General features: G+C 66.8%; 93 protein-coding genes and 1 tRNA gene (2 of these 94 running past the window's edge). 55 read left to right on the top strand and 39 right to left on the bottom strand.

The annotated features are described in order from the left end of the window. Together AC06E7_RS02775 and AC06E7_RS02770 are read left to right on the top strand one after the other, a co-directional pair. Positions 1 to 448, top strand: the end of a protein-coding gene (locus AC06E7_RS02775; protein WP_478062888.1) for a M56 family metallopeptidase. It extends 791 nt beyond the left edge of the window; the window shows 448 of its 1,239 coding nt (coding positions 792-1,239); its start codon lies off the left edge, out of view; the stop codon is at positions 446 to 448. Beyond that, on the top strand, positions 445 to 1,008 hold the full coding sequence (locus AC06E7_RS02770) for an energy transducer TonB (RefSeq protein ID WP_478062886.1): 564 nt from the start codon (positions 445 to 447) through the stop codon (positions 1,006 to 1,008). Before AC06E7_RS02775 ends, AC06E7_RS02770 begins: the two co-directional genes overlap by 4 nt. 20 nt (positions 1,009 to 1,028) lie before the next feature. Here AC06E7_RS02770 and AC06E7_RS02765 read toward each other — a convergent pair whose 3' ends face one another. The 4 genes from AC06E7_RS02765 to AC06E7_RS02750 all read right to left on the bottom strand — a co-directional run bounded on the left by AC06E7_RS02765 (position 1,029) and on the right by AC06E7_RS02750 (position 5,600). Further along, a complete protein-coding gene (locus AC06E7_RS02765; protein ID WP_478062884.1) occupies positions 1,029 to 1,829 on the bottom strand; it encodes an MBL fold metallo-hydrolase in 801 nt (266 codons plus the stop codon). 9 nt (positions 1,830 to 1,838) lie between these two features. After that, positions 1,839 to 2,654, bottom strand: coding sequence for a S1/P1 nuclease (locus tag AC06E7_RS02760; RefSeq protein ID WP_478062882.1), 816 nt, complete (start codon positions 2,652 to 2,654; stop codon positions 1,839 to 1,841). A 120-nt stretch (positions 2,655 to 2,774) separates the two neighbouring features. Next, positions 2,775 to 4,637, bottom strand: a complete 1,863-nt coding sequence (locus AC06E7_RS02755; protein ID WP_478062880.1) for an ankyrin repeat domain-containing protein — start codon at positions 4,635 to 4,637, stop codon at positions 2,775 to 2,777. 336 nt (positions 4,638 to 4,973) lie between these two features. After that, the gene (locus tag AC06E7_RS02750) at positions 4,974 to 5,600 is read right to left on the bottom strand and encodes an OmpW/AlkL family protein (RefSeq protein WP_478062879.1); all 627 of its coding nucleotides are present in this window, start codon (positions 5,598 to 5,600) and stop codon (positions 4,974 to 4,976) included. 200 nt (positions 5,601 to 5,800) lie between these two features. On the opposite strand from AC06E7_RS02750, the gene gap reads away from it, so the two are divergent. From gap to AC06E7_RS02710, 8 genes are all read left to right on the top strand, one after another. Beyond that, positions 5,801 to 6,805: a type I glyceraldehyde-3-phosphate dehydrogenase gene (gene gap / locus AC06E7_RS02745; protein ID WP_478062877.1), complete on the top strand. Its 1,005-nt coding sequence runs from the start codon at positions 5,801 to 5,803 to the stop codon at positions 6,803 to 6,805. A gap of 394 nt (positions 6,806 to 7,199) precedes the next feature. Beyond that, entirely contained in the window at positions 7,200 to 9,857 is a 2,658-nt protein-coding gene (locus AC06E7_RS02740) for a DUF2339 domain-containing protein (RefSeq protein WP_478062875.1), read from the top strand. Then, a complete protein-coding gene (locus AC06E7_RS02735; protein WP_478062874.1) occupies positions 9,854 to 11,215 on the top strand; it encodes a DUF3999 domain-containing protein in 1,362 nt (453 codons plus the stop codon). Before AC06E7_RS02740 ends, AC06E7_RS02735 begins: the two co-directional genes overlap by 4 nt. A 132-nt stretch (positions 11,216 to 11,347) precedes the next feature. Further along, positions 11,348 to 12,523 (top strand): phosphoglycerate kinase, encoded by a 1,176-nt coding sequence (locus AC06E7_RS02730; protein ID WP_478062873.1) that lies wholly within the window; start codon positions 11,348 to 11,350, stop codon positions 12,521 to 12,523. Beyond that, entirely contained in the window at positions 12,523 to 13,209 is a 687-nt protein-coding gene (locus tag AC06E7_RS02725; protein WP_478062871.1) for an HAD hydrolase-like protein, read from the top strand. Before AC06E7_RS02730 ends, AC06E7_RS02725 begins: the two co-directional genes overlap by 1 nt. A gap of 180 nt (positions 13,210 to 13,389) precedes the next feature. Beyond that, entirely contained in the window at positions 13,390 to 14,856 is a 1,467-nt protein-coding gene (pyk, locus tag AC06E7_RS02720; protein ID WP_068853848.1) for a pyruvate kinase, read from the top strand. Between the two features lie 140 nt (positions 14,857 to 14,996). Then, positions 14,997 to 16,001 carry a class I fructose-bisphosphate aldolase gene (locus AC06E7_RS02715; RefSeq protein WP_093533681.1) on the top strand — a complete coding sequence of 335 codons (1,005 nt, stop codon included), beginning with the start codon at positions 14,997 to 14,999 and terminating at the stop codon, positions 15,999 to 16,001. Positions 16,002 to 16,088: 87 nt separating this feature from the next. After that, positions 16,089 to 17,507 (top strand): M1 family metallopeptidase, encoded by a 1,419-nt coding sequence (locus AC06E7_RS02710; protein WP_478062868.1) that lies wholly within the window; start codon positions 16,089 to 16,091, stop codon positions 17,505 to 17,507. Here the strand turns inward: AC06E7_RS02710 and AC06E7_RS02705 are convergent. Together AC06E7_RS02705 and cysK are read right to left on the bottom strand one after the other, a co-directional pair. Next, on the bottom strand, positions 17,401 to 17,997 hold the full coding sequence (locus AC06E7_RS02705; protein ID WP_068853846.1) for an O-acetyl-ADP-ribose deacetylase: 597 nt from the start codon (positions 17,995 to 17,997) through the stop codon (positions 17,401 to 17,403). The two genes, AC06E7_RS02710 and AC06E7_RS02705, sit on opposite strands and share 107 nt — an antisense overlap. 230 nt (positions 17,998 to 18,227) lie before the next feature. Continuing rightward, positions 18,228 to 19,187 carry a cysteine synthase A gene (gene cysK / locus AC06E7_RS02700; protein ID WP_478062866.1) on the bottom strand — a complete coding sequence of 320 codons (960 nt, stop codon included), beginning with the start codon at positions 19,185 to 19,187 and terminating at the stop codon, positions 18,228 to 18,230. A gap of 169 nt (positions 19,188 to 19,356) precedes the next feature. Between cysK and AC06E7_RS02695 the strand changes: the two genes are divergently transcribed. The 10 genes from AC06E7_RS02695 to AC06E7_RS02650 all read left to right on the top strand — a co-directional run bounded on the left by AC06E7_RS02695 (position 19,357) and on the right by AC06E7_RS02650 (position 34,012). After that, complete coding sequence (locus AC06E7_RS02695) at positions 19,357 to 20,340, top strand: LysR family transcriptional regulator (protein ID WP_068853844.1); 984 nt, start codon at positions 19,357 to 19,359, stop codon at positions 20,338 to 20,340. Between the two features lie 238 nt (positions 20,341 to 20,578). Next, the gene (locus AC06E7_RS02690) at positions 20,579 to 21,211 is read left to right on the top strand and encodes a DUF2946 family protein (RefSeq protein WP_478062864.1); all 633 of its coding nucleotides are present in this window, start codon (positions 20,579 to 20,581) and stop codon (positions 21,209 to 21,211) included. A 74-nt stretch (positions 21,212 to 21,285) separates the two neighbouring features. After that, positions 21,286 to 23,346 carry a TonB-dependent copper receptor gene (locus AC06E7_RS02685; protein WP_478062862.1) on the top strand — a complete coding sequence of 687 codons (2,061 nt, stop codon included), beginning with the start codon at positions 21,286 to 21,288 and terminating at the stop codon, positions 23,344 to 23,346. Positions 23,347 to 23,757: 411 nt separating this feature from the next. Then, positions 23,758 to 24,936, top strand: coding sequence for an efflux RND transporter periplasmic adaptor subunit (locus AC06E7_RS02680; protein WP_083214201.1), 1,179 nt, complete (start codon positions 23,758 to 23,760; stop codon positions 24,934 to 24,936). Further along, on the top strand, positions 24,933 to 28,058 hold the full coding sequence (locus AC06E7_RS02675) for an efflux RND transporter permease subunit (protein ID WP_478062860.1): 3,126 nt from the start codon (positions 24,933 to 24,935) through the stop codon (positions 28,056 to 28,058). Before AC06E7_RS02680 ends, AC06E7_RS02675 begins: the two co-directional genes overlap by 4 nt. Then, positions 28,051 to 28,584, top strand: coding sequence for a GNAT family N-acetyltransferase (locus tag AC06E7_RS02670; protein ID WP_478062859.1), 534 nt, complete (start codon positions 28,051 to 28,053; stop codon positions 28,582 to 28,584). Before AC06E7_RS02675 ends, AC06E7_RS02670 begins: the two co-directional genes overlap by 8 nt. 96 nt (positions 28,585 to 28,680) lie before the next feature. After that, a complete protein-coding gene (locus AC06E7_RS02665; protein WP_210130952.1) occupies positions 28,681 to 30,198 on the top strand; it encodes an amino acid carrier protein in 1,518 nt (505 codons plus the stop codon). Further along, positions 30,191 to 31,024, top strand: a complete 834-nt coding sequence (locus AC06E7_RS02660) for a TrmH family RNA methyltransferase (RefSeq protein ID WP_478062857.1) — start codon at positions 30,191 to 30,193, stop codon at positions 31,022 to 31,024. The genes AC06E7_RS02665 and AC06E7_RS02660 overlap by 8 nt, the downstream gene beginning before the upstream one ends. Before the next feature lie 556 nt (positions 31,025 to 31,580). Next, a complete protein-coding gene (locus tag AC06E7_RS02655) occupies positions 31,581 to 32,573 on the top strand; it encodes a hypothetical protein (protein WP_478062855.1) in 993 nt (330 codons plus the stop codon). Beyond that, positions 32,573 to 34,012 (top strand): alanine/glycine:cation symporter family protein, encoded by a 1,440-nt coding sequence (locus AC06E7_RS02650; protein ID WP_478062853.1) that lies wholly within the window; start codon positions 32,573 to 32,575, stop codon positions 34,010 to 34,012. Before AC06E7_RS02655 ends, AC06E7_RS02650 begins: the two co-directional genes overlap by 1 nt. Before the next feature lie 49 nt (positions 34,013 to 34,061). On the opposite strand, the gene AC06E7_RS02645 is transcribed toward AC06E7_RS02650, so the two are convergent. The 4 genes from AC06E7_RS02645 to AC06E7_RS02630 all read right to left on the bottom strand — a co-directional run bounded on the left by AC06E7_RS02645 (position 34,062) and on the right by AC06E7_RS02630 (position 37,296). Next, a complete protein-coding gene (locus AC06E7_RS02645; RefSeq protein WP_478062851.1) occupies positions 34,062 to 35,483 on the bottom strand; it encodes a M28 family peptidase in 1,422 nt (473 codons plus the stop codon). Between the two features lie 253 nt (positions 35,484 to 35,736). Then, a complete protein-coding gene (mscL, locus tag AC06E7_RS02640) occupies positions 35,737 to 36,141 on the bottom strand; it encodes a large-conductance mechanosensitive channel protein MscL (RefSeq protein ID WP_184126686.1) in 405 nt (134 codons plus the stop codon). Positions 36,142 to 36,199: 58 nt separating this feature from the next. After that, a complete protein-coding gene (locus tag AC06E7_RS02635) occupies positions 36,200 to 36,907 on the bottom strand; it encodes a fumarylacetoacetate hydrolase family protein (RefSeq protein WP_093533691.1) in 708 nt (235 codons plus the stop codon). 113 nt (positions 36,908 to 37,020) lie between these two features. Further along, positions 37,021 to 37,296: a hypothetical protein gene (locus AC06E7_RS02630; RefSeq protein ID WP_093533692.1), complete on the bottom strand. Its 276-nt coding sequence runs from the start codon at positions 37,294 to 37,296 to the stop codon at positions 37,021 to 37,023. Positions 37,297 to 37,473: 177 nt separating this feature from the next. Between AC06E7_RS02630 and AC06E7_RS02625 the strand changes: the two genes are divergently transcribed. Then, complete coding sequence (locus tag AC06E7_RS02625) at positions 37,474 to 37,821, top strand: Rieske (2Fe-2S) protein (RefSeq protein ID WP_478062849.1); 348 nt, start codon at positions 37,474 to 37,476, stop codon at positions 37,819 to 37,821. Positions 37,822 to 37,913: 92 nt separating this feature from the next. Here AC06E7_RS02625 and AC06E7_RS02620 read toward each other — a convergent pair whose 3' ends face one another. The 4 genes from AC06E7_RS02620 to thiS all read right to left on the bottom strand — a co-directional run bounded on the left by AC06E7_RS02620 (position 37,914) and on the right by thiS (position 41,606). Then, positions 37,914 to 39,761 carry an SLC13 family permease gene (locus tag AC06E7_RS02620; protein ID WP_184126688.1) on the bottom strand — a complete coding sequence of 616 codons (1,848 nt, stop codon included), beginning with the start codon at positions 39,759 to 39,761 and terminating at the stop codon, positions 37,914 to 37,916. A 27-nt stretch (positions 39,762 to 39,788) separates the two neighbouring features. Then, complete coding sequence (gene trmB / locus AC06E7_RS02615; protein WP_314101895.1) at positions 39,789 to 40,523, bottom strand: tRNA (guanosine(46)-N7)-methyltransferase TrmB; 735 nt, start codon at positions 40,521 to 40,523, stop codon at positions 39,789 to 39,791. Next, positions 40,523 to 41,317: a thiazole synthase gene (locus tag AC06E7_RS02610; protein WP_068853829.1), complete on the bottom strand. Its 795-nt coding sequence runs from the start codon at positions 41,315 to 41,317 to the stop codon at positions 40,523 to 40,525. The genes trmB and AC06E7_RS02610 overlap by 1 nt, the downstream gene beginning before the upstream one ends. 79 nt (positions 41,318 to 41,396) lie before the next feature. Beyond that, positions 41,397 to 41,606: a sulfur carrier protein ThiS gene (gene thiS / locus AC06E7_RS02605; protein ID WP_320457611.1), complete on the bottom strand. Its 210-nt coding sequence runs from the start codon at positions 41,604 to 41,606 to the stop codon at positions 41,397 to 41,399. Between the two features lie 203 nt (positions 41,607 to 41,809). Between thiS and AC06E7_RS02600 the strand changes: the two genes are divergently transcribed. The 4 genes from AC06E7_RS02600 (at position 41,810) to AC06E7_RS02585 (ending at position 44,842) form a co-directional block, all read left to right on the top strand. Then, positions 41,810 to 43,639 (top strand): autotransporter outer membrane beta-barrel domain-containing protein, encoded by a 1,830-nt coding sequence (locus tag AC06E7_RS02600; protein ID WP_478062847.1) that lies wholly within the window; start codon positions 41,810 to 41,812, stop codon positions 43,637 to 43,639. Between the two features lie 142 nt (positions 43,640 to 43,781). Beyond that, positions 43,782 to 43,855 (top strand) — tRNA-Gly (locus tag AC06E7_RS02595). 244 nt (positions 43,856 to 44,099) lie between these two features. Continuing rightward, positions 44,100 to 44,309, top strand: a complete 210-nt coding sequence (locus AC06E7_RS02590; protein WP_478062846.1) for a hypothetical protein — start codon at positions 44,100 to 44,102, stop codon at positions 44,307 to 44,309. 173 nt (positions 44,310 to 44,482) lie between these two features. Further along, a complete protein-coding gene (locus tag AC06E7_RS02585) occupies positions 44,483 to 44,842 on the top strand; it encodes a nuclear transport factor 2 family protein (RefSeq protein WP_478062844.1) in 360 nt (119 codons plus the stop codon). A gap of 2 nt (positions 44,843 to 44,844) precedes the next feature. Here the strand turns inward: AC06E7_RS02585 and AC06E7_RS02580 are convergent, their stop codons facing one another. Both AC06E7_RS02580 and AC06E7_RS02575 read right to left on the bottom strand, forming a co-directional pair. After that, entirely contained in the window at positions 44,845 to 45,717 is an 873-nt protein-coding gene (locus AC06E7_RS02580) for an NAD(P)H-hydrate dehydratase (RefSeq protein ID WP_478062843.1), read from the bottom strand. A 1-nt stretch (position 45,718) separates the two neighbouring features. Beyond that, positions 45,719 to 46,528, bottom strand: a complete 810-nt coding sequence (locus AC06E7_RS02575; protein WP_478062842.1) for a histidine phosphatase family protein — start codon at positions 46,526 to 46,528, stop codon at positions 45,719 to 45,721. A 189-nt stretch (positions 46,529 to 46,717) separates the two neighbouring features. On the opposite strand from AC06E7_RS02575, the gene rimK reads away from it, so the two are divergent. The 4 genes from rimK to AC06E7_RS02555 all read left to right on the top strand — a co-directional run bounded on the left by rimK (position 46,718) and on the right by AC06E7_RS02555 (position 50,342). After that, positions 46,718 to 47,623: a 30S ribosomal protein S6--L-glutamate ligase gene (gene rimK, locus AC06E7_RS02570; RefSeq protein ID WP_478062840.1), complete on the top strand. Its 906-nt coding sequence runs from the start codon at positions 46,718 to 46,720 to the stop codon at positions 47,621 to 47,623. 232 nt (positions 47,624 to 47,855) lie between these two features. Next, complete coding sequence (locus tag AC06E7_RS02565; RefSeq protein WP_068853822.1) at positions 47,856 to 48,329, top strand: hypothetical protein; 474 nt, start codon at positions 47,856 to 47,858, stop codon at positions 48,327 to 48,329. Positions 48,330 to 48,337: 8 nt separating this feature from the next. Then, positions 48,338 to 49,015 (top strand): response regulator transcription factor, encoded by a 678-nt coding sequence (locus AC06E7_RS02560; protein WP_017356179.1) that lies wholly within the window; start codon positions 48,338 to 48,340, stop codon positions 49,013 to 49,015. Continuing rightward, entirely contained in the window at positions 48,978 to 50,342 is a 1,365-nt protein-coding gene (locus AC06E7_RS02555) for a sensor histidine kinase (RefSeq protein ID WP_093533703.1), read from the top strand. The genes AC06E7_RS02560 and AC06E7_RS02555 overlap by 38 nt, the downstream gene beginning before the upstream one ends. An 89-nt stretch (positions 50,343 to 50,431) precedes the next feature. On the opposite strand, the gene coaE is transcribed toward AC06E7_RS02555, so the two are convergent. The 3 genes from coaE to AC06E7_RS02540 are packed head-to-tail and all read right to left on the bottom strand — an operon-like array spanning position 50,432 to position 53,174. Next, complete coding sequence (gene coaE / locus AC06E7_RS02550; RefSeq protein ID WP_478062837.1) at positions 50,432 to 51,040, bottom strand: dephospho-CoA kinase; 609 nt, start codon at positions 51,038 to 51,040, stop codon at positions 50,432 to 50,434. 7 nt (positions 51,041 to 51,047) lie between these two features. Continuing rightward, positions 51,048 to 51,911, bottom strand: a complete 864-nt coding sequence (locus AC06E7_RS02545; RefSeq protein WP_068853817.1) for a prepilin peptidase — start codon at positions 51,909 to 51,911, stop codon at positions 51,048 to 51,050. A gap of 6 nt (positions 51,912 to 51,917) precedes the next feature. Beyond that, entirely contained in the window at positions 51,918 to 53,174 is a 1,257-nt protein-coding gene (locus AC06E7_RS02540) for a type II secretion system F family protein (protein ID WP_306987639.1), read from the bottom strand. Positions 53,175 to 53,530: 356 nt separating this feature from the next. On the opposite strand from AC06E7_RS02540, the gene AC06E7_RS02535 reads away from it, so the two are divergent. The 6 genes from AC06E7_RS02535 (at position 53,531) to AC06E7_RS02510 (ending at position 60,789) form a co-directional block, all read left to right on the top strand. Continuing rightward, complete coding sequence (locus AC06E7_RS02535) at positions 53,531 to 53,941, top strand: pilin (protein WP_478062836.1); 411 nt, start codon at positions 53,531 to 53,533, stop codon at positions 53,939 to 53,941. A gap of 117 nt (positions 53,942 to 54,058) precedes the next feature. Beyond that, positions 54,059 to 54,469 carry a pilin gene (locus AC06E7_RS02530; protein ID WP_478062834.1) on the top strand — a complete coding sequence of 137 codons (411 nt, stop codon included), beginning with the start codon at positions 54,059 to 54,061 and terminating at the stop codon, positions 54,467 to 54,469. A gap of 57 nt (positions 54,470 to 54,526) precedes the next feature. Beyond that, complete coding sequence (gene pilB, locus AC06E7_RS02525; protein ID WP_478062833.1) at positions 54,527 to 56,260, top strand: type IV-A pilus assembly ATPase PilB; 1,734 nt, start codon at positions 54,527 to 54,529, stop codon at positions 56,258 to 56,260. 197 nt (positions 56,261 to 56,457) lie between these two features. Next, a complete protein-coding gene (locus tag AC06E7_RS02520) occupies positions 56,458 to 59,517 on the top strand; it encodes a spermine/spermidine synthase domain-containing protein (RefSeq protein ID WP_478062832.1) in 3,060 nt (1,019 codons plus the stop codon). A gap of 96 nt (positions 59,518 to 59,613) precedes the next feature. Next, on the top strand, positions 59,614 to 60,099 hold the full coding sequence (locus AC06E7_RS02515; RefSeq protein WP_478062830.1) for a hypothetical protein: 486 nt from the start codon (positions 59,614 to 59,616) through the stop codon (positions 60,097 to 60,099). 207 nt (positions 60,100 to 60,306) lie between these two features. Beyond that, positions 60,307 to 60,789: an SEL1-like repeat protein gene (locus AC06E7_RS02510; RefSeq protein ID WP_478062828.1), complete on the top strand. Its 483-nt coding sequence runs from the start codon at positions 60,307 to 60,309 to the stop codon at positions 60,787 to 60,789. A gap of 123 nt (positions 60,790 to 60,912) precedes the next feature. Here AC06E7_RS02510 and AC06E7_RS02505 read toward each other — a convergent pair whose 3' ends face one another. The 3 genes from AC06E7_RS02505 to AC06E7_RS02495 form a co-directional block, all read right to left on the bottom strand. Then, entirely contained in the window at positions 60,913 to 61,461 is a 549-nt protein-coding gene (locus tag AC06E7_RS02505; protein WP_478062826.1) for a SymE family type I addiction module toxin, read from the bottom strand. A 489-nt stretch (positions 61,462 to 61,950) separates the two neighbouring features. Beyond that, a complete protein-coding gene (locus tag AC06E7_RS02500) occupies positions 61,951 to 63,336 on the bottom strand; it encodes a sigma-54-dependent transcriptional regulator (protein WP_068853796.1) in 1,386 nt (461 codons plus the stop codon). 64 nt (positions 63,337 to 63,400) lie between these two features. Continuing rightward, positions 63,401 to 65,014: a sensor histidine kinase gene (locus AC06E7_RS02495; protein WP_354276294.1), complete on the bottom strand. Its 1,614-nt coding sequence runs from the start codon at positions 65,012 to 65,014 to the stop codon at positions 63,401 to 63,403. 243 nt (positions 65,015 to 65,257) lie between these two features. On the opposite strand from AC06E7_RS02495, the gene sucC reads away from it, so the two are divergent. The 4 genes from sucC to AC06E7_RS02475 all read left to right on the top strand — a co-directional run bounded on the left by sucC (position 65,258) and on the right by AC06E7_RS02475 (position 69,619). After that, positions 65,258 to 66,427: an ADP-forming succinate--CoA ligase subunit beta gene (sucC, locus tag AC06E7_RS02490; RefSeq protein WP_068853794.1), complete on the top strand. Its 1,170-nt coding sequence runs from the start codon at positions 65,258 to 65,260 to the stop codon at positions 66,425 to 66,427. A gap of 21 nt (positions 66,428 to 66,448) precedes the next feature. Continuing rightward, the gene (gene sucD, locus AC06E7_RS02485; RefSeq protein ID WP_093533719.1) at positions 66,449 to 67,324 is read left to right on the top strand and encodes a succinate--CoA ligase subunit alpha; all 876 of its coding nucleotides are present in this window, start codon (positions 66,449 to 66,451) and stop codon (positions 67,322 to 67,324) included. A gap of 148 nt (positions 67,325 to 67,472) precedes the next feature. Continuing rightward, positions 67,473 to 69,107 (top strand): NAD+ synthase, encoded by a 1,635-nt coding sequence (locus AC06E7_RS02480; protein ID WP_478062823.1) that lies wholly within the window; start codon positions 67,473 to 67,475, stop codon positions 69,105 to 69,107. 65 nt (positions 69,108 to 69,172) lie between these two features. Next, entirely contained in the window at positions 69,173 to 69,619 is a 447-nt protein-coding gene (locus AC06E7_RS02475) for a hypothetical protein (protein WP_478062822.1), read from the top strand. A 69-nt stretch (positions 69,620 to 69,688) separates the two neighbouring features. Here AC06E7_RS02475 and AC06E7_RS02470 read toward each other — a convergent pair whose 3' ends face one another. Beyond that, positions 69,689 to 70,573, bottom strand: coding sequence for an outer membrane protein assembly factor BamD (locus AC06E7_RS02470; protein ID WP_068853791.1), 885 nt, complete (start codon positions 70,571 to 70,573; stop codon positions 69,689 to 69,691). Positions 70,574 to 70,689: 116 nt separating this feature from the next. Here AC06E7_RS02470 and rluD point away from each other — a divergent pair, with 116 nt between their 5' ends. Continuing rightward, a complete protein-coding gene (rluD, locus tag AC06E7_RS02465; protein WP_068853790.1) occupies positions 70,690 to 71,685 on the top strand; it encodes a 23S rRNA pseudouridine(1911/1915/1917) synthase RluD in 996 nt (331 codons plus the stop codon). Between the two features lie 11 nt (positions 71,686 to 71,696). Further along, positions 71,697 to 72,494, top strand: coding sequence for a peptidoglycan editing factor PgeF (gene pgeF / locus AC06E7_RS02460; RefSeq protein WP_478062820.1), 798 nt, complete (start codon positions 71,697 to 71,699; stop codon positions 72,492 to 72,494). A gap of 47 nt (positions 72,495 to 72,541) precedes the next feature. Here pgeF and AC06E7_RS02455 read toward each other — a convergent pair whose 3' ends face one another. The 5 genes from AC06E7_RS02455 to AC06E7_RS02435 all read right to left on the bottom strand — a co-directional run bounded on the left by AC06E7_RS02455 (position 72,542) and on the right by AC06E7_RS02435 (position 80,599). Continuing rightward, a complete protein-coding gene (locus AC06E7_RS02455; RefSeq protein ID WP_478062818.1) occupies positions 72,542 to 73,810 on the bottom strand; it encodes an OmpA family protein in 1,269 nt (422 codons plus the stop codon). 297 nt (positions 73,811 to 74,107) lie between these two features. Beyond that, complete coding sequence (otsA, locus tag AC06E7_RS02450) at positions 74,108 to 75,475, bottom strand: alpha,alpha-trehalose-phosphate synthase (UDP-forming) (protein ID WP_184126722.1); 1,368 nt, start codon at positions 75,473 to 75,475, stop codon at positions 74,108 to 74,110. After that, positions 75,472 to 77,253 carry a glycoside hydrolase family 15 protein gene (locus tag AC06E7_RS02445; protein WP_068853786.1) on the bottom strand — a complete coding sequence of 594 codons (1,782 nt, stop codon included), beginning with the start codon at positions 77,251 to 77,253 and terminating at the stop codon, positions 75,472 to 75,474. The genes otsA and AC06E7_RS02445 overlap by 4 nt, the downstream gene beginning before the upstream one ends. A 21-nt stretch (positions 77,254 to 77,274) precedes the next feature. Continuing rightward, positions 77,275 to 78,051: a trehalose-phosphatase gene (otsB, locus tag AC06E7_RS02440; RefSeq protein WP_478062816.1), complete on the bottom strand. Its 777-nt coding sequence runs from the start codon at positions 78,049 to 78,051 to the stop codon at positions 77,275 to 77,277. Between the two features lie 100 nt (positions 78,052 to 78,151). After that, entirely contained in the window at positions 78,152 to 80,599 is a 2,448-nt protein-coding gene (locus AC06E7_RS02435; protein ID WP_478062814.1) for a TonB-dependent receptor plug domain-containing protein, read from the bottom strand. A 262-nt stretch (positions 80,600 to 80,861) separates the two neighbouring features. Here AC06E7_RS02435 and AC06E7_RS02430 point away from each other — a divergent pair, with 262 nt between their 5' ends. The 3 genes from AC06E7_RS02430 (at position 80,862) to AC06E7_RS02420 (ending at position 85,050) form a co-directional block, all read left to right on the top strand. Beyond that, positions 80,862 to 81,338, top strand: a complete 477-nt coding sequence (locus AC06E7_RS02430; protein WP_478062813.1) for a DUF3574 domain-containing protein — start codon at positions 80,862 to 80,864, stop codon at positions 81,336 to 81,338. A 116-nt stretch (positions 81,339 to 81,454) separates the two neighbouring features. Beyond that, positions 81,455 to 83,176, top strand: coding sequence for a thiamine pyrophosphate-dependent enzyme (locus AC06E7_RS02425; RefSeq protein WP_478062811.1), 1,722 nt, complete (start codon positions 81,455 to 81,457; stop codon positions 83,174 to 83,176). Between the two features lie 275 nt (positions 83,177 to 83,451). Then, the gene (locus tag AC06E7_RS02420; protein WP_478062810.1) at positions 83,452 to 85,050 is read left to right on the top strand and encodes a SulP family inorganic anion transporter; all 1,599 of its coding nucleotides are present in this window, start codon (positions 83,452 to 83,454) and stop codon (positions 85,048 to 85,050) included. Positions 85,051 to 85,148: 98 nt separating this feature from the next. Here the strand turns inward: AC06E7_RS02420 and AC06E7_RS02415 are convergent, their stop codons facing one another. Beyond that, on the bottom strand, positions 85,149 to 85,859 hold the full coding sequence (locus tag AC06E7_RS02415) for a glutathione S-transferase (RefSeq protein ID WP_320457570.1): 711 nt from the start codon (positions 85,857 to 85,859) through the stop codon (positions 85,149 to 85,151). A gap of 185 nt (positions 85,860 to 86,044) precedes the next feature. On the opposite strand from AC06E7_RS02415, the gene clpB reads away from it, so the two are divergent. Then, positions 86,045 to 88,630: an ATP-dependent chaperone ClpB gene (gene clpB, locus AC06E7_RS02410; protein WP_217538581.1), complete on the top strand. Its 2,586-nt coding sequence runs from the start codon at positions 86,045 to 86,047 to the stop codon at positions 88,628 to 88,630. Positions 88,631 to 88,682: 52 nt separating this feature from the next. Here the strand turns inward: clpB and AC06E7_RS02405 are convergent, their stop codons facing one another. From AC06E7_RS02405 to AC06E7_RS02395, 3 genes are all read right to left on the bottom strand, one after another. Further along, complete coding sequence (locus AC06E7_RS02405; protein WP_478062808.1) at positions 88,683 to 89,306, bottom strand: hypothetical protein; 624 nt, start codon at positions 89,304 to 89,306, stop codon at positions 88,683 to 88,685. A gap of 13 nt (positions 89,307 to 89,319) precedes the next feature. Beyond that, positions 89,320 to 89,934 (bottom strand): hypothetical protein, encoded by a 615-nt coding sequence (locus AC06E7_RS02400; RefSeq protein WP_426804991.1) that lies wholly within the window; start codon positions 89,932 to 89,934, stop codon positions 89,320 to 89,322. 120 nt (positions 89,935 to 90,054) lie between these two features. Next, complete coding sequence (locus AC06E7_RS02395; RefSeq protein WP_478062807.1) at positions 90,055 to 92,535, bottom strand: M13 family metallopeptidase; 2,481 nt, start codon at positions 92,533 to 92,535, stop codon at positions 90,055 to 90,057. A 211-nt stretch (positions 92,536 to 92,746) separates the two neighbouring features. Between AC06E7_RS02395 and AC06E7_RS02390 the strand changes: the two genes are divergently transcribed. Then, complete coding sequence (locus AC06E7_RS02390) at positions 92,747 to 94,048, top strand: O-acetylhomoserine aminocarboxypropyltransferase/cysteine synthase family protein (protein WP_426804989.1); 1,302 nt, start codon at positions 92,747 to 92,749, stop codon at positions 94,046 to 94,048. A 46-nt stretch (positions 94,049 to 94,094) separates the two neighbouring features. Here the strand turns inward: AC06E7_RS02390 and AC06E7_RS02385 are convergent, their stop codons facing one another. Next, a complete protein-coding gene (locus AC06E7_RS02385; protein ID WP_478062805.1) occupies positions 94,095 to 95,999 on the bottom strand; it encodes a M28 family metallopeptidase in 1,905 nt (634 codons plus the stop codon). A gap of 278 nt (positions 96,000 to 96,277) precedes the next feature. On the opposite strand from AC06E7_RS02385, the gene AC06E7_RS02380 reads away from it, so the two are divergent. Continuing rightward, positions 96,278 to 97,165 (top strand): AraC family transcriptional regulator, encoded by an 888-nt coding sequence (locus AC06E7_RS02380; RefSeq protein ID WP_478062804.1) that lies wholly within the window; start codon positions 96,278 to 96,280, stop codon positions 97,163 to 97,165. Here the strand turns inward: AC06E7_RS02380 and ybaL are convergent. After that, complete coding sequence (gene ybaL / locus AC06E7_RS02375; protein WP_068853771.1) at positions 97,162 to 98,862, bottom strand: YbaL family putative K(+) efflux transporter; 1,701 nt, start codon at positions 98,860 to 98,862, stop codon at positions 97,162 to 97,164. The genes AC06E7_RS02380 and ybaL overlap by 4 nt on opposite strands. Positions 98,863 to 98,958: 96 nt before the next feature. Continuing rightward, positions 98,959 to 101,352: a TonB-dependent receptor plug domain-containing protein gene (locus AC06E7_RS02370; RefSeq protein WP_478062802.1), complete on the bottom strand. Its 2,394-nt coding sequence runs from the start codon at positions 101,350 to 101,352 to the stop codon at positions 98,959 to 98,961. 333 nt (positions 101,353 to 101,685) lie between these two features. Between AC06E7_RS02370 and AC06E7_RS02365 the strand changes: the two genes are divergently transcribed. Next, complete coding sequence (locus AC06E7_RS02365) at positions 101,686 to 103,539, top strand: ABC-F family ATP-binding cassette domain-containing protein (RefSeq protein WP_093533739.1); 1,854 nt, start codon at positions 101,686 to 101,688, stop codon at positions 103,537 to 103,539. A 72-nt stretch (positions 103,540 to 103,611) separates the two neighbouring features. Here AC06E7_RS02365 and AC06E7_RS02360 read toward each other — a convergent pair whose 3' ends face one another. Further along, positions 103,612 to 104,475, bottom strand: a complete 864-nt coding sequence (locus AC06E7_RS02360) for a LysR family transcriptional regulator (protein ID WP_184126738.1) — start codon at positions 104,473 to 104,475, stop codon at positions 103,612 to 103,614. A gap of 332 nt (positions 104,476 to 104,807) precedes the next feature. On the opposite strand from AC06E7_RS02360, the gene blaL2 reads away from it, so the two are divergent. Beyond that, complete coding sequence (blaL2, locus tag AC06E7_RS02355; protein WP_478062800.1) at positions 104,808 to 105,716, top strand: L2 family extended-spectrum class A beta-lactamase; 909 nt, start codon at positions 104,808 to 104,810, stop codon at positions 105,714 to 105,716. An 11-nt stretch (positions 105,717 to 105,727) separates the two neighbouring features. On the opposite strand, the gene ggpS is transcribed toward blaL2, so the two are convergent. Both ggpS and AC06E7_RS02345 read right to left on the bottom strand, forming a co-directional pair. Continuing rightward, a complete protein-coding gene (gene ggpS, locus AC06E7_RS02350) occupies positions 105,728 to 107,971 on the bottom strand; it encodes a glucosylglycerol-phosphate synthase (RefSeq protein ID WP_478063613.1) in 2,244 nt (747 codons plus the stop codon). Positions 107,972 to 108,033: 62 nt separating this feature from the next. Continuing rightward, positions 108,034 to 109,305, bottom strand: coding sequence for an MFS transporter (locus AC06E7_RS02345; RefSeq protein ID WP_068853766.1), 1,272 nt, complete (start codon positions 109,303 to 109,305; stop codon positions 108,034 to 108,036). 123 nt (positions 109,306 to 109,428) lie between these two features. On the opposite strand from AC06E7_RS02345, the gene AC06E7_RS02340 reads away from it, so the two are divergent. Beyond that, positions 109,429 to 110,070 carry a hypothetical protein gene (locus AC06E7_RS02340; protein WP_478062798.1) on the top strand — a complete coding sequence of 214 codons (642 nt, stop codon included), beginning with the start codon at positions 109,429 to 109,431 and terminating at the stop codon, positions 110,068 to 110,070. 42 nt (positions 110,071 to 110,112) lie between these two features. Here the strand turns inward: AC06E7_RS02340 and AC06E7_RS02335 are convergent, their stop codons facing one another. After that, entirely contained in the window at positions 110,113 to 111,042 is a 930-nt protein-coding gene (locus AC06E7_RS02335; RefSeq protein ID WP_478062797.1) for a DUF3011 domain-containing protein, read from the bottom strand. Positions 111,043 to 111,200: 158 nt separating this feature from the next. Here AC06E7_RS02335 and aspS point away from each other — a divergent pair, with 158 nt between their 5' ends. From aspS to AC06E7_RS02310, 5 genes are all read left to right on the top strand, one after another. After that, the gene (aspS, locus tag AC06E7_RS02330) at positions 111,201 to 112,952 is read left to right on the top strand and encodes an aspartate--tRNA ligase (protein ID WP_093533745.1); all 1,752 of its coding nucleotides are present in this window, start codon (positions 111,201 to 111,203) and stop codon (positions 112,950 to 112,952) included. A gap of 88 nt (positions 112,953 to 113,040) precedes the next feature. Beyond that, complete coding sequence (locus AC06E7_RS02325) at positions 113,041 to 113,370, top strand: DNA primase (RefSeq protein WP_184126742.1); 330 nt, start codon at positions 113,041 to 113,043, stop codon at positions 113,368 to 113,370. 20 nt (positions 113,371 to 113,390) lie between these two features. Beyond that, a complete protein-coding gene (locus tag AC06E7_RS02320) occupies positions 113,391 to 113,912 on the top strand; it encodes an N-acetyltransferase family protein (RefSeq protein ID WP_478062794.1) in 522 nt (173 codons plus the stop codon). A gap of 95 nt (positions 113,913 to 114,007) precedes the next feature. Continuing rightward, positions 114,008 to 114,640, top strand: coding sequence for an esterase/lipase family protein (locus tag AC06E7_RS02315; protein WP_068853760.1), 633 nt, complete (start codon positions 114,008 to 114,010; stop codon positions 114,638 to 114,640). 76 nt (positions 114,641 to 114,716) lie between these two features. Continuing rightward, a protein-coding gene (locus tag AC06E7_RS02310) for a YebC/PmpR family DNA-binding transcriptional regulator (protein WP_068853759.1) crosses the window boundary here: on the top strand, positions 114,717 to 115,343 show its 5' portion. The gene runs 105 nt beyond the window's last position; the window shows 627 of its 732 coding nt (coding positions 1-627); it begins with the start codon at positions 114,717 to 114,719; the stop codon falls past the right edge of the window.

The raw sequence follows: 115,343 nt of genomic DNA, 5'->3' as shown, positions 1-115,343 counted from the left end.
CAGGGCGTTGCCGTGGGTGACCGGCCAGGTACTGGTGGTGGGGCTGTGCATGGGGCTGGGCGCGGTCGCCTGGGCCAGCCAGGCCGGCAGCGGCGGCAGCCCGGCGATCAGTGCCGAACCGTTCCAGTTCGCGCAGGAAGATGCGGCCAAGGCAGGGCTGGAGCGCCCGGTGACGATCAACAGGATGCCGCCGCCGAGCTATCCCGCCAGCGCGTTCGAAAACAACCAGAGCGGCGAAGTGGTGCTGCGGGTGGAGGTGGACGCACAGGGCAGGGTCAGCGATGTGCGCGTGCTCAGTGCCACCAACCCGGGCGTGTTCGACGCCGCGTCGATCGCTGCAGCCCGGCAGTGGACCTACCATCCGGCGATGAAGGACGGCAAAGCGGTGGCGGCCGCGGTCCGCATTCCAGTGAACTTCGCCATGACTGAAACGGTGACCGGCCAGTGAGGTGGCAACTGCCTGCGGCGGTTGCGCTCGTGGTGGCGGTCGCTGGCTGTGCCGGCCACGACCGCCTCACCACGGTGGATTCACGGGCCGAAACGGTCGGCCACCAGCGGCTGCGGGTTGACGCGACGGGAGGGTCAGGGCAGGTGGAGGCTTACACGCTCAAACCCAGCGAGGGCTACCGGATGCCGCAACTGTATGCGGCGCCGGACCCGGTGCTGGGGGAGCGCGATCCGCGCCGGGAGTTGCCGCTCACCACGGTCTGCCTGCAGGTGGTGGTGAGCGCCGACGGCGCGGTGGAACGCAGCGTGCCGGTGAGTGATCGCAGTGAGTGCATTGCCGGCGCTGCAGCCGAAAACCGGGTGCTGGTGGAAGCGGCACGGGAAGCGGTCGCGATGTGGCGCTACTCGCCTGCGGCGGTCTGCCACTTCGCGGCAGGCCACGCGCCGGCCGACGGCAGCGACTGTCGCGATGCCGAGCGGGTGGAGCCGGTGGCGGTGAGCCTGTTCTACGCTTTCACGTTCGAGATCGTGCACGGCCAGCACACGGTGAAGACGCGGTAAAACCACGCGCTGCGCGGTTTTTACGCCCCACCCTGGATGTTCGCCTTTACCGACGGGTGCATCAACTTCGGCTCGGCAAGCGTGGCGTCGCGCGCTTGCCGGGTCGCTACGAACGCCGCCTCGCTCACCCCGTCATGCAGGTGGATGTTATGTGCGCGCTGCTCGCCGATGGTGGTTTCATTGGCGACCTCGCGCCCGCCCGGGCCGTAGTCGTGGCAGATGAACACCCGGGTGGCATCGGGCAGCGCCAGCAGGCGTTGGATCGAGCGGTACAGCAGGGCGGCGTCGCCCCCGGGAAAATCACAGCGTGCCGTCCCGCCATCGGGCATGAACAGCGAATCGCCGGTGAACAGGGCATCACCGATCCGGTACGCCACGCTGTCGCTGGTGTGCCCGGGCACCGCGATCACCTCGGCCGCGATCGCGCCGACATCGAAGCGTTCGCCGTCGGCGAACAGATGGTCGAACTGCGAGCCGTCGGTGGGCACGTCCAGCCCATAGCGCGGAGCGAACGTGCGCTGCACCTCGACAATGCCGTCGCCCATCGCCAGCGTCGCCTGCGGCCACTGCTGCTTCAGCCAGCGCCCAGCGCTGACATGGTCGGCATGCGCATGCGTTTCCAGCAGCCAGCGCACCTCCAGCGCGAGTTCGCGCACATGCGCCAGCAGCGGCTGCAGCGCACCGGACCCGACCGCGTCGGTGTCCGGGTCGTAATCCAGCACCGGGTCGATCACCGCCGCCTTCCGGGTGGCCGGGTCATGCACCACGTAACTGAAGGTGTTGCTGTCCGGGTGGAAGAAACTGGCGACGTGCGGTGACATGGTGAAACCTCAGCGTTTACCCAACGTGTCGTTGAGCAGCACCGCCAGGCGTTCCCCGGCCAGGCGCAGTTCGGCTTCGGCGACCGGCAGGTACGTGGCGGTGTACTCGGGCGCCAGCGTACGCTGGGCCGGGTAAACGCCAGGTGCAATGGCGATGCGGCAGCTGGCCTCGGCCCACTGCACCGCATCGGTACCGATCGCCGAGCGCTTGCCCACCTTCGGCGCCTTCAGCGCGGCCAGGCGCTGGGTATAGGCGTCATCGTCCAGCTTGAGCGTGTTCAGCATGCCGCTGTCCCACAGCGAATGCAGGTTGGTGCCGCGCCCGTTGAACTGCACCTGGAAGTCATTGCCGCCCTTGTCATGGCCGTAACCGGCATGCATGGGCTGGTGGATGTCGCCGACGAAATGCACGACGAACTTGAGTGCCTGCGCGCGTTCGGCATCGGGGCGGCTGCGATCGCCCAGGATGGCGGTCTGGGTCTTCAACGCTTCCACCACGCAGTTGCCATTGCGGCAGTTGCGCTCCACCTCGTAGTGGCAATCATCCTCGCCAATGTTCACGTAATGCCAGCCGGCCGAACGCTTGCCAAGGCCGGGATCTTTGGCGCGCAGTTCATCGGCCCACGGCGCAATGGAGGCCAGGGTGGCGCCCGGCTCGGTGGCCAGCAGCCGCGCCACTTCGGCGCGGGTCTGCGGGGTCAGGCGCGGTTCGGCAATGCGGGCGACCAGGCGGTGGCCCTGTGCGCCCCAGGCCAGGGCATCGGTGGATACGAGGGTGAGGGCGGTCAGCAGCGCGGCGGACGTCATCAAGGAGGCGATTTTCATCGGCCCATTCTAACGATCCGCTCAGGCGCTGACCTTTTCCGGATCTGGCCAGCTGGCGATGCCGCCGGCGCAACGGGGTAGCCCCGGGCGGAATCCGGGACTCTGCCGGGGCCGTTCCCGCTACAGCGCCACTGGGCGCGAGAACACGTAGGAGGGGTCGAAGACCTTCCCACTGCGCTTCGACTGCAGGGCATGAGCTGCGCGCGGATCATTCGCGTCGTCGCCATGCTGTGCCATCAGCGCTGGGGCGGGCGAGGTATCGGACGCAGGGCGTTGCCGCGGTTGCTGCAGCCAGCTGCGCAGCAGCGTCGTCACCGGTGCGAGCCGCTCTTTGTCAGCGCGGGGAAGCGTTGCCGTTGCCGCCTCGAAGCTGTCTGTCACCGCCCTCACGAACTGCGGGTCGGCGTTTTCCTCGAGCAGCACCGCCACCGCCTTGACGTGTCCGCCCTGCATGGCGAATGCCAGCGGGGACTGCTCTGCGTTGGAGTCGTTGGGCGGGTAGGCGATTCCGGTTGGGACATGTTCCAGCAACAGCCTCAGCATCGCGGCGTGCCCCTTCTCTGCGGCAAACTGCAGCATGAGGTAGCTTTTGTCACGCGGCCGGACCCCCTGCTCAAACAGGTAGCGCGCGATATCCAATGCGTTGAACGCGACCGCAGTGCCCAATGCCTGCCGGAAGTCGAACGGCTCTGTCGCATCGCATGCGTGCGCGCCCTTCCTTTCCAGCACCTGCCAGTGGGCATGCAGCTGCCGGAACCTGTCCACATTGCCGTCCTCCGCCTGCGATACGAACGCGCGCAGGGTAGGCCTCGCCCCCGCCCGCAGCAGTACCTCGGTGCACTCCCAGTACCCATGTTCCACGGCGAGCTCGAGCGCTGTGGATCCGTGCACTTCGGACGTCATGTCGACGTCGATCTTTCCAGCACTGGCGCGCAGCAGTGTTTCAAGGCGCTTGGAATGATTGGAAATCACCGCGCAATGCGCGGCGCCGTAGCTGCCGGCGTCTGGGTTGGACTTCTCGAGCAGCTTCTTGATGGTGGTGTCGCTTGTCGGCTTCATCACCCGCCGCAGTGGGGACGTGCTGGCGTCGACGAGACAGGCGCGCTCCAGTGCGTTGAAGGGCGCCGATTGCCGCGTCCGGTTGGATTTCTCCTGCTGTTCGATCTGGTGCGCCAGCTTGACGTTGAGCGATTGCACCTGGGCGCTGCCCCACCGGCGCACGTTGGCAAGCAGGCTGTTGCTCGCCGCCTCCATGGCACTGCTTTGGCCTAACGTCTTGAAGGTGGGAACATTGCGCGGCAACAGGGTCCTTTCGTTGGGCATTATCTTCGCAAGGGAGCGCGGTGGCAGGGCAATGACCCGTTGGACGGCCTCCCTGCCCAGTTCAACCAACGCACTGGTCATGGTGCGCTGCGCCGCAGGAGCAATCGCCAGTGCCTGCTCGGCCCGCACCGGTGGCGGGTCGGGTGGCAGGTCGACCACAGGCGGGGTGCAGGCCGGCTCCGCCTCGGGGGCGGTCGAAGCGGCAACGTCCAGCACCACCACCGCGTTCGGCGTTGCCTGGCCTTGGCTGTGCAGGGCCGACTCAAGCTTGGCGATCTGCGCCTGGTAGTGCGAACGCGCGTCACCTTCGGGCAGGCGGGCGTGCTCGTCTTTCAGCACCGCCAGGGCGGCGCGGGTGCTTTCCAGCTCCAGCGCGGAGAGATCACCGGGTTCCAGATGGTCGTCGCCGCCGCAGGCGAACTGGCTGTCCTCATCCGACGAGTCGGACACCTCCTGGAAGTCGATCCTGCCCTGCGGCAGCGCCCGAGTCTGCGCTGTGCTCACGCTGGGCGTTGCCACATTCAGAATGGACCAGAGCGTGCCCATGGCCGGCGTCCTGTTGATCTGGCCTGCGATCACGTTGAGGCCTTCGCTCAGGCTGGGAAGCGGTCGGCGCGGGGCGGCGGCACTGGCGGGAAGTTGCGAGGGAATGCGGGTCATGTCGGTCCTTCAGCAGCGGCTGGAGAGAGGCGGGATGGGGGTGCCGGTAGGGCGGCCATGCATGCTTGGCTGCGCCTGCCCGCTCTCCGATGAATCGTTGCCGGACACGTCACTACGATTGGCTACGACAATTGACGCGAGCAGCGTGTGTGGTCTTGCTCAATCGATCCATGTCGCTGCACGAATCGCAGCGCGTTCCTCGATTCAGTCCATTGATCGAATCGATCGTTCCAATTGACGTGGTGATGAACAGTGTTGCAACAAGGCAAAAAAAATCCCCGGCCAGGGCCGGGGAAATGCGTTGCTGCGAGGTTGGGAGCGGCGCTGACCGGTCGGTCAGAACTTGAACACGTAGGACACGCCGTAGGCCAGCGGGTCGATCTTGACGGTGCCCAGCTTGGTGCCATCCAGCTTGACGTCGCTGTCGATGTCGATCCAGCGCACGTCGACGCGCAGGGCGCCCTTGTCGGCGATGGCGAAGTCGACGCCGGCGTGTGCGGCCAGGCCCCACGAGTCTTCCAGCTTGAGGCTGCTGCCGGCCAGGGCGCCGCCGGTTTCTTCGCTGAAGAAGGTGGTGTAGTTCAGGCCGGCGCCGAGGAACGGGGACACCTTGCCCTTGCTGTTGAAGTGGTACTGCAGGGATACCACCGGCGGCAGGTGCTTGGTGCTGCCCACGCGGCCCAGGCCGTCGATGTTGATGTCGTGCTTGAACGGCAGGGCGGCCAGAAGCTCGATGCCCAGGTTGTCGGCGATGAAGTATTCGCCGGTGATGGTGGGCTTGATGTCGCTGTCGACGTCGACCTTGAGGCCGCCGGCCAGGGTGCCGTTGTTGGACTTGGGGGCCACCTGGTGCACGCCGGCGGCCAGGGTCCAGTCGCCCTTGGACTGGGCCATGGCGGGGCTGGCGGCCAGGGCGAGGGCGGCGGCGAGGCTGGCGGGCAGGAGGAGGGGGGTCTTACGCATGGTGCTGTCTCGTGGCGGGGTGGAATGGGGCCAGTTTTCCCGTCCCGGCCTTGGCGCGCCTTGATCCGGATCAATCCACGATTTTTACGGGTGTAACCGCTTCCCATCCCGATCCCGGGGGCCGGGGTGGGTCGGGCTTTGATAGAATGGCGGCCCTTTCCATCGGCGCCGCTCTGTCGCGGCTGCAGGAGCTTGTGAACATGGCAATCAAGGTTGGCATCAACGGTTTCGGTCGCATCGGGCGCAACGTGCTGCGTTCGGCGGTGCTGAATTTCGGTAATGACATCGAAATCGTGGCCATCAACGATCTGCTGGAGCCGGATTACCTGGCGTACATGCTGAAGTACGACTCGGTGCATGGCCGCTTCAAGGCAGACGTGGAAGTATCGGGCAGCGACCTGCTGGTCAATGGCAAGAAGATCCGCCTGACCCAGGAACGCGATCCGGCCAACCTGAAGTGGAACGAGGTCGGCGTGGACGTGGTGATCGAGTCCACGGGCCTGTTCCTGACCAAGGAAACGGCGCAGAAGCACATCGATGCGGGCGCGAAGAAGGTGATCCTGTCGGCACCGTCGAAGGACGATACGCCGATGTTCGTGTTCGGTGTGAACGACAAGACCTATGCGGGCGAGGCAATCATCTCCAACGCGTCGTGCACCACCAACTGCCTGGCGCCGCTGGCCAAGGTGATCAACGACAAGTGGGGCATCAAGCGTGGCCTGATGACCACGGTGCATGCGGCGACTGCGACGCAGAAGACCGTGGATGGTCCGTCGAACAAGGACTGGCGCGGTGGCCGCGGCATCCTGGAGAACATCATTCCTTCGTCGACGGGTGCGGCCAAGGCCGTGGGCGTGGTCATTCCGGAGCTGAACAAGAAGCTCACCGGCATGAGCTTCCGCGTGCCGACCTCTGACGTGTCGGTGGTCGACCTGACGGTGGAGCTGGAGAAGGAAGCCACGTACGCCGAGATCTGCGCGGAAGTGAAGGCGCAGAGCGAAGGCGCGCTGAAGGGCATCCTGGGCTACACCGAAGACAAGGTCGTGGCGACCGATTTCCGCGGTGAAACCCACACGTCGGTGTTCGATGCCGACGCCGGCATCGCCCTGGACAGCACGTTCGTGAAGCTGGTGTCCTGGTACGACAACGAGTGGGGCTATTCGAACAAGTGCCTGGAAATGGCCAAGGTCGTCGCCGCGAAGTAATCCCTGCGTACGGACCTGAAAGAACGGCGGACTTTGGTTCGCCGTTTTTTTTTGGTCGGTACTCGCCGATGGCGCGTGTCGCCGGCCTTCGTCCGGCGGCTGATGGTTCTGGGCGAACAGCCTTCGTTTGCCAGATACTTGGAGGGGGCCGCCGGGTGCGGGGGTACGGGACACGCCGTGAACCCATCCATGGGGGCTTGGCAAAAACATCCATGTTTTTGACAGTCCCGTACCCCCGCACCCGGCGACCCCTGGACGGTGGGTCGGTCGCCACGGGAAAGCGGTAGGTACCCCTCTGAGCGGTCTTCCCCCCGATTCAGTTAGCATGGCTCCGCTGCCGCTGGCGCCTTGCTTGTCATGGCTGCCGGTGGCGTTCCCTTGAGGATGACGCGGAATGGAAGCTTTGATTGTCCTGGCGGTACTGGTGCTGTTGGCCGTGCCGGTGTTGCTGATCGTGGCATTGGTGATGATTTCCGGGCTGCGCCGCAGGGTGGCTGCCTTGGAGCAGGCACGTAGCGACAGTGCCCAACCGGCGGCCCAGCCGGCGGTGAGTGCTGCATGGGAAGAGCGCCCTTATGCGCCGGCCCCGGTAGCTGCGCCGGCGCCTGCCCCTGAGGTGCCGCTGACCGACCCAGAGCCGGTGCCCGAGCCGTTTGCTGCGGCTGCGCGGGTTGCGCCGCCGCCGCTGCCCTCCGCTGCTGTTTCCGAACCCGAACCCTTCGTGCCGCCGCCGCCGCGTGGGCCGGACCTGGGCGAGCGGATCGTGGGGACGATCAAGCGCTGGTTCACCGAGGGCAATGTGCCGGTGAAGATCGGCATGCTGGTGTTGTTGGCGGGTGTTGCGGCGCTGCTGAAGTATGCGAGCGACCAGGGCTGGCTCAATGCGCCGATCGAGCTGCGCCTCGCGGCGATTGCGGCGGGTGCGCTGGCGGGGCTGGTGTTCGGCTGGGTGCAGCGCGAGCGCCGGCGGATGTTTGCGCTGGCGTTGCAGGGCGGGGCGATTGGCATCCTGCTGCTGACGATCTTCGCGGCGTTCAAGCGCTATGACCTGATCGATCCGGGTATCGCGTTCGCGCTGAGCATCGTGCTGATTGCGGGCATGGGGGTGCTGGCGGTAGTGCAGAACTCTCGCACGCTGGCAGTGCTGGGTATCCTGGCCGGGTTCATGGCGCCGATCTGGCTGTCCACCGGCAGCGGCAACCATGTGGCGCTGTTCTCGTACTACGCGGTGCTCAATGCGGCCATCCTCGCCATTGCGTGGTGGCGTCCGTGGCGTGCGCTCAACCTGCTGGGTTTTGCGTTTACGTTTGGCATCGGCACCACGTGGGGGGTGCTGCAGTACAACGCGGACAAGTTCGCCAGTACCGAGCCGTTCCTGCTGCTGTTCTTTGCGTTCTACCTGGTCATTCCCATCCTGTACGCGCGCCGCCAGCCGGCGGAGAAGCGCGATCTGGTCGATGGCAGCCTGGTGTTTGGCACGCCGCTGGTCGCGTTCTCGCTGCAGGCGGGCATGCTGCATGATGACCGGCTGCTGCTGGCGCTGTGCGCGCTGGGGGTGGCGGCCTTGTACGCGGGGCTGGCGTGGGCGCTGATCCGGCGGCCGCGGTATGCGGCGTTGGGTCAGTCGCATGCGGTGCTGGCGGTGGGTTTTGCGACGCTGGCGGTGCCGTTGGCGTTGTCGGCACGTGCCACGGCCAGTGTGTTTGCACTGGAAGGCGCGGCGCTGGTGTGGCTGGGCCTGCGCCAGCATCGCCTGCTGCCGCAGATCGCCGGCGCGCTGCTGCAGCTGGGTGCTGCGTTCGGTTTCGTGGTGGGGGCCGATTACTGGTTCAACGACGCCACGGCCATCGCCAACCCCACCTTCATGAGCGGGTTGCTGCTGGCGCTGGCCGGGTTTGCGTCGGCCTTCAGCTACCGCCGTGCCGGCCGCGACGCACCGGCCATCGTGTACTACCTGTGGGGCCTGCTGTGGTGGCTGGGTGGCGCCAGCCATGAGGTCACCCGCTTCGTTGCGTTCGACAGCCGCCCGGATGCGTTGCTGGTCGTGGTGGCCGTCACCGCATGGATCGCGGCGGAGGTGCACCGGCGCATGCCGGCGCGCGCGCTGGTGTTGACCACGCTGGCGATGCTGCTGTGCGCGTTCCCGCTGGCGCTGTGGCAGGTGGACATCCACCGCCAGCCCTTCGCCGGATATGGCGCGATGGCCTGGGCGGTGTTCGCGGTGCTGGGTGTGCGCAGCCTGTGGTGCCTGCGCGGCGGCCAGGACCGTGCGGCGGTGGCGGCGCAGTTCATCTGGTGGCTGCTGTGGCCGACAGTGCTGTCGCTGGCTGCATCGTGGCTGGCCGACCGCTTCGAGCTGGCCCAAGGCTGGGCGCTGGCGGCGACGCTGCTGCCGTGGCTGGCAGTGGTGTTCATCGCGCTGCAGCGCTGGCGCTGGTTGACGGTGCCGTTGGGCGAGCGCTTCAACGTGGCGCGCCCTGCGTTGCAGTGCACGCTGTTTGCGGTGCTGGGGCTGGCGTGGATTGGCTTCCTGTTTGCCCCGGGCGCGGCGTGGCCGCTGCCGTGGGTGCCCGTGTTCAACCCGCTGGAGCTGGCGCAGCTGGCCGTGCTGGCGTTGCTGGCGAGGTGGCTGTGGCACGGCGATGCGCCCGCAGCGCTGCAGGCACGCCGCGTGCCGCTGCTCGCGCTGGCCGGTTTCGTTGCGCTGACCAGCATCACCCTGCATGCCGTGCACCATTGGGGCGGGGTGTCGTGGAACGGGCGGCTGTGGTCGTCCACGCTGGCACAGACCAGTTTGACGGTGGTGTGGAGTGTGCTCGGCGTGATCAGCTGGGTGTGGGGTTCGCGCCGCGGACAGCGCGCCCTGTGGCTGGTGGGTGCGGTGCTGATGGGCGTGGTGCTGGCCAAGCTGGTGCTGATCGACCGGCAGCACCTGGGCAACCTGCTTGGTATTTCTTCCTTCATCGCCTACGGCCTGCTGTGCACGGTCGTGGGTTATCTGGCGCCGGCGCCGCCGCGGGCGCCGGACCCCATCGTGGAGCCGCAGCCGTGACCTTTCTTCATCGTGTAATCGCCATCGTGTCGCTCGCCGTGGCCACGCCCGCGCTGGCGGCCGATGCGCGCCAGGACTTCCGCGAGCAGTGGCCGCTGCAGCTGTCCGCCGCGCAGGCCGGTGCCTACCGGCTGATGCTGGGCGAGGCGCAGTACCGCAGCGCGGTGTCGCCCCAGTTGGCCGATGTGCAGGTGTTCAATGCGCAGGGCCAGGCCCTGCCGTCGGCGCTGTTCTCGGCCGACCAACCGCTGGCGCAGGCGGCCGAATGGCAGGCGCTGCCCTGGTTCCCGCTGCCGGCGCAGGGCGGTAGCGGCGGCGACGATCTGCAACTGCTGACCGAACGCAACACCGATGGCAGCGTGCGCCGCGTGGAAGCCCGCCTCGGCCGCAGCGTGGGCAACGCATCGCCGGGTGGCTGGCTGGTCGACGCCAGCGCGCTGCGCACCGGCGTGCAGGCCCTGCGCCTGGATTGGGAGGCGCCGCAGGCGCTGCAGGTGCGCGTGCGCGTGGACGCCAGCGACGACCTGCGCGACTGGCAGCGCGTGGCCGACGACGTGCCGCTGGTGGATCTGCAGCACGACGGCCGACGGCTGCAGCAGCGCCGTATCGAGATCGGCCGCGAAGCGAAGTACTTCCGCATCGTGCCCACCGGCGGCGATGCGCTGCCGGCGCTGTCGGCGGTGCAGGCCGAACGCGCGGCCACGGCGCAGGCGATCGCGTGGCAGTGGCGCGCGCTGAGCGGTGCCGCCGGCAAGCCGGGGGAGTTCGAATACACCCTCGATGGCCGCTTCCCGATCGCGCAGGTGGACATCGCCACGCCGGACAACAGCGTGGTGCAGTGGACCCTGCTCAGCCGCGACGATGCCAACCAACCCTGGCAGGTCCGCGCAGGGCCGTGGGTGGCCTACCAGCTGCAGGACACCGACGCGCGCCGGCAGTCGCAGACCCAGTCGCTGGCCGTGCCCACGCGGGACCGCTTCTGGAAGCTCACCGCCGCGCAGGGCACGGCGGCGATGCCGGCGCCCACCTTGAAGCTGGGCTACCAGCCTGAGGCGCTGGTGTTCCTGAGCCAGGGCGAGCCGCCCTACAGCGTGGCCGCCGGCAGCGTGCGCGCGGCGCGTACCGATGCCCCGGTGGGCACGGTCATCGCACGCCTGCGCGAGCAGCAGGGCGCGCAGTGGCAACCGGCGCTGGCCACGGTGCAGGGCGCCGCGCAGCCGCTCGGCGGCGACGCGGCCGTGCAGCCGGTACGCGACTGGAAGCGCTGGCTGCTGTGGGGCCTGCTGGTGCTGGGGGTGCTCATCGTCGGCGGGTTCGCGGCCAGCCTGCTGCGACAGGCTGGCCGCGCCAGGGAGTGACGACCAACGGTCGTCACCTACCTGTCGGTTTCGCGTTGCGACCGTTGGTCGTTACGCGCCGAGGGGCCGTTACAATGGGCGTCTGCGCCGTGCGCGGCGCCCTTTCCTTTTCCGCCAAAGAGTTGCTGCCCCATGTCCATCGTTCGCATGACCGACCTCGACCTTTCCGGCAAGCGCGTGCTGATCCGCCAGGACCTGAACGTGCCGATCGAAAACGGCCGCATCACCTCCGAGCAGCGCATCACTGCATCGCTGCCGACGTTGAAGCTGGCGCTGGAAAAGGGCGCGGCGGTGATGGTCACCTCGCACCTGGGCCGACCCCAGGAAGGCGTCTGGAGCGAAGCCGAGTCGCTGGCCCCGGTGGCGCTGCGCCTGTCGCAGCTGCTGGGCGTGAACGTGCCGCTGGTGCGCGATTGGGTCGACGGCGTGGACGTGGCCCCGGGGTCGATCGTGCTGCTGGAAAACTGCCGCATGAACGTGGGCGAGGGCAAGGATGACGAAGCCCTGTCGCGCAAGTACGCCGCGCTGTGCGATGTGTTCGTGATGGACGCCTTCGGTACCGCGCACCGCGCCCAGGCCTCCACCCACGGCGTGATCCGCTTCGCCCCGGTCGCCGCCGGTGGCCCGCTGCTGATGGCCGAACTGGACGCGCTGGCCAAGGCGCTGCTGGCTCCGGCGCAGCCGCTGCTGGCGATCGTGGCCGGCAGCAAGGTCAGCACCAAGCTGGAACTGCTGGCCAACCTGGTCGGCAAGGTCGACCAGCTGATCGTGGGTGGCGGCATCGCCAACACCTTCATCGCCGCCGCCGGCTATCCGGTGGGCAAGTCTCTGTACGAGCCGGACCTGCTGGAGACCGCGAAGAAGATCGTCGCCGATGCCAAGGCACGTGGCGCCGATATTCCGCTGCCGACCGACGTGGTGGTGGCCAAGCAGTTCCTCCCGGATGCCGAAGCCACCGTCAAGGCGGTTGCTGACGTGGCCGAAGACGACCTGATCCTGGATATCGGCCCGCAGACCGCCCAGCACTACGCCGGGCTGATCGCCAAGGCCGGCACCGTGGTCTGGAACGGCCCGGTCGGCGTGTTCGAATTCGAATCCTTCAGCCACGGCACCCAGGCGCTGGCCCAGGCCATCGCCAGCTCGCCGGCGTTCTCCATCGCCGGTGGCGGCGACACCCTGGCGGCGGTCGACAAGTACGACATCGCCGACCAGGTCAGCTACATCTCCACCGGCGGTGGCGCCTTCCTCGAGTTCCTCGAAGGCAAGACCCTGCCGGCAGTGGCCGCGCTCGAAGCCCGGGGCAACTGATGGCAATGGCATCGGGGGTGGCGCCGACTGGGCGCCACTTCGATGAACGCCGGGACACGCTGTTCTTCGACCTCGACGGCACCCTGATCGACTCTGCGGTGGGCATCACCCAATGCGTGGCGCATGCGCTCACGGAAATGGGGCGCCCGGTGCCGCCGCAGGACGAACTGCGGCGCTGGATCGGCCCGTCGCTGCGCACCAGCTTCGCGCCGTTGTTCGACGATCCGGCCCAGGTGGAGCAGGCGGTGACGTATTACCGCGAACGCTTCGACGTGGTCGGCTGGCGTGAGCACGAGGTCTACCCGGGCATCGGCCAGGTCGTCCAGGCGCTGCACGCCCGCGGCCACCGGCTGGCGATCGTCACCGCCAAGAACGAGCCGCATGCGCGGCGCATCGTCGAGCACCTGCCGTTTGGCGCGTGCTTCGAGGATGTCATCGGCGCCACCCCGGACGGCAGCCGCAGCGAAAAGCCCCAGCTGGTGGCCGAAGCGCTGCGGCGGCTGATGCTGCCGGCGGCGCAGTGCTGGATGATCGGTGACCGGCGCATGGATATCGAAGGCGCGCGCCATCACGGCATGCGCAACATCGGCGTGCTGTGGGGCTTTGGCGGTGCCGAAGAACTGCAGGCGGTGGGCGCGGGGAACCTGGCCGCGACCCCCGATGCGCTGCTGTCGTTGATCGATTGAACGTCGCGGCGGCGCTCCGTACGCCGCCGCATGTCGTGACCCGGTCCGGTCCTGTCTTGAGCGGTCCGGATGGACTGTCTGCAGGACATCGACGAAACCCAGACGCGACAATGCTGTAAACGTATTCATGGGACGTGAAGGGTGTGCTAATTTCAATCCTTTCCCGGGAGCCCTTTAACCATGATTGAGCGTCAGCGCCGTACGAAGATCCTTGCCACCCTCGGACCGGCAACCGACCCGCCGGGCGTGCTGGAGGATCTGTTCCGCGCCGGCGTGAACGTGGTCCGCCTCAACTTCAGCCACGGTGACCCGTCCGGCCAGGCCAAGCGCGCCGCCGACGTGCGCGCCGCCGCGCAGCGCGTGGGCGTGGAAGTGGGCATCCTGGCCGACCTGCCGGGCCCGAAGATCCGCATCGAGCGTTTCACCGAAGGCAAGATCCACCTCAAGGCGGGCGACCGCTTCGACCTGGTCGCCTCGGCCAATGCGCCGGCCGGCGACACCACCCAGGTGGGCGTGAGCTACCTGGGCCTGCCGCAGGACGTGGTGGCCGGTGACGTGCTGCTGCTCGACGACGGCCTGATGCAGCTGCAGGTGGTTGAAGTGCAGGGCGAGCGCATCGTCAACACCGTGCTCAACGATGGCGTGCTGTCCGACCGCAAGGGCCTGAACAAGCAGGGCGGTGGCCTTTCGCTGGGCGCGCTGACCGAACGCGACAAGGAGCTGATCGGCATCGTGGCCAAGATCGGCGTGGATTTCATCGCCGTGTCCTTCTGCCGCAACGCGCAGGACATGAACGATGCCCGCGCCATCGCCGAATCGCACGGCTGCTACGCCGCGCTGGTCTCCAAGATCGAGCGCACCGAAGCCATCGAGAACCTCGAAGAAATCGTCGACGCCAGCGATGTGGTGATGGTGGCGCGCGGTGACCTGGGCGTGGAAATCGGCGATGCCGAACTGCCGGGCCTGCAGAAGAAGATCATCAAGGCCTCGCTGGCCCAGAACAAGGTGGTGATCACCGCCACCCAGATGCTGCAGTCGATGGTCGAAAGCCCGATCCCGACCCGCGCCGAAGTGTTGGACGTGGCCAACTCGGTCATCGACGGTACCGATGCGGTGATGCTGTCGGCCGAAACCGCCGCCGGCGCCTACCCGGTGAAAGCCGTGGAAGCCATGGCGCGCATCTGCCTGGGTGCCGAACGCCAGTTCCAGACCGAAACCGATTTCGGCGCCTCGCCGCGCAACCTGGAACGTGCCGACCAGGCCATCGCCATGGCCACCATGTTCCTGTCCCAGCACGTGGGCGTGCGCGCGATCGTGGCGATGACCGAATCCGGTGGCACCGCCCGTTACCTGTCGCGCTTCCGCGCCTCGGCCCCGGTGTTCGCGGTGACCCGTCACGACGGTGCCCGCCGCCAGATGGCGCTGATGCGCGATGTGTTCCCGATCAACTTCGACAGCCGCGGCTTCACCCCGCGCGAAGCCGCACGCGGCAGCATCCGCCTGCTGGTGGAAGCCAACCAGCTGCAGGCCGGCGACCGCGTGGTGTTCACCAGCGGCGAGCACATGGAAACCCATGGCGCCACCAACACCCTGCGCCTGCTGGAAGTAGGTGAAGACGGCCGCGCCAGCGGCTTGGGCGACCTGTAAGGAACGCCGGACGCTGGGTCGCACGCCGACCCAGCGGTCCACCCGTTCACATTGAAAGCGCTTCCATCCCCCATGAACGGCCAGTTCACGGGAGGGGACCGCTATAATCGTGTTTTTCCCGCACCCGCCACAGGAAATACATGAGCATCGAACAGCTGGCCGAAACCGCCCAGGCCATGGTCGCCCCGGGCAAGGGCATCATCGCCATCGACGAATCCACCGGTACCATCGCCAAGCGCTTCGCCAGCGTGGGCATCGAGAACACCGAAGAGAACCGTCGTGCCTACCGCGAGCTGCTGCTGACCACGCCGAAGCTCAACGAGCATATTTCCGGCGCGATCCTGTACGACGAAACCATCCGCCAGTCCACCAAGGACGGCGTGCCGTTCGCCAAGTACATGGCCGACAACGGCATGATCCCGGGCATCAAGGTCGACAAGGGCGCCCACCCGCTGGCCGGCTGCCCGGGCGAGCTGGTCACCGAAGGCCTCGACGGCCTGCGTGAGCGCCTGCAGGAGTACTACAAGCTGGGTGCGCGTTTCGCCAAGTGGCGTGCGGTGATCAACATCGGCGAAAGCATTCCGTCGGGTACCTGCATCGAGTCCAACGCCCATGCGCTGGCCCGTTACGCCGCGCTGTGCCAGGAATGCGGCCTGGTGCCGATGGTCGAGCCGGAAGTGATCATGGACGGCGACCACGACATCGAAACCTGCTACGAAGTCACCGAAGCCACCCTGCGTTCGCTGTTCGACGCGCTGTACCAGCAGAACGTGCTGCTGGAAGGCACCATCCTGAAGGCCTCGATGGTCATCTCCGGCAAGGGCTGCGAAGAGCAGGCCGACGTCGAGGAAGTGGCTGAATCGACCGTCATGTGCCTCAAGAGCACCGTGCCGGCGATCCTGCCGGGCGTGGTGTTCCTGTCCGGCGGCCAGGGTGACGAGCAGTCCACCGCGCACCTCAACGCCATGAACCAGATGGGCAACCTGCCGTGGCCGCTGAGCTTCTCCTACGGCCGCGCCATGCAGCAGGCCGCGCTGAAGCTGTGGGCCAAGGACACCAAGGCCAACGTCGCCAAGGCACAGCAGACCGTGTACGACCGCGCCAAGGAAAACGGCCAGGCTGCACTGGGCAAGTGGAACGGCTGATCCTGCCGGCCGCATGAAATGAAAAAGACGCCGGCGCCATGCCGGCGTTTTTTTATCGGCACCCCAACGGCTCTACAAGGCGGCTTCATGCGAGCAGGATGGACCTGGCTGTTCCTGTTGTTCCCCGCCACCGCAGCCAATGCCGCGGCGCGGGACTTTGATGTACTGCATTACGACCTCGCCCTTGTGCCGGACATCGCGCGCAGGCAGGTGACCGGCCAGCAGACCGTGCAGCTGCGCTCGGAACGTCCCGGGCTGTCCGAAATCCAGCTCGACAGCGGCGAGCTCAAGATCAACTCGGTCGGCATGAGCGGGCGGCCGCTGCGCTTCGAACAGCAGCAGGCAACCGTCACCATCTTTTTTGACGCACCGCTCAAACGCGACGAACAGGCGGTGCTGCAGATCACCTACAGCGGCACGCCGGCGTACGGCCTCGAATTCGCCCCCGGGCGCAGCGAGGTCTACACCATCTTCTCCACCAGCCAGTGGATGCCCTCGGTGGATGCACCCGATGAGCGCGCCACGCTGTCCCTGTCGGTGACGTTGCCCAACGATCTGCTTGCCACCGGCAGCGGTCGCACGCTGCCCGCACGTGCGCTCGCCGACGGCCGCATCGAACACCGCTGGCGGCTGGATACGCCGATGCCCGGCTACGTGTATGGGTTTGCCGCAGGCCGTTACCAGCAGGTCCGCGCACGGCACGGCGACACCGCGCTGCGCTTCCTGTCCGCCGAACGCTCGCCCGGGCAGCTGCAGGCGATATTCGCGCACACCGGTGACATGCTCGATTTCTTTGCCGCGCGTGCAGGCCTGCCTTATCGCGGCGACTACGAACAGGCGCTGGTGGCCGACACCATCGGCCAGGAAATGGCCGGGCTGTCGCTGATGTCGGAGGCGTACGGGCAGGAAGTGCTGGACGACCCGGACCACGTCGCCCTGATCGCCCACGAAGCCGCCCACCAGTGGTGGGGCAACCGGGTGACGTGCATCGGCTGGGAGCACTTCTGGCTCAACGAAGGTTTCGCCAATTTCATGACCGCTGCCTACCTGCAGCAGGCGCAGGGCGAAGCGGCGTACCAGGCGCAGGTGCAGCGCTGGCGCACGCGGGTGGAGGCGCTGCGTGCCAAGGGCGCCGACCACGCGCTGGTGTATGGGAGCTGGAAGGCGCCTACCGGTGATGACCGCGCCGTGGTGTACCAGAAGGGGGCTTACGTACTGCACCTGCTGCGCCAGGCGTTGGGTGAAGACGCGTTCTGGCGTGGCATCCGCGAGTACACCCGCGCACATGATGGAAAGAGCGTGGAGACCGCGGATTTCCAGCAGGCGATGGAACACGCAGCAGGGCGTTCACTGCAGCCGTTCTTCAACGAATGGGTATATGCGCCAACGCCCCTCCGGCCTACGGTGCCGCAGCTGGAAGCTCCATTCCAGCAGCCAGCGGCGGCAACGGCCCCGCCACCTCCACCGGTTGCCCCAGCGCCGCCAGCGCCTGCTGGTACACCTTGAAGGTCGCGGCGTTATACGCCACCAGGATGATCCGCTGCGGTTCGCGGTGCGAACGCTGCCACGTCAATGTCTCGGTGGCCGCGATATGCGCGGCCTGGTGCAGCGGGTAGCCGAACACGCCGCAGCTGATCGCCGGGAACGCGATCGACGTCAGGCCCAGTTTCTCGGCCAGCTGCAGCGATTTCCAGTAGCAGTTGGCCAGCAGCGCCGGCTCATCGCGCAGGCCGTCCTGCCACACCGGGCCCACCGTGTGCAGCACGTGCTTTGCCGGCAGGTTGTAGCCGGCCGTGGCGCGCACTTCACCGGTCGGGCAGCGCATGCCCGGGCGGATCTCCGGCAACGCCGCACACTCGGCCAGCAGCTGCGGGCCGGCCGCGCGATGGATCGCCCCATCCACGCCACCCCCGCCAAGCAGGGACTCGTTGGCCGCATTGACGATCGCATCCACCGCCAGGGTCGTGATGTCGCCCTGCCACACTTCGATCTTCATGCGTGCCGCTCCTTCTATACAGGGTCCATACAACGGGATGACTGCCGCCTCACACGCTAGCGGCCAGGGCATCTAGGCTGCGTCATCGTCGTCTCAGGCAGTGCGACCCGGCGGGCACCGCCCAACACCGCTACCTTGCGGCGGGCTGGCTTCACGGCAGATGAAGGTCGCGTTGGAAACGAAAACGCCCACCGCAGCGGTGGGCGTCACGTTCAGCCAAGGCAGCCGGTTCAGGGGGGGCCGGCCAGCCACTCGTCGTCGGAGCCTTCGTTGATGTCGGCAAACAGCGGCGTGGAGAAGTAGCGCTCGCCGGTATCGGGCAGCATCGCCAGCAGCACGCTGCCGGGCGCCGCCTTGGCCGCCACATCCAGCGCGCTGGCCACCGTGGCACCGGCCGAGATGCCGACGAAGATGCCTTCCTCCGCCGCCAGCCGGCGCGACGTTTCAATGGCGCGGGCGTCGTCGATGCTCAGCAGTTCGTCGTAGACCTCGCGGTTGAGCACGTCCGGCACGAAATCCGGGGTCCAGCCCTGGATCTTGTGCGGCTTCCACTCCGCCCCGCCCAGGAGCGCCGCGCCTTCCGGTTCAGTGGCGATGATGCGCGTTTCCGGGCGGGCCACCTTGAGCACCTCGCCCACCCCGGTGAGGGTGCCGCCGGTGCCCCAGCCGGTCACGAAGTAATCCAGCCGCGTGCCGGCGAAGTCGCGCAGGATCTCGGCCGCCGTGGTGTTGCGGTGGTAGGCCGGGTTGGCCGGGTTGGTGAACTGGCTGGCCAGGAACCAGCCGTGTTCCTCGGCCAGCTCGCGGGCGCGCTTGACCATGCCCGAGCCGCGCTCGGCGGCCGGGGTCAGGATCACCTTGGCGCCGTAGGCGCGCATCAGCTTGCGGCGCTCGATCGAGAAGGTCTCCACCATCGTGGCCACGAACTTGTAGCCGCGCGCGGCGGCCACCATGGCCAGCGCCACGCCGGTGTTGCCGGAGGTGGCCTCCACGATGGTGTCGCCGGGCTTGAGCACCCCGCGGGCTTCGGCGTCCAGGATGATCGCAAGCGCCAGGCGGTCTTTCACCGAGCCGCCGGGATTGAACGACTCCACCTTCGCGTACAGGGTGACGTGGTCGGGGGCAATGCGGTTCAGGCGCACCACCGGGGTATTGCCGATGGTGTCCAGGATCGAGTTGTACAGGGCCATGGGAATGCTCCACGGAAGAGGGATGACGGGTTCCGCCAGACCGTAGCGCCGGCATATGAGCGCGCGAAATGACCTGATTACCTTCATAAACAACATTTGGTTATAAGCTGGTGACGGCAACTGCCTTACAGTCGGCTTGACCCCCTTCCTTCCTGCTGCGCGCACGCCCATGACGCTGACCCAACTCCGTTACCTGGTCGCCATCGCCGACGCCGAGCTCAACATCACGCTGGCGGCCTCCCGGGTGCATGCCACCCAGCCCGGGCTGTCCAAGCAGCTCAAGCAGCTCGAAGATGAGCTGGGCTTCCTGCTGTTCGTGCGCAAGGGCCGCAGCCTGGAAGCGGTGACCCCTGCCGGCGTGGAAGTGATCGGCCGCGCCCGCGCGGTGCTGTCCGAAGCCAACAACATCCGCACCTACGCCGCCAACCAGCGCCGCGAGAGCCAGGGCCAACTGATCCTGACCACCACCCACACCCAGGCCCGCTTCGTGCTGCCGCCGGCGGTGGCGCGCATCAAGCAGGCCTACCCGCAGGTCAGCGTGCACCTGCAGCAGGCCGCCGAAAGCGACGCGCTGGATCTGCTCAGCCAGGGCGATGCGGATATCGCCATCATCAGCACCGCCGGTGCCGAACCCACCGCCGGCATCGCCATTCCGCTGTACCGCTGGCGCCGGCTGGTGCTGGTACCGCGCGGCCATCCGCTCGACCGCCCCGGTGCCGCCCCGGACCTGCAGGCGCTGTCGACCCAGCCGCTGATCAGCTACGAATCTTCCACCCGCGGCAGCTCCTCGCTGCAGCGCGCTTTCGCTGCCTCCGGGCTGACCCCGGACATCGCGCTGACCGCGCTGGATGCGGACCTGATCAAGACCTACGTGCGCACCGGCCTGGGCGTGGGCCTGCTGGCCGAAATGGCAGTCAATGCCGGCGATGAAGACCTGCGCTCGTGGCCGGCGCCGGCGCCGATCGACGAATGCATCGCCTGGGCGGTGCTGCCGCGCGACCGCGTGTTGCGCGACTACGCGCTGGAACTGGTTCACGTGCTGGCCCCGCAGATCGACACCCGCGACCTGCGCCGGGTCATCGACGGCAACCAGGAGGCCGACTGGCCGTTGCCGCCGACGTGGGAATCGCTGACCCAGACCATCACGGTGTGACGCCGCCCGACCAACGGTCGGGCGCTACCGGTCCGGCGTCCGGTAGGTGACGACCGTTGGTCGTCACGCCGTCCCTCGGTCCGGGGTCCGGTAGGTGACGACCGTTGGTCGTCACGCCGTCCCTCGGTCCGGGGTCCGGTAGGTGACGACCGTTGGTCGTCACGCCGTCCCTCGGTCCGGGGTCCGGTAGGTGACGACCGTTGGTCGCCACGCCGTCCCTCGGTCCGGAGTCCGGTAGGTGACGACCGTTGGTCGTCACACCATCCCTGCGACGCTTCGTCGCAGATGCCCATTCAGCGGCGTGCGCACGGAAACCCGCCGTTACAATCGCACCGTGAACCGCCGTCGCCGCCCGTTTGCCGTCCTGCTGCAGCTCGCCTTCGTGGCGACGCTGCTGATGGCGTTGGCGCCGCTGGTCAGCCGTTGGCAGCAGGCCCAGGGCCCGTCGGTGATGCTGATGCCCGGCGGCATGGCGCACGTGATGCCGCGAGGCGCAGCCGAGATTGACCCCACGCCGGATTCCGGCATGTCGCATCACGACATGCAGGCGATGGGGGCGAGCGACAGCGCGACGCATGACATGGCGATGCACGACATGCCTATGCACGACATGTCCATGCACGACATGTCAGGGCATGCCGCCGCAGTGGCCGATACTGAACCCGCTGCCCCCATCGACCCGCATGCCGGCCATGGCGAGGCCTGCGAATACTGCATGATGGCCTCGCGCCTGATGCCGTGGCTGGCAGTGCTGATCGTCCTGCTGCCGGCGCTGCCAGTCATCGCGCCACCGGTGCTGCGCACCGTCGCCGCGCCGCGCAGCCTGCGCTGGCCTGCCCACGCCGCGCGTGGCCCCCCGCTTCACGCCTGAAACCGCCCTTTCATTTTCCTGCTGCGCGACGCCGTGATGGCGCCGCGCGCCTGTGCGTTTTCCGGAGTTCCAGCATGAAGCTTTCCTCCCGCAGCGCGGGCGCAATGACGCGCCTGTCTGTTTCCCTGTCGCTTGCCCTGGCTGCGCTGCCGCTGCAGGCCGCCGAGCGCGACGACGCGCGCACTCTCGACACCCTGGTGGTCACCGCCAGTGCGCCCTCGTCGCCGCTGCACTGGGTCACCGACCCGCGTCTGCCGCGCCAGCCGGTGCCGGCCAGCGACGGTGCCGATTACCTCAAGACCGTGCCCGGCTTCGCCGCCATCCGCAACGGCGGCACCAATGGCGACCCGGTGCTGCGCGGCATGTTCGGTTCGCGCCTGAACATCGTCAGCAACGAAGGCAACCTGATCGGTGCCTGCCCTTCGCGCATGGACAACCCGCTGTCCTACATCGCCCCGGAAACCTTCGACCGGCTGACCATCATCAAAGGCCCGCAGAGCGTGCGCTGGGGTGCCGGCGCTTCAGCGGGCACGGTGCGGTTCGAACGCGATACCCCGCGTTTCGACGCCCCGGGCATCGACCTGGACGCCAGCGCGCTGGTCGGCTCGCGCAACCGCAACGACCAGGTGCTGGACCTGACCGCCGGTGCCTCGCAGGGCTACGTACGCGTCAACGGCAACCGTTCCGAAGCCGATGACTACAAGGACGGCAATGGCGAGGTGGTGCCGTCCAAGTGGCGCAAGTGGAACAGCGATGTCGCCGTGGGCTGGACCCCGGATGCCGACACGGTGCTGGAGCTCTCCGCCGGCACCGGCGATGCCATCGCGCGCTATGCCGGGCGCGGCATGGATGGCGCCGCGTTCAAGCGCACCAGCTACGCCGCCCGCTTCGAGCGCGACAACCTGCCCGGCGCGTGGGACAAACTGCAGGCCAACGTCTACTACAACGACGCCGACCACGTCATGGACAACTACACCCTGCGCGAGCCGAACCCGGCCAGCAGCATGCCGATGCCCATGGCCTCGAATGTCGATCGCCGCACCACCGGCGGGCGCATGGCCTCCGAATGGCGCTGGCAGGACATCGCCATCGTGGCCGGCGTGGACGCGCTCGACAGCCGCCACCGCAGCCGCAACGGCATGGGCCGCAACACCTACCGGCTCACGCCATGGTCGACCGACGCACGCCAGAAGAACCAGGGCGTGTTCACCGAGATCACCCTGGGCGAAGGCACCGCGCAACGTTGGGTCAGCGGGCTGCGCATCGATCGCGCGGAAGTCACCGACGAGCGCGCCACCACCGGCATGATGGCGATGCCGAACCCAACCGCTGGCCAGCGCCGCCGCGAAGACCTGGGCAGTGGTTTCCTGCGTTTCGAACGGGACATCGGCAGCGCGCTGACCACCTACGCCGGTATCGGCCACAGCGAGCGCATGCCCGATTACTGGGAGCTGTTCTCGCCTGACATCGGACCGGCCGGCAGCATCAACGCTTTCAGCGCGGTGCAGCCGGAAAAAACCACCCAGCTCGACATCGGCCTGCAGTACCGGGATGAGCGGGTCAACGCATGGGTCTCGGCGTATGCCGGGCGCCTCCAGGACTACATCCTCTTCACCTACCGCGACGGCGGCATGATGGGCAGCACCACCCAGGCCACGAACATCAATGCGCGTATTGCCGGTGCCGAAGCGGGCGCCGAGGTCGCGCTCGGGCAGGGCTGGAAACTCGGCGGCACGCTGGCCTACGCATGGGGCGAAAACCGCACCGATGGCGGCGCACTGCCGCAGATGCCGCCGCTGGAAGCACGCCTGAGCGCAGGCTGGGAAGGCGCGCGCTGGAGTGCAGGAGCACTGGCTCGCGCAGTGACCCGCCAGAACCGCGTCGCGCCGGGGCAGGGCAACGTGGTCGCGCGTGACCTTGGCCCAAGCGCAGGCTTCGCCACGCTCGCGCTCAACGCCGGCTACCGGATCAGCGACGCCCTGCAGCTCAGCGCAGGCGTGGACAACCTGTTCGACCGCGCCTACAGCGAGCACCTCAACCTCGCCGGCAGCGCCGATTTCGGCTTCCCCGCCGATCCGGTGCGCATCAACGAACCCGGCCGCACGGTCTGGATGAAGGTGAACTACCGGTACTGAGGCAACGATCAAGCGCGCTGGTCGGCGCTTCCGCACGATGGTGTGCACTTCAACGGCCGCATGCATGAAACCGTCGGGAGGTGGGCGGGTACCCCCATCCGGGACTGTCAAAAACATGGATGTTTTTGCCAAGCCCCTATGGATGGGTTCACGGCGTGTCCCGGATGGCGGTACCCGCCCGCCTCGGCGCGGATGAATTGAAACGCCGGCTCTTCGCGATCAACCAAGCGGCGGGCGCGACGCAATCCGACATGCGTTGACACATGCCGTTACATGCCCCGAAGGCCCCAGCACGAAAGGGGTTGCGCGTGTCACCGGGTGATGTGAAGGTGCCGGTAAACGCTTGGCACATATGCCTGACGCGGGCGGTGGCTACACTTGCCGGTCGTGGAACATCAAGGGCTGTACTTCATGTCGGGACGCATCACCGCACGCATCATTGCCGGCCTCGGCCTGGCCATCCTGGCCGGGTGTGGCAGCAAGGACCAAGCCGCCCGCCGGCAGGCCGAAGTCGTGCCGGTGACCACCCAGGTCGTGCAGACCTCCGCCTGGAGCGACACCCTGCAGGCACTGGGCACCGCCAAGGCCCGCGAGTCGGTGACCATCACCGCCAAGGTCAGCGAAATCATCGACACCGTGCACTTCGACAGCGGCCAGCAGGTCTCCGCCGGCACCCCCCTGGTGACCCTGCGCGGCCAGGCCCAGGAAGCCGCCCTGCTGCAGGCCCAGGCCACCTTTGCCGAAGCCGACCAGCTGTACAAGCGCCAGCGTGAACTGGCGGCCCAGCAGCTTGTCGCCAGTGCCACCCTCGACACCCAGCGCGCCATCCGCGACGCCGCCGAAGCCCGCGTGCGCGAAATGCAGTCCGACATCGGCGACCGCCGCGTGCGTGCCCCGTTTGCCGGCGTGCTCGGCATCCGCCAGGTCAGCGAAGGGTCGCTGGTCACCCCCACCACCGTCATCGCCACCCTCGACGACATCGAACGCATGCACGTCGATTTCCAGGTGCCCGAAGCCGAACTGGCCTCGCTGGCCAAGGGCGACAAGGTCAGCGCCACCAGCGTGGCCTACCCCGGCCGCACCTTCGAAGGCGACGTGGCCACCATCGATACCCGCGTCGATCCCGGCACCCGCGCCGTCACCGTGCGCGCCGACTTCATCAACGCCGACCACGCCCTGCGCCCGGGCATGCTGCTCGACGTGCGCATGTTCCGTCCCGAACGCCAGGCGTTGGTCATTCCCGAAATCGCCGTGGTCCAGGTCGGCCGCGATTCGTTCGTGTTCCGCGTCAAACCCGACCACGTGGTCGAGCGCGTCGACGTGGTCAGCGGCGCGCGCCGCTCCGGCGTCGTTGAAATCCGTGAAGGGCTCAAGGCAGGCGACCGCATCGTCGTCGACGGCACCGGCAAGCTGCGTCCCGGCCTGAAGGTCAACGACACCGCCGCGCCGGCCGCAGCGCCGGCCCCTGCGCCCGCCACCCCGGCCGCCAGCCCGGCCGCAGAGAAGGCCACCGATCCGGCCCCGGCCGGCACCACCCGCGCCCCGACCGGCGCGACCGCCGCTGCAGCGCCCGTGGGCAGCGCCGGATGAAACTCTCCAACATCTCCATCCAGCGGCCGGTGTTTGCCGTGGTGATGAGCCTGCTGCTGGTCGTGCTGGGCATCATGTCGTTCACCCGCCTGACCCTGCGCGAGCTGCCCGCGATCGACCCGCCGATCGTATCGGTCTCGGTCGATTACACCGGCGCCTCGGCGGCCGTCATCGAAAGCCGCATCACCCAGGTGCTGGAAGACGCCCTGGCCGGCATCGAAGGCATCGACACCATCAACGCGCGCAGCTCCAACGGCCGCGCCCAGGTCAGCATCGAGTTCACCTCCAACCGCGATATCGAAGCGGCCGCCAACGACGTGCGCGACGCCGTCAGCCGCGTCGCCGACCGCATGCCCGAAGAGGCGCGCCCGCCGGAAATCGCCAAGGTCGAGAGCGACGCCGACCCGATCATCTGGTTCAACATGACCTCTTCCAGCATGAACACGCTGGAGCTGAGCGACTACGCCGACCGCTACGTGGTCGACCGCTTCTCCAGCCTCGATGGCGTGGCCCAGGTCCGCATCGGCGGCCGCCAGCGCTATGCCATGCGCATCTGGCTCGACCGCGACCAGCTCGCCGCGCGCGGCCTGACCGTGGGCGACGTGGAAACCGCGCTGCGCAACGAAAACGTCGAACTGCCGGCCGGCCGCATCGAATCGGCCGACCGCGACTTCACCCTGCGCGTGGAGCGCAACTACGTAAAGCCCGAAGACTTCGCCACCATCCCGCTCGGCAAGGGCGCTGATGGCTACGTGGTGCGCATGGGCGACGTGGCCAAGATCGAACTGGCCTCGTCCGAACGCCGTGCGTATTACCGCAGCAACGGCGAACCCGGCATCGGCCTGGGCATCGTCAAGACCTCCACCGCCAACTCGCTGGACGTGGCCCGCACCGCGCGCGCCGAAGCCGAGCGCGTCGGCCAGACCCTGCCCGAAGGCACCCACATCTTCGTGGCCTTCGACAACACCACCTTCATCGAAGCCGCCGTCGACCGCGTCTACGCCACGCTGGTCGAAGCCATGCTGCTGGTGCTGGTGGTGATCTGGCTGTTCCTCGGCAGTTTCCGCGCCGCGTTGATTCCTGCGGTGACCGTGCCGGTCTGCCTGGTGGCCGCCTTCATCGCCCTGTATGCGTTCGGCTTCTCGATCAACCTGCTCACCCTGCTCGCACTGGTGCTGTGTATCGGCCTGGTGGTGGACGATGCCATCGTCGTGGTCGAAAACGTGCAGCGCCGCATCGACCTGGGCGAGCCACCGCTGGTGGCATCCAAGCGTGGTACCGCGCAGGTGGCGTTCGCGGTGATCGCCACTACCGCCGTGCTGGTCGCGGTGTTCCTGCCGGTGGGCTTCCTCGAAGGCAACACGGGCCGCCTGTTCCGCGAACTGGCGGTGGCCCTGGCCGCGGCCGTAGCGCTGTCGGCGTTCGTGTCGCTGACCCTTACCCCGATGATGGCCTCCAAGCTGCTCAAGCCGCACACCGGCCAGCCGCCCAAGGGCCTGCACGGTTTCATCAACCGCAACCTCGACCGCGTCTCGGCATCCTACGGGCGCGTGCTGGACGCCCACGTCGGCAAGATCTGGATCTACGGCGTGGTGATGCTGCTGTCGCTCGCCGCCAGCGCGCTGCTGTTGAAGGTGCTGCCGTCCGAACTCGCCCCGGCCGAAGACCGCGGTTCGTTCCAGATCATGATCGACGGCCCCGAGGGCGCCGGCTACGACTACACCGTGGGCCAGGTGCAGGAAGTGGAGAAGGTCGTGGCCGGGTACGTCGGCGCAGACAAGCCGATCGTGCGCGCCAACCCGCGCGTGCCCGGCGGCTTCGGGGCCAGCGAGGAAATGCACACCGGCCGCATCAGCGTGTTCCTGCAGCCGTGGCGCGAACGTTCCACCGCCACCCCCGACGTGGCCGCCGAACTGCAGAAGGACCTCGACGGCATCCGCGGCGTGCGCGTGCGCACCCAGGTCGGCGGCGGCCTGGTCCGCAGCCAGGGCCAGCCGTTCCAGATCGTGCTTGGGGGTCCCGAATACGCTGAAATCGCGCAGTGGCGCGACCGCATGCTCGAGCGCATGGCCGACAACCCCGGCCTGGTCGGCCCGGATTCGGACTACAAGGAAACCCGCCCGCAGATGCGCGTGAACATCGACCGCCAGCGCGCGGCCGACCTGGGCGTCTCGGTCACCGCGATTGGTTCGGCGCTGGAAACCATGATGGGCTCGCGCCGCGTCACCACCTTCGTCGACAACGGCGAAGAGTACGACGTGCTGGTCCAGGCCGGCCGCGAAGGCCGCGCCTCGCCCGACGACCTGGCCGCCATCCGCGTGCGCGCCACCAATGGCGAACTGGTGCCGCTGTCCAACCTGGTCACGCTCAGCGAAGTGGCCGAAGCGGGCAACCTCAACCGCTTCAACCGCCTGCGCGCGATCACCATCACCGCCGGCCTGGCCCCGGGCTACCCGCTCGGCGAGGCCATCGCCTGGGCCCAGCAGACCGCACGCGAAGAACTGCCGCAGCACGCGCAGATCGACTGGAAGGGCGAATCGCGCGAATACCAGAACGCCGGCAGCGCGGTGCTGCTCACCTTCGCCATGGCGCTGCTGGTGGTGTACCTGGTGCTGGCCGCGCAGTTCGAAAGCTTCATCCACCCGCTGGTGATCATGCTCACCGTGCCGCTGGGCGTGCTCGGCGCGCTGCTGGGCCTGTACGTGAGCGGGGGCACCATCAACCTGTTCAGCCAGATCGGCATCGTCATGCTGGTGGGCCTGGCGGCGAAGAACGGGATCCTGATCGTCGAATTCGCCAACCAGCTGCGCGACGAAGGGCGCGACGTGCACCGGGCCATCGTCGAATCGGCCATGGTGCGCCTGCGTCCGATCCTGATGACCTCCATTGCCACCGTGGTCGGTGCGATCCCGCTGGTGGTCGCCGGCGGCCCGGGTTCGGCAAGCCGCGGAACGATCGGCATCGTAGTGATCTTCGGTGTCACCGTCTCTACCTTCCTGTCGTTGTTCGTGGTCCCGGCGTTCTATTCGCTGCTGGCCCCGTACACGCGCTCGCCGGAAGCCGTGGCCCGCGAGCTGGAAAAGCAGGAAGCCGACACCCCGTCGGTCGGTGGCCATGCCTGACCGGCCGCTGCGGCTGGAAGGCCCCGGATTCGTGCTGCGCCCCTGGCGCAGCGACGATCTGGAGGCGCTGCTGCGGCATGCCAACGACGAGGCGGTCTCGCGCGGGCTGCGCGACCGCTTCCCGTTCCCGTACACCCGGGAAGACGGCGAGGCCTTCCTCGGCGGCCGGATCCTGGCCCCGGAGACGCTCAACCTGGCCATCGAGATCGACGGCGCCGCCTGCGGCAGCATCGGCGCCCAACCGGGCGTGGCCGAACGTGGGCACACCGCTGAGCTGGGCTACTGGCTGGGTCGCGCATACTGGGGGCAGGGCTGGATGACCCGCGTGGTAGGCCTGTTCGCCCCCTGGGTGATGGACGAGCTGCGCCTGTTCAGGCTGCAGGCCGAAGTGCTGGATTTCAACGAAGGATCGGCCCGCGTGCTGCTCGGCAACGGGTTCCAGGAAGAAGGAACGGCCCGCTGCGCCGTGTTCATGCGCGGCCAGCTGCACGACCTGCGGCGGTTTGCCAGGGTCCGCACCCCGTAAATCGGCCCTATCGGGCTGGCGCTCGATGATGGAGAATCGACCGGTCCCTTCCAGCCGACGGGACGTCCTTCATTTTCCGCCGACTGGAGAGAGCGCGTGGAAGCAGTAGTTGAATTCATCAATGGCATCATCTGGAGCAAGGCACTGATCTTCCTGTGCCTGGCGGCCGGCCTGTTCTTCAGCGTGCGCACCCGCTTCATGCAGCTGCGTGGCTTCTTCGAAATGTGCCGGCTCACCGTGCAGGGCGAAAAGTCCGACGCCGGCGTGTCCTCGTTCCAGGCCCTGGCCATGTCCATGGCCGGCCGCATGGGCATCGGCAACATCGCCGGCGTGGCCACCGCCATCGCCTTCGGCGGCCCCGGTGCGATCTTCTGGATGTGGGTGATGGGCTTCCTTGGGGCGTCCACCTCGTATGTCGAGTGCACCCTGGCGCAGATCTACAAGACCAAGGATGCCGACGGCCGCTACCGGGGTGGCCCGGCGTACTACATCGAAAAGGCCATGGGCCTGAAGTGGTACGCAATGGCCTTCGCCATGGCCACGATCGTGGCTGCCGGTTTCCTGATGCCGGGCGTCCAGGCCAATGCGATCGCCGACAGCATCATCAACTCCTGCCGTGGCGGCGCCCTGTGCGGACCGCTGGACGGCCAGTTCATGGGCATGGAATCGGTGCAGGCGCTCAAGCTGGGCATCGGCATCGTCGTGGCCCTGCTGCTGGGCGTGGTGATCTTCGGCGGCGTCAAGCGCATCGCCAACTTCGCCGAAGTGGTGGTGCCGTTCATGGCCGCCGGCTTCATCCTGATGGCCATCGTCATCATGATCCTCAACTATGAGCGCGTGCCGGACATGTTCCGTACCGTGTTCAGCAGCGCCTTCGGCGCCCACGCCGCGTTCGGCGCGATGATGGGCCTGGCGGTGGAGTGGGGCGTCAAGCGCGGCATCTACGCCAACGAAGCGGGCCAAGGTACCGGCCCGCACGCGGCTGCGGCCTCGGAGGTCTCGCACCCGGCCAAGCAGGGCTACGTGCAGGCCTTCGCCATCTACTTCGACACCATGATGGTGTGCACCGCCACCGCCTTCCTGATCCTGGCGGCCGGCACCTACAACGTGTACTCGCCCACGCCGGGCGCCGAGCCGGTGTTCGCCGGCCTGGCCGGTGTGGCCGAAGGCGCGGGCTACGCACAGGCTGCGGTGGAAACCGTGCTGCCGGGCTGGGGCTCGGGCTTCGTGGCCATCGCGATCTTCTTCTTCGCCTTCACCACGATCATGGCCTATTACTACATGGCCGAAACCAACCTCAGCTACCTCAACCACAACCGCAAGCGCCCGCTCACCGTGCTGGCGCTGCGCCTGGGCATCATCGGCATGGTGGTGTTCGGCGCCTTCCACAACGCCAAGATGGCGTGGGCGCTGGGCGACATCGGCGTGGGCCTGATGGCGTGGTTGAACATCGTCGCGATCCTGATCGTGCAGAAGCCGGCCCTGATCGCCCTGCGCGATTACGAGCGCCAGAAGAAGCTCGGCCTGGATCCGACCTTCGACCCCGATGCCCTGGGCATCAAGAACGCCGATTTCTGGCGTCACCGCAAGCTGGAGCAGTCCCGTAGTGAATGATCCCTGGAAAAATGCCCGCCGCCCCTCCTCGCGACCGCCGCGGGCCACCCCGCTGCCGCCGCGCGAAGGCGGCACCCCGCCACCACCGGGGCGCGGCAACGACGAGCTGCGCCTGTACGGCTGGAATGCCGTGCAGGCGCTGTTCGAGCGCCGCCCGCAGGCGCTGCGCAAGCTGTACCTGGCCGAGGCGCTGATCCCGCGGTTGCAGCCGCTGTTGAAGTGGTGCGTGGCCAACCGCGTCGGCTATCGCGTGGTGGAAGAGGGTGACCTCAACAAGCTCGCCGCCACCACCCACCACGAAGGCGTGGTGGCCGACGTGCTGCGCGCCCCGATGCTGGAACTGGGCGAGTGGCTGGCCGGCCTGCCGGCCGACAAGCCGGCGCTGGCGCTGTGGCTGGATGGCGTGGGCAACCCGCACAACTTCGGCGCCATCCTGCGTTCGGCGGCGCACTTCGGCGTGGCCGGGCTGCTGCTGCCGCCCGATTCCACGCTGGCGTTGTCCGGTGCGGCGGCGCGTGTTGCTGAAGGCGGCGCCGAAGCGGTGCCGCTGGTGCGCCTGCCGGCCCTGCCGCAGGCAATGGAAGCACTGCGTGCCGCCGGCTTCGGTCTGGCCGCCACGCTGGTGGAAGGCGGCGCGGACCTGTTCAAGGCCACCTTGCCGGCGCGGCTGGTGTATGTGATGGGCGCCGAAGGCGAGGGCATGGACCGTGCGTTGGCGCAGACCTGCGACCTGCAGGTATCCATTCCCGGCAGTGGTGCAGTGGAAAGCCTCAACGTGGCATCGGCCACCGCCGTGTTGCTGTCGCACTGGTATGCACAGCGGTAACTTCGGGTAACGCTTGCGCGCTGCCCTGCGTGATGTGATCGACTTCTCCAAAGGAGTCGTGCCTACGGTGGATTCGGATTTTTCGCATGGTGCGCCGCGTTCTTGCTGCGTCACAGTGCAACGCGGCGCCGTACTGTGTAGGTGAGGAGAGACACCCACCCAGTGCGGCGCCGTTGTCCGGATCACGGTCTGTTCCGTGGCGCTCACCGCGTGGGGTGTGACGAATCCCGGTAGCCCGGCCGCTTGGCCGGGCTTTTTTTATGTGCTTTCGCGGTGCGCGGGGGCGGAATGCGACATTCCGGGCCTGCGCAAAGGGGCTTGCAACGTGTGCGCGCAGTGACGCTTCGGGCCGCGCGTGATGCAAATCCGGAAGCGCGTTTCCTGCCGGGCATCCGCTGAAAAACGCCGTTGGCGTGATAGGCATTTTCGTGCGTGCGCCCGCGCACAGAACGCAAGATTCGCGTGATTTACCGATTTTTCCGAGATGACTTCCTGTGCAGATTGCCGGTGCGGCGGATTGGCCTGCCGCATCACTCTGTCACCAAGGAGGCATTCCATGACATTCGATGCGCTGCGTTCCCTGCGCCCGATTTCCTTCGCCCTGATCGCCGGCCTGCTGCCCGCTGCCGCCCAGGCTGCCGAGCACTCGCTGGACGGCGTCAATTTCATGGGGCCGCTGATCACCCCCAATCCGGCCGGCATGCCCAAAGGCAATCTCTTCATCGAGCCGTACCTGATCCGCATCGACAGCGACCGCTACTTCGACGGCGACGGCCGCCGGCATGACAGCGACGGCCGCAGCGCCGCGTGGCTGACCGTGGTGCCGATCGCCTACGGCCTGGGTCAGCGCGTGACCGCGCAGGTCAACCTCAGCGCCTCGCGCGCCGAGACCGGCAGCGAGCGCAGCCGCGGCTTCCGCGCCGGCGATACCACCGCCATGGTGCAGTACCTGCTGCAGGCGCCGAACGAAGACGGCACCCGCCCGGCCATTTCGGTGTCGCTGAGCCAGCGCTACGCCACCGGCAGCTATGACCGCATCGATGGCAACCCGCTCAATGCCCAGGGCGACGGCGTGCAGCGCACCACCTTCGGGCTCGGCATGCAGCAGGTGGTGTGGCTGCCCAACGGTCGCCCGCTGCGCTGGCGTGGCCAGCTCAGCGCCAGCCCGGCACCGGCGCGCGTGGCGATCAACGACCACAGCGTGTACGGCACCCCGGATGGCTTCCGCGGCAACATCGCGCCGGGTTCGCTGATCGGCCTTTCCGCAGCCGGTGAGTACAGCTTCAACTCGAAGTGGGTGGGCGTATTCGAGTTCGCCGTCAGCCGCCAGAGCGACCGTCACCTGAGCGGCTACGCGCCCGCTGCCGACGGCACCATGCTGCGCATCGATGAACGTCGCCCCGGCAGCCGCAACGTCACCCTCGCACCGGCGGTGCAGTACCACTTCAGTCCCAGCGTCGGGCTGATTGCCGGCGCGGAGTTCACGGTCGCGGGCCGCAATACCGGCAGCTACATCAATCCGCAGGTCGCCTTGGGCATGTTCTTCTGATGGGCCTCGATGAGATCGTCGCCCGCCTGCTGGGCATCGTCTGGAGTCCGGCGCTGGTCGGGCTGTGCCTGCTGGTGGGCCTGTACTTCAGCGTGCGCACCCGCTTCATCCAGCTGCGCGGGCTGCCGGAGATGCTCAAGCTGATGTTCCAGGGGCGCAGTTCGGCGGCGGGCGTGTCCTCGTTCCAGGCATTGAGCCTGTCGCTGTCCAGCCGCGTTGGCGTGGGCAACATCGCCGGCGTGGCGATGGCGATTGCCTACGGCGGGCCGGGTGCGATTTTCTGGATGTGGATCGTCGCCTTCCTCGGTGCCTCCAGCGCGTTCGTCGAATCCACCCTGGCGCAGATCTACAAGCAGCGCGACAGCAACGGCATGTACCGGGGGGGTCCGGCGTACTACATCGAAAAAGGCCTGGGCAAACGCTGGTACGCGGTGCTGTTCGCGCTCAGCACGGTGATCGGCTGCGGGCTGCTGCTGCCCGGTACGCAGTCCAACGCGATGGTCAGCGCGTTGGACGAGGCATGGGGCGCACCGGGCTGGGTTACCGCTGCCGGCATCGGCACGGTGGTCGCGATGGTGATCTTCGGCGGCGTGCGGCGCATCGCACAGGTGGCCCAGGTCATCGTGCCGTTCATGGCGCTGGGCTATCTGGTGGTGGCGGCCGTGGTGATGGCCCTGAACCTGGATGCGGTGCCGGAGATGTTCAGCATCATCCTGCGCAGTGCATTCGGCCAGGACGCCGCGTTCGGCGCCATGATCGGCACGGCCATCCAGTGGGGCGTGCGCCGGGGCGTGATGTCCAACGAAGCCGGCATGGGCAGCGGTGCGCATCCCGCTGCCGCAGCGGAAGTCTCGCACCCGGTGAAGCAGGGGCTGGTACAGGCCTGTTCGGTGTACATCGACACCATGGTGGTGTGCAGCGCCACCGCCTTCCTGATCCTGTCGGCCGGCACCTACAACGTGCATGACCCGGCCGCCCCGGCGCAGTGGATCGTGGCCAACGTACCGGGGCTGGAAGCGGGGCCGCGGTTCGTGCAGCAGGCGGTGGAATCGGCGTTGCCCGGGTTCGGGCGTTCGTTCATCGCCCTGGCGATCCTGCCGTTTGCCTTCACCACCATCCTGGCGCTGTACTACACGGCCGAAACCAACGTGGTCTACCTGCTGCGCAACCGCACCTCGCCGTGGATGATGGCGTTGTTCCGGCTGGGCTTCCTGGGCGCCATGCTGTATTCGGCGTTGAACAGCGCCACGGTGGCGTGGTCGCTGGGCGATATCGGCGTGGGCCTGATGACCTGGCTCAACATCATCGCGCTGCTGCTGTTGCAGAAGCCGGCCCTGGCCGCACTGCGCGATTACGAAGCCTCACGCGGTGCCGGAAAGGACCCGGTGTACCGCCCCGACAACATCACGCTGCCGGCCAGCACGGTGTGGTTGCGGTAACCCGAAACGGAAACCGGCGGCAGACACCGCCGGTTTCCCCATCATCCGCTTATTCGTTCGGCGGGGTGGTCGCCTTGGCTTCACTGCCGAAATTGCCATCGGCTTCGGCCGCCAGGTAGGCGAACACCGTGTACGCCGCCACGTTCTGCGCCAGCGCCGCCGGTTCGATCTTGTCCAGCGTGTCGTCGGCGGTGTGGTGCAGGTTGAAGTAGTCGGTTCCGTCCTGCGCCAGCCATGCCCATGCGCCGCCCTTGGCGGCCAGTGGGCCGACATCGGGGCCCGGGCCACCCTTGTCCGGGGCGTACTCGATGCCCAGCGGCTTGAGCACCTCGGCAATCTGGGCGGTCGCCTCGCGCGAACCTTCCGGGTTCGGCGAACCGGTGTTGAACGCATAGATGCGGCCGGCACCGAAGTCGCTCTCGGCGGCCAGCTGGTGCAGCACGATGTCCTTGGCATGCGCTTCGGCGTAGGCCTTGCCGCCGTACAGACCCTGTTCCTCGTTGGCGAACGCCACCACGCGGATGCTGCGCTTGGGCGCCTGCTTGAGCTGGCCGATCAGGTGGCCGGCGGCCATGGTCAGCGCCACGCCGGCGCCATCGTCGATCGCGCCGGTGCCCAGGTCCCAGGAATCGAGGTGGCCACCAATGACCACCACTTCCTTGGGCAGGCTGCGCCCGGTGATCTCACCGATCACGTTGTACGAGGTGGCGGTGCCATCCCAGCCGCAATCCAGGCTGAGCTTGAGCTTGGTCGGCCCCAGCGCGACCAGCCGCGCCAGCTGGTTGGCATCGGGCACCGACAGCGCTGCCGACGGCACCGGGGTCAGGCCGTCATCGAAGCGGGTGATGCCGGTATGCGGCACGCGGTGCGAATCGGTACCGGCCGAACGCATTACGAAGCCCACCGCACCCTTGCGGATCGCCTCGGATGGGCCTTTGCTGCGCACCGCGCCGCCCTTGCCGTAGTCGCGGCCGTCGCGATAGGCGGTCATCTGGTAATCCACGAAGGCGATCCTGCCCTTGAGCGAGCCTTCCGGCGCGGCCTGCAGCGCGGCCAGGTCGGCGAAGCGCACCACCTCGGCCTCGACCGTACCGCCCGGGCTGCCGCCCAGCGCGGTGATGCTCAGCGGCTGTGCATGCTTGCCCACCACCTGCGCGTGTTCACTGCGGCGTTCCCACTTGGGGAAGGTCACCGGCTCTTTCCACACCTTGTCAAAGCCCAGTGCCTTGAACTTGGCTTCGGCCCAGGCCACCGCGCGGGCGTCGGCCTCGCTGCCGGCAATGCGCGGGCCGATCTCGGTCGTCAGCGATTCGACCACCTTCCAGCCGGTGTCGTCCTTCAGGGCCTGCTCGCGCAGTTCAGCAGCGGTGGCCAGCGATTTCGGCGGCAGGGTGGTGGTGCCCGTCGCCGCGAACGCCGGGGCGGCCAGCAGGGCGAGGGAAGATGCGATGGCAAGGACGCGGCGACGCATGGGACGGACTCCGGGGGGAACAGGGCGGAAGCCCCCGAGCTTAGCAGCCTGCCCGCGCCGCACATGGGCGGGAGGTCATGGTTGGGCGGATGCTGTATTCCACCGGCGGGGCAGGGCGACGACCAACGGTCGTCGCCTACCGGCGCGGAGCGGTAGGTACCGACCGTTGGTCGGTACGCCATGCCAGGTAGGTACCGACCGTTGGTCGGTACGCCATGCAAAGGTAGGTACCGACCGTTGGTCGGTACGCCTTTTACCGCTTCAGGTTGTCCCGGATCTCCCGCAGCAGCACGATCTCTTCCTTCGGCGCCGCCGGTGCCGCTTCCTTCTTGCGCGCCAGGCGGTTGATCACCTTGACCACCATGAAGATCGCAAACGCCACGATCAGGAACTGCACCAGCGTATTGAGGAAATCGCCGTAGCCGATCACCACGGCAGGGATCTCCGTGCCATCGGCGGCCACGCGTGCCGGCGCCAGCGTCCACGCCAGTTCGGAGAAGTCCACCCGGCCAATGGCCCAACCCAGCGGCGGCATGATGATCTTGTCCACCAGCGCGGTGACGATCTTGCCGAACGCAGCACCGATGACCACACCGACCGCCAGGTCGATGACGTTGCCACGCATGGCAAATTCCTTGAACTCAGTCAGCATTCCCATCGGGTTCTCCTGTAGCGGGGATAGCAAAGGTCGCCGCAGCGTAACGCGGCGCGTGTCGTCATCCGGCGATGATGCCGTGGCGTTCGGCCACGTTTTCCAGGCGCGCGCTGAAACGATCGCCCGGCTTCAGCGCGGCCACGCCGGCCGGCGTACCCATGAACACCAGGTCGCCCGCACGCAGGGCCCACAGCTTGGACAGCTCGTGCAGGATCTCCGGCACGTTCCAGATCATCTGGTCCAGCAGTGACTGCTGGCGCACTTCGCCATTGATTTCCAGCGACAGGTTGAGCGCGGCAAGATCGCCCACTTCACCGGCCGGCACCAGTTCGCTGACCGGCGCGGAATGATCGAACCCCTTGGCCGAATCCCACGGGTGGCCCTTGGCCTTGGCCGCGGCCTGCAGGTCGCGGCGGGTCAGGTCCAGGCCTACGCCGTAGCCGAACACCAGCGCCTCGGCCTGGTCGAGCGGCAGCTCGCCGGCAGGCGCGTCACGACCGATCGCCACCACCAGTTCCACTTCGTGGTGAAGATCCTGGGTGGAAGGCGGGTAGGGGATCACATCGTCATGGCCAACCACGATCGCATCGGCCGGCTTGCTGAAGAACATCGGGCGGCCGCGGTCATCGGCGGCGGGCACGGCCGCGCCCATTTCCTTGGCGTGGTCGGCGAAATTGCGGCCGACACAGTAGATGCGGCGCACTGGAAACGTACCGCCACCGGCGACCGGAATGCGGGGTTGTTCGGGGGCCGGGATTACATCAGACATGCGCGCGTCCTGTGGGAAGGGGTCGCACGAGTGTATTCCGCCACGCCGCAAATCGAGTAGTGCCGACTGTTAGTCGGCAACCCAGCCAAACCCGGCAAACCGGCCAAACCCACTCAACGCGACAGCGGCAACGCCTGCTTGCGCACCACGCGGTACTCACCTTCCACCACCTGCGGATCGGCCGCACGCGCGGCCTGCTTCCGCGAAGCCAGCAGCTTCCACGCCACGCCGGCGATGATCATCGCCGCGCCCACGAACACACCCACGAACACCAGGGCGGCCAGGATCGCCAGACCCAACAGGCCCACCGCAACGCGCACCAACGGATGGCGCGGCTTGCGCGGCGCAAACAGGGAGCGGAACTGGTTGAACTGGAAGCGGTTGTACATGGCGGTTCTTTGGCTGAAGTCAGCGAGATGTCAGTATCCCGGCAGTCTTTTGTCATTGAGTGAAAAACTCGTTAAACCGGGCCTGCGTTTATTTGAAATCAATGACTTGTGTTCATCGCAGAGCCAGCCAGATGAGGGCGTGAGACAATCGCGCACCGTGCCCTGGATGCTGTTTCCATGTCTGTTTCCGATGCCTCCGCAACTGCCCTGATCGCCCTGGAACGTATTGTCGACGGGGGATTTGCCGAGGTGGAGGGATGCATTGACGGCGACCACGAGTCGCTGGTGCTGTACCGCGACGGCGACGATGTGCGCGGCTGGCTCAACATCTGCCCCCACGCCGGGCGCCGGCTGGATTGGGCGCCGGGCCAGTTCCTCAAGAGCAAGGCCGGCGAGCTGGTCTGCGCCGCGCACGGCGCATCGTTCTCGCTGACCGATGGCGAATGCGTAGCGGGCCCGTGCAAGGGCGACCGGTTGCGGAGCGTGGCGCTGGAAGTGCGGGACGGGCAGGTTTTCCTCGCGTGAGGCATGCCGACCAACGGTCGGCATCTACCCGTTCCATGCCGACCAACGGTCGGCATCTACCGGTAGGTACCGACCGTTGGTCGGTACACCACTCAGAACATCAGGTTGATCATCGCCACCACCACGATGGTGTAGATCAACGACAACGGCGCGCCCACCCGCCACAACTCGCGCGGGGTGTAGTTGGCCGGTCCGGTGATCATCGAAATCACCGGGTTTGAAGCGGTCATCAGGTTGTTGGACGCCGACAGCGCCACGATCAGCGCGAACGCGGTCGGGCTGCCTCCGGCCGCCAGCGCCAGGTTCACTGCAATGGGCACCATCACGATGGTCGCGCCTACATGGCTGATTACCAGCGAAAACACCGTGGTCAGAAGCGCCAGCGCGATCTCCAGCACCCACACCGGAATGCCGGTAGGCAGGCGGTCGATGGTGTGCCCGGCCACCCAGGCCGCCGCGCCGCTGCTGTCCATCGCCCAGCCGAGCGGAATCAGCCCGGCCATCATGAACACCGTCTTCCAGTTGATCGAGGCATATGCCTCATCCATGCGCAGCACGCCGGTGAGCAGCATGCCGGCCACGCCGGTCATCAGGGTCAATGCCACCGGCAGCTTCGAGGTCAGCGCGATCAGGATCGTGATGGCGAAGATCGACATGGCGATCTTGAACTTGTGCGGGCGCTGTTCGCCCTTTGGGTAATCGGTGACCACCACGAAGTCGCGGCTCTTGGCGGCCTGGGCCAGGTCGGTCCAGATGCTGTGGAACACCAGCATGTCGCCGGCGCGCAGCGGCACGTTGCGCACGTCCTCGCGGATCACCTGCTTGTCGCGGTTGATCGCCAGCAGGCTGATGCCGCGCTGCTTGCGCAGGCGCAGGTCCGAGGCGCTCTTGCCGATCACCTCGGAGGTGGGCGGAATCACCGCCTCGGAAATGCCCGCGCGGCTGGGGTTGAACAGGTCGCCCAGGTGCTTCAGCCGCGAGGACATGCGCAGGAACTGGTTCTGGGCGAAATCGCCTACCTGCTGGCGGCTGCCCATCACGCCCAGCACGCTGCCCACCCAGATCCGCATTTCCGCCGGCGGTGCCAGCCGGGTGTCATTGCCGGTCTTGAGCGCCAGCATCAGCGGCGCATCGTGCAGGTTCTCGGCCTCGCCCAGGGTCATGCCCACCAGCGGGCTTTCGGCGCTGACCACCAGCTCGAACACATCGCCCTCGATCCCGTAGGTCTTGGCGAAGTAGCTTTCCGTGCGGGCCGGGGTGACGCCGTCGTTGGCCAGCGTTTCTTCTTCCACCAGCTTGCGGTCGCCGAAGTAGCGGAAGTACAGAAGCGACGCGGCCAGCAGCGCCAGGCCGATTGGCAGCGGCGCGAACATGCGCAGCGGTTCGATCGTGGCCAGGCCCGAAGGAAGATTGTTGTTGGCCGAGGCCAGCAGATCGTTGAGCAGGATCAGCGGCGAATTGCCGACCATGGTCAGCGCGCCGCCCATCACGATCGCCGCGGCAATCGGCAGCAGCAGGCGCTGCAGGGTCAGCCCGGTGCGCGCCACCAGCCGCGAGGCCACCGGCAGGTACAGTGCCATCACCGATGGGTTCTGCATGAACGACGAATTCAACCCGGCAATGGCCGTGGTCATCATCAACAGCCGCGTCTCAACGCCATGCCCGCGCCGCAGCAGCCACGCCGCCAGCCGGTTCAGCGCCCCGGTGCGGTCCAGGCCGGCACCGAGGATGGTGGTGGCGATGATGCTCATCACCGCGTTACCCGAGAAGCCGCCGAAGATTTCTTCCGGCGCGATCAGGCCGGTCACGCCCAGCACCACCAGCACCACCAGCGCCACCACGTCGGCGCGGATGCGCTCGAACAGGAACATCGCCATCGTGAAGCCGACCAGCCCCAGGACGAGCTTCATGTCGGTGGTCAGCGTCAGCGTGGTGTCCATGGGGTAACGCGGTTCCTTGGATAGGGATCAGGTACGGTCGTACAACAGGTCCCACACCCCGTGACCCAGTTTCTGGCCGCGGGTTTCGAAGTGCGTCTGCGGCCGCCACTCCGGCCGCTCCACCTGCCCGCGCGGACCGGCACGGTTGACCAGCCCCGGGGTGGCGTCCAGCACCTCCCACATCTGCTCGGCATAGTCCTCCCAGTCAGTGGCGCAGTGCAGCCGGCCACCCACGCGCAGCTTGCGCACCAGCAGTTCCGCAAACGCCGGCTGGATCAGGCGGCGCTTGTTGTGGCGCTTCTTGTGCCACGGGTCCGGGAAATAGATGCGCACTTCATCCAGCGCGCCATCGGCGATTTCCTTTTCCAGCACCTCCACCGCATCGTGGTGGTACAGGCGCACGTGGTCGGCGTTGTCGTCGGCCAGTGCATTGAGCAGGCGGCCCACGCCGGGGGCGTGCACTTCCAGCCCGATGTAATCGCGGCTCGGATCCTGCTGCGCGGCAAAGCGCAGCGCGGCGCCGTTGCCGAAGCCGATCTCCAGCACCTTCAGCGCATCGCGCCCGAAGGTGGCATCCAGGTCGCGCGGCTCGCCGGTGAAGTCCAGCCCGAAACGCGGCCAGCGGTCGTCGAACGCGCGCTGCTGGGCGGGAGTGAAGCGACCCTGGCGCAGCACGAAGCTGCGCACCTCGCGACGGCCTTCGGTGACGGTGAAGGGTTTGGGCGGCGCCTTGGCGCCCGCGCTGTCGAAGGGATTGGTCATCAGCCGATCAACCCGTCCACCGGCGAAGACGCGCTCGCATAGCGCTTGCGCGGAATGCGCCCGGCCAGGAACGCCTCGCGCCCGGCTTCAACCGCCTTGCGCATCGCGCTGGCCATCAACACCGGGTTGCGCGCGCCGGCAATGGCAGTGTTCATGAGCACGCCGTCGCAGCCCAGCTCCATCGCAATGGCCGCATCCGACGCGGTGCCCACGCCGGCATCGACGATGATCGGCACCTTGGCGCTTTCGATGATTTCCAGCAGGTTGTACCTGTTCTGGATGCCCAGCCCCGAACCGATCGGTGCGGCCAGCGGCATCACCGCCACGCAGCCGATCTCTTCCAGCCGCTTGGCCAGGATCGGGTCATCGGAGGTGTAGACCATCACCTCGAAGCCGTCCTTGACCAGCGTTTCGGCGGCCTTGAGGGTCTGCACCACGTCCGGGTACAGCGTCTTCTGGTCGCCCAGCACTTCCAGCTTGGTCAGGTTGTGGCCATCGAGCAGTTCGCGCGCCAGCCGGCAGGTACGCACCGCGTCTTCGGCGGTGTAGCAGCCGGCGGTGTTGGGCAGGATGGTGTAGCGGTCTGGCGGCAGCACATCCAGCAGGTTCGGTTCGCCCGGGTTCTGCCCGATGTTCGTGCGGCGGATCGCCACGGTCACGATCTGGGCCCCGGCCGCCTCGGTGGCGATGCGGGTTTCGTCCAGGTCCTTGAACTTGCCGGTCCCGGTCAGCAGCCGGGAAGCGTAGGTCTTGCCGGCGATCACCAGCGAATCGGGGGAAGAATGAGCAGTCATAAGCGAATTATCACACAGCCCACTGCCGCACAGACCCGGTAGCGCCGGCCGTTGGCCGGCCCACGCGGACCGTGAATCGTCACCCGCCGCCCAACGCGTGCACGATCTCGACCACGTCGTCGTCCTCAAGCACGTGGGTCGCGTGCAGGCTGCGGGTAACGATTTCGGCATTCACCTCCACCGCCACCCGGCGCTCGGTGAGGTGTTCGGCCTGAAGCAGGTCCAGCACGGTGGCACTTTGCGGAAGCTGGCGGGGTTCGCCGTTGAGCGTGATGTTGACGAAGTTCATGGCGCGATTGTCCCCCAAAGTCGTCACTTCTGCGTACCCTTGCGCCCCCACCGATGCCCGTCCCGGCCCTTGGTGTCTGACGTCTGCGTGCCCTTGGCCCCGGCCATGCCGCAGCGCAGCGTGATGTCGCCGGGGTGCAGTGGAACCATGGCACCGTGCGCCGCCGTACGTCGGCCGTCATCACCCAAAAAGGAGTTTTTTCCATGCTGCTCAGCAAGCGTCCCCTGCGTTCCCTGATGGCCGTGGCCATCGCCCTGGCCGCCGTGCCGGCAATGGCGCAGTCGCCCTATTCGAAGACCATCTTCATCGGCGACAGCCTGACCGACCAGGGCTACTTCCGCCCGCTGCTGCCGGCCTCCGTGCAGCCGGTCACCGGCCAGTTCACCACCAACCCGGGTTGGGTATGGGCGCAGTACGTGGCCGACTACTACGGCACCAACGCCACTGCGCACGGCAACGGCCAGAACGGTGACAACTACGCCATCGGCGGCGCCCGCGTCGGCGTGGACACCACCCAGACGCTGGCCCCGGGCACCCCGGCCATTCCGGTCTACTCGCTCAAGACCCAGACCGCGCAGTACCTGGCCGCCAATGGCGGCAAGGCCGACGCCAACGCCCTGTACACCGTGTGGGGCGGCGCCAATGACCTGTTCGCCATCCAGGCCGGCGCACCGCTGCAGGCCACCCTCGGCGCGGCCGTGACCGACCAGGTCGGCATCGTGGGTACCCTCAAGGGCGCCGGCGCGCAGTACATCGTCGTGCCGACCCTGCCCGACATCGGCCTGACCCCGGCCGCACGCGCCGGTGGCGCGCTGGGCATGGCGCAGGGCACCGCGCTGGCCAAGGCCTACAACGATGCGCTGTTCGGTGGCCTGAAGGCTGCCGGCCTGCAGGTCATCCCGGTGGATACCTTCCACATCCTGCAGGAAATCGTCGCCAGCCCGGCCACCTACGGCTTCATCAACGTCACCAGCCCGGCCTGCACCACCGCCTCGTCGCTGACCTGCAACCCGACCGCCTACGCCAACCCGAACGCGGCCAACAACTACGTGTTCGCCGACGGCGTGCACCCCACCACCGCCACCCACCAGATGCTGGGTGAGTACACCCTGTCGATCCTGGAAGCCCCGCGCAACCAGCAGATCCTGACCCACTCGGCGCAGACCGTGGGCCGTGCGCGCGCCGACCAGGTCAGCGGGCACCTCGACGGCCGTCCGGCCGATGGCCTGAGCTGGTGGGGTGGCCTGCGCGGCGACATGCAGCGCTACGACCACGCTGACCTGTACGACGGCCTGGCCCCGGCCGGTCTGTTTGGTATCGACTGGGCCCACGACGGCATGGTCGTCGGCGGCTTCGCCGGCTATGGCCGCATGGATGCCGACTTCGGCAACAGCAAGGGCGATTTCACCCAGTCCGACACCACCCTGGGCCTGTTCGCGGGTTGGTACGGCGAGAAGACCTGGGTCACCGGCCAGATCAGCTACAGCTGGCTGGACTATGACGTGACCCGCCGCGTGCAGCTGGGCCCGGCCGAGCGCACCCACACCGGTTCGCCGGAAGGCAGCAACCTCACCGCCGCCCTGAACGCCGGTTACGAATTCGGCACCGAAGGTGGCTTCCGCCACGGCCCGGTGGCCGCGGTGATCTGGCAGCAGGTCAAGCTGGATGGCTACGTGGAATCCAACCCGAGCGCCACCGCGCTGGGCTACGGCAACCAGGACACCGACTCCACCGTGGGTCGCATCGGCTGGCAGGCCCGCTTCGACGGCGGCAGCGTCAAGCCGTACGTGCAGGTCACCTACGACCACGAGTTCGAAGACGGCAAGCAGGCCAGCGCCTGGCTGCAGACCATGCCGGACGTGGGCATGTACAAGGTGCCGGGCCTGGAGTTCGACAAGAACTACGCCACCGCCGTGCTGGGTGCGCGCATGAGCCTGTTCGGCCTGAACAGCAATGTCGGCATGAGCACCACTGCGGCACAGAAGCGGGCACGCGACATCAGCCTGTTCGCCACGGTGAGCGGCAGCTTCTAAGCCGGAAGCCGGCGGTGCACGGCCAAATTCGCCGTGCACCCACCCGGTAGGGCACGACCGTTGGTCGTGCCGAAAGCAACGGGCGGCGCATGCCGCCCGTTGCCTTTTTACCGCTCCGGCGCATAAACTTGCCCGGCACCAAGCGGGTGTAGCTCAATGGTAGAGCTGTAGCTTCCCAAGCTACTGACGAGGGTTCGATTCCCTTCACCCGCTCCATCGGTTGCTTCGCAACCCGATGAAGCGTGGCGGCATGCCACCAGATCCCCGCGGCTGTCGGCGCGGCCCCTTGACTCAAGGGGCCTGTTACTTCGATCTGTTTTTCCTGACGCGTTCTTTTGGCATCGCTATCGACAGTTGATCCGGCTGCGACCCTTCGGTCGGCGGCATCTTCTGTCGGATTTACCTCTCGATCGCCTGGTGGTAGTCGGCCACCATGTGGGCCATGGTCTGGAGAGGCGTGATGACTGTAAAAACACGTTTTGGCGCCTTCATTCGGGGCTATTGCTCTGTGATCGAGCTGCAGCCCACGTCGTCGCGCAAAGCGGCCAGAGACGCGATCATCGATGCGCAGGCAGGCAATCTGTATGACGTCTGGTCGCAGGTGGGCGACCTGCTCAGGGAGGCGCAATGTGAGTCCTCACGGCAGAAGAAGAGAGACGGGGCACCGTAGGGTCGGATCCCGATCGACCGCCGACCCTGTCGACCAGCACGACAGACGCATGACCTCTACCGCAGCCCCTGCCTTCGCGCTGACACTGCGATATCAATCTTCTTGCGCCGCATTAACCCGGTTGCGGTAACCATCCACCCGTCGGCGTCCTGCGCCATCGGTGGAGCATCCCCATGCCTGGTACCAACAAGTCCATCCTGCTGCAGGCCAACGAGGCCATCGTTGCGGGCGACCATGAAGGATTCCTTTCCCATTGCACGGACGACATCCGCTGGACGACGGTGGGCGAGGGTACGCTGGAAGGCAAAGATGCGGTTCGGCAATGGATGAAGGGCGCCTACGCCACCCCACCGCAGTTCAAGGTTGATCACCTCATTGCCGAGGACGACACGGTGGTAGCGCTCGGCACCATCGTGGCCAACGGCGACGGTGGCCAGCCAACGGACTTTGCCTACAGCGACGTGTGGCGGTTCCGGGACCGGAAGATGGCCGAACTGCGCGCGTTTGTCGTTCCAACAGGGAAGTCGCGGTAGCCCTAACTGTCTGCGCAGTTGAAGCGTTGCAGGATTCCCGGAACCTGCAGGGAAATCTCCCGGGCGAGGAAGCCCAATGGACCGACCGACCCGGCAAGCAGGCGACCGGCCTCGCCATGCGTCCACACGCCCCACAACGCAGCCTCCATTGGCGTCGCGCCACGGGCGGCGAAGCCCGTGATGAGCCCGGCGAGTGCATCACCGGAACCGGAGGTGCCGAGGCCGGGACCGCCACCTTCGTGGAGCCACGCCTCTCCATCAGGCCCGACGATCAACGTGCGCGGTCCCTTGAGCACTACCACGCTGGAGGTGTCACCCGCCATCTTGACGGCATGCTCCAGCGGGCTGCGCTCCACGTCTTCTTTGCGCCCGCCACACATGAACGCCATCTCGCCTGCGTGAGGGGTCAGGATGAACGGCGCGCCCGCACTGGCACACACGCCGCCGTTGAGCGCACCCGCGTCAAGAACCACAGTCGCCTTCATCTGATGCAGCCGCGCCGTAAACCGGGTCAGGAAGGGCGTGGCGCGCATGCCCGGCCCGACGAGGACGGCATCGCACTGCTCCAGGGCGGCCTGCAGGGCAGGACTCCCGGGCGCTATCTCGCCGGTGGCGTCCTCCGGCAGGCCGATTACCAGCGCTTCGGGAACAGCCACCCCCAGGGCAGTGGCACAGGAACGCACCGTCGCGATCTGCAGCTTGCCCGCCCCTGCGCGCAGCGCCGCCTCCGCAGCCAGCAGCGCCGCGCCGGGAACCTGCACGGAACCGCCCACGACGCACAGCCGCCCGCGGTCCTCTTTGCTGGTGCCCGGCGCCGGCAGGGGCATTGCCTGCAGCGCGGCCGGGGTCAGGTCACGAACCACAGGCCGGTCCATCTCAGCGCGCTCCGGCCGGCGTATCCGGCGCGCCGGTGCGGCCCTGCTGCGCCAGCTCGGCAGGAACGAAGTTGGTGGTCACCAGTTCCAGCGCATCACCGGCGTCAGATGCCCGGTATTCGGTCACCCCGCAGTTGGGCACATCGCCCTCGCGGTCGATATCGAGAATCGCGCGCTCATCCAGTCCTTCCAGCAGGTACCGCATGCAGTTCACGATCACCTGATGGCCCACGACCATGACGTTGGCACCCACATGGCTGCGCTGCAGGTCGCCAATCACGCCACGCAGGCGCAGGATGACGTCGCACCAGCTCTCGCCACCGGGCGGCCGGAAATAGAACTTTCCGACCAGCTTGCGCTGCTCGGCCAACTCGGGGAACGTCGCGCGGATGCCGCTGGAGGTGTATCGGTCCAGCACCCCGAATTCTTTTTCGCGCAGGCGCTCATCCACGATCAAGGCGCTGCTGGGATGCCCAAGTACCGCCGCAACGGCCTCAGCGGTCTGGCGTGCCCGCACATAGGGAGACACCAGCACGACGTTCGGGCGATCTGCTTCGGGCATCTTCGCAACCCAGTCCGCCAGCGCGGCCGACTGACGTTCCCCCAGCGCAGAGAGGGGCACATCGGCATCGCGGTGCTCCAGTTCGATCAGCGTGATGCCTTCGGCTTCGGCGTGGTCACGCGCCACGTTGCCTGCACTCTGCCCGTGGCGAACAACCCATATCCGGTCCGGCCATCGGGCCGTGACGCCCTCCATCGCGCTTTTCTGATCCACCTGAACCTCCCGGCTGCCTGCGCGATCGCATCGCATCGTTCCAACACACGCTAGAGGGGCACTTGTTAGCCATGCGCGTAGCACCGTGAAGACCGGCTACACGTGCCCGGCCCGTGCTCCCGGTACTGCCGCCTCTGCGGCAGTGCCGGGACGTCGCGATGCCGTCATCTGCATGCGCGCGCTGCACGCTATGCTTCGCGCTTTCCCCACCCTGCACCTGCCGCGATGAAACTGGCCATCCTTTCCCGCAACAGCAAGCTCTACTCGACGCGGCGGCTGGTGGACGCGGCGCGTTCGCGCGGGCATACCGTGCGGGTGCTCGACCCGTTGCGCTGTTACATGCGCATTGCCGCAGACGGTTTCACCATGCATTACAAGGGCCGGCCCATCACCGGGGTGGATGCGGTGATTCCGCGCATCGGCGCCTCGGTGACCCGCTACGGCACCGCCGTGCTGCGCCAGTTCGAAATGATGGGGGCGGTTACCCCCAACCCGTCCGATGCCATCCTGCGGGCACGCGACAAGCTGCGCGCGCACCAGATCCTGGCGTCCAAGGGCATCGACATGCCGGTCACGGTGTTTGGCGATAACCCCGATGACACCGTGGACCTGCTCTCCATGCTGGGCCCGCCGCCGCACGTGGTGAAGCTCAATGAGGGTACCCAGGGCCGCGGGGTGATCCTGACCGAAAAGGCCAGCGCCTCGCGCGGCATCGTCGAGGCCCTGCGCGGGCTGTACGCCAATTTCCTGATGCAGGAGTTCATCGGCGAGGCCCAGGGGGCCGACCTGCGCTGCCTGGTGGTGGGCGACCACGTGGTGGCCGCCATGCAGCGCCAGGCCCCGGACGGCGACTTCCGCTCCAACCTGCATGCCGGCGGCAGCGCCCGCGTGGCCAAGGCCACCCGGGCCGAGCAGCAGGTGGCGGTGCGCTCGGCCCGGGCGCTGGGGCTGGGGGTGGCCGGGGTGGACCTGATCCGCTCCAGCCGGGGCCCGCTGGTGCTGGAGGTCAACTCCACTCCCGGCCTGGAAGGGATCGAGGGGATCAGCCAGGACGACCTGGCCGGGCGCATCATCGAACACGTGGCCGGGCAGGTGGCTTCTGCGAAAAAGCCAGCAAAATCAAAGGCATGAATTTTTATTGAAGCCGCGTGGCCGGTTTTAACACCGGTTTAATCGCCCCCGGCGTAGGCTTCAACGAACCGCAGCTCTGCCCTCCTCAGCAGATAACGGTAATCGGGAATGACTTCAGGCCCAGGCGGGATCCGTCTGGGCCTTTTTCTTCCCGTGCCATCGCTCACTTGCTGAGGTGAAGGCGAGGGAGATACATTCGGCGTTCCGTTCAGTTGACTAAGGATTGGTTGAAATGAAGCGAGTGATTCTGGCCGCCGGGACCGCGGCCCTCCTGCTGGCAATGGGCACCACCCAGGCAGCGCCGCAGGCCGAAGTGTTTGCCCGTGGCAAGCCGCTGGCAGAGCAGATGCAGCGCATCGACGTCGAAATGAACGATGGCGAGACCTATTCAGAGCTCACCCTTGAAGACCGCAGCCGGGTCCGCGCGGCCTTGGGCCGCATGCGTGGCGTGCTGGACCAGTACCCTGACCAGGCCACCATCACCGACGTCGCCAAGACCGAGCTCTACAACGACCAACAACTTGTGAACACCGTTTTGACGAAAGCGCGCGAAGATAGTCGCCAGATCTGCACCCGCGAAAAGTCGACCGGCTCACACCGTGCAACTACGCAGTGCAGGACCGTGGCCCAGCGCGAGCGGGACAAGACGTCTGCCCAGCACCAGCTTGGCACCGTGCAGCGTGTGGGCCACAACGTCATCCCTTAAGAGGTCACATGCGAATTCTTGTAATTGAAGACAACAGCGACATCGCCGCCAACCTGGGCGACTACCTCGAAGACCGCGGCCACACCGTGGACTTCGCCGCCGACGGCGTGACCGGCCTGCACCTGGCGGTCGTGCACGAGTTTGACGCGATCGTGCTGGATCTCAATCTGCCGGGCATGGATGGGATCGAGGTCTGCCGCAAGCTTCGCAATGAAGCACGCAAGCAGACCCCGGTGCTCATGCTGACCGCACGGGATTCGCTGGACAACAAGCTGGCCGGGTTCGACTCCGGTGCCGACGACTACCTGATCAAGCCGTTCGCGCTGCAGGAAGTGGAAGTACGTCTGAACGCCCTGTCGCGCCGCGGCAAGGGCGTGCAGACCCGGGTGCTGGAAACCGGCGACCTGGAATACAACCTCGATACCCTCGAGGTTCGCCGCCAGGGCAAGCTGCTGCAGCTCAACCCCACCGCGCTGAAGATCCTGCAGGCGTTGATGGAAGCGGCCCCGGCCGTGGTGACCCGCCAGGAGCTGGAAACCCGCGTGTGGGGCGAAGAGCTGCCCGATTCGGATTCGCTGCGCGTGCACATCCACGGCCTGCGCGCCGTGGTGGACAAGCCGTTCGAGGTGCCGCTGATCCAGACCCGCCATGGCATCGGATACCGCATCGCCGCCCCGGAAGCCTGATCCGGTGACGGGCAGGGGGGAGCGCCGCCGGGGCCCGTACCGGCGCCGGCTGCGCAGCCGCATCATCGTCTCATTCGTGCTGTTGGGCTTCTGCCTGACAGCACTGTTTGCCTTCGCCACCAACCTGGCCCGCGCGCGCGTGGAGAACCAGCTGGTCGAAGACGTGATGAACCGCAACATCAACGAGTATGCGCGCCGCTACTTCGCTGATCCTTCGCGCAACCCCGACCTTCCCGTGCAGCAGATGCGCGCGCGCATCGTGGGGCCGGACAAGTTCGAAGCGCTGCGCCAGGAAGAGCCGGACTGGTACGAATTCCGCGATGGCATCCACGGCCTGAGCGGCGTGGACGAGCGGGGCAACCCTTTCTCCTACAAGCTGGCGGTACGCAAGACCCCCGATGCGTGGTTCTTCCTCGCCTACGACATGACCGAAAGCCTGCGCGGCGCAGAGCAGTTGAACCGCGCGCTGTTCTTCTCGGTGCTGGTGTTCAGCGCGTTATCGCTGGTGCTGGGTTGGTGGTCGGCCTCGAAGGTGATGAAGCCGGTGTCCGACCTGGCCGCGCGCCTGCGTGCCTACCGGGGCGGTACCAGCGACCCCACGCCGTTGGCGCCACGTTTCCCCGACGACGAAGTCGGGCAGCTGGCGCAGGCACTGGACGACTATTCGGCCCGGCTGACCGAAGTGGTGCAGCGCGACCGCGAATTCAACGCTGACGTCAGCCACGAGCTGCGCACCCCGCTGGCCGTCATCCGCGGTGCCACCGAGCTGCTGCTGACCCGGCCGGACCTGGACCCCAAGGTGCTGCAACGCCTGCAGCGCATCCAGCGTGCCGAACAGCAGTGCACCGACCTGATTGGCGCGCTGCTGCTGCTCTCGCGCAACGAGCGCGGGCAGGGCAGCAGCAACGTGGCGCGGGTGGCCGAACAGCTGCTCGATTCGCACCGCGCCCAGCTGGGCGGCAAGCCGCTGGAGCTGGTGCTGGAAGGCGACCGCGAACTGGTCATCGATGCCCCGGAATCGGCACTGTCGGTGGCACTGGGCAACCTGATCGGCAACGCCGTGAAGTACTCGCAGGAAGGCTCGGTGCGGGTGCTGGTCACCGGCAACCGGGTTGAAGTGATCGACAGCGGTCCCGGCCTCAGCGCCGAAGACGCGGCCAAGCTGTTCCAACGCGGCTATAGAGGCACCCACGCCGGCCACTCGCAGGGCGGTGGTATCGGCTTGTCGATCGTGAGTCGCCTGTGCGATCTGTACGGCTGGCAGGTGAATGTGCGGCCAGGCGAAACCCGGGGCGTGGTAGCCACGCTGACGTTCGCCCCAGCGTAGCGACACGCCATGCGTGTCCCAAGGACACCCGCCCGAAACCCGGAAACATGGAACGACCATGATCTACGTGGGACACACATGGCGTGTCTCTACGCGGCAAATCGCCTGTACACGGCGTCCAAACGCTCCACTTCCGCCTGTAGATGGTCCGGGTGCCCATCATTGACCACCACGTCATCCGCCAGCGCCAGCCGCTCCTCGCGGCTGGCCTGCGCGGCAATCATCCGGTCGGCCAGATCGGCCGTGGTGCCATCGCGCTGCATCAGCCGCGCATGCTGCACCGCCACCGGCGCATCCACCACCAGAATCCGGTCCAGCCATGGGTACTGCTGGCGGCCGCCGGCTTCGGCCAGCAGCGGGATGGCCGCAATCGCATAGGGGCTCCCAGCCTGCTCACAGGTCTGCCGCAGCAGCTCGCGAATGGCAGGGTGGGTAATGGCTTCCAGCGCCTGCCGTTCCTTTGCGGAGCTGAAGATGCGCTCGCGCAATGCGGCACGGTCCAGCTGGCCATCGGCCAGCAGGATTCCGGAACCAAAGTGCGCCACGATCCGGGCCAGGCCATCGCTGCCAGGGGCAACCACGGCGCGGGCGGCCACGTCGGCATCGGCGATGGTGATGCCCAGCGCCTCGAAGCGCCGGGTTACCTCGGTCTTGCCGGCGGCGACGCCGCCGGTCAATCCAATCACGAACTGGCTCATCGCTGCCTCAGCGCAGGCCGGATACCCGCAGATACGCGTTGATCAACGGCTCGCCCCACATGAACACGATCCAGCCCGCCAGGGCAAGGTAGGGCCCGAACGGAATCGGCGTGGCCCGGTCGCGGCCGCGCGAGTACAGCCAGATCGAACCGATGATCGCCCCAAGCACCGACGAGAGCAGGATGATCGGCAGGATGCCCTTCAGCCCACACCAGGCGCCCAGCGCGGCCAGCAGCTTGAAATCGCCGTGGCCAATGCCTTCCTTGCCGGTGATCTGCTTGAACAGCCACCACACCGACCACAGCAGCAGGTAGCCGGCTATCGCGCCCAGTAGGGCGGGCTTGGCCGGCATGTACAGGTTGTCGATGCTGCCTATCAGCCCCAGCCACATCAGCGGCAGGGTGAGCTGGTCGGGCAAGAGCTGGGTGCGCAGGTCAATGCCAGACAAGGCCACCAGGAAGCAGCTCAGCACGATGGCGCCAAAGCCCTGCCAGCCAAAGCCGAACTGCCAGACGCTCGCTACCACCAGCAAGCCGGTCAACAGCTCGACCAGCGGGTACTGGATGGAGATCGGCGCATGGCAGTGGCGGCACTTGCCGCCCAGGACCAGCCAGCTGAACAGCGGAATGTTCTCGTACCAGGACAGCTTGTGCTTGCAGTGCGGGCAGTGCGACGGCTCGACCACGATCCCGGGCGGGGGTGGTTCGTAGATGTCCGGAAGCTCGAGCACCTCGCGGGCGTCGCGCTTCCACTGCCACTCCAGCCGCTTGGGCAGGCGCAGGATCACCACATTGAGGAAGCTGCCAATCAGCAACCCCAGTGCGGCCGCGGCCGGATAGCCGAGGCCGGGATGCTGGTCGAGAAATGCCATGTGCCGTTAGACCACCGAAGCCAGTTTGAAGATGGGCAGGTACATGCCGATGACCATGCCGCCGACAATGGTACCAATGAATACCATGATCATCGGCTCCAGCAGGCTGCTCAGGGCGTCCACGGCATTGTTCACTTCCTGCTCGTAGTACTCGGCCACCTTGAACAGCATGGCATCCAGCGCGCCGGCCTCTTCGCCGATGGCGGTCATCTGGATGACCATGTGCGGGAACAGGTTGATCTGCTTCATCGCCATGTTGACGGGATAGCCGACCGAGACGTCGTCCCGCATCCGCAGAACACCTTCCTCGTACACCTTGTTACCAGTAGCGCCGGCCACGATACCCAGGGCTTCAACCAACGGTACGCCGGCCCGGAAGGTCACCGCCGTCGTGCGGGCGAACCGGGCAATGGAGCTGTTGTGCATGATCTGGCCGATCACCGGCACCTTCAGGATCGTACGGTCCATGGCGTGTTGCATGGAGGGAGAACGCTTGTAGGCAAAAATGAAGCCACCGATAGCGCCACCTGCAACAAGCAGCATGAGCCACCACCAAGCCACCATGAACCTGGACAGATTGACGATCATCTGGGTGAAGGCGGGCAGTTCCGCGCCGAAGCTCTTGAACACGTCTTCGAACTGCGGGACCACCCAGACGAGCAGAATGCCGCTGACCAGGATGGCTACCGCCATCACCATTGCAGGGTAGAACAGGGCCTTCTTGATCTTGCCCTTAAGGGTCTCGATGTTTTCCTTGTAGGTAGCTACCGTATCCAGCACCGTTTCCAAGACACCCGCGCCTTCACCAGCCTTGACCAGATTGCGGTACAGCTCGTCGAACTGGACTGGGTGCTTGCTGACCGCCTCGTACAAGGACGAGCCGCCCTCGATGTCGGCGCGGACACTGTCCACCATCTTTTTCATGCGCGGGTTCTTGTGCCCGCTGCCAATGATTTCCAGCGCCGAGACGATAGGCACACCCGACTTCATCATGGTCGCCATCTGGCGGCTGAAGAAGGCAATGTCCTTGGCGCTGATAGTCTTGCCGGCCGCTCCGAAAAGCGGTTTGGGCTTGGGCTTGACCACGTTGGGCGTAATGCCCTGGCGGCGCAGCTCGGCCCTGAGCAGGTTGGCGCTCTTGGAGGGCTGCTCGCCCTTCATCTTTATGCCCCGCTTGTCGGTCCCCTCCCAGACAAACGGCTGCAACTCCATGGTGCTACGCGCCACGGGCTCTTTCTTGACGGCACTACGGCTCACAGACATACAGGCTCCCCAGCCGCGCCATCCCCAGGCGGGCTTCTGCGCCGAATGGTAGCTGGTTCCGGGCCGTCATGGCATCCCTCCCGGGCGGCAATCCGTGACCGGAGTCTGAGACCGGCACCGTCAGAAGGTGACGCAACGCGTCACAATGCCGTTTGGGTCGCAAAATACCGTGAGGGGGGTTCCAATCCTGAAGATTGCTGCCATCATTGCGCCGGGGAATGCTGGGGAGCATTGCTGAGAAGTTGGCACGCAACCTGCTTTCAACCACCCGCACGGGCGATCGCCTTGCTCAGCCGGCCCGCCGGCCAGGCCCGACCCAGTGTTCACTTTTCAAACCACCTCTAGGGGATGTACTCATGAAGAAGCAGCAGGGCTTTACCCTCATTGAACTGATGATCGTCGTCGCGATCATCGCGATCCTGGCCGCCATCGCTATCCCGGCTTACCAGGACTACGTGGTCCGCTCGCAGGCTGCCTCGGCTCTGGCCGAAATCACCCCGGGCAAGGTTGGCTTCGAGCAGGCGATTAACGAAGGCAAGACCCCGTCGCTGACCGCCACCGATGCCGGCTTCATCGGCATCACCGACAAGACCTCGTACTGCGAAGTCTCCAGCGACAAGGCCACCACCATCGTCTGCAAGGCCAAGGGCGGCAACGCAACCAAGTTCAATGACAAGACCATCACCTGGACCCGCGACGCGGCGGCTGGTACCTGGACTTGCACCTCGACCTTGGATGCCAAGTACAAGCCGGGCAAGTGCGGCTGATAGCCCGCTGACCGCTTGATTGGAAAGGCCCCTGTGAAAGCAGGGGCCTTTTTTTTGTGGCTTGAACGGGTTGGCACGAAACCTGCTCGCTTTCCGGCCAAAGAGGGGAGCATCGAAATGCAGAAGATCAAAGGCTTTACGCTCATCGAGCTGATGATCGTGGTGGCCATCATCGCTGTGCTGGCAGCCATTGCCATTCCGGCATACCAGAACTACGTGGCCAAGACCCAGGTCACCGCCGCCCTGGCCGAGATCGCGCCAGGCAAGGTGGGCGTGGAATCGGCGCTGGCAACCGGCAACGCCCCGCTGGTCACTCCCACTTATGTAGGTCTTGTCAATCCCAGTAGCCACTGCTCGACCATACTGGCATCGCTGGCCGCGGACGGCACGGCCCAGATCAGCTGCGTGGTGGTAGGCAACCCACAGGTGCTAGGAACCAGCCTGACCTTGAACCGCGACCCTGATGGTCAATGGCACTGTGCTGCGCCGGCGATTGACGAGCGACACCGACCGCGCAACTGCAATTGAACGCCCGCTGTCTGGGTTAAGCTGTAGTCCCCCGGAGCAATCAGCCGTGACGCCCCTATGAATGCAGTAGTGTCCGCAAACCTCGTCGGCATCACCGGCATCGCCCGTCGCCTGGTTCAGGATGGTGCGCTGGAAGAGGCCGCCGCACGCGATGCGATGGCCAAAGCCGCTGCCGCCAAGCAGCCGCTGCCGCAATACTTCGCCGAGAAGAAACTGGTCACTGCAGCGCAGCTGGCCGCTGCGAACGCGCTGGAATTCGGCATGCCGCTGCTGGACGTTGCGGTGTTCGACGGTGCCCAGAGCGCGATCAGCCTGGTCAGCGAGGAGCTTCTTCGCAAGCACCACGTCCTGCCGCTGTTCAAGCGAGGTGGCAAGCTGTTCGTGGGTACCAGTGACCCCACCCACTCCCTGGATGAGATCAAGTTCCACACCAACCTGGTGGTAGAGCCGATCTTGGTTGACGAAGACCAGATTCGTCGGACGCTGGAACAATGGCAGTCCAAGCACGACGCACTGGGCGGGTCCTTGGGCGGCGGCGACGACGACGGCATGGGCGACCTGGACGTGTCGGCCGGAGACGACGAGGGTGGCGGCAACGCCGAGTCCGGTCACGATGCAAAGGGCGACGACACCCCGGTGGTGAAGTTCGTCAACAAGGTGCTCGTCGATGCCATCCGCAAGGGCGCATCCGACATCCACTTCGAGCCCTACGAAGATGATTACCGCGTGCGGTTCCGCATCGACGGGCTGCTCAAGAACGTAGCCAAGGCGCCGGTCAAGCTCAACCAACGCATCGCTGCACGACTGAAGGTCATGTCGCAGCTGGATATCGCCGAAAAGCGCGTCCCGCAGGATGGGCGCATCAAGCTCAACCTGTCCAAATCCAAGCAGATCGACTTCCGTGTCAGCACCCTGCCGACCCTGTTCGGCGAGAAGGTCGTGCTGCGTATCCTGGATGGTAGCGCGGCAAAACTGGGTATCGACAAGCTGGGCTACGAGCCTGAGCAACAGAAGCTGTTCCTTGATGCCATCCACAAGCCTTATGGCATGGTGCTGGTCACCGGCCCGACCGGCTCGGGCAAAACGGTGTCGCTGTATACCGCGCTGGGCATCCTCAACGATGAAACCCGCAATATCTCCACTGCCGAGGATCCGGTCGAAATCCGACTGCCTGGCGTGAACCAGGTGCAGCAGAACGTGAAGCGCGGCATGACCTTTGCCGCCGCCCTCCGTTCGTTCCTACGACAGGATCCGGATATCATCATGGTGGGCGAAATCCGCGATCTGGAAACGGCTGAAATTGCCGTCAAGGCAGCGCAGACGGGCCACATGGTGCTTTCCACTCTGCACACCAACGACGGCCCGCAGACCATCGCGCGCCTGATGAATATGGGCATCGCGCCATTCAACATCACCAGTTCGGTCACGCTGGTGATTGCCCAGCGCCTGGCACGTCGGTTGTGCAGCAACTGCAAGCGGCCGGTGGATCTGCCGCCGAACGCACTGCTGGCCGAGGGCTTCACCCAGGCTCAGCTGGATGCCGGCATCACTTTGTATGAGCCGGTCGGTTGTGACGAGTGCACCGAGGGCTATAAGGGGCGCACGGGCATCTACCAAGTCATGCCGATGAGTGAGGAGATTTCGGTCATCGTGCTAGCCGGTGGCAACGCCATCCAGATTGCCGAGGCCGCGCAGCGGGCCGGCATCAACGATCTGCGGCAGTCCGCGCTGGTCAAGGCCGCCGCCGGCACTACCAGCCTCGCCGAAATTAATCGTGTCACCAAGGACTAAGGTCCCAGTCGCACGCCGCAGTAGCCGGGTGCGTCGCGGTCGGCGATCAGCTGGTACCATCCGGAAGCAACATCGCCCGGCGGGGAGCCGGGTTCAACACTTCAACTGCTACCCGGTACCGCCAATGCGGCGCCGTGCTTGGCTACAGACATGATGACAGGCCATTTAGCCTGGCAAGACGCAACGGGGATACACGCATGGCGTTGGTGAAGAGCAGGGCAGGTACGTGGCTGTTGTGGATATTCGTGCTGTCCGGATTCTCGGGCCTTATCTACCAGTCGATCTGGACGCAGTATCTGGGGCTCTTCCTCGGGCATTCTTCCTACGCGCAGTCGCTGGTCCTGATCCTGTTCATGGGCGGGATGGCGATCGGCGCATGGCTGGTGAGCCGCTGGAGCAGTCGCGTCCGGCGACCATTGCTTGCTTACGCCATCATCGAGGTTGTCATCGGTCTGCTCGGGCTCAGCTTCGACGGGATTTATCAAGGCCTTACGGGGTGGGCGTACGATCAGTTGCTGCCCATGCTGCCAGCCAGCCAGCTTCAGCACGCTCGCTGGGTACTGGCTGCCGCAATGGTATTGCCGCAGTGTATTTTGCTGGGCGCCACCTTCCCCCTGATGAGCGCAGGCTACATCCGTTTACGGGAGCACGCGGAAGGTCGCGTCCTTGCCGGCCTCTATTTCTCCAATAGCCTCGGTGCGGCTATTGGTGCGCTTGCGTCCACCTATGTGATGTTGCCTGCCATCGGGATGCCGGGCACCGTGTTCTCTGCGGGCCTGATCAACATTCTGGTTGCGGTGATGGTGTACCCACTCAGTAAGCGGAACGTTTCTTTGCCGGCATCTGGCCGCGCGGCGTCCGAGCGTCAAGGCGAATTCACTGAATCCATTGCTCTATCGTCCGGGGGGGCGACTTCGCCGCCCCTGCTGATCCTGGCCGTGGCCGGCCTCACCGGTGCCGCCTCGTTCGTGTACGAGATCACTTGGATCCGAATGTTGTCGCTGGCCTTGGGTACGACCATCCACTCCTTCGAACTGATGCTGGCGGCGTTCATTCTCGGAATCGCCATGGGTGGGCTGTGGCTGAAGAATCGAGCCGATAGCCTGTTGTCCCCGCTGGTGACCGCGGGCTGGATTCAAGTGTGGATGGGTATTGCGGCCTTGGGCTCGATGTTCGTCTACGCCAGTGCCTTCGAATGGGTCGGCTGGCTAATGAAGGTCATCACGCATACTGCCGAAGGCTATGGCCTGTTCAATCTGGCCAGCGCTGGCATTGCATTGCTCGTCATGTTCCCGGCAGCATTCTTTGCAGGCATGACGCTTCCGCTGCTCACCCTGGCATTGCTACGGCAAGGTCATGGCGAAAAGTCAATCGGCCAGGCATACGCATACAACACGATTGGCGCAATTGTCGGCGTCCTCGCGGCTGTTCACGTGTTGATGCCGTTGCTGGGGTTGAAGTTCGCGCTGCTCAGTGCTGCCATGGTGGATATTGCGCTTGGCTTGGTGTTGCTTGCGAAATTTGCACGGTCGGAGACCGCTTCGCGCGCGCCGGTAGTGTTTCCTGCTGCCGCCATTTCTGCGCTTGCCGTGGTCGCGTCAGCTTGGCTGGTGACCTTTGATCCGCTGGTGCTCAACTCGTCGGTGTATCGTCATGGAACGACCGTGCTGGGCGGCGGTACCCGGACAATGTTCGTCAAGGACGGTAAGACGGCAACTGTGGCCGCCTTTGAAACGGGTGAGAAGGGTCAAGAAGTTCGCATGATCTCGACCAACGGCAAGGTTGATGCCGGCATGGCGGCATCCTTGGGTCAGGCGGCCACCGCCGACGAGTCCACAATGCTGCTTCTTGCGGCAGTTCCTCTGTCCATGCGAGATCACTATGATCGTATTGGTGTGATCGGATTTGGATCGGGGCTGACTACGCACACCTTGATGGGGCACGCCAAGGTTGGAAGCGTCGATACTGTTGAAATCGAACCTGCGATGGTCGAAGGGGCGCGTGCGTTTGGCTCTCGCGTATCCCGTGCCTACACTGACCCCCGTTCCAACGTAATCATCGATGACGCAAAGGCTTACTTCGCGTCAGTCCCCCAAAAGTATGACTTGATCATTTCAGAGCCGTCCAACCCCTGGGTGGGTGGAACCGCATCGCTGTTTGGTACCGAGTTCTACCAGTACATTCCCAAGCAGCTGAATGAGGATGGGCTGTTTGTCCAGTGGCTGCAGCTTTACGAGATATCCCCTGATCTGGTCAACTCCGTCCTGTCGGCAATGCTTGCCAATTTCAAGGATGTGAAAGCATATATCGCCAATGAGAACGACCTCATTCTGGTTGCCTCTCCGCATGGCGAGGTCCCCGAACTTGGCGCTTCCATTTTCGAGCAACCGCTGCTCGCTGCTGAGCTCTCTCGCATTGGCGTAACTGACCTTGCCGCCTTGCAGAGCACGCAGGTGATGAATCGAACGGGTCTGCAGGGATATCTGACGCTTTATCCGTACAGGCTCAACTCGGACATGTATCCGATCCTTAAGCTGCAGGCACCACAAGCGCGCTTCGAACGGGCCCAGGTTACCGATTTTGCCGCCCTTGGAGCCGCGCCCTGGCCTGTAAGTCGCTGGCTTGGCGGGGCTTCACCGCGATCTGGTCCCCTGCCAGAGGGGATCGCTCGATTGGGGCTGGTATCGGCACGCCAGACCGAGGCGGCTCACGAGGTCTTTGCGACGTTGGTTGAAGGTAGTAAGGCGCCAACAAAGAGCATGTCCGATCTTGATGACCTGCAGGTTGATGCCCTTCGTGGTTTTGCATCGACCTGTGAACTTGACAGCCGACCGCAACGGAGTGTCACCCTGATTTTCTCGTTGGCGGCGGAGACCACTGCCCATCTTGATCCAGCGCGGCTTGAGCGCTTGTGGGGCAAGCCTGAATGGCTGCGTTGTTCCGTTGAAGACGAGACGGTAAGGGCGGCGCTGGATCTCGTGGCCGCCGTATCGGAAGGGCGCAACGTCGATGTCATTCGAACGGGGCTCTCGCTGTTCGACGGTCCCCATGGCAAGAATCTCGTGCGAGATCCTGTCTCCGGCCCCTACATCATGGGTTCCATGCAGTACGCGGCGCTGGCAGAAGGTGATTCGACTACCGCAAAGCAGTTGTTGCAGCGCTACTGGCTGAACCTCGATAGCAAGGCGCAGGCAAATTCTTCGCTGAGGCTACTCGCTTGGTTGGCAATGCGACCGGCGGAAACGCGGGTGCAATAACCTCTTGATGGCGCCCCGCGATGCGGGGCGCCTTTTCTTGACAATGCGTCTGGTTGCCATGGTCTGAGCACTAGCGCGCAGTTGCATCGCAACGGCATGCCTCTGCTCGCCGCAGCGATCGTATATTCAAGCCTGGCACTGTTCCTGGCTGCGTACTCACTGCCGCTGAATTCATCCGAAGACGGGTCTCTTGGTGCTATGCGGAAGAGGAGAAGTACTGTGGACGATGCGGAGCAGAGTAGGCTTGAAGACTCAATGAAGGACTGTCTCTTCTACTTCGAAGACTCGGCCAGAATCGTTGCGGCTGGCCCCGACCTAGCATTGCAGCAGTCCGAAGGTCGTTTCGCTGCCGCATGGGAGCTCAGGCAGGAGCTTTTGGTTGGAGAGTCACTGCTGCACTGGAGTGGAGTGTCGGAGAGGCTGAAACAGAGAATTGCAAGTCTGGTGGAGGCTTCGGCTGCCCTACCGGAATCCGCGTTTGCAGGGAATGATGCAAGTGAACTCTTTCATCCGTCTTGGCAGCAGGTCAGGGACGCCGCGAGCCGATTTCTCGTCGCCAGAGAGATCGAGCAGGCTGGATGAAGAGGGTGCCGCGATGGTTGGGGCTCATGCCCGGGTTCCCGTGTGCCGAAATGGCCTTGCTACTATTTGTGTTTGCAGAGGGGGCTGCAGCCGGAGATCCAGGCGAAGCGGATGGTAGATGAGGACTCAAAGCAGAAGCTCGGCGCGAGTTCAACCTGTCACATCCAATCTCGCTGCAGGTTCTCAAGGGGTGATGAGATAATCCGCATGGCTAATCTTCCAACTGCAGTAACGACCGAGTACGACCGCCTCGTCAGCGCGGATGACTGGGATGGCGTGAGGGTCCTGCTCGCGCCTCTTGTGGAGTCAGGCCTTGCTGAGGCGCTTTACCTATCGGCCATGTCGAGTCAGCCGGGCGAGAGTGAAGAGGAATTCCACGCACGTCATGTCGATTCTGTAAGAGTGGCGGCGGAATCGGGATACGCGTCTGCGCTATTCATGCAAGGCATGTATCACTTGTTCGGTGACATGGCGCCATTGGACAAGGAGTCGGCTGCAGAGAATTTTGCGGCCGCAGCTCGTCAAGGCTACCCCCCAGCTCAGTATGAGTACGGACTCTCGTTGGTACATGGGGTCGGCGTTCCCGCCGATATTTTGAAAGGGAAGAGCCTGATTCACGCTGCCGCTGCTGCTGGGAATGAAGCCGCCCAGGAGTTTGTTCGAGCCGAGGGCGGAAATGCCAGGTTATAGATGGCCACGATCGGTAAGGGCGGAGGAGGCATAACACCGTCCTGATCGTGTCGGGGTATTGGTTAGGTCAAGTGAGGCTCGGACGGACGACTGAATTCGTCACCGGCCGAAGCAATCCCGGCGCTACCGTATTGATCGGTGCTTGTGCTGCAGCTCAAGCCACAGGCTCTGCGAGGTGCGACAGAATGGCCCCAGGCGCTGGGCTAGATCGAGGTCCACGTCCTGGTCGCCAGCGAGAAAGCATTCCGCGAAGTCCTGCGATACGCCGATGGCGTGGGCGAAGTCCAGGGTGGAAGCGCCCATCGGGGCAAGGATGAGCTCGCGCACCATCCAGCCGGGGTGCTCGACGATGATGCGGCTGTCCGGGGTGGTGCGGCCCAGCTTGGCGATGTGTTTCTCGAAGGCGGTGGAGGTGCTTCGGCGCGCTTCTTCGGGGTACTCAATCAGGGTCACGATCAGCTTGCCCTGGGTTGCTTCGATGCTCACGCTTGCGCCGACTTTGAAGCCGGCGCTCTCCAGCCATCGGCCGTGTATGGACAGGCATGGGACTGTGCCGCCGTCGAAGGTGTCCATCCAGGCGTAGGTGTGTGCGCGGACGGTGTAGTGGCGCGGTCGGTCGGCCGTGGGCAGCAGGAGTTCGGGGAAGAGGGGGGTATTGCGTGGCGAGCGCATGGGGAGCCTCCGAGGGAAAAATCTCCCTTGCCATTGCGGCAAGGGAGCCGGGAGGTTCGAATCCGTGGTCGATCGTACGGCGGGCGTATTTCCCCGGTTAAAGGGTCTTGTATTAGCCACCCTCCCGACATGGGACGTCCATAATTTTGATCGACCTTGGAGATTCGAAGCTCCGTCGCCACCATGCGCCGTGGTGGGGACGGTCGCCAATCGATTCTGTCTGTTGGTTTTGCCGGGTTTGATAGGCGTTGCCAACAGGTTGTCGCTAGCGGCCCGGGTGGGGGCGGTAGTGCGACGGCGGTGCGGTTTTGTTGGGGTGTTGGCGACAGGGAATCCAGCGTTACGTGGGACACGCATGGCGTGTCGCTACGCGGGTTTGCGCCTGTAGCGACACGCCGTGCGTGTCCAGCGGGATGTCTGGTGAAGCGGTCCCGTGAGCGGTTGGGTTGGTCGGCGCGTCTCAGCCACGCAGGGCGTGGCTCTACGGGTTCAATCCATTCCCAGCTTTTTCAGCTTGTACCGCAACGCGCGGAACGTGATCCCCAACTGTGCGGCTGTCCGCGTCTTGTTCCAGCGGTTCTCTTCCAGCGCCTTCTGAATCGCGGTGCGTTCCATCTGCTCGATATAAGAAGGCAGCGCGCCGCTGCCCGCCGGCAGATCCACCACCGCTTCTTCATGAGCCGCCACGGGAGCTCCACCATGCCGAGGCACACCCTGTTGCGGCAACCGAAGATCGCTCGCCCCGATGGTGTCACCCTCGGCCAACGCCAACGCACGCTCCAGGATGTTCTCCAGCTCGCGCACGTTGCCCGGGAAGTGATACGTGCCCATCGCTTCCAGCGCCGACGGCGCCAGCAACGGCGTAGGCCGCCCATGCGTACGGGCCAACCGGGCCAGGATCGAAGCTGCCAGCTGCGGCAGATCACTACGGCGCTCGCGCAGCGGCGGCACGCGCAGTTCGATCACGTTGATGCGGTAATACAGGTCGTGGCGGAAGCGCCCATCTTCCACCAGGTCGCCCAGATCCTTGTGGGTGGCAGAAAGAATGCGCACATCCACCGGCACTTCGGTGGCCGCGCCCACCGGGCGGATCGACTTTTCCTGGATCGCACGCAGCAGCTTCACCTGCATCTGCAGCGGCAGTTCGGCCACTTCATCCAGGAACAGGGTGCCGCCATGTGCGGCCTGGAACAGGCCCGGCTTGTCGGCATGGGCGCCGCTGAAGCTGCCCTTCTTGTGCCCGAAGAACTCGCTTTCCATCAGTTCCGATGGAATGGCGCCGCAGTTCACCGGCACGAACGGGCCGGCCGCACGTGCGCTCTGGCCGTGGATGGTGCGGGCCACCAGCTCCTTGCCCACGCCCGATTCGCCCAGGATGTACACCGGTGCCTGGCTGCGGGCGACCTTGGTGATGGTGGCGCGCAGGCCATCCATCGCCGCCGATTCGCCCAGCAGGCGCGCGGTGGTGTCGCTGGTCAGCGGCGGCGGGGCAGGGCGTTCGGTATTGTTGAGTTCCAGCGCATGCTTGACCAGCCCGCGCAGCACCGAGATGTCCACCGGCTTGCTGACGAAATCGAACGCGCCGGCCTTCAACGCTTCCACCGCCAAGTCCATGCTGCCGAACGCGGTGATCATCGCCACCGGGGTGCGCGGGTAGTGCTGGGCGATTTCAGTGACCAGCTCGATGCCGTTGCCGTCGGGCAGCCGCATGTCGGTGATGCACAGGTCGTAGGGGTTGCTGGCCAGCAGCTCGCGCGCTTCGGCGAGGTTGGCCGCGGTGCTGATGCGCAGGCCCATGCGGCCCAGGGTCAGTACCAGCAGTTCGCGGATGTCGCGTTCGTCGTCGACGACGAGGGCGCTGCGGTTTTCGTTCATATGGGGGAAAGATAGCCGAGTGCGGTTGAAAACGACAAACTATTGACGCCTGCAGGGTAGCGCGTCATTGCGGCCGCATGGTGTGCGGCCCGGGCAGCACCAACCGGAAGCAGGCACCGCCGGCGGGCACCGAGACGTACTCCAGGCTTGCCTGGTTGCCCTTGCACAGCTCACGGGCGATATACAGACCCAGCCCGGTGCCATGTTCGGAGGTGGTGTAGAACGGGCGGAACAGCTGGCTGGCCACCGATTCGGGAATGCCCGGGCCCCGGTCCATCACGTCGATCACCGCATTGCGGTCCTGCCGGGCCACACGCAGGCGTACGCGGGCCGGGTCCTGGCCGGTGCGGCCGTACTTCAAGGCGTTGTGGACCAGCACGGTGAGGATCTGGTGCAGGTGGCGCGGGTCCACCAGCCCATGCACGGAAGACTCGCTGATGATCGGCTCGATGCTGTCGGTTTCCAGCGTGAGGCTCTGCTTGTACTCCAGCACGAAGCGGCGCACGAAGGCGGCCAGGTCCAGGTTTTCCGGGTTGGCCCGCTCGCGCCGGGCCAGGCCCAGCACGCTTTCCACGATGCCGTTGGTGCGCTGGCACTGCTGGTGGATGATCTGCAGCAGGCGGCGGTCGGTATCGCCAATGGCGGTGGATTCCTCCAGCAGCTGGGCGGCGTAGTTGATGGCTGCCAGCGGGTTGCGGATCTCATGGGCCAGGCTGGCGGAGAACCGGCCCATGGCCGAGAGCGTGAGCGATTCGGCGCGGCGCGAGACCACGGTGGAATCGTCCAGGAACACCAGGGTCAGGTCGCTGCCGGCCAGCAGGCGGGCAAAGCGCGGCTGCACTTCAGGCTGGTCGGGCGAGAGCTGCAGGGGGGTTTCTTCGTTGGTCCAGCCATTTCGCCAGCGCTGCAGGCGGCGGCTCAGGTCGGGCGCGGCGCTGCCCAGTTCCAGCAGGCCGCTGCCGCTGTTGCCGTCGTTGTCGCCGATCAGGGTGGCGGCGGCCTCATTGGCCAGGGTGATGCGGTTGGCACCATCGACCACCAGCACGCCGGTGCGCATGCGGCGGATGATCAGTTCGTTGATCTCGAACAGGTTGGCCACTTCGGCGCCGCGCTGGTTGGCCAACTGCTGGTTGCGGCGGGCGCGGTTGCCCACCTGGTAGCTGACGAAGGCCAGCGCCAGGAAGCTGGTGATGAACATGGCCAGTTCGGCCAGGGTGCGGTTGGGCTCGCCGTTCTCGAGCAGGTTCCAGACGTATTCGCCGGCGGTGGCGGCGCTGGCGGTGAGGGCCAGGCTCAGGCCCAGCGACAACGGCAGCAGGGTGGCCGCAGCGGCGATGTTGAACAGCAGGGCCATGGAAAGGCCGGCGCTGGCGCCGGGCAGGGCGTGGGCCAGCAGCACGGTGGCGATGATGTCGATGAGCACGCTGCCCACCACGATCGGGCGCAGCCAGCGCTCGTTGCGGCCGGCCACCAGGATCAGCAGCGACAGCGCCAGGTAACTGCCGCTGACCACCGCAGCCAGCCGCGGGTGGGTGGATTCGCCCACCATCCCATTCAACGGGCTGAACAGCAGGGCGGCGATGACCGCTGCGATCAGGACCCGGTAGAGGGCGAAAAAGTACAGCTCCCGCTTCGGCATGGACTCGATGCGGTCGATCAATGAAGCACTGGGTGACACGCCGGAACTCCCCTTCTGGCTGGGCCCAGTATAGGCATAGGTTTGGGCCCCGAACCGCGCATTCTGACCATTCCCGACCCACCCCCGGGGGGGCGGCCCGGGCGCAACTGCCTGAATGAAGGTGGAAATCTCCCCCTCTTCACGCCCGGGGCCCGGTTTCTTTGCGCCGCGCCGCCGGGTCGTCCACAATAGTGGGCCCGCCGCGGTCCGTGCGTGCGGTCGTTCCTATTCCCACGGTGACGCATGAATTTCCACGAATACCAGTCAAAACAGCTGCTTGCCGAGTACGGCATTCCCGTCCCGGCCGGCAAGGTCGCGGCAACCCCCGATGAAGCCGTCGCAGCTGCCAACTCCTTGGGCCAGGGCCCCTGGATGGTGAAGGCGCAGATCCATGCGGGCGGTCGCGGCAAGGCTGGCGGCGTCAAGTTCTGCAAGACCACCGATGACGTCAAGGCCGCTGCGGCCAAGATGCTCGGCACCAAGATGGCCACCTACCAGACCGCTGGCGTTGAACTGCCGGTCAACCTGGTGCTGGTGACCACCGCCGGTGAGATCGTCAAGGAGCTGTACCTGTCGGTGCTGGTTGACCGTGGCACCAAGACCATCACCTACATCGCTTCTTCGGAAGGCGGCGTGGAGATCGAGCAGGTCGCTGCTGAAACCCCGGAGCTGATCCACTCGCTCAACGTTGATTTCGTTGAAGGCGTGCAGGGTTACCACGGCCGCGATTTCGGCTTCAAGCTCGGCCTGACCGCCAAGCAGGCCGGCCAGTTCGCCAGCATCATGGTGAACCTGTACAAGCTGTTCAACGAAAAGGACCTGGCGCTGGTTGAAATCAACCCGCTGGCCATCCTGGACGACGGCAACCTGTACGCGCTGGACGGCAAGTTCGACAGCGACGACAACGCCGCGTTCCGTCAGAAGGCCCTGGTCGCCATGCGCGACAAGACCCAGGAAGACGAAACCGAAGTGACCGCTTCGGAGCTGGACATCAACTACGTCACCATGGACGGCAACATCGGCTGCATGGTCAACGGCGCCGGCCTGGCCATGGCCACCATGGACGTCATCAAGCTCAACGGCGGCGAGCCGGCGAACTTCCTGGACGTGGGCGGCGGTGCGAACAAGCAGCGCGTCATCGAAGCGTTCAAGCTGATCCTGTCTTCGGACAAGGTCGAAGGCATCTTCGTCAACATCTTCGGCGGCATCGTCCGCTGCGACATGATTGCCGAAGGCATCATCGCCGCCGTGAAGGAAGTGGGCGTCAAGGTTCCGGTCGTGGTGCGCCTGGAAGGCACCAACGTGGAAGAAGGCAAGCAGCTGCTGCGTGACAGCGGCATGGCCATCATCCCGGCCGACAACATCAACGACGGTGCCAAGAAGGTCGTTGAAGCTGTCAAGAACGCCGCCTGATCCGACACCGAAGGAATAACAATGTCTGTTTTGATCAATAAGAACACCAAGGTGATCGTGCAGGGCTTCACCGGCCAGCAGGGTACCTTCCACGCCACTCAGATGATCGAGTACGGCACCCAGGTTGTTGGCGGCGTGACCCCGGGCAAGGGCGGCACGACCCACATCGACCTGCCGGTCTTCAACACCGTTGCCGACGCCGTGCAGGCCACTGGCGCCAACGCTTCGGTCATCTACGTGCCGCCGCCGTACGCGGCTGACGCGATCCTGGAAGCTGCGGCTGCCGGCATCAAGGTCATCGTGTGCATCACCGAAGGCATTCCGGTGCTGGACATGCTGCGCGTGAAGAACGTGCTGACCCGTTCGCATCCGGACACCGTCCTGATCGGGCCGAACTGCCCCGGCGTGATCACCCCGGGCGAGTGCAAGATCGGCATCATGCCGGGCCACATCCACAAGCCGGGCAAGATCGGCATCGTGTCGCGTTCGGGCACCCTGACCTATGAAGCGGTCAAGCAGACCACGGAAGTGGGCCTGGGCCAGTCGACCTGCATCGGTATCGGTGGCGACCCGATCAACGGCCTGAACTTCGTTGACTGCCTCAAGCTGTTCAACGAAGACCCGCAGACCGAAGGCATCATCATGGTCGGCGAAATCGGCGGCGACGCCGAGGAAGCCGGTGCGGAGTACATCAAGAACCACGTGAAGAAGCCGGTGGTCGGCTTCATCGCGGGCGCTTCGGCGCCGGCCGGCAAGCGCATGGGCCACGCCGGTGCGATCGCATCGGGCGGCAAGGGCACCGCTGAAGGCAAGTTCGCCGCCATGGAAGCTGCCGGTGTGGTCACCGTCCGCTCGCCGGGCGACCTGGGCGCTGCCATCGCCAAGCTGGTGAAATAAGCGCGCCAGCCGCTACGCGGCTGACAACGCGTAGCGCCGACTGTTAGTCGGCAAAAGAAAAGCCGCCCCAAGGGGCGGCTTTTCTGCTTTTGCAGTCCGCCGAACCACCAGCGCTACAATGGGCCATCGCAATCACAGGCTTCACCCCATGACGTCGATCCGCATCGCGATGGCCCAGTTCGATTTTCCGGTGGGCGCGGTCGCGCAGAACACCGACAACATCATCGCGATGATCGCCGAGGCGCGCGATGAGTTCGGCGCCGAGCTGGTGGTGTTCCCGGAGCTGGCCATCAGCGGCTACCCGCCCGAAGACCTGCTGCTGCGCCCGCGCTTCCTGTACGACTGCCAGGTGGCCATGGGCCGGATCGCCGAATCCACGCACGGCATCACCGCGGTGGTTGGCTGGCCCGAGGCCACCGGGGCAGTGGTCTACAACGCTGCCAGCGTGCTGCGCGACGGCGAGGTGCTGCACACCTACCGCAAGCGCGAACTGCCCAACTACGCGGTGTTCGACGAACGCCGTTACTTCGATATCGACCCCGGTGGCGGCAGCTGCGTGTTCGAGCTGAAGGGCGTACCGGTCGGCGTGCTGGTCTGCGAAGACCTGTGGTTCCCCGAACCGCTGGCCGATACCGTGCGCAGCGGTGCCGAGCTGGTGGTGATCCCCAATGCGTCCCCATACGAACGCGGCAAGCATGCCCAGCGCGATGCGCTGCTGGCCGAACGCACCCGCGAAACCGGCGCGGCGCTGCTGTACGTCAACATGGTGGGCGGGCAGGACGCGCTGACTTTCGATGGCGCCTCGGTCGTGGCCGATGGCGATGGCACCGTGCACCCGGCTGCGGCGGCGTTCACCGACCAGTGGCTGGTGGTGGACTACGACACCGAAAGCCGCCGTTTCCTGCCGCGCGAGTGGATGGACGATGGCGACGAAAGCATGGATGCGCTGGCCTGGCGCGCGGTGACCCGCGGCATCCGCGATTACTGCGGCAAGAACGGCTTCAAGAAGGTGTGGTTGGGGCTGTCCGGCGGCATCGATTCGGCGCTGGTGCTGGCGATGGCGGTGGATGCGCTGGGCGCGGACAACGTCACCGCGGTACGGCTGCCCTCGCGCTACACGGCTGACATGTCCAACGACCTGGCCGCCGAGCAGTGCCGCGCGCTGGGCGTGAAGCTCGAAGCAGTATCGATCGAGCCGGTGTTCGAAGGCCTGATGACCGCGCTGGGCCCGATGTTCGAGGGCCAGCCGGCGGATGTGACCGAGGAGAACCTGCAGTCGCGCGCGCGCGGGGTGATCCTGATGGCGCTGTCCAACAAGTTCGGCGGGCTGCTGCTCACCACCGGCAACAAGAGCGAATACGCGGTCGGCTACGCCACCATCTACGGCGACATGTGCGGTGGCTACGCGCCGCTGAAGGACCTGTACAAGACGGAGGTGTTTGGCCTGTCCAAGTGGCGCAACACCGTGGGCGGCGCGCCGGTGATCCCGCCGGCGGTGATCGCGCGGCCGCCGTCGGCCGAACTTCGTGCCAACCAGACCGACCAGGATTCGCTGCCGGCCTACGACGTGCTGGACGGCATCCTGTACCGCTACGTGGACCAGGAGCAGTCGCGCGAGGAGATCGTCGCGGCCGGTTACGCCGCCGACGTGGTGGACCGCGTGCTGCGGCTGGTGCGCACCAGCGAGTGGAAGCGCCACCAGGCCGCCCCGGGCCCGAAGGTGTCGCGCCGCGCGTTCGGCCGCGAACGCCGCTACCCGATCAGCAACGGATACAAGGGCTGAGCGAAACCCGGAAGCGCGGGCAGGGCGGGCGGGTGATGCTGGGCGATTCCCCCAGGAGCTGCCCCATGATCTGTTTACCCCCCTGCACGCGTCCGGCCGATGTCCCACGTAACGCGGTGACGACGGCATTCGCCGCACGGCCGGAGCCGTGCCAGGTCCGTAACCATCCGCCGCTGCAGGCACCGGCCGTCGTGCGGCCCGTGGACTACGACATGGGTGCCTGCCTCAGGCAGGCACCGGCCGGTACTACGCACATCACCTCGCTCTTCAACCGGCGCCAGGAAAGCCTGCCCGTTGAACAGCGCGGGCGATTCCAGGTGATGCCCACGCAGCTTCCTTCGCTGCAGGCGGGCCCGCGTTCGATCCTGAAGCCCTCGCTCCCTGCGCGCGACTACCACGGCGCATCCTCCGCGCCGTCAATACCCCGGGTGACGCTCAGTGCCTGGTCCACGGAGAAGGATTGCCATGGCCGGATAACCCCGGTGCCGACCCGCGGCGTAGCTGGGCTCTAACCGCCCAACCCCGAAAACAAAAAAGGGTCCCGCAAGGGACCCTTTTTCTGTTTCAGCACCGCGCTGGGATCAGCGGCGATTCATCGTGGCGTTGCGCTGGCCGGTGCTGGCGGACTTCTCGCCGGCGAACGGGTTCAGCTTGCGGATCATCCACGGGTACTTCGGCCAGTTGCCCTGCAGCCACGGGTGCTCGGGCTGGTTCAGCTCCAGCACGCGGCGGGCGTCGTCGGCCAGGGTCTTGTTGCCCAGGTGGGTGTAGGCCTCGCCCAGGGCGGCCACGGCGTCGTACTGGAACGCGCTCTGCGGGTAGGTATCCAGCAGGTAGTTGGCGCGGCCGGCGGCGGAGACGTAGGCCTCGCGGCGCAGGTAGTACAGCGCGTTGTCCAGCTCATGCTGGGCGAACACGTCGCGCAGCTCCAGCATCCGGCTGCGTGCATCGGCAGCGTAGCGGCTGTTGGGGTAACGCTCGACCACGATGTTGAAGTCGGCATAGGCCTGGCGCGGCGTGGACAGGTCGCGGCGGCTCGGGTCCAGCGACCACACGCGGCGCAGGAACACCGTGTTGCGGTTGCTGTTGGCCAGGCCACGCAGGTAGTACATGTAGGCGATGTTGCGGTGGGTCGGGTAGGTGCGGATGAAGCGGTCGATGCTCGACACCGCGTCATCGTGCTTGCCGGCCTTGTACTGGGCGTAGGCGGTTTCGATCATCGCCTGCTCGGTGTACGGGCCGTACGGGTACTGGGCGATCAGGCGGCGGAAGGTGGCTTCGGCGCCACTCCAGTTGCCCTTCTGCATCAGGCCGTGGCTCTTGTCGTAGATCGTTTCGACAGGCTGGCCTTCTTCCGGGTTGTCACCCTTGGCGCCACGGTGGCAGCCGGTGGAAACGAGGGCCAGGACCAGCATCAGGGCCGCGGTGCGGACGGGCGCGGACAGCAGGGAAGAGCGTCGGATCATGGGGTCAGGGCGGGACGCGGCTGGAATACGAAGGGTCGATGATAGCCTAGTGGCCTGTCCTGCGACTGAAACTGGTCGCCGGGACCCCCAATTTGTCTTCCTGCGGTGTGCTCCCCATGTCCGATAACGCTTCTGAAACCGAATCCACCCGTCAGGCCGTCGTGCCCGATACCGCCGCCGGGCGGCGCTTTGACGCCGTGCTGGCTGACCTGTTCCCCGAATTCTCCCGCTCCAAGCTGAGCGAGTGGATCAAGTCCGGGGATGTGCTGCTGGACGGCGAACCCGTGCGCGGGCGCGACCCGGTCCGCGGCGGCGAGGTGGCCAGCCTGCATGTCGTGCTCGACACCCAGACCCACGCCGAGCCCGAGGACATCCCGCTGGACATCCTGTACGAGGATGAACACGTTTATGTGATCAACAAGCCGGTCGGCCTGGTGGTCCACCCCGGTGCGGGCAACCCCACCGGCACCCTGGTCAACGCGCTGCTGTTCCGCGACCCGGGCCTGTCGGTGCTGCCGCGCGCGGGCATCGTGCACCGCCTGGACAAGGACACCAGCGGCGTGATGGTGGTGGCCCGCACCATCCAGGCGCAGACCGCGCTGGTGGAGCAGCTGGCCGCGCGCAACGTCCACCGCCAGTACCTGGCGGTGGTGGTGGGCGCGCTGGTCTCCGGCGGTACCGCCGATGCGCCGATCGACCGCCACCCGCGCGACCGCATCCGCATGGCGGTGCGCGAGGACGGCAAGGACGCGGTGACCCATTACCGCCTTCGCGAACGCTTCCGCGCCCACACCGCGCTGGAGTGCCGCCTGGAAACCGGGCGTACCCACCAGATCCGCGTGCACATGGCGCACCTCAAGCACGCCATCGTGGGCGATTCGCTGTACGGCGGCGCGCTGAAGCTGCCCAAGGGCGCCACCGACGAGCTGGTCGCGCAGCTGCGCGGCTTCAAGCGCCAGGCGCTGCATGCTGAAACGCTGGAGTTCGCCCACCCGATCACCGGTGAGCCGATCCGCAACAGCGCGCCGCTGCCGGCCGACATGGTGGCGCTGCTGGACGCGCTGCGTGAAGACACCAAGCGGTTCACCGAGCTGGAACGCGGTCGCCGCTGATGGCTGCGCCCGTGGCCCCTGATTCGCCGCACGCCGCTCTGCTGCCGGTGCTGGCCGCCGACTGGGCGGCCGCGCCCGGGGTGCATGCGCTGACCACCTTGCGCCACGGCGCAGGCGGTTCGAAGGCGCCATTTGACCAGTTCAACATGGGCAACCGCACCGCCGCCGACGGCGACGACCCGGACCAGGTGGCGCGCAACCGCGCGCTGCTGCAGGCCGGGCTGGGCCTGCCCTCGGCACCCCACTGGCTGCGCCAGGTGCATGGCACGGGGGTGCTGCGGTTTGATGCGCCGCCCGTGGAGGGCGGCATTGACGCCGAACCCACCGCCGATGCGGCGGTGACCTCGGTGCCCGGGGTGGTGCTGGCGATCCTGACCGCCGACTGCCTGCCGGTGGTGCTGGCCGCGCGCGATGGCCGCGAGATCGGGGCCGCCCATGCCGGTTGGCGTGGCTTGGCCGACGGCATGCTGGAAGCCACCGTGGCGGCGATGCATACGCCGCCGGGCGGGTTGCAGGCGTGGCTGGGGCCTGCGGCCGGGCCGGCCGAGTACGAGATCGGGGCGGACGTGTTCGCGGCGTTCGTGGACCTGGATGCGGGGGCGGCGGACGCCTTCGTGGCCACCCGCCCGGGGCATTGGAAGGTGGATCTGTACGCGCTGGCGCGGCGGCGGCTGGTGGCGGCCGGGGTGGACCCGGGCGAAATCAGTGGTGGGCAGCTGAGCACGATTGCCGAGCCGGCTCGGTTCTATTCGCATCGGCGGGATCGACGGACGGGGCGGATGGCGACGTTGGCGTGGATGGCGCCATAAGCCCCGACGCGTAACCGGTACCGGTGGCCGGCATGCGGACGCGCACGTCACCGAAGAACGCTGTATTCAATCCGACGATTGCGATCCCGCCCGCTCTCCAACCGGTTGTCCGCCACCGGATGCTCTTCGCCATAACCACGCGGCTCCAGCGCACTGGCCGGCACCCCCAGCGCCTGCAGTTCCGCCACCACCACATCCGCGCGTTGCTGGCTCAGTTGCAGGTTGGTTTCGGCAGCCCCCAGGCTGTCGGTATGCCCGCCTACTTCGAGGCGCACACCGGGCCCGGCGGCCAGGATCGCCTGCGCACTGGCCCGCAGCATGTCGCGCCCGTCGGCCCGCAGCACCGGCGACTTGTGCTCGAACCCGACCTTGCCCTGGTTCAACGCCGCCACCAGTGCGTGCGGTTCGGGCTGGGCCGGCAGCTGCGCCAGCGCGATCCGGCCCGCATCCCACAGCCCGCTCACCTGCAGGTGGCCAAACGCGCGGCGCAGGGTATTGGACACGGCGATCCGGTCCCCTTCCGGCAGCCGGGTCATGTCCACGTGCAGCGCGTCGCCGGTAAATGACAGCGAAAGCCCGGGATGGCGCAGCACCGGGGCCAATGTCACCAGCCGGTCCAGCCAGCGCGGGGCCTGTGCCTGTGGGTCACGCAGGATGTCACCGGTGACCCCGCCCTGGCCGTACTGGGCCACCAGCGCGCTCCATACCCGGCGGCGGTCGGCCTCGCCTGGCAGGCGGCCGCGTACGTCGATCACGCCGCCGCTGTTCACCAGCGACAGCCGGGGCGGGTGCTGCTGGTCGGCATAGGTCGGCGCGGCACCGGTACTCAGCCGGGTCTTCTGGTGGATCCAGCCGGTCAGGCACAGCAGCACGCCGGCAACCATCACCCACAGCAGCCCGCGCGCGGCGGTGCCGCGTACCAGGCGCAGGGTGGGGCTGCGCGGCGCCGCCTGCTTCACGGGATGGGGCGCCTGCGCGCTGCGGGCTTCCTGCTCCAGGACATCCAGCAGACCGGGCAGCAGGTCGGAGGCCACCACCGCGAACATGCCGGTGGGGAACGCGGCCCGCCGCGCCAGCACGGCCAGCTCTTCGCGGCCGATCACGCACTCCAGCTGGCTGGCCAGCAGCCGCGAAGGCCGTTCATCACCGGGAAAACGGCTGCCCAGGCCCACGGCATCGAAACGACGGCGCAGGCCATGGATGCCGCCCGGCAGGCCGCGGATGTAATCGACCAGCACGTCCACCAGGTTGCGCGCGCGGTGGCCAAGGCCCATGTGCAGGGCGGTGTCTTCGATGAAGCGATCCAGCAGTGACATCAATCCGATTCCCGGTTCCAGCCCCTGCGGCATGCACGGGCGTTGCGGGAGTCAATGTCGGACCGGCCTGTCAACGAAAAATGAAAGTTGCGCGCGCCGCAGGTTGCGAATCGGTCGCAGTTTCCGACGATTTAGGAGGCCTATCGAAATGGCACGCTTCGCTTATCGGGATTTTCACGGCGGGACGTGCAGAAAACGACACACTCCTAAAACGAGCGCATCAAAGCGGATGATGCGCATGGCGGGGGCGAGTTCAGGCCAGAAGCGACAGCTTTCTGGCCCGACAACATGTCGTAATCAGCCGTTTTCCAGTGCTTCCAGATAGCTCTGGCGCCAGTGGTTGATGTCATGGGCGCGCAGGTGATCCATCATCGCCTGCCAGCGCTCCACGCGTTTGCGCAGCGGCATGGTGGCGGCGGTGGCGATGGCATCGGCCACGCCATCCAGGTCGTGCGGATTCACCAGCAACGCCTGCTTCATTTCGTCGGCCGCGCCGGCCAGCAGCGACAGCACCAGCACACCGGGGTTTTCCGGGTCCTGCGAGGCCACGTACTCCTTGGCCACCAAGTTCATGCCATCGCGCAGCGGAGTGACCAGGCCGACGGCAGCGGCGCGATAGAAGCCGGTGAGGGTGGCGTGCGCGAAGTTCTGGTTCACGTAGCGCAGCGGGGTCCAGTCCGGTTCGGCAAAGCCGCCGTTGATGTGGCCGGCGATCTGTTCCAGCTGGCTGCGCAGCTGCCGGTACTCGGTGACATCGCCGCGCGATACCGGGGCGATCTGCAGGTAGGTGAGGCTGCCACGCTGGTCGGGGTGGCGCTGCAGGTAGCGCTCGAAACCCTGGAAGCGTTCGGGCAGGCCCTTGGAGTAGTCCAGCCGGTCCACGCCGATCGCCAGCTGGCGGTCGCGCAGGCTGTTGCGCAGGTCGCGCACGGCCGGCTTGTTGGCACCGGCCTTGGCCTGGCGTTCGATGTGCGCGGTATCGATGCCGATCGGGAACGCGGCGGCGCGGAAACGGCGCCCGCCGGGGGCTTCCAGCAGGCCATCGGGCAGCACCTTGCCGCCGGCGAACAGGCGCACGTAGGACTGGAAGCGGTCGGCGTCGCGCTGGGTCTGGAAGCCGACCAGGTCGTAGGCGTACAGGCTGGAGAACAGCCGCAGGTGGTCGGGCATGGCCTGCAGCAGGTCGGCCGAGGGCATCGGCACGTGCAGGAAGAAGCCGATGCGGCAGCCGATGCCACGTTCGCGCAGCAGCGAGGCCAGCGGGATGAGGTGGTAATCGTGGATCCACACGATGTCGTCTTCGCGCAGCAGCGGCGCCAGCTTTTCGGCGAACAGCGCGTTGACCCGGCGGTAGGTCTCGCGGGTGGCGCGGTCATAGTCCACCAGGTCCAGCCGGAAGTGCAGCAGCGGCCACAGGGTGCGGTTGGCGAAGCCGTTGTAGTAGCCGTCGACGTCGCGCTTGTTCAGGTCCATGGTGACGTAGCGGATGTCACCCTCGGTCTGCTCGTGCAGCTCGCCGCTGTCATCGCGTACGGATTTGCCGCTCCAGCCGAACCACAGCCCACCGCGTTCCTTCAGCGCGGCCAGCAGTCCCACCGCAAGCCCACCCGGGGCGGCCACGCCGGGCGCGGCCACGCGGTTGGACACCACGACAAGGCGGCTCATGAGGCCTCCTGCCAGCTGCGCGACAGCCGCATGGCGGCGGTCACCAGGCCCACGTGCGAATAGGTCTGCGGGAAGTTGCCCCAGGCCTCGCCATTGTCGAAGGCCAGGTCTTCGGAGAGCAGGCCCAGGTGGTTGCGGCGCTCGAGCAGCATTTCGAACATCTCGCGCGCTTCGTCCAGGCGGCCGATGGCAGCCAATGCGTCGATGTACCAGAACGTGCAGATGGTGAAGCTGGTTTCCGGCTCGCCGAAATCATCCGGTGCCACGTAGCGGTACAGCGCGTTGCCGTGCTTGAGGTCACGGCCGATGGCCTCGACGGTGGCGACGAAACGCGCATCGTCGGCGGCAATGAAGCCGATGTCGGCCAGCAGCAGCAGCGAGGCATCCAGGCGGTGGCCGCCATAGGTGTCGGTGAAGTGGCCCAGCTCGTCGCTCCAGGACTCGCGCAGGATGCGGGCGTGGATGGTGTTGGCGCGGTCGCGCCAATACTCGGCGCGGTGGTCAAGCTTCAGGCGCACGGCGATCTTGCACAGGCGGTCGCAGGCGGCCCAGCACATCGCGCTGGTGTAGGTATGCACTTCGGTGCGGCCGCGGAATTCCCACAGGCCGGCGTCGGGCACGTCGTGCAGGGCGAAGGCCTGTTCGCCCAGCGGTTCCAGCCGCGCGAAGGTGTGGGCGTCGCCGGGGTCCTGCAGGCGGCGGTCGAAGAACAGCTGGGTGGAGGCGAGGACCACGCTGCCGTACACATCGTGCTGGCGCTGCACCCAGGCCAGGTTGCCGCGCCGCACCGGGCCCATGCCACGGTAGCCATCGAGGGAGGCCACTTCGCTTTCTTCCAGCTTGGCCTCGAAGCCGATGCCGTACAGCGGCTGCAGGCTGCCATCGCCGGTGGCGAGATTGAAGATGTAGCCCAGGAACTGTTCCATCGTGCGGGTGGCACCGAGGCGGTTGAGCGCGCGCACCACGAAGGCGGCATCGCGCAGCCAGCAGTAGCGGTAATCCCAGTTGCGGATACTGCCGGGCGCCTCGGGAATGGAGGTGGTCATGGCGGCGATGATGGCGCCACTGTCTTCGTACTGGCACAGCTTCAGGGTGATCGCACTGCGGATCACCGCGTCCTGCCATTCCAGCGGAATGGACAGATAGCGCACCCATTCGCGCCAGTAATCGCGCGTGCGCTGGAAGGATTCCTGCACATAGCCGCTGAGCGAGCGGTTCAGCGATTCGTCCACGCCCAGCACCAGGTGCACCGGGTGGCTGAGCACGAACGGCAGCTCATCGCGCACGAAGCGCAGCGGCACGTCGGTGGTCAGGCGCAGCACGTGGTCGGGCAGCACCCAGCGGATGTGGTTGCTGCCCCAGGTGGCCTCGGGCACGCGCGCGCCCCAGTCCGCCAGCGGGCGGGCGCGCACGATGATGCGCGGGTTGCCGCCCAGCGGGCGCACCTGGCGGATCAGGCTGACCGGCCGGTAGAAACGATCGTTCTGGCGCCAGCGCGGGGCGAAGTCGATGATTTCCAGCGAGCCGCCGTGCTTGTCGTGCAGCACGGTGCGCAGGATGGCGGTGTTGGTCAGGTAGCTCTGTTCGCTGCTGACCATGTCTTCCAGTTCAATGGCGAAATCGCCACCGACCTGCTGGTTGGGCTGCAGCAGTGCGCAGAAGGTGGGGTCGCCGTCGAAGGTGGGCAGGCAGCTCCACACGACGCGCGCGTGGCGGTCGATCAGCGCGCCGAAGCTGCCGTTGCCGACCACGCCAAGGTCCAGGTTGGAATCAGTCATGGGTGGGGGTCTCTGGGTACATCAGTCAGCATTTTCCTGCAGCCAGCGGTGTACGTCGCGCACACGCGGCAGGGCGAAGACCGCGGCACTGGGCTCGCGTTCGCCCACCAGCACGCTCCAGCCATGCAGGGTGTTGGCGGCATCGAAGCCGTACTCGTCGGTCAGGTCGTCGCCCAGGAACACGGGAATGCGGCCGCGGAAGGGCTGCTGCTGCATGAGCTGGCGGATCGCGCGGCCCTTGTCGCTGCCTTCGGGAATGAATTCCACCACGTGGTCGCCGGGCTGCAGCCGGTACCCGGTGTTGCCGCTGATGTGGCGTTCGGCGAACGCACGCACTTCGTTGGCGGCATGCGGCGCGCCACGCCAATGCAGGGCCAGGCTGCGGCCTTTGTCTTCGACCAGCACACCGGGATGGCCATGCGCGAACCGCATGGCCTGCTGGTGCACGGCGTGCAGCCATTCGCTGGTGTCGCTGTCAGTGGCGCTGCCGGTGCGGCCGTCAACGGCATGGGTGTCACCGCCCATGCCACGCACCTGGTGGCCGTGGAGCCCAGCGGCGGGCAGGTGCAGTGGCGCGAACAGGCGGTCCAGCTGGGCCAGCGGTCGCCCGCTGATCAGGGCAACCGCACCGTCGAGCCGGTCGCTGATGCGGCCGATGGCCTCGCGCACCTCGGGCAGCAGGGTGACGGCCTCGGGGTCGTCGGCAAATTCAATGAGGGTGCCATCCACGTCCAGGAACAGCGCGCACGCATTGTCCAGCAGTGGTGGCGGCGGACGGAGGGGGTAGTCGTTGGCCATGCTGCCAACATGCCACCGGAAGCGTGATCGTCCAGTAGACGATCACGCTTCCATTCAAACGCGCCCGGTAGCGCCGGGCCCTGCCTGGCGGTAGCAATGATCAGAACGTGTAACGAACGCGCCCGTAATAATAGGCACCATTGCTGCCAATCGGCGACAGCACGTCATACGGCAGGTTGCCGAAGTAATAGATGTCCTCGTTGGACAGATCCGAATAATTGTCGGTCAGGTTCTGCCCACCCAGCGCCACGCTCCACTGCGGCGTGATCCGGTACTCCACCTCGGCATCCAGCTGCCACTCGGCGCCATAGGTCTGCCGCGGCACATACCCATCGCCGAAGTTGAACACCCGGGTCACGCTGCCGTAACGACTCAGGCGGCTGCTCAGCGTCCAGCGGTCGTTGGCCCAGGTCGCCGCCAGCTGCGCCCGCGTGCGCGGCGTGGCATCGGTCAGGGTGTTGGTCTCTTCCAGGCCGAACAGCACGTAGTCCGGGTCCAGCGCCAACAGGCTCGCCGGCGTGGCCAGCACGTTCTTCAACGTGGTCTTGTTGTAGGCGTAGGTGCCGGTCAGCACCAGTTCCCCATCGCCCAGCCCTTGCCGCCAATTGGTCACCAGCTCGGCGCCGCGCGTGCGGGTATCGGCGGCGTTGACGAAGAAATTGGCGCTCTGCAGTCCGGCCACGCCGAACTGCTGCTGCACGTAATCGGTGAGCGCATCGCCGGTGATGCTCTCCGACAGCGCGATGCGGTCATCGATATCGATCTGGTAGAAGTCCAGCGACAGGTCGAAGTGATCGCCGATGCGGCTGGTGAAGCCCAGGCTGGTGTTGACTGACTTTTCCGGCTTCAGGTCGGTAGCGCCCAGACCGCGCGCGATCGGGTTGTTCACCGACAGCGTGCGGCCCTGCACGAGCTGGCCGGCGGCGTTGTAACCGGTGGAGGTGGATTCATAACCGATCTGCGCCAGCGACGGCGCGCGGAAGTTGTTGGAGATCGCGCCACGCAGTGCGAACGCCGGGGTGAACTCATAGCGCAGGCCCAGCTTGCCGGTGAGCTCGCCGCCGTAATCGTCGCTGTGCTCGTAGCGTGCGGCCAGGTCGCTGGAGAAGTGTTCGCCGAATTGGCTGGACAGGCTGGCATACGCACTGGTCACGTCGCGGCTGAGCGAGGTGGCGTCCTGCGGGCTCAGCCCACCACCGGCCTGCGAGCCGGTCGGGCGATCGGTGTAGGGGCCGGCGGCGTAGCTGGCGGGGTCACCGGGGCGGGTCTGGAAGTGGTCGCGGCGCGCTTCCAGGCCCAGGCCGAGGCTGTGGGTGTTGTCGCCCTGCGTGAACACCCGGCCGAGGTCGAAGTTGCCCACGGTCAGTTCATTGCGGTAATCGCCGGTCTTGAACCGGGTCGGGCTGCCCGGGCCCAGCGAGGCGTTGAGCGAGTTGCGCAGGCGGTAGGTGAAGTCATTGAAGCCGTAATCCAGGCTGGCGTCGTAGTTCCACTCGCCCCACTGGCCCTTGGCCCCGGCCACGGCCTGCACGTCGCGGTTCTCGCCTTCGGAAACCGGGCGGTAGCCGTTGGGGTACAGCTCGGTCCAGTTGGCGTCGCTGTCGGGGTAACGGAAGTAGTTGGCGCCTTCGCTGTCGCGCTGGTTGAAGGTGCTGAAGAAGTAGAACTTCGAGGTTTCACCGAACGGCAGTTCGGTGTTGATCCAGGCGTTGAGGTCCTTGGTCTTGCCATCGCCGAGCACGTAGTTGCGCTGGCCCTGCAGGGCCAGGTTGGCATCGGTCTGGTCCCACGGCGGAATCTGGTCGAAGCCGGCGCGGTTGGTGCCTTCGCGGTTCTTCAGCTCCAGGCCCACGCGCAGGAAGCCGCCGTCTTCGCCCAGCGCGGTGCCGACCTTGGCGCTGGCGAAGCTGGTCTGGCCATCGGTGAGCGTGCGGTCGATCGGCTTGAGGTCGGTGTGGTTGGCACCGAAGCTGGCTTCGATGGCGCCGCCTTCCGGGGCGTCATCCAGGATCACGTTGATCACACCGGCCACCGCATCCGAGCCGTAGAGCGCACCGGCGCCGTCGCGCAGCACTTCGATGCGCTTGATGGCGCTGACCGGGATGGAGTTGAAGTCCACCGGGGTGGTGCCCTTGCCGATCTTGCTGTCGGTGTTCACCAGCGCGCTGGTGTGGCGGCGCTTGCCGTTCACCAGCACCAGCACCTGGTCGGGCGACAGCCCGCGCAGCTGGGCGGCGCGCACGTGGTCGGCACCGCCGGAGTTGGACTGGCGCGGAAAGTTGAACGAAGGCAGCAGCGCCTGCAGCGCGCTGCCCAGCTCGCCATTGACCACGCCGGCGCGGCGGATGTCCTCGGCGGTGAGCACGTCCACCGGCGAGGTCGATTCGAGCACGGTGCGGTCGATGGCGCGGGTACCGGTGACGATCACCGTGTCCAGCGTAGTGGCGGAGGCGGGCGCGTCCTGCGCATGGAGGTCCTGGGCCAGCAGGGGAGAGGACAGGACCAGGGCAATGGCGAGGCCAAGGCGCGACGCGGACGGACGGGACATGCGGGCTCCAGCAGCAAAACGGGGGGGGGGGGGAGGGTGGTGCCGGGCGCTGCCCAGCTGGTCCCAGATGAAACTATTGTTCCATCCGGATGAAGCGATATATTATCTTGGCGTGAACCCCACCTGTGATGCAAGTCCCAATACAGACGGCTATCAGCAGATAACCGGAGGTGATCAGCATCGACCCCGGACTCTGTCCATCACGTAGCGGCACGCCATGCGTGTCCCACGGAACCCTCGCAACACCCGGAGCCCCTGCACCATGAAGCTTTCCCCCCTCCTGCTGGCCGCCTTGCTCGCCCTCGGCGGCTGCGCCACCGCTACCCCGACCCCGCGCGCCCCCGAATCGGCCACCGCCACCCTCCAGGGCGACGCCGCCCGTCCGGACGCGGCGACCAACTGGGTGCGCAGCGAGCTGTACTTCGGCGTGGGCGAGGAGAGCGGTGCCTCTGATCGCAAGCAGACCGATGCAATCAGCGAGGCGCAGTGGCGCGACTTCCTGGACAAGCAGGTCACCCCCCGCTTCCCGGATGGCCTGACCGTGTTCGATGCCTACGGCCAGTGGCTGTTCCGCGGTGCGAAAGAGCCCAACCGCCTGCGTACCAAGGTGCTGGTGGTGCTGCACGAAAATACCCCGCAGCGCCGCGCGGACATCGAGGCGATCCGCCTGGCATGGAAGCAGGCGACGAAGCACCAGTCGGTGCTGTGGTCGCAGCAGGCGGTGGACGTGTCGTTCTGACCGCGTACCGACCAACGGTCGGTACCTACCTTGGTATGAATCGGCGTGCATTCGCACGCCGATGTCACCTGCGCGGGTCTAGGCTCGAACTTCCCCCAGAGCGTGGAAGTGCCGCCATGAGCAAGCGCGTTGCCGAAATCGTCGTCGATACCCTGCAGGCCGCCGGTGTGCGGCACTGTTACGGCATCGTCGGCGACACCCTCAACCATGTCACCGATGCGATCCATCGCAGTGACATCGACTGGGTGCACGTGCGCCATGAAGAGGCTGCCGCGTTCGCGGCCGGTGCGGATTCGCTGATCAGTGGCCAGCTCACTGCGTGCGCGGGCTCCTGCGGCCCGGGTGGGCTGCATTTCATCAACGGCATCTTCGAGGCCAACCGCAACCGCACGCCGCTGGTGCTGATCGCCAGCCAGGTGATCACCACCGAGCTGGGCATGGAGTTCCCGCAGGAAGTCGACTTCAAGGCGGTGTACGCCAGCTGCAGCGTGTTCTGCGAGCAGGTGTACACCCCGGCGCAGGCGCGGCGGATGGCGACCCTGGCCTGCCAGGCGGCGATCAGCCGGCGCGGCGTGGCGGTGCTGATCCTGCCGGCCGACATTGCTGAAGCCGAGGTCAAGGACGATCAGCCGTTTTCCGTGCACTACACCCAGCCAGTGCTGCGCCCCAACGACGACGAACTGCAGCGCATCGCGGCGCTGATCGGCGCGGGCAAGCGCATCGGCATTTATGCCGGTGCCGGCTGCGAGCACGCGCACGATCAACTTGTCGCGCTGGCCGCGCACCTGAAGGCGCCGATCGCGCACACCTCGCGGGCCAAGGATTTCGTGGAGCATGACAACCCGTACAACATGGGCATGACCGGCATCTTCGGGATCGAGTCGGGCTACCACACGCTGATGGCGTGCGACACGCTGCTGCTGCTCGGCGCCGATTTCGCCTGGGGCCAGTACTATCCGGACAAGGCGACGTTGATCCAGGTCGACCGCGATGGCAGCCACCTGGGCAGGCGCCACCCGGTGCATCTGGGCGTGGTGGGCGACATCGGCCCGACCCTGGAGGCGCTGCTGCCGCTGCTGCCGGAGCGCGAGGACCGCAGCTTCCTGGACGAATGCATCGGCCACCGCGAGAAGGCGCTGGAGACCCGCGCGAAGGAGGAGCACCCGGGCGAGGGCGAGCTGATCCATCCGCAGCATCTCACCGCGCTGCTCGACCGGCATGGCGATGACGATGCGCTGTTTACCGCCGACTGCGGTTCGCCGATGGTGTGGATCCTGCGCCATATCCGCACCAATGGTCGCCGCCGCACGCTGACCAGCCTGCTGCATGGCACGATGGCCAATGCCCTGCCGCAGGCGCTGGGCCTGCAGAAGGCGTTCCCGGGCCGACAGGTGATCGCGATGTGCGGCGATGGCGGCATCGCGATGCTGCTCGGCGAGCTGCTCACCGCCGTGCAGGAGAACCTGCCGATCAAGGTGGTGGTCTACAACAACAGCTCGTTGAACTTCGTCGAGCTGGAGCAGAAGGTGCAGGGTCTGCTGGATAACTACACCGACCTGAAGAACCCCGATTTCGGCCGCCTGGCCGAGGTGATCGGCTTCTACGGTCGCACCGTGACCCGCAGCGAAGACCTGGAGCAGGCGGTGCAGGACCTGTTGGCCCACCCCGGCCCGGCGCTGCTGGACGTGCACACCAGCCCGACCGAGCTGGTGATGCCGCCGCAGGTGGAGGTCAAGCAGGTGGCCGGTACCGCCTTGTATGCGGCCAAGGCGCTGCTGCACGGGCGGGTAGGGGACGTGCGCGACCTGTTGGCGAACAATTTCCTCAACAAGCCGTAAGGGTGTCTGACGAACGTCACGACCAACGGTCGTGACCTACCGGCCAACGGCGGTCGCCCGCCGGTAGGTACCGACCGTTGGTCGGTACGGGCACAGGGCGGTCGCCCCGCCGGTAGGTACCGACCGTTGGTCGGTACGGGCACATGGCGGTCGCCCGGCCGGTAGGTACCGACCGTTGGTCGGTACGGGGCGCGCCCCGGTGTTCCACGCATGCGTCTGTCGCCGGGCGCAATGAACGCCTACCATCGGGTACCCCCCACCCCGTGCCCGCTCGCATGCCTGCATCCGCTCCTGTCTCCGGACGCCCCCGCTGGTTCGTCGCCGGCGATCTCAACGGCTTCTTCGGCCTGGTGGTCGACAACCTGTCGATCCTGGGCTTCATCGCGATGGCGCTGGTCGGCATCTTCCAGTTCCCCGCCGACGTGGTGTTCGGGCGCATGTTCCCCGGCACCGCCTTCGGCGTGCTGGTCGGCAACGTGCTCTACACCTGGATGGCGCGGCGGCTGGCCGCGCGCACCGGGCGCGATGACGTCACCGCGATGCCGCTCGGCCTGGATGCGCCGACCAGCATCGGCATGGCGCTGCTGGTGCTGGGCCCGGCGTTCCTGGCCTTCAAGGCGCAGGGGCTGGCTCCGCACGATGCGGCCATTGCCACCTGGCAGCTGGGCATGGCCTCACTGGTGATCATGGGCGTGCTCAAGACCGTGCTGTCCTTCTTCGGCGAGGCGGTAACCCGCGCGCTGCCACGCGCTTCGCTGCTGGGCTCCATCGCCGGCATCGCGATCGTGCTGATGGGTTTCCTGCCGCTGCTGGAAACGCTGCGCTCGCCGGTGGTCGGCTTCGTCACGCTGGGCCTGCTGCTGTACGTGCTGGTGGCCAAGCGCAAGCTGCCGATCCGCGCGCCGGGCGTGCTGGTGGCGTTCGTGTTCGGCACGGTGCTGTATTACGGGCTCGGCCTGGCCGGGCTGGGTGCACCGGGCTTCAAGGTGCCCGAGTGGACCCCGCTGCAGATGGTGCTGCCGTGGCCGACGCTGGGCTTCATCGATGGCCTGCCCACGGCCATCACTTACCTGCCGCTGCTGCTGCCGTTCGGCCTGCTGATGGTGGTGGGCGGCATCAACGTCTCCGAAAGCGCACGCGCGGCCGGCGATGACTACCGCACCCGCGACATCCTTCTGGTGGAGGCGGTGGCCACGCTGGTGGCCGGCCTGTGCGGTGGCGTGGCGCAGACCACGCCGTACATCGGCCAGCCGGCGTACAAGCACATGGGCGCGCGCAGCGGCTACACGCTGCTGACCGGCCTGTTCGTGGGCATCGGCGGCATGCTGGGGGTGATTTCCGGGTTGGTGCAGTGGCTGCCGCTGGCGGTGCTGGCGCCGATCATCGTGTACGTGGCCATCGACATCACCACCCAGGCGTTCCAGGCCACCCCGCGCGAGCATGCCGGTGCGATGGTGCTGGGGTTCCTGCCGTCGGTGGCCTACCTGCTGGCGATCAAGGCGCCGGGCTGGATCCCGCCGGCGCAGCTGGTGGCGATGACCACCACGCTCGACGGGCATGGGCTGCCGGAGCTGGCGGTGATCTTCACCCTGGGCAATGGCTTCATCATCACCTCGATGCTGTGGATTGCCGCGGTGGTGGCGATGATCGACGGGCGGCTGCTGCGCTCGTCGGGGATCCTGCTGGTGGCCGCGGCGCTTACCCTGTTCGGGCTGATCCATTCGGTGGACCCGCGCGGTGGGATCTACCTGCCGTGGACGTTGGAAGGCTTGCCGGAACAGATCATGTGGCAGTTCGCGGGCGCGTATGTGGCGCTGGCGGCGCTGCTGGGCCTGTTGTCGCTGCAGAAAGGCAATCACGACCAACGGTCGTGATCTACCGGCGGGTCACCACCCGTCGAGCCCCGGTAGGTCACGACCGTTGGTCGTGACACAGATGCCGGTAGGTCACGACCGTTGGTCGTGACCGGACCTCAATCCTCGCCATCCAACTCCGGGTAATGCCGGAAAATGCCGTTGGTGTTGAACGCCAACCGGCGTTCCGAGGCCAGGTATGCGGCGATGTTCGGTCGCCGTTCCACCCGGTCCTTCAGTGCATGCAACAGCGGCAGCGACGGCCGCAGTGCCTGCATGCGGCGTGGAAACATGTAGTCCAGCCCGCTCAGCAGCTGGAACAGCGACAGGTCCACGTAGGAATGCTCGCGCAGCGGGTGCAGGCCGCCATTGGCCTCCAGCACGCTTTCGAACCAGCCGAGGAACTTCGGCAGCCGCTCGCCGCGCATCGACGCCGCGCGGGCCTTCGCTTCCTTTTTCTGATCCTCGTAATACTGCGAGGCCGCAATCGGGTGGTGGGTGTCGTGGATCTCCGCGACCAGGTCGGCGATGGTCAGCTGCAGCTGCAATGCCTGCACCCGGCGTGAGGCGGCTTCGGGTACCAGCCCCAGCTCCGGCCCCAGATGATCGAGGATCGTGCCCACCTGCGCGATCACCTGCCGCCCACTGACCAGGAACGGCGGCGCGAACGGGCGCAACCCCTCGGCCTTGCCGTCCAGGAACGGCTGCATCACCTCGTCGCCGTGCACCCGCGCCATGTCTGTATAGGAGGCGCCAGCATCTTCCAGCGCCAGCCGGATGAACTCGCCCCGGCCCTGGATGCCGGTCCAGTAGTACAGCTCGTAATGCATGCGCACGCTCCGCGACAGGAGCGCCCAGCCTCCGGCCTGCGCTGCCAAGCAGGCGTGATGGCGATGTCGCTGCCACGTCGTCCGGCCCCTGAATGCGTTCTCATCCCCCCTTGAAACACGCCTGCATAACCGCATCTGTCAGATAGTGCTGGCTCGGCCAGCGGCAACATATCGAGGACACCCCCATGCGGATGGACAAGCTCACCTCGCGTTTCCAGCAGGCGCTGGCGGACGCACAGTCGCTGGCCGTGGGCCGCGACCACAACATCATCGAACCGGTGCACGTGCTCACTGCGCTGCTCGACCAGCAGGGCGGCAGCACGCGCCCGCTGCTGGCCCAGGCCGGGGTCAACGTGCCGGTGCTGCGCGAGCGCCTGAGCGAGGCGCTGGACGCCCTGCCGAAGGTCTCCGGGCAGGAAGGCAACCTGTCGATCGGCAATGACCTGAACCGGCTGCTCAACAAGACCGACAAACTGGCCCAGGAGCATGGCGATGCGTTCATCGCCAGCGAGTGGTTCGTGCTGGCCGCGCTCGACGATGGCGGCACGCTGGGCATGGCGCTGCGCGCTGCCGGTGCCGACAAAAACAAGATCGACGCGGCCATCGACAAGATTCGTGGCGGCGAAAGCGTGCAGTCGGAAAATGCCGAAGAACAGCGCCAGGCGCTGGAGAAGTACACCATCGACCTGACCGCGCGTGCCGAAAGCGGCAAGCTGGACCCGGTGATCGGGCGCGACGAGGAAATCCGCCGCACCATCCAGGTCCTGCAGCGCCGCACCAAGAACAACCCGGTGCTGATCGGCGAGCCGGGCGTGGGCAAGACCGCCATCGTGGAAGGGCTGGCCCAGCGCATCATCAACGACGAAGTGCCCGAGGGCCTGCGCGGCAAGCGCGTGCTGTCGCTGGACATGGGCGCGCTGATCGCCGGTGCCAAGTTCCGCGGTGAGTTCGAAGAGCGCCTGAAGGGCGTGCTGAATGACCTGGCCAAGAGTGAAGGCCAGATCATTTTGTTCATCGACGAACTGCACACCATGGTCGGCGCGGGCAAGGCCGATGGCGCGATGGACGCGGGCAACATGCTCAAGCCGGCGCTGGCGCGTGGCGAGCTGCACTGCGTGGGTGCCACCACCCTGGACGAGTACCGCAAGTACATCGAGAAGGATGCCGCGCTGGAGCGCCGCTTCCAGAAGGTGTTCGTGGGCGAGCCGAGCGTGGAAGACACCATCGCGATCCTGCGCGGGCTGAAGGAAAAGTACGCGGTACACCACGGGGTGGAGATCACCGACCCGGCGATCGTGGCTGCGGCCACGCTGTCGCACCGCTACATCGCCGACCGCCAGCTGCCGGACAAGGCCATCGACCTGATGGACGAGGCGGCCTCGCGCATCCGCATGGAGATCGACTCCAAGCCGGAAGAACTGGATCGCCTGGAACGGCGACTGATCCAGCTGAAAATCCAGCGCGAGATGCTGAAGAAGGAAAAGGACGACGCCTCGCGCCAGCGCCTGGCCGACCTGGAAACCGAGATCGATGCGCTGGAGCGCGAGTTCTCCGACCTGGACGAGATCTGGAAGTCGGAGAAGGCGGCGCTGCAGGGCACCACCAAGATCAAGGAGCAGATCGAACAGGTGAAGCTGGAACTGGAAGCGGCGCAGCGGCGCCAGGACTTCGGTCGCATGAGCGAACTGCAGTACGGCCAACTGCCGCAGCTGGAAAAGCAGCTGCACGCGGCGCAGGAAGCGGAAAACACCGAGTTCAAGCTGGTCCAGGACCGGGTCACCGCCGAAGAAATCGCCGAAGTCGTGTCGCGTTGGACCGGGATTCCGGTCAACCGCATGCTGGAAGGCGAGCGCGACAAGCTGCTGCGCATGGAGGACGTGCTGCATGAGCGGGTGGTGGGCCAGGAAGAGGCGATCAAGGTCGTCTCCGACGCGGTGCGCCGTTCGCGTGCCGGCCTGTCCGACCCGAACCGGCCGAGCGGCTCTTTCCTGTTCCTGGGCCCGACCGGCGTGGGCAAGACCGAGCTGTGCAAGTCGCTTGCCGAGTTCCTGTTCGACAGCAGCGACGCCATGATCCGCATCGACATGAGCGAGTTCATGGAAAAGCACAGCGTGGCGCGGCTGATCGGTGCGCCCCCGGGTTACGTGGGCTACGAAGAGGGCGGTTACCTTACCGAGGCCGTGCGTCGCCGCCCGTACTCGCTGATCCTGCTCGACGAAGTGGAAAAGGCGCACACCGATGTGTTCAACATCCTGCTGCAGGTGCTGGACGATGGCCGCCTCACCGATGGCCAGGGCCGCACCGTGGACTTCCGCAACACCGTCATCGTGATGACCTCCAACCTGGGCTCGCACCAGATCCAGGACATGTCCAGCGATGACAGCCCGGAGGCCTACACGCAGATGAAGGCGGCGGTGATGGGGGTGGTGCAGGCGCACTTCCGCCCGGAGTTCATCAACCGGCTGGACGACATCGTGGTGTTCCACCCGCTGGACAAGGTGCAGATCAAGCAGATCGCCCGCATCCAGATGCAGGGCCTGGAAAAGCGGCTGGCCGAACGTGGCCTGCGCATCGAGGTCAGCGATGCGGCGTTCGAGCTGCTGGGCAACGTCGGCTTCGATCCGATCTACGGTGCCCGCCCGCTCAAGCGCGCGATCCAGGCGCAGCTGGAGAACCCCTTGGCACAGAAGATCCTGTCCGGCGACTTCGTCGGCGGCGATGTGATCCAGGTGGATGCGGCCGAAGGCCGGCTGGCATTCGCCAAGGGTTGAGTGGCGATGTGATCCAAACAGAAGGCCCCGGTTTCCCGGGGCCTTTTTTTCGTTACTTGGCGACGAACTTCAGCGGCCCCTTGTAATCGGGCCACGAGATGGAGCGCTCGTCGCGCACGTTGAGCGCGACCGGCTCGGCGGGCGCTGCCGTGGTGTCAGCGCTGCCTTCCACCGCCACGGTGGTGAACAGCGTGGGAGTGAAGAAGGTGGCGAACAGCGTGCGCTCTTCGTCGACGATCAGCGGCTCCATGGTCATCGTGGTGGTCTTGCCGGCCTCCACCGTGAATGACAGGACGTCCGGGTTCACGTAGGCACCCTTGGCCAGCACTTTCTCCACGCTGAAACCGGTGTGCGGTTCGAACCCGACCGTGGTGAGGCGGTAGGTGCCGGCGGGCAGCTGCAGCGTCTGGGTGCTGCCGTAACGGGTCATGTAGTTCACATCGAAATCGACGAAGCGCTTGTTGAGCAGGGTGACCACCATCTGCCCATCACGCAGCCCCCACTCGATGCCGCCGGTCTTGAGCTGCGATTCGATCTTGGGCTTGAGTGCCACTTCGGAACGGAACGGCTTGAGATCCAGTACCAGCGTACCGGTACCGGTTTCGGATTCGGCCGAGCTGGTGAAGCTGCCCAGCAGCAGCACCGAAGCCAATGGAAAACGGATGGCAAAACGCATATGTCGTCCTTGGTCAGCGTGGAATGAACTTGATGGGGCCGCGGTAATCCGGCCAGGCGGTGGAACTGTTGTCGCGCAGGGTGACTGCTTTACGCCGGGGCGCTGCGCCGCCCGGTGCGTCGCCGTCCGCGCTGGACACGCTGGCGAACAGGGTGGGGATGAATACCGCCGGGTTGAGGGCGTCCTCATCCATGATCACGGGCCCCACCCGCACGGTGACGGTCTTGCCGGCTTCGATCGTGAAAGACGCCACGTTGCGGTTCACGAAGGTCGCCCGGTCCAGCAGCCGCTGTTCGCTGTAGCTGCGGCGGGGTTCCCGGCTCACGGCGGTGATCCGGTAGGTACCCACCGGCAGCTGCAACGCGTGCCGGTACCCATAGCGGGTGGTGAAGCCGTAGTCGAAGTCGAGGTACCGGGTATCGACGACGGTGAGCACCAGTTCGTTGCCCTTGATGCCCCAGTCCACGCCGCCGGTGCGGATCAGTTCCTGCAGTTCCTTGCTGAGCGGTACTTCCGATTGCAGCTTGTCCACTTCCATGACCAGCGTGCCGGTGGCCGTCTGGGCCAGGCAGGCGAAGCTGCCCGACAGCAGCGCAGCCGCCAGCAGTGTGCGTAAGGCAAAGCGCATGTTCCGTCCCTTGGTGACAATCGCAGGGACCCCGCCCCTGCTGCGACGTCGCCGGAAGCTTCCCGGGCGACCGTCGCGGAGTATGCACGTTCAGCTGGCAGTTTGTAATGTGAGTTGGAGCTAGAGGTAGGCGACCCGCTCCGAGGCGTTGCGGGTCATGGGGGCTCCGGGCGGGCACTGGAACGCGTGTGCGTAGGCGGGCATGTTGGCCGGGCCGACGTCCGCGCGTGGGGGGCCGAAGGCGTGCACGTCCGTTTCCACGTCCCTCTGCAGGCGTTCGCGGGTCCGCATCTCCCGGTACAGCATGCCCCAGCTGAGGAAGAAGCGCTGTTCGCGGCTGAGCCCGTCGATCATGGGATCTGTCTCGTTGCGGTGGGCGAATTCCAGTGCGTCCAAGGCGATCGCCAGGCCGCTCAGGTCGGCCAGGTTCTCATTGGCGGTCAGCCGCCCATTGAGCGGCAGTCCGTCCACCTGCTGCTGGTCGAACTGCGCAGCAAGCTGCGCGGAGATCGCGGCAGCGCGCTGCCGGTCGGCATCGCTCCACCAGCCCTGCAGGCTGCCATCGAGCCCGAACTGGCTGGATTCGGCCGAGAACGCATGTGAAATCTCATGCCCTATGACCGCGGCGATCGCGCCGTAGTTGAGCGCGTCGTCTGCTTCCACGTCGAAGTAGGGCGGCTGCAGGAGCGCCGCGGAGAAGGCGATGTCGTTGTTCATCACGTCGTGGTACGCGTCCACGGTCTGCGCGGTCATGCGCCAGCGCGCGCTGTCCACCGGCGCGCCCAGGCGGGCCAGTTCGTTGCGCTGGGCGAACGCGGTGGCCGCGCGCAGGTTGCGCAGGTAGCCGCAGGACTCGGTGTGCAGCCCGGACCAGTCCGGCCAGCGTTCGGGGCGGCCGATGCGCGGCCGGAACGTATCGGCCTTGAGCAGCGCGGTGGCGCGCGTTTCGGGGTCCATCCACGGCACCACCGCCAGCCGTCGCTTCAGCGCAGCCATGATCTGCTCGATCAGGGCGATCGCCCGTGCCCGGGTTTCCGCCGGCAGCGCGACCGGAACGTACAGCTCGCTCAGCGCTTCACCGGCCACGCGTTCGATGGCGGCCAGGACCTGCTTCCAGCGTGGCGGCATCGCATCCTGGCCCTGCAGGGTCCTGGCGTGGAAGGCATGGTGGGCGCGGACGAAGTCGTCGCCCAGGAACGGGCTGGCCGAATCGAGGGTATGGAAGCGCAGGTAGGCGCGCCATGTGGCCGGTTCTTCGTTGGTCAACGCGCGCCCCACCGCCTGGTGGAAGGCGGGCGTGGCCAGCGAAAAGCGGTCCGGCGGGGCCACCCCCAATGCCTGGAACAACGCACTCCAGCGGAACCCGGGGGTGAGCGCATCCGCCTCCGGCACCGTCAGCGGATGATAGAAGTGGGTGACGTTCTCGTTGAGCTCGTCCCACGGCGCTGATGCGTCGGCAAGGCGTCGTTCCAGCGAGAGAACCGCATCGGCCTGGCGCTCGGCCTCGGCCGGCGCATCACCGGCCAGCCGCAGCACGTGCGCGACATGCGAGCGATAGGCGAGAGCGGCCTGCGCGTGTTCGGTGTCCAGATAGTAGTTGCGGTCCGGCAGCCCAAGGCCGCCCTGGAAGGCGTAGGGGATCTGGCTGTCGCGCGCGTCCATATCCAGGTCGACGCCGAACCCGAACACGGGATTGAGACCGACCGCCGTGAGCGCGTGCAGATGCGCCTCGATGGCCTCAGGCGTCTGCAAAGCGTCGATTGCCGCAAGCTCGGCCCGCAACGGTGCGATGCCGTCGGCATTGATCTGGCGCTGGTTCATGCCGGTGCGCCAGAGATCGGCCACGATCTTCTCCACGTGGGTTGGCGTGTCCAGGTTGGCGGCCTGTTCCACCACCCGCCGCTGCAACGCCAGCGAACGTTCCTGCAACATCGTCGGCATGTTCCACAGCGACTGGTCGGGTGGCCGCTGCTCCGTCGCATGCCAGCGGGAATTGATGTGTGCGTACAGCGACTGGCAGGGCGGGTGGTCCGGGTCGATGTCAGCCGGGTTGAAGCGCAGCGGCGCCGGCAGGCCATCGGCGGTCTCCGGCGTCTGGACCTGCGAGTCGGCGGCAGGGAGACCCGCGAAGCGGGTAGTGCACTCGTCCCGGGCTGCGCGGTGGCCAGCCTGGTAGCCCAACCACCCGCCGACGAGCGCACCGCCCAGCGCGGTGACGGCGGCACCGGCGAGGAGTTGCGGACACTGGCGGGGTCGCGACAGGCAGCCCGCAGCGGTCGCTGAAGCAATCCCGTTCAATGGCTCCTGCGCCGGCACGGCCAGGTACGCCTCGCCCCGCGACGCGCCCGCACCAGGCAGCAGCGCCGGCCGTACCGGCGGCGCCGAATCCGCGCGCGCCGTGGCCGACGCGGACGCCGGTACGATCAGGCTGGAGAGCGCGGCGAGGGTGAGCACTCCCGCGTTGCCCACGCGCAGCAGCGGTGGATGGGCGCTACCGAACCGCTGGTGCCGGGCGTGATCCTGCGCGGGCTGTTGGCCGCGCAGCGACCGATGAAATTCGCCCACGCTGCGGCGGTGTTGTTGTACGGCATCGGCACGCATGGCGTGACCTCCACTATCAGTCGTGCGGGAGCCTGCCGTCGCAGGCGGAGCGCGATCATGACCACGGGCGCGCAGAACGCACATAGGAGTGGTACGAAACGCACCCTGCACATCACCACAGCGACGGTACTCATGAGCAACCGGCATGACAGGGCGCGGCGGGGCTCGGCTATGGTGCGTTTTCGCACGCACCGTGCGCGGAGACCTCACGATGTCGGAACCGGACACCTCGCTGCCGCCGTGGAAAGCGGAAACCATCGCCGTGCATGGCGGGTATCGCCCGGACCCGACCACGCGCGCGGTGGCGGTGCCGATCTACCAGACCGTGGCCTACGCGTTCGACGATACCCAGCACGCGGCGGACCTGTTCGACCTCAAGGTGCCAGGCAACATCTACACGCGCATCATGAACCCGACCACCGACGTGCTGGAGCAGCGCCTGGCGGCGCTGGAAGGCGGCATCGGCGCACTGGCGCTGGCGTCGGGGCAGGCGGCCATCACCTATGCGATCCAGACCATCGCCGAGGCGGGGGACAACATCGTGGCGTCGAGCGCGTTGTATGGCGGCACCTACAACCTGTTCGCGCACACCCTGCCGCAGTTCGGCATCCAGACCCGGTTCGCCGATTACCGCGATCCGGATGCGTTCGCCGGCCTCATCGATGACCGCACCAAGGCGGTGTTCGTCGAATCCATCGGCAACCCGCGCGGCAACATCACCGACATCCAGGCGGTGGCCGACATCGCGCACGCGCACGGGGTGCCGCTGATCGTCGACAACACGGTGGCCACCCCGTACCTGCAGCGCTCGTTCGATTTCGGCGCGGACATCGTGGTGCACTCGCTGACCAAATACCTGGGCGGGCACGGCACCAGCGTCGGCGGGGCTATCGTGGATTCGGGCCGGTTCCCGTGGGCCGAACACAAGCAGCGCTTCCGCCGCCTCAACGAGCCGGACGTGAGCTACCACGGCGTGGTCTATACCGAGGCGCTGGGTCCTGCGGCCTACATCGGGCGTGCCCGGGTGGTGCCGCTGCGCAATACCGGCGCGGCGCTGTCGCCGTTCAATGCCTTCCTGATCCTGCAGGGCATCGAAACGCTGGCGCTGCGGCTGGACCGGATCAATGCCAACGCGCTGGCGATTGCCGGTTTCCTGCGCGACCACGCCAAGGTGGCGTGGGTGAACTACGCAGCGCTGCCTGACCACCCTGAGCACGCGCTGGTGCAGCGTTACCTGCGCGGGCATGGCTCGGGCGTGCTGACCTTCGGCCTGCCGGGCGGCCGCGCGGCGGGTGCGCGCTTCCTGGATGCCCTGCAGCTGTTTACCCGGTTGGTGAACCTGGGAGATGCGAAGTCGCTGGCCACCCATCCGGCATCGACCACGCACCGCCAGCTGGACGCGACGGAACTGGAACGCGCCGGGGTGAGCGAAGACACCGTGCGGCTGTCGATCGGCATCGAACACGTGGACGACCTGCTGGCCGATCTGGAGCAGGCGCTGGCCAAGGCGTGAGGCGGGACCACCCCGGCCGGTGCGGGCCGGCCGGGGTGGGTTTTCATCAGGGCGCCGGCGCGTGCAGCCACGCGTCGAGGGCGTTCTCGATCACGGCGAGCGCGGCCATGGCGCGACGCGGGTCGACCTGGTCGAGCTGGTCGTGGCGGTTGTGGATGTTGGCCATCGCGCGTGACAGCGGCAACGCCTTGTAGGTGTGCATGGCGTGTTCCATGGCGTCCATCCGCGTTTCCATCGACTGGGTCTCATCCGGTCCCAGGGTGCCATTGAGGTAGTGCTCGAACCGGCTCCAGTCCACGTCCGCATTGGCCAGCCACAACCGTGTACGCGCCTGCTGCATGTCGCGTTCAAGGGTGATGTCGGCCGCATCGGCCAGGTTCATTCCCAGCGCCGGCACGCCGTCGCGCTGGAAGGGAATATGGTCGGACTGCATTACCCAGCCCGTGCTGTCATGCACGGTCAGCCCGACCTCGCCGGCAGCCGCTTCGAGCAGCCCACGCAGCTGCGCTTCGGCGGCGGTGACCGGAGCCGGCGGTGGCTGCAGCGCACGCGAATCTCCGTCCATGTAGAAGTGGTGGCGGTCCGAGCCGGACAAGGTCATGCCGTCGCCGCGCCCGGTCATGTCCAGGTTGAGCGCCACATCGGGGCAGCTGGCCTGCGCCAGGCAGTGTTCGACGAAGGCTTTGGCGCCGAGCATGCCGTGCTCCTCCAGATCCGACACCAGCAGCTGGACGCGAACGCCGTCCGGCAGCGTTGCCGCGCCCAGCTTCCGCGCCAGCGCCAGCAGTGTGGCCAGCCCGGTGCCGTTGTCGCTGGCACCGCTGGAGCCTTCGCGCGCACCGGTCATGTCGCCATGGGCGAGCACCATCAACGTGCGTCGTGGGGTGCCGGCGCCGGCAAACTCCAGCATCAGATTGCAGCCGTTATAGGTCCGGTCGAAGCCGAAGGAGTCGCGGGTGCTGCCGGAGAACGGCAGCTGCTGCAGCGTGTGCCCGTCGCGCCGGAACAGCGCACGAAGCGTGTCGAAACGCGCGATGTTGGCGGCCACCTCGCGCTGTGCACCGGTCATGCCCGGCTGTTGTGCCTCCAGCGTGGCCTGTGCGATCTGCTCCAGATCCAGCTGGAAGCACGCCTGCGCCGGGCTCACCACGCTGCCCAGCAGGTCCGCCGCCCAATCCACCCACGACAGCACGGGCGCCAGTGCGGCCGCGTCGGCACCGGCGGGCCAGCCGCCGTGCGTGTGCGTTTCAGCATGGCGGGCCACGCCCAGCGTCACCATGATCTGCCGACGGGTGGCTTCCGGTAGTTCCTGCAGCAGCGACCGGATCGCCGGGGCGGTACAGGCCGCCGCATCGGTGCCGCAGTCGCGGACGATCTGCAGCAGCTGCATGCGCTGCTCGTCCGGCAGCAGCGCATACAGCGACTGCGGCAGGGACGGGGATGACTCTCGCGACGCTTCGGTGCCGGCTGCGGGCGCAGTGGAACGCCCCAGTGCGTAGCCCAACACACCGCTTCCTATCGTGCTGGCCGTCAGCGCTCCGTAGGTCAGCAGGCTGGCGGCCAGCGTCTGCGGACAGTGCCGGGGGGACGCGATGCAGCCGAGCGTGGCGCCATTGGCGATATGTTCGAGTGCGACCACGGGCGCCGTTGGCGCATCGCCGAGCATCGGCACGGCCTGGTGGTCGATGCCCCCCTGCGCACCCGCGCCCGGCAACGGTGCCGGGTTACCGGAAGGCAGGCGGGCACTGCGCGCGGGCACCTGCCCCATGCTCATCGCCGAAGACAGGGCCAGTGCGGCGAGCACCCAGTGCTGGCGGTTGCCGATGGTCAACGGTTCGAGACCTCGCCGCAACGACGGTGGCGGCTGCAGTCCGCGCGGCTGCAGGTGACGGGCGACCTCATTGGCGAAGCGACCCTGGGCGTGGCGTGCGAACGGGATGTCGAGCGGCATATCTACCTCCTCGTTGAGGGACGCGGTAGCCGCTGCGGTGCAGGTGGCGGGGCGCCGGTGCGATGCACAGTGCACGCGCGCGCCGGACTTGCCCATGGGAGTAGTTGCGTTTGTCAGAACCGCACCGGCTTCCGCAACGCGGTGCTCAGTACAGACCGGATCGCCATCACACTGGATGGCGGCGAACCGCTACGATCCGCCCTCAGGTGCGCAAGATCCGACACGCGCTGCGGCGCGCGGCGAGTCACGCTGCAGTCCTGTCCCGCAAGGAGCCCGCCATGAGCCGCCTCGTCCAGGTCCGTCAACGCCACGGTATCGACCGCGTCATCGCCCACCTGCAGGCCTGCCTGCGCGCGGGCGATCCTCTGCCCGAACTGGAGGGACTGGCGACGATAGCGCACCAGTCGCCCTATCACTTCCATCGGCTGTACCGCGCGCTGACCGGCGAAACCCCTGGGCGCACCGTGCTGCGTCTGCGCCTGGCGCAGGCCCTGCACCTGCTGGGCAAGCCCGGCAGCCGGGTGACCGACGTGGCCCTGCAGTCGGGCTACGAGAGCCCGCAGGCGCTGGCACGCATCTGCAGGCAGATGCTGGATGCGACGCCCAGCGCGCTGCGCGACGATCCACAGCTGCGCGCGCAGTGCCAGCAGCGCCTGGTGCTGCCGGCCGCGGACAATGCGCAGGCCGAGCCTGCCCTGCAGGTACGGGTGCTCACCCTGGAACCGTTCGACGTGGTGGCGCTGCGCACCCGCAGTGCGTTCGACGATCTGGACCAGGCATTCGGCCGCGTGTTCGCCTGGGCAGCGGGCGCAGGGCTGGCCGACCAGCTTCAGCAATTGATCGGAATCGCCCTCAACGATCATCGCGACGTGCCGGCGCAAGCCTGCGAATTCGACTGCGCGATGGGCTTTGGGACGGGTGTGGCGGCACCGCCGCCGCCGCTGCGGGTGCTGCGGCTTGGCGGCGGCGACCATGCGGTGCTGCGCCACGTGGGCAGCTACGCCGGTCTTGAAGCCGCCACCGACGCGCTGCTGCGGCAGTGGCTGCCCGACAGCGGGCGCGTGCTGCGCGACGCGCCGTTGTACTACCACTATCTGGACGACCCGGAGGACGTCCCCGAGGCGATCCTGCGCGCCGATATCTGCGTGCCGCTGGCGGCCCGTTAAACCACCGGAATGGTGTGCTTGCCGATGTTGCGGTAGGGCGGGGTGGCCATGACCATTTCGGCCAGCGAGTACGCCAGTTCGCGTTCGGCCATCACCGTGCCGTCGGCGCCGTGTTCGAGCAGGTGCTTGACCTCGGCGTCGCTGTGTGCGCGCGCCAGCAGGGTCAGGCCCGGGTTGAGCGCGCGCAGCTTGGCCAGGGTTTCGCCCGCCTCCAGCGGCTGCGGAATGGCCAGCACCGCGATCTTGGCGCGTTCGGGATGGGCTTCGGCCAGCACGCGGTCGGAGGCGGCACTGCCACGGATCGCCGGCAGCCCGGCGGCGTGTGCTTCGGCCACATGCTCCTTGTTGTCATCGATCACCAGCACCGGCACGCCGCGGTCACGCAGCACCTGCGCCAGCGCGCTGCCGACCCGGCCGTAGCCGATCACGATGGCGTGGTCGTGCAGGTCCAGCGAGGGGCCGGGCGGCAACTCGGTTTCCACGGCGGCAGCGGGGGTTTCCTGGTGCTTCACCAGCCAGCGGTCGAGCAGGCCGAACACCAGCGGGTTGAGCATGATCGAGATCAGCGCACCGGCCAGCACCAGGGCCTGGCCGGTGGGCGGCAGGATCTTCAGGCTCACGCCCAGGCCGGCGATGATGAAGGCGAACTCGCCGATCTGCGCCAGGCTGGCCGAAATGGTCAGCGCGGTGCCGTTGGGGTGGCCGAACGCACGCACGATGAAGAATGCGGCGGCGGACTTGCCGAACATGATGATGGCGGCGGTGGCCAGCACCTGCCACGGGTGTTCGACCAGGATGGCCGGGTTGAACAGCATGCCCACCGAGACGAAGAACAGCACCGCGAAGGCATCGCGCAGCGGCAGTGAATCGTTGGCGGCCTTGTGGCTGAGCTCGGATTCGTTGAGCAGCATGCCGGCGAAGAACGCGCCCAGCGCGAACGACACGCCGAACAGCATGGCCGAGCCGAACGCCACGCCCAGTGCGATGGCCAGCACCGCCAGGGTGAACAGTTCGCGCGAGCCGGTGCCGGCGATGCGCTCCAGGATCCACGGAATGACCCGGCGGCCGACCACCAGCATCACCGCCACGAACAGGCCGAGCTGCACGAAGGTCCAGCCGATGCTGGCCAGCACGCTGCCGACGGTGTGGGTTTCATTGGCCGCATCCGGGCCGAACACGCCGGCCAGCACCGGCATCATCACCAGGGCCAGCACGCAGGCCAGGTCTTCGACGATCAGCCAGCCGACCGCGATCTTGCCGCGCTGGGTTTCCAGCAGGCGGCGTTCTTCCATTGCGCGCAGCAGCACTACGGTACTGGCGGTGGCCAACGCGAAGCCGAACACCACGCCGTGGATCACCGGCCAGCCCATCAGCCAGGCCAGGCCCCAGCCCAGCAGGGTGGCGACCAGGATCTGGCCGACCGCGCCGGGAATGGCGATCGCCTTGACCGCCATCAGGTCTTTCAATGAGAAGTGCAGGCCGACACCGAACATCAGCAGCATCACGCCGATTTCGGCCAGCTGGTTGGCCAGCGCCTGGTCGGCGACGAAGCCGGGAGTGAACGGTCCTACGCAGATGCCCGCAACCAGGTAACCGACCAGCGGAGACAAACGCAGCTTGTTGGCCAGCGCACCCAGGATGAAGGCGAGCCCAAGGCCAACGGCGACGATGTTGATCAGGTCGGTGTCATGGTGCATCGGGGCTCGCAACTTGGGGGATGCCCCGATTTTCACCGATGCGGCCCGATCCGGCAAACCGCGCTGCGGCCTGCCGGATCCGGTGTCAGCCGATCATCACCACTTGTAGGTCACGCGACCGTAGACGTAAGCGCCGTTGAAGCCGTACGGCGAGTAGTTGCTGTACGGGAGCATGCCCCAGGTGGAGTTCTGCAGGTCCACGGTGCGGTCGGGGTACTCGTCCAGCAGGTTGTCCGCACCCAGGGTCAGGGTCCAGTTCTCGCTGGGCTTGTAGGCCACCGAGGCATCGAGCACCCACGAGGCATCGTAGGTCTGGTCGCGGGTCGGGGTGGCCGAATTGCGCACGGTGAACGAGCCGTAGCGGGTGGCGGCCAGGTTCAGGTCCCAGTGGTCCGAACGCCAGGTGCCGCTCAGGATGGTCTTGTCACGCGGGTAGCTGTCTTCGATGCGGCCCACTTCATCGCGGCCGATCAGCGACTGGGTCAGGCCCAGCGAGCCGAACACGGCCGGGGAGGCGATGAACTTCTTCACCTCGGTGTCGTTGTAGCTGTAGGCCGCGGTCAGTTCCAGCGAGCTGGCACTGAACGGGATGGTGTAGCTGGACACCGCGTCCACGCCGCGGGTGCGGGTATCCACGCCGTTGGTGAAGTAGGAGAACGCGGTGACCTGCGGCAGGCCCAGGTCGGCCAGCAGCGCATTGGTGGCAGCGTTGGTGGTGATGTTGGTGGACAGGATGATGCGATCGTCGATGTCGATCTGGTACGCATCCACGGTCAGGTAGAGGCGGTCGATCGGCTGCAGCACCAGGCCCACGCTGTAGGAGGTGGAGCTTTCGGCCTTCAGCGGGCTGGCACCCAGCGCCTGCGCGGCAGTGCTGGTGGTGGGGAAGGTGCCGCGTTCGACGAACACGCCGTTGACGATGGTGCTGGTCACCGCCTGGTAGCTCTGCTGGGCCAGCGAGGGCGCGCGGAAGCCGGACGAGGCGGTGGCACGCAGCGCGACCTTGTCGGTGAAGGCGTAGCGGGCCGACAGCTTACCGGAGAACTTGTCGCCGAAGTCCGAGTAATCCTCATAGCGGCCGGTGACGCCGGCCGAGAACTTGTCGGTCAGGTCTGCTTCCAGGCCGGCGTAGACGGCGTAGTTGTCGCGGTCGGCATCGACGGCGTTGAGCGGGGTGAAGCCGCCGAAGCCCTGCGCACCGGTGCCGAAGTAGGAATTGGGCTCGCCCGCGCTCTGTTCCCACTTCTCGCGGCGGTACTCACCGCCGAAGGACAACGTGACCGGGTAGGCCAGGCCCCAGTCCAGCTGCTTGGTGATGTCCACGTTGCCGATGTCCTGGGTGTATTCCAGCGCACCGGCGTAGAACGAACGCGGGCTGTCCACGCCCAACGCGTAGTTGATGCTGTTGCGGGTGTGGAAGTCGATCTTGTTGGTGCCGTGGTTGTAGCTCACGTCCCAGGTCCAGCCGCTTTCGGTGTCGCCCTTCAGGCCGGCCACCAGCGAACGGTCCTTGGAATACTGGTTGATTTCCGGCACGAAGCCGTCCGGGTAGGTCTGCGCCAGCAGCGCGCCCTGGCCGCCGTTGGTGCGCGAGCGGTAGAACGCGAACGAGGTGATGTCGCGGTTGCTGGCCAGCGCGGTGGCGTAGGCCGAGACGTGGTCGCTGAACTGGAAGCTGGCATTGGCCGAGGCGGCGGTGGCATCCACCTGCGGGTCGCCGACCACGAAGGTGGTCTGGCCCACGCTGGGGAAGTTGCCGGTGTTCGGCGTGGTGCCCTGGTAGGGCCCAGCGCGGTTGCTTTCGTCCTGCTGGGTGATCTGGCCGGCCACGTGCACGCTGCCGCGGCCGTCGGCGAAGCCGATGCCGGTATCGCCGGAGAGCTGGTACTTGTTGCCGTCGCCGGCCGAGTACTGGCCGGCATCCAGGGCCAGGCTGCCGCCCGCGCTGGAGCCCTTGAGCACGATGTTGATCACGCCGGCGATGGCGTCCGAGCCGTACTGCGCCGAGGCGCCGTCGCGCAGCACTTCGACGCGCTCGATGGAGGCGATCGGAATGGCGTTGATGTCCACCGCCGACGAGCCGCGGCCAATGCTGCCATTGACGTTGATCTGGGCCGAGGTGTGGCGGCGCTTGCCGTTGACCAGCACCAGTACCTGGTCCGGGGACAGGCCGCGCAGCTGCGCCGGGCGGATGCCACTGGTGCCATCGGTCAGCGCCGGGCGCGGGAAGTTCAGCGAGGGCAGGGCACGCGCCAGCGCGGTGGCCAGTTCGGTGGTGCCGGTGGACTGCAGCGCCTCGGGGGTGATGATGTCGATCGGCGACTGCGACTCGGCCACGGTACGGTCGGCCACACGGGTGCCGGTCACGATGACCGTATCCAGGGTGTTGGCGGTGGCGCGGGCAGGGGCGTCCTGGGCGGCGACACTGAAGGCGGAGGCCCCGAGGGCGACGGCGACAGCGGCGGCAAGCGTACGGGTCTTGCGGTTCATCAGGATGTGGCTCCGGTTGGGACGAGGCGGCACCGGGCGACATCACGACTGCGGGAAAGCGGGTCAGCGAGGGCGGGTGTTGCGGTGCGCAATTAACGGATTAACGGTATTTTTATTGGCTGTCAAATTGAAAAAACGTTGCAAAAGCAACGGTTTAGCAACATTCGGTCAATCAGGCGGGGAAGGGTCCCGGGGAAAGCGCAGACAGGTTCGTGGGAGAGAGACGAGGCCTGCCGCGCATCCCGGGGCGCGTCAAGTATTCGTTAACGCTAGAATTGCGTCGCAGGAAAGGTGCTCACCAGCACATTCCATTCCGTTATATGGACCCCCCAGATGATTTCCCTTCGTAACTTCGCCTTGCGCCGCGGCGAGCGGCTGCTGTTGTCCAATGTCGACCTGACCCTGCATGCGGGCTACCGCGTGGGCGTGGTCGGCCGCAACGGAGCCGGCAAGTCCAGCCTGTTCGCGGCCGTGCAGGGCGAGCTGGAGGCCGACAAGGGCGATGTGGACCTGCCCGGCAAGATCCGCATCGCCAGCGTGGCCCAGGAAACCCCGGCGCTGCAGGACCCGGCGCTGCAGTTCGTGCTGGAAGGCGACACCGAAGTGGCGGCCGTGCTGCGCGAGGAAGCCGAGGCGACCGCGCGCGAGGACTGGGAGGCCGTGGCCAATGCGCACCAGAAGATGGCCGAGATCGGTGCGTACGATGCCGAATCTCGTGCGGGCAAGCTGCTGCATGGCCTGGGCTTCCCGTCCGACACCCATTCACGGCCGGTGGCGACGTTCTCCGGCGGCTGGCGCGCGCGACTGAACCTGGCGCGCGCGCTGATGATGCCCAGCGACCTGCTGCTGCTCGACGAACCGACCAACCACCTCGACCTGGACGCGGTGTTCTGGCTGGAACAGTGGCTGCTCAAGTACCCGGGCACGCTGCTGCTGATCTCGCATGACCGCGAGTTCCTCGACAACGTGGCCACCCACACCCTGCACCTGCATGGCGGCGGCGCCAAGCTGTACCCGGGCGGCTACACCGACTTCGAGCGCCAGCGCGCCGAACAGCTGCGCCAGCAGCAGATCGCGCACGAGAAGGAACAGGCCGAGCGTGCCCACCTGCAGAGCTTCATCGACCGGTTCAAGGCGCTGGCCAGCAAGGCAACGCAGGCACAGAGCCGCATGAAGCGCCTGGCCAAACTGACCGGCACCGAAGCGGTGCGTGCCGAGCGCGAGTTCCGCATCGAGTTCGCGCCGCCGGCCAAGCTGCCGTTCTCGCTGATCCGCCTCAACGATGTGGAGGCCGGTTACAGCCCGGACGCGGTGATCCTGCACAACGTGGGCTTCGGCCTGGAGGCGGGGCAGCGTATCGGCCTGCTGGGACCCAACGGCGCGGGCAAGACCACGCTGGTGCGGACCCTGGTCGGTGAGCTGGACCCGGTGGCCGGCGATCGCTCGGCGCACCCGGACCTGCGCATCGGCTACTTCGCCCAGCACACGGTGGAGTCGCTGCATGAAGGACAGTCGCCGATGGACCACTTCCGGGACATCTCCCCGGATGGCAGCAACCAGTCCTTCCGCGATTTCCTCGGCAAGTGGAACTTCGCCGGCGACCGTGCCTTCGAGCCGGTGGACGGTTTCTCCGGTGGCGAGCGCGCGCGCCTGGCGCTGGCGATGATCGCCTGGCAGCAGCCCAACGTGCTGCTGCTCGACGAACCGACCAACCACCTTGACCTGGAAATGCGCGAAGCGCTGGCCGAAGCGCTGGCGACCTTCGAAGGGGCGATCGTGATGGTTTCGCACGACCGCCACCTGATCGGCCTGGTCTGTGACACCTTCTGGCGCGTGGCCGACGGGGTGGTGGAGCCGTTCGACGGCGACCTTGACGAGTACGCAGCGTGGCTGCGTTCGCGCCCGGCCGCGCAGGGCACCAAGCAAAAGATGGCGGCTGCCGCGCCGGAGCCGGTGCCGCCGACCCCGCCGCTGCCGCCGAAGAAGACCGTCAACCCGGTCAAGCTGGCCAGCGCCGAAGCCAAGGTCAACGAGCTGGAAGCCCGCTTGGCCGAGCTGGACCGCCAGCTGGCCGACCCGGTCAACTACGCCGACGCCACCCGCATGGCGGTGCTCGGCCGCGACCGCGAAACCACCGCGCAGCAGCTGGAAAAAGCCGAAGCCGCGTGGATGGAACTGATGGCCTGAAGGCCCGTGTAGCGACACGCCATGCGTGTCCACGGAATGCCCGAACGAAACCCGGACACGCATGGCGTATCCCTACGCCTGCGCTTCCAACCAGGTCCTGAAACGCTTCCCCGCCTCGCTTTCCGCCCGCGAACGCAACCGCGTCAGCCAATAACTCCCCAGCTCCAGCGTCTGCGCGAACGGCTGCACCAACCGTCCCTGCGCCAGGTCCTGTTCGAACATTCGCAATGGCAGCAACGCCACGCCGGCACCGGCGGCGGCCGCGCTGGCCAGCGTCAATGACGAATCAAACACCGGCCCGCGCGCCTCCAGCTCGCCCACGCCAGCGGCCAGCAGCCACTGCGGCCATTCATCGCTGCGGTAGGAACGCAGCAGTGCCACGCTGGCCAGGTCGCGCGGTTGCCGCAGCGTCCGCGCCAGTGCCGGCGCGCACACCGGTGCAAAGGGCGCCGCCAGCACCGGGGTGCACACCTGGCCCTGCCAGTCGCCATCGCCGAAGCGGATCGCCAGGTCCAGCCCTTCGCCGGCCAGGTCGATGCGGTTGTTGTGGGTCTGCAGGCGCAGCTCGATATCCGGGTGCCGCGCGTTGAAATCGGCCAGCCGCGGCAGCAGCCAACCGGTGGCGAACGTGCCCACTACGCCGACCCCGAGCACCTCGCGGAAATGCCCGCCGACGAACCGGTCCAGGCTCACCGCGATGCGGTCGAAGGCCTCGTTGAGCACCGGGTAGAGGCGCGCCCCTTCATCGGTCAGGGCCACTCCACGCGGCAGGCGATGGAACAACACCGCCCCCAGTCGCTCCTCCAACCCCCGGATCTGATGGCTCAAGGCAGCCTGGCTGACGCACAGCTCCAGCGCGGCGCGGGTGAAATTCTGATGGCGCGCGGCGGCCTCGAAGGCACGCAAGGCGTTGAGCGGAAGCTGGGGACGAAGCATGGGCGAGTCGTGAGGAATCTTGATGGGTAATGGTAACGCCGGCGGGGCCTGCGGTCGGCGCCACCAAGGGTGGCCCGCCGTGCGAGGGTAGCGTCGACCGTTGGTCGACCCAGGCGGTGCTGGAAGCATCTCGGGCCGTGACCCTCCGTGGTCGATGCAGCACTCCGTGGGCCGACCAACGGTCGGCGCTACCACGGGCGGACGCCATGCGAGGTAACCCTGCCCTTACCACCATGCCATCAATCCTGCTCATGTCTCCTGCTGAGAATACTCGCTGGTGGCATGTGGCCCGAAATGCTTCCATGGCCACTTCACAGCCCCGGAGACGCCCCATGCTCGCCCGCCGCCAGTTCCTCCAGATGACCGGTGCCGCCGCAGCTTCCGCCTTGGCCGCCACCGTGTTGGCCAAGACCCCGCCGACCGCGCTGGCGGGTGACAAGCCGCAGGCAGCCGATTTCGCCGCCCTGGAAAAAGCCAGTGGCGGGCGTCTTGGCGTGACCCTGCTCGACACGGCCAGCGGCCGCCGCATCGGCCATCGCCAGGACGAGCGCTTCCCGATGTGCAGCACCTTCAAGTTCGCGCTCTCGGCGGCGGTGCTGCATCTGGCCGACCAGGGCACCCTGTCGCTGGACCGGCGGCTGCCGGTGCGCCAGCAGGACATGCTCTCCCACGCACCGGTGACCAAACGCCACGTGGGCAAGGACCTGACCGTGCGCGACCTGTGCCGCGCGACCATGGTCACCAGCGACAACCCGGCGGCGAACCTGCTGTTGGGGGTGGTCGGCGGGCCGGCCGGGGTGACTGCGTTCCTGCGCGCCAATGGCGATGCGGTGACCCGCAACGATCGCCTGGAGCCGGACATGAACCGGTTCGCGCCCGACGATCCGCGCGATACCACCAGCCCCGCCGCGATGGCCGCCAGCCTGCAGCGGTTCGTGCTGGGGGAGGTGCTCACGCCAGCGTCGCGACTGCAGCTGGCCGACTGGCTGATCGACAACGAAACCGGTGATTCGCGGCTGCGTGCCGGACTGTCGCCGGCGTGGCGGGTGGGCGACAAGACCGGCAGCAATGGCGAGGACACCACCAACGACATCGCCATCCTGTGGCCGCTGGCCGGTGGGGCGCCCTGGGTGCTGACCAGCTACCTGCAGGGTGCCACGGTGGATGATGCCGGGCGCAACGACACGCTGCGCCAGGTGGCGGTTATCGCCGAGAAAATGATCAGCGCGCACGCGCGCTGATCACTGTGGCGTCAGGCGTTGCCGGTTTCCTTGACCGCATCAAGGAACTCGCGCCCCCAGCGATCCACATCGTGGTACTCCACGGTGCCGAACAGCTGGCGCATGCGGCCGTTGGCTTCTTCGTCGGGCATTGACAGCGCCTGCAACAGGCCGGCGCTGAGATCGGCCGGATCATGCGGGTTGGTCAGCACCGCGCCCTTCAACTCGGCCGCCGCGCCAGCGAATTCACTCAACACCAGCACGCCATTGCTGCCTTCGATGCCATGGGTGGCCACGAACTCCTTGGCCACCAGGTTCAGACCATCGCGCAGCGGGGTGATCCACATCACCTGCGCGGCCGCGTAATGCGCCACCACCTCTTCGAACGGCAATGCCTGTGCGAAGAAGCGCACGGGGGTCCAGTCCAGCCGCGAGAAGCGCCCGTTGATACGGCCCACCGCTTGTTCGATCTGGTTCTGCAGCGTGCGGTACACGGTCATCTCGCGCGCGGCCGGCACGCACACCATCAGCAGGGTGACCTTGCCCTGGCGGTCCGGATGCTGCTCCAGCAAGCGCTCGAACGCTTCCAGCTTGGCCAGCGTACCCTTGGTGTAATCCAGCCGCTCCACCGACAGCACCAGCTTGCGCGCACCAATCTCACGGCGCAGCTTGAAGATGTCGTTGCGCACGCTGGGCCGGGCCAGCACATCGTGGATGCGGCGCAGATCCGTGCCGACCGGGTGCGCTCCCAGCGCCACCTCACGGTCACCGACCCGGATGCGCGTGGTCATGGTATCCAGCCCCACCGCGCAGCCGTAGGTCAGGAAGCGTGGCGCGCAACTTTCCCAGGACAGCCGTTCCGCGGGCATCGCACCGCGCACCACATCCACGAAGTTCTCGACCTGGCGCGGGATGTGGAAGCCGATGTAATCGCAGCAGAGCAGGCTGCCGATGATCTCGCGGCGCCACGGCACCACGTTGAACACATCAGCCGATGGGAAGTAGGTGTGGTGGAAGAAGGCGATCTTCAGGTCAGGGCGCAGCTCGCGCAGGGTGGCCGGCACCATCCACAGGTTGTAGTCGTGGATCCACACGGTGGCGCCATGCGCAGCTTCGGCGGCGGTGGCTTCGGCGAAGCGCCGGTTGACCTTCAGGAAGACCTGCCAGTCATCCTCGCGGAAGCGCGCGCGTTCCCAGAACACATGCAGCATCGGCCAGAACGCTTCCTTGGAGAAGCGCTTGTAGAAGATGTCCACTTCCTGCCGGGTCAGTGGCACGCGCGCGGCCGTCAGCGTGGGGTAGCGCTCGGCGTCCACCGCCATATGGGTCTGGAACGGGCCGCGCTTGGGGTCGTCGATGCCCCAGGCCACCCACGAGCCGGTCTGGCCGCCCTGGAAGAAGCTCAGCAGCGAGGGAATGATGCCGTTGGGCGAGCGCGGTGGGCGCTGCACCAGCACGCCGTCTTCCATCACTTCGTCGAAGGGCATGCGGTGGTAGAGCATCACCAGGTCGGCGCCTTCGGCGCGCTTGGCCGCTGGCGGCTTCAGCCACGCATCATCGGCCGGCAGCAGGGCGAAGTGCTCGATCGCCTCAAGGATGCCGCCGCAGCCCGGTGCCTGCGCATGGTAGGTGTGCGCCAGCCCGGTGGTGGCGGCGGTGAGCGCCGGTTCTGAATCGCCCACACACACGCCGCGGAAGCCGGCGGTGTACATCGACAGGTCGTTGAGCGTATCGCCAGCCACCAGGATGCGGTCACGCGGCAGGTCCAGCATGCGCGCCAGCGCAGCCAGGGTGCGGCCCTTGTCGGTGTCCGGCGGCAGGATGTCCAGGTAGCGGTCGGCCGAATACAGCACATCGCAGCCCAGCGCCTGCGCGGCCGCCTGGATCTGCGCGCGCAGCGGCGCCAGCGTGGCCGGGTCGCAGAAGTAGGAGCAGCGCCGCTCCTGCGGCACGTCCTGGCGCTGGAGCGCGGTGAACGGCCGCATCGCGGCGGCCACCACCTGTTCGCCGGGCCAGTGCGCGTCGATCATCGATTGCAGGGGCTGCAGCGGCTGCAGGGTGTGGCCATCGACCACGGTCGCGCCGACATCGCAGACAACGTAATCGGGGCGCGGAATGGCGGGATCGGAGAGCAGCGGCATCACCGCTTCCAGGCCGCGGCCGGTGATGAAGATCAGGCGGATACCGGGGTGCTGGTCGACCAGCCGGTACAGACGGTGGCGCGCGGCGGCATCGCCGGCGAGAAAGGTGCCATCCAGGTCGGTGGCGAGAATCAGTTGCTGGGCCGGGGGAGCCGCCGGCGTGCGGGATGAGGTGGACGGGGTGGGTGTCAAAACAGTCAATGCACTTCCTTATCGGTGTCGTTGGGTGAGGGAGAAGGGGTGTCCGGCGGCGGGGCGACGTCCGTTTCCGGCATCAGTTCCAATGCCGCCGGCGTGGTGCGCAGCATCAGCCGGAACACCACCGGGTGCGTGCGCAGCCGGTCGAAGCTGAGCAGGCGCGCGGTGGTGAACAGGGCCAGCACGCCGAGCACCACGGCGAAGTACAGGGGCAGGGCGGCCGGGCCGAACTGCTGCATGGCCGCGCCGGCCAGCGCCGGGCCGAGCGCCGCGCCCACGCCGTGCACCAACAGCAGGCTGGAGCAGCCCGACAGCAGGTCCTGGCGCGGCAGGTAATCGAGCATGTGCGCCACCGCGAAGGGATACAGCGCGAACGCCAGGCCGCCATAGAAGAAGAACAGCCCGAACAACAGCCAGGTCTGCTGTTGGATCATCGGCATCGCGGCCACCAGCGCGATGCCGGCGGCGGCCAGGCACAGCGCCACCAGCCCGACGCGCCGGTCATGGCCGTCGCTGATGTGCCCCAGCGGCCACTGCAGCAGCGCGCCGCCGGCAATGGCGGTGAGCATGAAGCGGGCCACGCCGTCATTGTCGAGGCCCACCTCGCCGGCATACACCGGGAGCAGGCCCCAGAACGCGCCCATGGCCAGGCCCGACAGCCCGGCGGCGACCGTGGCCACCGGCGCCATCGCATACAGGCGCGACAGCGTCAGGCGCGGCACCGACGGCACCTCCGGTGGGGTGAGCCGGGTGGCGGTGATCGGCAGCACCGCGGCGCAGACCAGCATGGCGATCAGCATGAACATCGACATGGCCGGCGCGTTGCTGACCATCAGCAGGATCTGGCCCAGTGCCAGCGCGGAAAGATTGACCACCATGTACAGCGAGAACGCACGGCTGCGCTGGCGCGGATCCGGCTCGGCGTTGAGCCAGCTTTCGATCACCGTGTACAGGCCCACCAGCGCGATGCCGGTGATGATGCGCAGCAGCCCCCACAGCCAGGCATTGAGCCACAGCGGATGCAGCAGCACCGCGATGGCGGCGAGGGCGGCAAAGAAGGCGAACGCACGGATATGCCCGATACGGCCGATCAGCGACGGGGCGAAGAAGGTGCCCATGAAGAAGCCGGCGAAATAACCGGACATCACCAGGCCCAACGTACCGGCACCAAAGCCGGCTTCACCGCCGCTTACCGCCAGCAAGGTGCCCAGAAGCCCGCTGCCGGTCAACAGCAGCGCTACTCCCGTCAGCAGGGCGGTCAGCCGCAACACGCGTGCGACCTTCGTGGGGAAGGCGAACCGGTCACGACAACGACCCTAACACAGACGTGATTAATCCTTTGTCGCGGTTGGCGCGGATTTGCGCATTACGCCCACGCGGGCTACGGTGTCCGCATGACTGTGTACAAGTTCCTGCCGCTCGCGGCTGCGTCGTTGCTCGCCGCGTGTGGTGGCCAGCGTGACAGCGTGGCCCACGATGTTGCGATGGCCCCGGCCGACGCGTTTCTCGCTGCTGTTGCCGCGCATTGCGGCAAGGCGTTTGAAGGCCATATCGCCGTCAACGAGCCGAAGGGCGCCGGGCCTGACCCGTTCGACGGCAAGCGCCTTGTGATGCATGTGCGCGGCTGCGATGACGCCTCGCATACGCTGCGCATTCCCTTCCATGTGGGTGACGATCATTCGCGCACCTGGGTGCTGGGCCGTACCGATACCGGCCTGCGCCTCAAGCACGATCACCGCCATGCAGATGGCAGTCCGGACGCGGTCACGATGTACGGTGGCGACAGTGCGCCGCCCGGCACCGCGCAGCGCCAGTCGTTCCCGGTGGATGCCGATTCGGTGGCGATGTTCCGCAAGGCCGGCATGGAGGCGTCGGTGACCAATACGTGGGCGATGGAAATCGAGCCGGACAAGACGTTCGTGTACGAGCTCACCCGTCCGGGTGGCCGCCGGTTCCAGGTGGTGTTCGACCTCGCGCACCCCGTCGCGTTGCCGCCCGCGCCCTGGGGCGCGGACACCGAACCGACCAACAAATAGCCGCGCCGGTAGGGCCCGACCGTTGGTCGGGCCGCCTTCCCGTCAGCGTGCGCCGAACCTCGCCCGGCACCCGTTGCTGACCCACACCATGCTCGGCCGATAGCCCCAGCTGCGGTTCTCGACACAGCTGCTGCCAGACAGCTGCTCCAGCAGCACCGGCCGGCCCTGGCGTGAATCCCACGCGCAGGTCTGCTGGCGGTTGCCGTTGCTGCTGCAGGTCACGCTGTAGTTGCTGCCGCCTCCGCCGCCACCCCAGTTGCCACGCGATTCGGCGAATTCTCCGCGGCAGCCGCGGGTGACCCAGATGGCGTTGCCGCGCATGCCCCAGGTCTGGTTCTGCACGCAGGCCGAGCCGGAGATCTGCCGGACCAGCGCGGCATTGCGCCACGGGGTAGGGCAGCTGCGCTCGCGGTTGTCGTTGCTTTCGCAGCGGATGGTGGTGCCGGGGCCGCCGGTACCCGGCCCCCAGCCGCCCCCACGGCCTTCGACGAATTCGGCCCGGCAGCCGTCGCTGACCCAGACCTGGCCATTGCGGGAGCCCCAGTTGTTGCCTTCCACGCAGCGGGTGCCGGAGATCTGCCGGGACAGGCGCGCGCTGCGCCAGCCGGTGGTGCAGACCCGCTGGCGGTTGTCGTTGCTTTCGCAGCGGACCACCCCGTTGTTGCCGCCGCCGGGGTTCCAGCCGCCGCCGGAGCCACCCAGCGAGGTGGCGATGTCCTGTTTGATGCGGGAAAAGCCCCAGGACGAGCGGTTCACCTGGTCCAGGTAGAAGCGCATCTGGTCGTCGGGGATGCGCCGCCCCCCGGACTGTTCGGCGTATTCTTGGGCAATGACCCGCTGCTGGTCCTGGACCGACAGGGTGCGGAGGTTCTCCGGGGCGTAGGCCCGGGCATTGACCTGGGCCTGGGCCGGCAGCGACGGGGCGCCGCAGGCCAGCAGGGCGGTGAAACAAGCGACAGCGAGGCGGTTCATGGCAAATCCCCTTGCGCATGGTGGTGCGCGGACTATAGGTACGGGCCGTATTAAGCCCGTGTGACCGTCCGGATTTGCCCGATCGGGTCGCCGGCCGCAGAATAACGGGCTGACCGGTGCCGCCTGGCGCCGGCAATCTCCTGCGGAGCTTTACCCCCATGCGTACCCACTTCTGTGGCCTGGTCGACGAGACCCTGATTGGCCAGACTGTCACCCTCGCCGGCTGGACCGACGTTGCCCGCAACCTGGGCGGCGTGTGCTTCATCGATCTTCGCGATCATGAGGGCATCGTGCAGGTGACGGTGGAGCCTGAGAACGCGGACGTGTTCAAGGTCGCCGCCAGCCTCGGCTACGAGGACGTGCTGCAGGTGGAAGGCGTGGTACGCAGGCGCCATGCGGTGAACGACAAGATCCGTACCGGCCAGGTCGAGATCGTCGCCACCCGCATCACCGTGCTCAACAAGGCCGAGCCGCTGCCGTTCCACGCCCACGAGAACCCGGGCGAAGAAACCCGCCTGAAGTACCGTTACCTGGACCTGCGCCGCCCGGAAATGCAGCGCATGCAGCGCACCCGCATCAAGCTGGTGCAGGCGCTGCGCCGCCACCTCGATGGCGACGGCTTCCAGGACATCGAAACCCCGATCCTGACCAAGGCCACCCCGGAAGGCGCACGCGACTTCCTGGTGCCGGCGCGCATGCACCCGGGCGAGTTCTACGCCCTGCCGCAGTCGCCGCAGCTGTTCAAGCAGATCCTGATGGTGGCCGGCTTCGACCGCTACTATCAGATCGCGCGCTGCTTCCGCGACGAAGCCCTGCGCGCCGACCGCCAACTGGAATTCACCCAGCTGGACATGGAATTCGCCTTCGTGCGCGAGCGCGACGTGCAGGACTACGTGGAAGGCATGATCCGCGCGATCTTCAAGGAAGTGGTCGACGTGGAGCTGGCTGCCAGCTTCCCGCGCATGACCTGGGCCGAGGCGATGCGTCGCTATGGCTCGGACAAGCCGGACCTGCGCATCGCGCTGGAGCTGGTGGACGTGGCCGAGCTGGTCAAAGCCAGCGAATTCCCGGTGTTCACCGCCGCCGCCAATGATGCCGACGGCCGCGTCGCCGCGCTGCGCATCCCGGGCGGTGCCAGCCTGTCGCGCAAGCAGATCGATGAGTACGCCGCGCACGCCGCCAAGTACGGCGCCAAGGGCCTGGCCTACATCAAGATCGCCGAGAACGGCGAAGTCAGCTCGCCCATCGCCAAGTTCTTCAGCGAAGAGGCCTTCGCCGCGCTGGTTGCCCACGTCGGCGCCGGTAACGGCGACATCGTCTTCTTCGGTGCCGGCGGCTACAACAAGGTGTCCGACTTCATGGGCGCGCTGCGCCTGAAGGCCGGCAAGGACTTCAACCTGGTCGCCGACGGCTGGGCGCCGCTGTGGGTCACCGACTTCCCGATGTTCGAGTACGACGACGAAGCCCAGCGCTACGTCGCCCTGCATCACCCCTTCACCGCCCCGGCGGTGGATGACATCGCCGACCTGCGCGCCAATGCGAAAACGGCCGTGTCGCGCGGCTACGACATGGTGCTCAACGGCAACGAGATCGGCGGCGGTTCGATCCGTATCCACCGCTCGGACATGCAGAGCACGGTGTTCGAATTGCTGGGCATCGGCGCGGAAGAGGCTGAGGCGAAGTTCGGCTTCCTGCTCGACGCGCTGCGCTTCGGCGCGCCGCCGCACGGTGGCATCGCCTTCGGCATCGACCGCATCGCCGCGCTGATGGCCGGCACCGAATCGATCCGCGACGTGATCCCGTTCCCGAAGACCACCGGCGCGCAGTGCCTGATGACCGGCGCCCCGTCGCCGATCCCGGACGAGCAGCTGGCCGAAGTGCACATCCAGGTCCGCCCGCGCAAAAACTGATTCCGCGATCGTCAGATCGCACCCTCCCGGTAGCGCCGGCCGTTGGCCGGCCCCCCCTCACCGTCACATCGCTCAGGAGATCCAGGTAATGACCGAGTTCGCGTTCGTATTGGAATGGGAAAGGCTGGGCAACGTAGGCACCGATGCCAACCTGGTGACCGAACGCGCCCGCGTGTTCGGCGGCTGGCTGGTGCGCGTGGGCACCAACCCGGCCGCGATGGCGCTGACCTTCGTCGCCGATGGCGAAGGCCGCTGGGACGGTGAGGACTTCGGCGTCGAGGATTACGAGGACGACGAAGAGGAAGAAGACGAAGAGTACGAAGAGGGCGAGGAAGAGGACGAGGAGGACGAGGAGTACGAGGACGAGGAAGACGAGGACGGCGAAGAGGAAGACGCCGCCAAGGGAACGCAGGCCTGAGGCCTGCCCCGTACCCGTCCATGTACACCATCCGCCGCGCCGGCCCCGAGGACGCACCGACCCTGTCGGTGCTGGCCACCCGCACCTTCGTGGAAACCTTCGGCCACCTGTACCCGGCCCAGGACCTGCAGGACTTCCTGGACGAGGCCTACGCCGAAGACCGCCAGCGCGTGATCCTGTCCCACCCCGATTACGCGGTGTGGCTGCTCGAGCTGGACGGCGTGGCGGTCGGCCATGCCGCCGCCGGCCCCTGTGGCCTGCCGCACCCGGAGGTGCAGCCCGGCGACGGTGAACTCAAGCGCCTGTACCTCATCAAGGACCAGCAGAGCTGTGGTTGGGGCAGCCGTCTGCTGGAAACCGCGCTGACCTGGCTGGAACGCGACGGCCCGCGCACGCTGTGGCTGGGGGTGTGGTCGGAGAACTTTGGCGCGCAGCGCTTCTACGCCCGCTATGGGTTCAGCAAGGTGGGTACCTACGAATTCCCGGTCGGCCAGGTGCGCGACCTGGAATTCATCCTGCGCCGCCCGCCTCAGGCGGCCTGAATGGCGGCGGGTTTCACCCGCCGTTCCTTCGTCCATTTGTCTAATGGCACCGTTTGCTACCTCTGGAACGGTTTCGCACCGGCTACGCTGAGCACATGACTCCCCCCGTTTTACTGCTGCACGGCATCTGGAATGCCCGCGCCTGGGTCGGCCCGTTGGCCTGGCGCCTGCGCGCGCGCGGCTTCAGCGTGGATACCTTCGGCTACGCCAGCGTGTTCGGCGGCCCCGATGTGGCCGTGCCGCAGCTGCTGAAGCGGCTGCAGGACAGCGGCCCGGTAGCGCTGGTCGGGCACAGCCTGGGGGGGCTGGTGGCGCTGGAGGCCCTGCGCCGCCAGCCGGACCTGCCGGTGTCGCGGGTGGTCTGCCTTGGCTCGCCGCTGCGCGGCAGCGGCACCGCCCGTTCGCTGGCCGAGCATGGCTGGTCGCTGGCACTGGGCCGCAGCAGCGAACTGCTGCTCGATGGCCTGCCGGCGTGGGAGGGCAGGGCGCAGGTCGGCCTGATCGCCGGTTCCGTGCCGCATGGGCTGGGCAGCCTGCTGGGTGCCTGTGGCGACGCCTCCGACGGCACCGTGGCGCTGGACGAGACCCGCCTGCCGGGCCTGGCCGACCACTGCGTGGTGGCCGCCAGCCACAGCGGGCTGGTGTTTTCCCCGGACGCCGCACGCCAGACCGCCGCGTTCCTGCGCGATGGCTGCTTCCGCCCGGACCGGGCCGCGCACGCCGCCTGAGCCCCGGCTAACACGGTGAGGGCGGCCGATCAGGTAGAATCCGCGCCCTGTTCCTGACGCAAGCACGGAAACACCCATGGGTAGAGGCCCTTCCATCGAAAACCGCAAAAACGCGTCTGACGCGAAGCGCGGCAAGATTTTCACCAAGATCATCCGTGAGATCGGCGTAGCCGCGCGCGGCGGTGGAGGCGACCCCAACAACAACCCGCGCCTGCGGGTGGCCATGGACAAGGGCCTGGCCTCGAACATGTCCAAGGACGTGATCGAACGGGCCATCAAGAAGGCCACCGGCGAGCTGGAAGGCGTTGAATACGAAGAGATCCGCTACGAGGGCTATGCCCCCGGTGGCGTGGCCGTGATCGTGGACTGCCTGACCGACAACCGCGTGCGCACCGTGGCCGATGTCCGCCACGCGTTCAGCAAGTGCGGCGGCAACATGGGCACCGAAGGCTCGGTGTCTTTCATGTTCAAGCGCATGGGCGTGCTGCACTTCGCGGGCGGCGCCAACGAGGACGCGGTGACCGAGGCGGCCATCGAGGCCGGCGCCGATGACATCGTGGTGTACCCGGAGGACGGCGCCATCGACGTGCTGACCGCGGCGGACATGTACCACGCGGTCAAGGATGCGCTGGAGGCCGGTGGGCTGAAGCCGGACCACGCCGAGCTGACCTTCCGCGCCGACAACGACATCAAGGTCGAGGGC

The organism is Stenotrophomonas sp. Steno-Z4 (assembly GCF_056393145.1).
The sequence above is the reverse complement of the archived record's forward strand: the minus strand, read 5'-3'. Positions and strand labels throughout refer to the sequence as shown.

Bases quoted from the DNA above. Each gene is read 5' to 3' on its own strand.
- AC06E7_RS02545 (WP_068853817.1), bottom strand. From the start codon at position 51,911: ATGGCATTTCTCGACCAGCATCCCGGCCTCGGCTATCCGGCCGCGGCC.
- AC06E7_RS02715 (WP_093533681.1), top strand. From the start codon at position 14,997: ATGAGCATCGAACAGCTGGCCGAAACCGCCCAGGCCATGGTCGCCCCG.
- AC06E7_RS02415 (WP_320457570.1), bottom strand. From the start codon at position 85,859: ATGCATTACGAGCTGTACTACTGGACCGGCATCCAGGGCCGGGGCGAG.
- pilB (WP_478062833.1), top strand. From the start codon at position 54,527: ATGAATGCAGTAGTGTCCGCAAACCTCGTCGGCATCACCGGCATCGCC.
- AC06E7_RS02600 (WP_478062847.1), top strand. From the start codon at position 41,810: ATGCTGCTCAGCAAGCGTCCCCTGCGTTCCCTGATGGCCGTGGCCATC.
- AC06E7_RS02360 (WP_184126738.1), bottom strand. From the start codon at position 104,475: ATGCTTCGTCCCCAGCTTCCGCTCAACGCCTTGCGTGCCTTCGAGGCC.
- AC06E7_RS02500 (WP_068853796.1), bottom strand. From the start codon at position 63,336: ATGAACGAAAACCGCAGCGCCCTCGTCGTCGACGACGAACGCGACATC.
- AC06E7_RS02575 (WP_478062842.1), bottom strand. From the start codon at position 46,528: ATGCGATGCGATCGCGCAGGCAGCCGGGAGGTTCAGGTGGATCAGAAA.
- AC06E7_RS02335 (WP_478062797.1), bottom strand. From the start codon at position 111,042: ATGAACCGCCTCGCTGTCGCTTGTTTCACCGCCCTGCTGGCCTGCGGC.
- AC06E7_RS02560 (WP_017356179.1), top strand. From the start codon at position 48,338: ATGCGAATTCTTGTAATTGAAGACAACAGCGACATCGCCGCCAACCTG.
- otsA (WP_184126722.1), bottom strand. From the start codon at position 75,475: ATGAGCCGCCTTGTCGTGGTGTCCAACCGCGTGGCCGCGCCCGGCGTG.
- gap (WP_478062877.1), top strand. From the start codon at position 5,801: ATGGCAATCAAGGTTGGCATCAACGGTTTCGGTCGCATCGGGCGCAAC.
- thiS (WP_320457611.1), bottom strand. From the start codon at position 41,606: ATGAACTTCGTCAACATCACGCTCAACGGCGAACCCCGCCAGCTTCCG.
- coaE (WP_478062837.1), bottom strand. From the start codon at position 51,040: ATGAGCCAGTTCGTGATTGGATTGACCGGCGGCGTCGCCGCCGGCAAG.
- AC06E7_RS02540 (WP_306987639.1), bottom strand. From the start codon at position 53,174: ATGTCTGTGAGCCGTAGTGCCGTCAAGAAAGAGCCCGTGGCGCGTAGC.
- AC06E7_RS02630 (WP_093533692.1), bottom strand. From the start codon at position 37,296: ATGTACAACCGCTTCCAGTTCAACCAGTTCCGCTCCCTGTTTGCGCCG.
- AC06E7_RS02515 (WP_478062830.1), top strand. From the start codon at position 59,614: ATGCCTCTGCTCGCCGCAGCGATCGTATATTCAAGCCTGGCACTGTTC.
- AC06E7_RS02520 (WP_478062832.1), top strand. From the start codon at position 56,458: ATGGCGTTGGTGAAGAGCAGGGCAGGTACGTGGCTGTTGTGGATATTC.
- AC06E7_RS02370 (WP_478062802.1), bottom strand. From the start codon at position 101,352: ATGAACCGCAAGACCCGTACGCTTGCCGCCGCTGTCGCCGTCGCCCTC.
- trmB (WP_314101895.1), bottom strand. From the start codon at position 40,523: ATGACCAATCCCTTCGACAGCGCGGGCGCCAAGGCGCCGCCCAAACCC.
- AC06E7_RS02530 (WP_478062834.1), top strand. From the start codon at position 54,059: ATGCAGAAGATCAAAGGCTTTACGCTCATCGAGCTGATGATCGTGGTG.
- AC06E7_RS02590 (WP_478062846.1), top strand. From the start codon at position 44,100: ATGACTGTAAAAACACGTTTTGGCGCCTTCATTCGGGGCTATTGCTCT.
- AC06E7_RS02555 (WP_093533703.1), top strand. From the start codon at position 48,978: ATGGCATCGGATACCGCATCGCCGCCCCGGAAGCCTGATCCGGTGACG.
- AC06E7_RS02645 (WP_478062851.1), bottom strand. From the start codon at position 35,483: ATGCGTCGCCGCGTCCTTGCCATCGCATCTTCCCTCGCCCTGCTGGCC.
- AC06E7_RS02470 (WP_068853791.1), bottom strand. From the start codon at position 70,573: ATGATCCGACGCTCTTCCCTGCTGTCCGCGCCCGTCCGCACCGCGGCC.
- AC06E7_RS02725 (WP_478062871.1), top strand. From the start codon at position 12,523: ATGGCAATGGCATCGGGGGTGGCGCCGACTGGGCGCCACTTCGATGAA.
- AC06E7_RS02685 (WP_478062862.1), top strand. From the start codon at position 21,286: ATGAAGCTTTCCTCCCGCAGCGCGGGCGCAATGACGCGCCTGTCTGTT.
- AC06E7_RS02675 (WP_478062860.1), top strand. From the start codon at position 24,933: ATGAAACTCTCCAACATCTCCATCCAGCGGCCGGTGTTTGCCGTGGTG.
- clpB (WP_217538581.1), top strand. From the start codon at position 86,045: ATGCGGATGGACAAGCTCACCTCGCGTTTCCAGCAGGCGCTGGCGGAC.
- AC06E7_RS02710 (WP_478062868.1), top strand. From the start codon at position 16,089: ATGCGAGCAGGATGGACCTGGCTGTTCCTGTTGTTCCCCGCCACCGCA.
- AC06E7_RS02620 (WP_184126688.1), bottom strand. From the start codon at position 39,761: ATGGACACCACGCTGACGCTGACCACCGACATGAAGCTCGTCCTGGGG.
- AC06E7_RS02740 (WP_478062875.1), top strand. From the start codon at position 7,200: ATGGAAGCTTTGATTGTCCTGGCGGTACTGGTGCTGTTGGCCGTGCCG.
- otsB (WP_478062816.1), bottom strand. From the start codon at position 78,051: ATGGCCAACGACTACCCCCTCCGTCCGCCGCCACCACTGCTGGACAAT.
- AC06E7_RS02650 (WP_478062853.1), top strand. From the start codon at position 32,573: ATGGGCCTCGATGAGATCGTCGCCCGCCTGCTGGGCATCGTCTGGAGT.
- AC06E7_RS02325 (WP_184126742.1), top strand. From the start codon at position 113,041: ATGACCGAGTTCGCGTTCGTATTGGAATGGGAAAGGCTGGGCAACGTA.
- AC06E7_RS02475 (WP_478062822.1), top strand. From the start codon at position 69,173: ATGATCTGTTTACCCCCCTGCACGCGTCCGGCCGATGTCCCACGTAAC.
- AC06E7_RS02565 (WP_068853822.1), top strand. From the start codon at position 47,856: ATGAAGCGAGTGATTCTGGCCGCCGGGACCGCGGCCCTCCTGCTGGCA.
- sucC (WP_068853794.1), top strand. From the start codon at position 65,258: ATGAATTTCCACGAATACCAGTCAAAACAGCTGCTTGCCGAGTACGGC.
- AC06E7_RS02635 (WP_093533691.1), bottom strand. From the start codon at position 36,907: ATGTCTGATGTAATCCCGGCCCCCGAACAACCCCGCATTCCGGTCGCC.
- AC06E7_RS02680 (WP_083214201.1), top strand. From the start codon at position 23,758: ATGTCGGGACGCATCACCGCACGCATCATTGCCGGCCTCGGCCTGGCC.
- AC06E7_RS02730 (WP_478062873.1), top strand. From the start codon at position 11,348: ATGTCCATCGTTCGCATGACCGACCTCGACCTTTCCGGCAAGCGCGTG.
- AC06E7_RS02760 (WP_478062882.1), bottom strand. From the start codon at position 2,654: ATGAAAATCGCCTCCTTGATGACGTCCGCCGCGCTGCTGACCGCCCTC.
- AC06E7_RS02755 (WP_478062880.1), bottom strand. From the start codon at position 4,637: ATGACCCGCATTCCCTCGCAACTTCCCGCCAGTGCCGCCGCCCCGCGC.
- AC06E7_RS02435 (WP_478062814.1), bottom strand. From the start codon at position 80,599: ATGTCCCGTCCGTCCGCGTCGCGCCTTGGCCTCGCCATTGCCCTGGTC.
- pyk (WP_068853848.1), top strand. From the start codon at position 13,390: ATGATTGAGCGTCAGCGCCGTACGAAGATCCTTGCCACCCTCGGACCG.
- AC06E7_RS02580 (WP_478062843.1), bottom strand. From the start codon at position 45,717: ATGGACCGGCCTGTGGTTCGTGACCTGACCCCGGCCGCGCTGCAGGCA.
- AC06E7_RS02420 (WP_478062810.1), top strand. From the start codon at position 83,452: ATGCCTGCATCCGCTCCTGTCTCCGGACGCCCCCGCTGGTTCGTCGCC.
- AC06E7_RS02480 (WP_478062823.1), top strand. From the start codon at position 67,473: ATGACGTCGATCCGCATCGCGATGGCCCAGTTCGATTTTCCGGTGGGC.
- AC06E7_RS02385 (WP_478062805.1), bottom strand. From the start codon at position 95,999: ATGCCGCTCGACATCCCGTTCGCACGCCACGCCCAGGGTCGCTTCGCC.
- sucD (WP_093533719.1), top strand. From the start codon at position 66,449: ATGTCTGTTTTGATCAATAAGAACACCAAGGTGATCGTGCAGGGCTTC.
- ybaL (WP_068853771.1), bottom strand. From the start codon at position 98,862: ATGCACCATGACACCGACCTGATCAACATCGTCGCCGTTGGCCTTGGG.
- blaL2 (WP_478062800.1), top strand. From the start codon at position 104,808: ATGCTCGCCCGCCGCCAGTTCCTCCAGATGACCGGTGCCGCCGCAGCT.
- mscL (WP_184126686.1), bottom strand. From the start codon at position 36,141: ATGGGAATGCTGACTGAGTTCAAGGAATTTGCCATGCGTGGCAACGTC.
- AC06E7_RS02405 (WP_478062808.1), bottom strand. From the start codon at position 89,306: ATGCGTTTTGCCATCCGTTTTCCATTGGCTTCGGTGCTGCTGCTGGGC.
- AC06E7_RS02425 (WP_478062811.1), top strand. From the start codon at position 81,455: ATGAGCAAGCGCGTTGCCGAAATCGTCGTCGATACCCTGCAGGCCGCC.
- AC06E7_RS02395 (WP_478062807.1), bottom strand. From the start codon at position 92,535: ATGCGTGCCGATGCCGTACAACAACACCGCCGCAGCGTGGGCGAATTT.
- AC06E7_RS02365 (WP_093533739.1), top strand. From the start codon at position 101,686: ATGATTTCCCTTCGTAACTTCGCCTTGCGCCGCGGCGAGCGGCTGCTG.
- AC06E7_RS02340 (WP_478062798.1), top strand. From the start codon at position 109,429: ATGACTGTGTACAAGTTCCTGCCGCTCGCGGCTGCGTCGTTGCTCGCC.
- AC06E7_RS02625 (WP_478062849.1), top strand. From the start codon at position 37,474: ATGTCTGTTTCCGATGCCTCCGCAACTGCCCTGATCGCCCTGGAACGT.
- AC06E7_RS02430 (WP_478062813.1), top strand. From the start codon at position 80,862: ATGAAGCTTTCCCCCCTCCTGCTGGCCGCCTTGCTCGCCCTCGGCGGC.
- AC06E7_RS02400 (WP_426804991.1), bottom strand. From the start codon at position 89,934: ATGCGCTTTGCCTTACGCACACTGCTGGCGGCTGCGCTGCTGTCGGGC.
- AC06E7_RS02380 (WP_478062804.1), top strand. From the start codon at position 96,278: ATGAGCCGCCTCGTCCAGGTCCGTCAACGCCACGGTATCGACCGCGTC.
- AC06E7_RS02610 (WP_068853829.1), bottom strand. From the start codon at position 41,317: ATGACTGCTCATTCTTCCCCCGATTCGCTGGTGATCGCCGGCAAGACC.
- AC06E7_RS02455 (WP_478062818.1), bottom strand. From the start codon at position 73,810: ATGTCACTGCTGGATCGCTTCATCGAAGACACCGCCCTGCACATGGGC.
- AC06E7_RS02750 (WP_478062879.1), bottom strand. From the start codon at position 5,600: ATGCGTAAGACCCCCCTCCTCCTGCCCGCCAGCCTCGCCGCCGCCCTC.
- AC06E7_RS02320 (WP_478062794.1), top strand. From the start codon at position 113,391: ATGTACACCATCCGCCGCGCCGGCCCCGAGGACGCACCGACCCTGTCG.
- cysK (WP_478062866.1), bottom strand. From the start codon at position 19,187: ATGGCCCTGTACAACTCGATCCTGGACACCATCGGCAATACCCCGGTG.
- AC06E7_RS02655 (WP_478062855.1), top strand. From the start codon at position 31,581: ATGACATTCGATGCGCTGCGTTCCCTGCGCCCGATTTCCTTCGCCCTG.
- AC06E7_RS02535 (WP_478062836.1), top strand. From the start codon at position 53,531: ATGAAGAAGCAGCAGGGCTTTACCCTCATTGAACTGATGATCGTCGTC.
- AC06E7_RS02315 (WP_068853760.1), top strand. From the start codon at position 114,008: ATGACTCCCCCCGTTTTACTGCTGCACGGCATCTGGAATGCCCGCGCC.
- AC06E7_RS02510 (WP_478062828.1), top strand. From the start codon at position 60,307: ATGGCTAATCTTCCAACTGCAGTAACGACCGAGTACGACCGCCTCGTC.
- AC06E7_RS02390 (WP_426804989.1), top strand. From the start codon at position 92,747: ATGTCGGAACCGGACACCTCGCTGCCGCCGTGGAAAGCGGAAACCATC.
- AC06E7_RS02765 (WP_478062884.1), bottom strand. From the start codon at position 1,829: ATGTCACCGCACGTCGCCAGTTTCTTCCACCCGGACAGCAACACCTTC.
- AC06E7_RS02445 (WP_068853786.1), bottom strand. From the start codon at position 77,253: ATGACTGATTCCAACCTGGACCTTGGCGTGGTCGGCAACGGCAGCTTC.
- AC06E7_RS02585 (WP_478062844.1), top strand. From the start codon at position 44,483: ATGCCTGGTACCAACAAGTCCATCCTGCTGCAGGCCAACGAGGCCATC.
- rimK (WP_478062840.1), top strand. From the start codon at position 46,718: ATGAAACTGGCCATCCTTTCCCGCAACAGCAAGCTCTACTCGACGCGG.
- AC06E7_RS02670 (WP_478062859.1), top strand. From the start codon at position 28,051: ATGCCTGACCGGCCGCTGCGGCTGGAAGGCCCCGGATTCGTGCTGCGC.
- aspS (WP_093533745.1), top strand. From the start codon at position 111,201: ATGCGTACCCACTTCTGTGGCCTGGTCGACGAGACCCTGATTGGCCAG.
- AC06E7_RS02505 (WP_478062826.1), bottom strand. From the start codon at position 61,461: ATGCGCTCGCCACGCAATACCCCCCTCTTCCCCGAACTCCTGCTGCCC.
- rluD (WP_068853790.1), top strand. From the start codon at position 70,690: ATGTCCGATAACGCTTCTGAAACCGAATCCACCCGTCAGGCCGTCGTG.
- AC06E7_RS02705 (WP_068853846.1), bottom strand. From the start codon at position 17,997: ATGAAGATCGAAGTGTGGCAGGGCGACATCACGACCCTGGCGGTGGAT.
- AC06E7_RS02695 (WP_068853844.1), top strand. From the start codon at position 19,357: ATGACGCTGACCCAACTCCGTTACCTGGTCGCCATCGCCGACGCCGAG.